Raw genomic sequence first — 113,202 nt, forward strand, 5'->3', positions numbered from 1 at the left:
GGGCGAGGACGGCGAAGTCGGCGTCGCGGCCGGCCTCGATGGCGCCCTTGCGCTCCAGGCCGACGAGTCCCGCGGTGGCGGACGACATCCAGCGGACCACGTCGTCGAGGGTGTGGCCGCGCCTGCGGGCCTCCGTCCAGACGGCGGACAGGCTCAGCTGGAGGCCGGAGATCCCGCCCCAGGCGGTGGCGAAGTCCTCGGTCTTGAGGTCGGCGGTGGACGGCGAGTGGTCGGTGACGACGCAGTCGATCGTGCCGTCGGCGAGCGCCGCCCAGAGCAGGTCCTGGTTGGCGGCCTCACGGATCGGCGGGCAGCACTTGAACTCGCTGGCGCCGTCCGGGACTTCCTCGGCGGTGAGGGTGAGGTAGTGCGGGCAGGTCTCGACGGTGAGCCGGACGCCCTCGCGCTTGGCGGCGGCGATCGCGGGCAGCGCGTCGCAGGAGGACAGGTGCAGGATGTGCACCCGCGCCCCGACCCGCCTGGCGGCGGCGATCAGCGACTCGATGGCGGTGTTCTCGGAGACCCGGGGGCGGCTGGCCAGGTAGTCGGCGTACCGGGGGCCGGGCCGCTGCGGCGCCGCGGCCAGCTCGTGCGGGTCCTCGGCGTGCACGATCAGCAGCCCGTCGAAGCCCGCGATCTCGGCGAGCGACCGGTCGAGTTGGTCCTGGTCGAGCTCGGGGAACTCCTCCACTCCGGAGGGGGAGAGGAACGCCTTGAAGCCGAAGACGCCGGCGTCGTGGAGCGGGCGCAGGTCCTTGACGTTGTCGGGCAGGGCGCCGCCCCAGAAGCCGACGTCCACGTGCGCCTTGGAGCGGGCGACCTCCTGCTTGACGCGCAGGTTCGCCACCGTGGTGGTGGGCGGCAGCGAGTTGAGCGGCATGTCCACCAGGGTGGTGATGCCGCCCGCGGCGGCGGCCCGGGTGGCGGTCCAGAAGCCCTCCCACTCGGTGCGGCCCGGGTCGTTCACGTGCACATGGCAGTCGACGAGGCCCGGCAGCAGCACGTCGTCGCCGAGGTCCTCCAGGCGCGCCCCGGCCGGCACCTCGGCGTCGTACGGCAGCACGGCGGCGATGACCTCGCCGGCCACGGCGACCGAGGCCGGGCGGGTGCCGTCGGGCGTGATGACGCGCGACGAGCGCAGTACCAGGTTGACGTCGGACACCCGAGCCCTCACTTCCGCGATGGATGCACGTCCGCGGCGGTGTGGGGCTCCGCGGAGTGCGACGAGCAAATTCAACGAACTGTTGAAGGAGCCTTCACGCCGGAGTCTTCCCGCCGATCAGGGAGCCGTCAAGGGTGTCCGGGGTCCGGTGGCGGCCGAGGGCGTGGGTCTTGGAGGTTTCCACAGAATGGAATTAGACTTTCACTTCCCAGAATGTAGCTATCGCCACGGGGTGCCCCACCGGACCGGACAAACCCACGCTGACCGGCAGGGACTCCCTACGTACGCACTGTACGGCGAGAAACACACAGGTAGGCTGCTGCCTCGCCTGCCAGCCGAAAGGACCGCGCCGTGCCGACGTCCAGCGCCAGCACCACCGACGCCTCCAAGCCATCCGCCGCGAGCGGTGGCGTCCAGTCCCTCGAGCGCGCCTTCGACCTTCTGGAGCGGATGGCCGACGCGGGGGGTGAAGTGGGCCTCAGCGAGCTCTCCGCCAGCAGCGGTCTGCCGCTGCCGACCATCCACCGTCTGATGCGCACGCTGGTGGCCTGCGGTTACGTACGCCAGCAGGCCAACCGGCGGTACGCGCTCGGCCCCCGTCTGATCCGCCTCGGCGAGTCCGCGGCGCGGCTGCTCGGCACCTGGGCGCGGCCGTATCTGGCCCGGCTGGTCGAGGAGACCGGCGAGACGGCGAACATGGCGCTGCTCGACGGGGACGAGATCGTGTACGTGGCGCAGGTGCCCTCCAAGCACTCGATGCGGATGTTCACGGAGGTGGGGCGGCGGGTGCTGCCCCACTCCACGGGCGTGGGCAAGGCACTCCTCGCGCACACCCCGCCGGAGGAGGTGCGGGCGCTGCTCGCGCGTACGGGGATGCCCGCGGCGACGGAGAAGACCATCACCACGCCGGAGGGTTTCCTCGACGCGCTGGAGCAGGTGCGGCAGGCGGGGTACGCGGTCGACGACAACGAGCAGGAGATAGGAGTCCGCTGCCTCGCGGTGTCGGTGCCGAACTCCCCCACGGCGGCGGCGATCTCCATCTCGGGCCCGGCGGGCCGGGTCACGGAGACGGCGACGGAACGGATCGTCCCGATCCTCCAGGGGATCGCGGAGGAACTGTCGGCGGCGCTGGCGAACACAGCGGGCCAGGCCTGAGTTCGGGCGGCGGTTCTCCGGCCGCGGGTGGTGTGCGGCCGACCGCGCGGTTCCCCGCGCCCCTGAGGGGTGCGGCCACGTACGCCCGGCAGACCGGGGGACGCCTTCCTTCGCTGCGGGCCGTGGGTGGCCGGCCGCGCAGTTCCCCGCGCCCCTGAACGCCTGCGGCCGGATCTTCGGCTGCGGATGGTGAGTGGCCGGTCGCGCAGTTCCCCGCGCCCCTGAACGCCTGGGGCCGGATCTTCGGGTGCGGGTGGTGGGTGGCTGGGCGCGCAGTTCCTCGCGCCCCTGAGGGGGTCCGCCGTGTCCGGGAATCTGGCTCCGCCCCGTGTCTTCAGGGGCGCGGGGAACTGCGCGACCAGCCCACCGCCGGGCCGCAGACGAAGTCCGAGCCCTGAAGGGGCGCGGGGAACTGCGCGAGCGACCCACCACCACCCGCAGCCGACGTCCCGGCCCGACAAGGGGCGCGGGGAACTGCGCGACCAGCCCACCACCGGGCCGCAGACGAAGTCCGAGCCCTGAAGGGGCGCGGGGAACTGCGCGAGCGACCCACCACCGGCCCGCAGACGAACACCCGGCCAAACAACCGCCCCCCGGGACCGCCCCTCAGCCACGCAACCTCCCATCCCCCATCCCCACCACCCGATCCACCCGCCCCAAAAGCCCCGCATCATGCGTGACCAGCACCGTCGCCGTGCCCCGCTCGCGGGTGAGGCGGACCAGGAGGTCCAGTACCGACGCGCCCCGCGCGTGGTCGAGCGCGCTGGTCGGCTCGTCCACCAGCAGCACCGCCGGCTCGTTCATCAGCGCCCGCGCGATGTTCACCCGCTGGCGCTCACCCCCGGACAGCTGGTGCGGACGCCGGTCCGCCCGATCCGCGAGACCCACCGCGTCCAGGAGCGACCGCGCCCGCTCCCGCGCCGCCCCGGGACGGCGGCCCGCCAGATGCGCCATCACCTGCACCTGCTCGGCCGCCGTCAGCGACGGCAGCAGGTTCGGCTGCTGGAAGACGATCCCGACGTGCGAGCGCCGCAGCGCCGCCCGCTCGGCGGCGTTCAGCGACCCCGTATCGGCCCCGGCGACCACCACCCGCCCGCGGTCGGGCGTGATCAGCGTCGCCGCCACGGCGAGCAGGCTGGACTTGCCCGAGCCGGACGGCCCGACGCACGCCGTCACCGTCCCGGCCGGTACGGCCAGGGACACCTCGTCCAGGGCGGTGAGCCGCCCCTCCCCGTCCGGGTACGTCAGTGTCACGGCGTCCAGGACCAGCGGCGCCTTCATCGTCATCGGGTACTCCCCAGGGCGGTCAGCGGGTCGACGGCGGTGACGCGCCGGATGGACAGGGCGGCGCCGAGCACGCCGAGGGCGATCGGGACGAGCGCGGGCACCAGCATGGTGCCGGCGGTCAGGGCGAACGGCACGGCGTCCCCGACGAGAGCGCCGACCGCCACCGCGAGCCCCGCCCCGGCCACCGCCCCCGCGCAGAGCAGCAGCACCGCCTGCCCCAGCGCGTCCCGCAGCAGATAGGGCGTGGACGCGCCCAGCGCCTTGAGGACCGCGATGTCCCCGCCGCGCTGGATCGTCCACACCGTGAAGAACGCGCCGACGACCAGCGCCGAGATGACGAAGAGGAAGCCGCGCATCAGCTGGAGCGAGCCGTTCTCGGCCCGGTAGGACGGCAGCGCCGCCAGCGCGCCGTCCCGGGTACGGGTGGTGGTGCCCAGCGCCCGGTCGGCCGCCGCGAGGTCCGCGCCGTCACCGAGGGTCAGCGCCACCACCGTGGCGGGCGCCCCGGGCGCCAGCGCCGTCCAGACGACCGGCGTGTGGCTGTAGGCGTCCTCGCCGCGCACCGCCGCGACGGTCAGCGCCCGGCCCCCGAGCGCCACCGTGTCGCCCTCCTCCGCCCGCAGCGCCTCCGCCGCGCCCCGGCTGAGGACCACGGCCCCGTCCCGTACGGGAGCGAGCCCCGAGCCGGGCCGGACCGCGAACACCGACACCGCCTCCGTCCGCTCCCCCGCCCGCGCGTTCACCGTGGAGATCGCGACCGGCTCGGCACCCCGCACCCCGGGCACCCGCCGCCACCCCTCCCAGACGGCCGGGCCGAGCGATGAGCTCGTGAACGACACCGCCCGGCCGTCCGGCGGCGCGGCGAAGGCGAGCCGGTCGGCGGGCAGCCCGACGACCGCCGAGGTGCTGTCCCGGGCGAGCCCGGCGGTCAGGCCGGACAGCAGGCCGACGAGCAGGGTGATGAGCACCACCACCGTCCCCATCAGCGCGAACCGGCCCTTGGCGAACCGGAGGTCTCTCCATGCGACGAACATGGCTCCACCCTCCCGGCCCGCCCCCGCCGGGACATCGCGCCGCGGCACGCATCGGCCGGATCGAAGGACGGAGCCGTACATCGAACTTTCGGTTGACCGGGCCGGGGCCGGTCCCGCCTACGCTGGAAGTCCTATGGACTCCCGCCCCCACGCCCCGGCCGCCCGGCTGTTGCGCCTGTGTCTGCACGCGCTGCTCGCCGGACTCCTCGCGCTGGTCGCGGTCCGCTCGACGGGCGACGCGGCGGTGTACGCGGCGGTCGGCGCGATGGCCGCGGTCTACGCGGCGGGGGTGCTCTCCCCCGCCGTGCGGCCCCGGACCCGCGCGGGCGCCTGGTGGCTCGGGGCGCTCTGCGCGGCCTGGCTGGTGTTGCTGGCGCTGTCGCCGGACGCGCTGTGGGCGGCCTTCCCCCTGTACTTCCTCCAGCTGCACCTGCTGCCGCGGCGCTGGGGCCCGCCCATCGTGCTCGCGACGGCCGGCGCGGCCATCGCGAGCTTCCTGCTCCACGGCGAGCGGGTCACGCCCGGCGCCTTCATCGGCCCGCTCCTCGGCGCGGCCGTGGCGGTCGCCACCGTCCTCGGCTACGAGGCGCTGTACCGCGAGAGCGAGCGGCGGCGCGAGCTGATCGAGGAGCTGGTGTCGACCCGCGCCGGGCTCGCCGAGGCGGAACGCGCGGCGGGCACGCTGGCCGAGCGCGAACGGCTGGCCCGGGAGATCCACGACACGCTGGCGCAGGGCCTGTCCTCCATCCAGCTCCTGCTACGGGCCGCCGAGCGCGCGCTGGGACCGGACGACCCGGCCCGCGCCCATGTCGAGCAGGCGCGTACGGCCGCCCAGGACAACCTCGCGGAGGCCCGCCGGTTCGTCCGGGCGCTCACCCCGCCCGGTCTGGAGCGGGCCTCGCTGCCGGGCGCGCTGGAGCGCCTGTGCGCCTCGACGCCCGGACCCGCCGTGCGGTTCGGGGTGAGCGGCACCCCGGTCGGGCTGCCCACGCCGTACGAGGTGGCGCTGCTGCGGATCGCGCAGTCGGCGCTCGCCAACACCGTCCAGCACGCGGCGGCGGAGCGCGCGGAGATCACGCTGAGCTTCATGGACACCTCGGTGGCACTGGATGTCGTCGACGACGGCAGGGGTTTCGAACCCGGCCGTGAGCGCCCCTTCGGCACGGGCGGGTTCGGGCTCCCGGCGATGCGGTCGCGGGCGCGTTCGCTCGGCGGCACCCTGAGCGTCGAGTCGGCGCCCGGCCAGGGCACGGCCGTCGCCATCACCCTGCCGCTGCCGCCACGGGAACGGGGTGCGGTGTGAGCGCCGGACCGATCAGGCTGCTGCTCGCCGACGACCACCCGATCGTCCGGGCGGGGCTGCGGGCCGTCCTCGGCACCGAGCCGGACTTCACGGTGGCCGGGGAGGCCGCGACCGCCGAGCGGGCGGTGGAGCTGGCGGCCACGGGCGGTTTCGACGTCGTGCTGATGGACCTCCAGTTCGGCGCCGGGGCACACGGCTCCGAGGCCACCGCGGCGATCACCGCGCGGCCGGGCGCGCCCCGGGTGCTGGTCCTCACCACGTACGACACGGACGCCGACATCCTGGCGGCCGTGGAGGCGGGCGCCTGCGGGTACCTGCTCAAGGACGCGCCGCCGGAGGAGCTGGCGGCGGCCGTGCGCACGGCGGCGGCCGGGCAGTCGGCGCTCGCCCCGGCGGTGGCGCACCGGCTGATGGACCGTATGCGCACCCCCGCCGAGGCGCTCACCCGCCGGGAGCTGGAGGTGCTGCAACTGGTCGGTGACGGCCTCTCCAACCTCCAGATCAGCAAGCGGCTCTTCCTGAGCCAGGCGACCGTCAAGTCCCACCTCGTCCACATCTACGCGAAGCTGGGAGTGGAGTCGCGCACGGCGGCGGTCGCGGCCGCCGGCGCGCGCCGGCTGATACGGCGTCCCGGCTGAGCGGCCGGCCGGGGCTTATTTCCTCTACGCCTGCGCGTCACCGGCCGACCGGAAGGGCATGCATGCGGCATGTGTCCGGCCTGACCCGCGTGGAGGCCCCGTATGCCACAGACAGCCCGCCAGTACTGGTGGAATCTGCAAGGACGCACCAGGCTCAACTTCAACTGGGGCATCATCAACCACGACTCGACGGTGATCGTCACGGCGTCCGAGTACAGCGTGGACAACAACGATCCCCGGCACAGTCCCCGGTTCATCGGCGCCGCCACGGTCACGGTGGAGAACATCAGCCCGCACTCCCCGCCCTACGACCCCAACCACGGCGTCACGTTCACGGTCAACGTGGAGTGGGGCGCGCCGCTGCACATCGTCACCGACATCACGGTCCTGGACGGCCCGCCGGTCGCCATCGAGTACCAGAACGGCTGAGGGGGGCCGATGCCGCGTACCGCACGTCAGTACTGGGCCGGCCTCCAGGGCCGTACCACGCTGAACTTCAACTGGGGCGCCATCGACCACGACTCGACGGTGATCGTCACGGTCTCCGAGTTCAGTGTCGACCCGGGCGACCTCAAGCACAGCCCCCGGTTCACGGGGGCGGCGCCGGTGCGGGTGAGCAACATCAGCCCGCACTCCCCGCCGTACGACCCCAACCACGGGGTCACGTTCGTGGTGACGGTCGACTGGGGCGCGCCGCTGCACATCGTCACCGACATCACGGTCCTCGACGACAAGCCCGTCCACCGGCTCTGGGACGGCGGCCGGCTCGCCTTCACCATGCAGGCGCAGCAGCAGACCAACTGGTGCTGGGCGGCGGTCTCCACCAGCATCGCGCGGTTCTACGACGCGGGCAGCACCTGGACCCAGTGCGCGGTGGCCAACTCGCAGACCGGCCGCACCGACTGCTGCGGCGGCGGGGCGAGCGGCGCCGGCTGCAACTCCCAGCAGCCGCTGGACAATCCGCTGCGGATCGTCGGCCACTTCGACCGGATGGTGAACAGCCGCGTGGACTTCGCGGGCGTCGAGTCGGAGGTCAAGGCGGGCCGCCCGCTGTGCGTCCGGATCGGCTGGTCGACCGGCGGCGGCCACTTCCTCACCGCCATGGGCGTGGACGCGCCGCCGAGCGGCTCGAACGCGATCGTGGCCGTCGACGACCCGATCTACGGCCGCTCCGACCAGGTCTACAACACGCTCGCGACCAGCTACCAGGGCAGTGGATCCTGGACCCACAGCTACTACACCCGGGCTTAGGGACGGACCATGGCGCTTCAAGTACCGCAGCCACCCCAGGAGTCGCGCTCGGCCGCGGAGGCCGGGGTCGAGCTCCTCGCGGGTCTCGGCCGGGTCCGCACCGCGACCCTGCTGCCCGCCGCGGCCGACGAGCTCCGGCTCGCCCATCCGCTTCAGATGTACGTGATCGGCCTCGCCGATCTGCCGGGCGGTCTCGACCGGGCCCGGCCGGTCGCCTGGCGCTATCTCGTCCAGCACGACTCGGGGCCGGTCGCGCTCGCCGAGACGGTACGGGACGAGGCGGGCGGGCACGTCTTCAGCCAGCTCAACTACGGACCGTTCGTGGCGGGGACGGCCGCCGCGCTGGAAGCGGCCGGGCACGAGCCGGGCGACGCGGAGGTGCGGCTGCTGCACCTTCCGGCCGTGCACCTGATCGCCGTCTGGCGGCACTCGCCCGGCTCGGACACCCTGATCCCGGCGGCCCCGGCGCCGACGGGGGTCGAGGCGGACCGGGCGTATCCGGCGGCCGAGCTCTTCGCGCTGCTCGCCCGGAACGCCCCGGAGGGGGTGCTGCCACCCGAGGCGGACGACGACCGGGGCGGCGGCTGAGCCCGGGGCAAGAACCGGGGAAACGGCGGGCCGGAAGCCGGGGGGCCGGGGGCCGGAAGCGGGGGGCGGAGGCCGGAGCCGGGGAGCCCAGGGCCGGAAGCCGGGGGGCCGGAGGTCGGCGGGCCGGGGGCCGGAGGTCGGTGGGCCAAGAACTGGGGGCGCTGGGAGACCGCGCGAGCAGCCGCGGACGGCCCCGCGTCCACCGCCGGGCCGCCGTCTCAGCGCGGTGGCTCCCCGAACAGGTCCACCGCTTCCCGGACCCCCTTCACGGCCACGGACAGCGCGCTCACCGACCCTATCGACCCCGCGATCAGCAACAGCGAGCGGCGCAGCCGTAACACCTCCGGCGCGCCCGAGAGCGCCATCGCGTCCAGCGCCGCCAGTTCGTCCTCGGCCACGGCCCGGTCGGGGAACTCCGCCGGATACCCCGCCAGCTCCCGGCGCAGCCGCGCCACGGCGACCCGCAGCCCCGCCACCTTCGCATCCGTACTGCCGGTCACGGGCCTCTGCTCCACGCGTCGCAACAAAGTTCCTTCCCCACGCACGCTTTCGTGCTGGCGCTCACAGCCCGTCAGCGAAGGTCAACTGACGGGAGTTGCGGGTCAGTTAACGCCATCGCGCCCGGCGCGCGCCACCGTGTGGACGGAATTCGGGGGGCGCATTCGGTATACGTGGGTCCATGACACCTCCGACGAACGACGAAGCGCAGGTCGTGGGCCTGCTTCTGGCGGCAGGCGGCGGGCGGCGCCTCGGCGGCCGCCCCAAGGCCCTGTTGACGTACCGGGGGCGCCCGCTGGTGGAGTACGCCGTGCGGATGCTGCGCGAGGGCGGCTGCACCGGCGTGCACGTCGTGCTGGGCGCCGCAGCGGACGAGGTGCGCGCCCGCGCCCGGCTGGAGGGCTGCGTACTGGTGGAGAACCCGGAGTGGGCCGAGGGCATGGGATCCTCCCTGCGGGTCGGGCTCGCCTCGCTCGGCGGCACGCACGCGGGGGCCGCCCTGGTGAGCCTGGTGGACCAGCCGGGCATCGGCGCCGAGGCGATCGGGCGGGTACGGGCCGCGTACCGCTCACCGGCCTCGCTCGCGGCGGCGGCGTACGACGGCAGGCGCGGCCATCCGGTCCTCCTCGGCGCCGACCGGTGGCAGCCGGTGGCGGCGAGCGCGCACGGCGACCGGGGGGCGCGCGCCTATCTCGCGGAGCACGAGCGGGAGATCACCCTCGTCGAGTGCGGGGACGTGGCCGAGCCGTACGACATCGATACCGAGGCGGATCTCGGGCGGCTCGGCTGATCCTCCGGTACACCTGGAGTGAACACGGTGGCACCGAGCGCCACGATCTGTCGACCCGGAGAATCTCGACATCAACAAACCATTGAACTTCCACTATGAGGAAACTAGTATCCACTGTTCAGAAGCGCCCGACTGATTGAGACGGCGCCCCCAGTCGCATCCCGGGGCCTGGCACTCCGTGCCATTTCTGCTTCCCGGCGGCCGGCCAGGGCACCGCCCGCGAAGGAGTGACAGCACATGTCCGCACCAGCGCCGTCCCCGCTGGCCATCGTCGACGCCGAGCCCCTGCCCCGGCAGGACGAGGTGCTCACCGACGCGGCCCTCGCGTTCGTGGCCGAGCTGCACCGGCTGTTCACGCCCCGCCGCGACGAGCTCCTGACCCGCCGCAAGGAGCGCCGCGCCGAGATCGCCCGCACCTCCACGCTCGACTTCCGCCCCGAGACCGCGGCCGTGCGCGAGGGCGACTGGAAGGTCGCCCCGGCCCCGGCGGCGCTCGATGACCGCCGGGTCGAGATCACCGGTCCGACCGACCGCAAGATGACCATCAACGCGCTGAACTCGGGCGCGAAGGTGTGGCTGGCGGACTTCGAGGACGCCTCCGCCCCCACCTGGGAGAACGTCGTCCTGGGCCAGCTCAACCTGATCGACGCGTACGAGCGGAGGATCGACTTCACCGACCCGAAGTCCGGCAAGTCGTACGCGCTGAAGGACGCGGGCGAGCTCGCCACCGTCGTGATGCGCCCGCGCGGCTGGCATCTGGAGGAGCGCCACCTGCGTTTCGACGGCCGCCCGGTCCCCGGCGCCCTGGTCGACTTCGGCCTCTACTTCTTCCACAACGCCAAGCGCCTGATCGAGCTCGGCAAGGGCCCCTACTTCTACCTCCCCAAGACGGAGTCGTACCTGGAGGCCCGCCTCTGGAACGACATCTTCGTCTTCGCGCAGGACTACGTCGGCATCCCGCAGGGCACCGTCCGCGCGACCGTCCTGATCGAGACGATCACGGCCGCGTACGAGATGGAGGAGATCCTCTACGAGCTGCGCGACCACGCCGCCGGGCTCAACGCGGGCCGCTGGGACTACCTCTTCTCCATCGTCAAGAACTTCCGTGACGGCGGCGCGAAGTTCGTCCTGCCGGACCGCAACGCGGTCACCATGACGGCGCCGTTCATGCGCGCCTACACCGAACTCCTGGTCCGCACCTGCCACAAGCGCGGCGCGCACGCCATCGGCGGCATGGCGGCCTTCATCCCGTCCCGCAAGGACGCCGAGGTCAACAAGGTCGCCTTCGAGAAGGTCAAGGCCGACAAGGACCGTGAGGCGGGCGACGGCTTCGACGGCTCCTGGGTCGCGCACCCCGACCTCGTGCCGATCGCGATGGCCTCCTTCGACGCCGTCCTCGGCGACCGGCCGAACCAGAAGGACCGGCTGCGCGAGGACGTCTCCGTGGCGCCCGGCGACCTGATCGCCATCGACTCCCTCGACGCCAGGCCCACCTACGACGGACTGCGCAACGCCGTCCAGGTCGGCATCCGCTACATCGAGGCCTGGCTGCGCGGTCTGGGCGCGGTCGCCATCTTCAACCTCATGGAGGACGCGGCCACCGCCGAGATCTCCCGCTCGCAGATCTGGCAGTGGATCAACGCGGGGGTGGTCTTCGAGAACGGCGAACTCGCCACCGCCGACCTCGCCCGCAGGGTCGCGGCCGAGGAACTGGCCGCGATCCGCGCCGAGATCGGCGAGGAGGCCTTCGCCGCCGGCCGCTGGCAGCAGGCCCACGACCTGCTCCTGAAGGTCTCCCTCGACGCGGACTACGCCGACTTCCTGACGCTGCCCGCCTACGAGCAGCTCGTCGGCTGACCCGACGCCGTCGCACGCGGGGCCGGGGCGGATCCTTCGCCTCCGGCCCCGCGCCGCGTCCGCCCTGCCAGAATGAGCGGATGGTACGCGGAGGCAGGGTCGCCGTGGTCGGCGGCAGTATCGCGGGGTGCGCGGCGGCCGTGGCCGCCCACCGGGGCGGCGCGGCGGAGGTCACCGTCTTCGAACGGGCCTCGGGCCGGCTCGCGGACCGGGGCGTGGGACTGGCCGTGCACAACGACCGGTACGCCGAGCTGGAGGCGGCCGGCTACCTCGACGCCACCATGCCGTGGCTCCAGTTGACCCGGCGGTGCTGGTACGTACGGGACGGGTCGGCACCCCTGGGGCGGCGGATCGGGGAGCTGCCGTTCCCCTTCCGTACGTACAACTGGGGCCCGCTCTGGCACGAGCTGCGCGACCGGGTGCCCCCCTCCGCCGACTTCCGGGCCGGGGCGGCCGTCGAGGCGGTGGAGGTCACCCCGGACGGCGTGGAGCTGGCGACCGGCGGCGGCAGCGAGCGGTTCGACCTGGTGATCGGGGCCGACGGCTACCGCTCGGTGGTCCGCACGGCCGCCTGCCCCGAGGTGCGTCCGCGCTACGCGGGCTATCTGGCCTGGCGCGGCGCCTTCGCGGCCGAGCGGCTGATGGCGCCGGAGCTGTGGCCCGACGAGGACTGCGTGTACGCGGTGTTCCCCGGTGGGCACGTGATCATCTACCGCATCCCCGACGGCCGGGGCGGGCTGCGGATCAACTGGGTGCTGTACACCGCCCCTCCCCCCGACCTCGGCCTGCGCTTCGACAACCCCACCAGCCTGCCGCCCGGCACCCTGGCCGCGACCCTGCACACCCGGCTCGCCCACATCGCCGACACCTGCCTCGCGCCCTACTGGGGCCAGTTGGTCCGCACGACCACCGCCGAGGAGCTCTTCGTCCAGCCGATGTACGACTTCACCGCGCCGCACTACGCCACCGGCCGCCTTCTCCTGGCCGGCGACGCGGCGACGGTGGCGCGCCCGCACACCGGCGGCGGCGCGGTCAAGGCGCTCCAGGACGCCACCGCCCTGGAGGCGTGCCTGACCGCAGGACCGGACTGGCCGGCGGCGCTGAGCGCGTACGGCACGAGCCGGGCCGCGACCGGCAAAGCCATGGTGGAACTGGGCCGGCAGCTCGGGGCCGGGCTGGTCGAGCGGACGCCGGACTGGAGCGCGATGGACCAGGACGGCCTGGAGAGGTGGTGGCGGCAGGCGGACGGCTCGGGCGCGTTCGGCGGCCGCCGCCTCACCTCGTAGGCGTACCGCCGATGACGACCGTGCGCTGGGCCGAGAAGTCGCCCCACTTCCCGTCGGGGAGGCGGGCGCGGAGTCTGAGGCGGTAGCGGGTGCCGGGCTTCTCGGCGGAGACGGTGAGGCTGTACGCCGCCCTGCCCGGGGGCGGTGCCGCGCCGAACACGATGGTCGTGGTCAGCCGTCCGTCGAGGAAGAGCTGGTAGGCGGTGACCGGACCGCCGGTGTCGGGCGGGCGCCAGGAGAGCGCGACGGTCGGCACCCCCGCCGCCACCTCGTAGCGGGCGCCGAACCCGGTGGGCGCGGTACTGGCGGGCGCGCCCGGCGCGGACGCCGTGGTGAGGTCCACGGCGCCGCTGTCCGGCGAGGAGCGGTCGGCGGCGTCGCGGGCCCGGACGGTGAAGGTGTAGACGGTCCCGGGCCGCAGCCCGGTGACCCGGGCGCTCGTCTCGCGCCCGGGGACGCTGTGGATCCGTACGTCCTCCTGGTAGACGTCGTAGGCGGTGACGCCCACGTCGTCGGTGGAGCGCCGCCAGCTCAGCAGCGCCGCGCGGCTCCCCTCGGCCCGGCCCCGCAGCGCGCCCGGGGCGGTGGGCGGCGCGTGGTCGGCGGGGCTCGGCGCGGGGGTGGTGACGGTGACGGGGGCGCTCGGCGCGGAGAGGTTGCCGGCGGCGTCACGGGCGCGCACGGTGAAGCTGTGGGCGGTCGAGGGGGCGAGCCCGTCGACGTCGGTCATGTGCTTGGTGCCCGGGACGGTCCTGACCCGGGTGCCGCCCTTGAGGACCTCGTACCCGGTGACGCCCCGGTCGTCGGTGGACGCCTCCCACATGACGTGCACGGAGGTGGCGCTGCCGGCCTGCGCGGTCACCGCGCCCGGTACGGTCGGCGCCGTGCCGTCCCGCTCCTGGGCGGTCGCGGAGCAGGCGGCGAGGGCGAGGGCGGCGAGCGCCGACAGGGCGTGGCGGACGGGGTGGTGCACGGCCGGGACCTCCCTCCGTACAGTTGGTCCAGACCTATATCGCACAGTCGGCGGCGCACGGCAAGGGGGCGGACGATCCGGGTCCGGCCGGGAATTCCTCCCGCCCTTCGATGAGTTCCGCCCGCCGGACCGGTCTGTACCGGCATGGACACTCACCCGCAGTCCCCCCGCCCCGACCTCGGGCCCGCCGCCGACGCCGTGGCCCGTCTGCTCGGCGGTGTACGCGAGGAGCAGCTCGCGGCGCCTACACCGTGCCCCGAGTACTCAGTACGCGAGCTCATCGGGCACCTCGACGGACTGACCACCGCCTTCGAGGCGGCCGCCCGCAAGGACTTCGGCTCCGCGACCGCCACCGACCCGGGGTCGGTCACCCCCGTGCCGCCCGCCGACTGGCGCGCCGGGATGCCCGGGCGTCTCGCGGCGCTGGCCGAGGCGTGGCGCGCGCCGGAGGCCTGGGACGGTGACACCCAGGCGGGCGGCTTCACGTTCCCCGCCGCGATCGCGGGCGTGGTCGCGCTCAACGAACTGGTCGTCCACGGCTGGGACCTGGCGCGGGCGACCGGGCAGCCCTACGATCCGGGCGCGGCGAGTCTGGCGGTGGTCCACGGCTTCTTCGAGGCGAGCCGCGACGACGCGATGCGCGCACCCGCGTTCGGGCCGGTCGTGGAGGTGCCCCGGGACGCCCCGGCGCTCGACCGGGTGGTGGGGCTCAGCGGGCGGGATCCGGGCTGGACCGCCTGAGCCCGGCCGGGGAACAACCTGCCCCGCGACACGAAAGCCGAGGGAGACCGCGGTCGAGGCCGCGGGCACACCGGTGCCCGCGGCCTGACGCTGCGTCAGGCTGGTTGCTTGGTCGGGACCTTGAGCTGGTTGAAGCCGTAGTACACGGCCAGTACGCCGTGCGCGGCGAGCGTCAGCGGCGCCGAGACGAAGGCGAGCAGGACCGTCGCCGGATAGGCGAGCGAGCCGACGGCGAAGCGGGCGCGGGTGGCGCGGGCGGCGGTGAAGTCGACGCGTTCGTCGAAGAGGTGGCCGGTGCGGGTCACATGCCACCACAGCGCCTGGAAGTTGAGGGCCATGACCACCATGAGCCCGCTGTAGACGGCGGCGGCCACGTGCGAGGCGTCGCCCTCCCGTAGGTATTCGGCCATCAGCCCGGCCGGCCAGGGGATCGCCGCGACCGTCATGAGCAGCAGCAGATTGAGGAACATCAGTGTGCGGTCGACGCGTACCACATAGCTGAACAGCGTGTGGTGGTTGACCCACATGATGCCGATGACCAGGAAGCTCACCACATAGGCGGCGTACGAGGGCCACTGGTGCCCCAGGTCGCTCCAGAGGTGGTCGCCCGCGTGCGGGGGCACCTTGATTTCCAGGATCAGAAGGGTGATCGCGATGGCGAAGACGCCGTCGCTGAAGGCCTCCACCCGGCTCGATTCATTCACCGGGTGAACTGAACCCGAACCGCGCCGAATCTTCAACTTCCTTTTGCCGCAAGGGTGTACGGCTCTCCACGGCAGTGGTAGGAAAGTTTCCTAACAAAACAGGGAACGACCGACTCCCCCAGGAGGTCAGGTGCTCACCCCCCACTCCAGCGCCCTCGCACGACGTCTGCGGATCACCGCGTCCGCCGTGCTCGGCGCCGCCGTGATCGCGCTCCCCGCGGCCACCGCCACCGCCGCGACCAGCCACAATGCCCCCATGGCAGCAGCGGCTACCGGGCTCGACGACCCGGCCAAGAAGGAAATCGCGATGGAGCTCGTCTCCAGCGCGGAGAACTCCTCACTGAACTGGAAGGCCCAGTACAAGTACATCGAGGACATCGACGACGGCCGGGGCTACACGGCCGGCATCATCGGGTTCTGCTCCGGCACCGGTGACATGCTCGACCTGGTCGAGCTGTACTCGGCCCGCGAGCCCGGGAACGTGCTCCAGAAGTACCTGCCCGCGCTGCGCAAGGTGAACGGGAGCGACTCGCACGCCGGGCTCGACCCCAACTTCACCAGGGACTGGAAGACGGCCGCCTCCGAGACCGCCTTCAAGAACGCCCAGAACGACGAGCGGGACCGCGTCTACTTCAACCCCGCCGTCAAGCAGGGCAAGGCCGACGGTGTGGGCACGCTCGGGCAGTTCATCTACTACGACGCCATCGTCATGCACGGCGACGGCGGCGACCCGACCAGCTTCAGCAGCATCCGCAAGAAGGCGCTGGCCAAGGCGAAACCGCCGTCCCAGGGCGGCGACGAGACGAAGTACCTCAACGCCTTCCTCGACGCCCGCGTCTGGGCGATGAAGCAGGAGGAGGCGCACAGCGACACCAGCCGTGTCGACACCGAGCAGCGGGTGTTCCTCAAGAAGGGCAACCTCAACCTGAACACGCCGCTGGACTGGAAAGTCTACGGCGATCCGTACCACATCGGCTGAGCCGGCCGTATGACAGAGCGGCGCGTACGACACGGGGTAGGTGTCGTACGCGCCGCTCGCGTGCGGGCCGGGCGGGGCGGGGCGGGCTCAGTGCGCGGCCACCACGGGCTCCGCGATCACCGGGGCCCCGTCCGGCGAACTCGCCTTCCTCCCCAGGTGGTTGAAGGCAAGGTTGAGCACGATCGCCACCACGCAGCCGGTGGAGATACCGGAGTCGAGCACCACGCGGACGTTCTCCGGGAAGGCGTGGTAGAAGGTCGGCGCGGCGATGGGGATCAGCCCGATGCCGAGCGCCGCGGCGACGATCAGGGCGTTCTCGCTCTGCTCCAGGGCGGCGGTGGCGAGGGTCTGGATGCCGCTGGCCGCGACCGAGCCGAACAGGACGATGCCCGCGCCGCCGAGCACCGGCAGCGGTACGAGCGCGATCACGGACGCGGCCACCGGGCAGAGCCCGAGCAGGATGAGGATGCCGCCGCCGGTGGCGACCACGAAGCGGCTGCGCACCCTGGTCATCGCGACCAGGCCGATGTTCTGGGCGAAGGCGCTCGCCATGAAGCCGTTGAAGAGCGGGCTGAGCGCGCTGCCGAGGGTGTCGGCGCGCAGTCCGCCCTCGATGGTCCGCTCGTCGGCGGGCCGTCCGACGATCTTGCCGAGCGCCAGCATGTCGGCGGTCGACTCGGTCATGCAGACCAGCATCACGATGCACATCGAGACGATGGCGGCGGCCTCGAAGTGCGGGGCGCCGAAGTGGAACGGCGTGGGGAAGCCGACCGCGTCCGCGCCGCGGATCGCGTCCAGGCTGGTCATGTGGAACGGCACGGCGACCAGGGTGCCGACGACCAGTCCGAGCAGGATCGCGATCTGCTGGAGGAAGCCGCGCAGCAGCCTGCGCAGGGCGAGGACGATCACCAGGGTGAGCGCGGCCATGCCGATGTTCTTCATCGAACCGTAGTCGTGGGCCGCGGCGTTGCCGCCCTGGGCCCAGCGAAAGGCCACCGGGAGCAGCGAGACGCCTATCAGGGTGATCACGGTGCCGGTGACGACGGGCGGGAAGAAGCGGAGCAGCCTGCTGAAGTACGGGGCGAGCAGGAAGCCCAGCACGCTGGCGACGATCACCGCCCCGAAGATGACGGCCATGCCCTCGTGGCCGCGGTCCTTGCCGATGGCGATCATCGGGGTGACTCCGGCGAACGAGACGCCGTTGACGAACGGCAGCCGGGCGCCGACCTTCCAGAACCCGAGGGTCTGGAGCAGGGTGGCGAGCCCGGCGGTGAAGAGGCTCGCGCCGATCAGGAACGCGGTCTCCGCGGGGGTGAGCCCGACGGCGGGTCCGACGACCATGGGCGGGGCCACCACGCCCGCGTACATCGCGGCCACGTGCTGGAGGCCGCTGGTGAACATCTTCAGGGGAGGCAGGGTCTCGTCGACCGGGTGTTTCTCGTGGGCGGGGTCGGGAGCACTGACGTCGTTGCGAAACCTGGGCTGCGGGGCCACGGGCGGTTCCTCCGGTCGGTTACGCGTCGGCGGCGACGCGGGTGTCAGGGAGGTGGTGCGGGGTGACGCGTGCGGGGTGCGGCGGTGTCGCGTACGGCGTACGGCAGGGTCGCGTACGGGTACGGGAGGTGCGGGCGGTACGGGTGGTGCGCCGTGCGGGGATGGGCACGGGTCACCGTCCCGGGAAGCGCGCACGTATAGGTGGTGCGCGCTTCCCGGGCGCGGCTGCCGCGGACCCCGCTCGGGTCCACGGCGACCGGCCGAGGGCCGTCCCCCTCGGCCGGACTCCTGGGCGGGAATCCCGGTCCGGGATCAGCCCTGCGCGGCGATCCGCGCGAGGCGCTGCGCCTCGTCCCGCGTGGCGCGGGCGATGGCGTCCTCGTCGACGTTGAGGAGCCGGTTGTCCTCGACGATCTGCTTGCCGTTCACAAACGACGCCGTCACCGGGGCGGCGGCGCCGAAGACCAGGGCGGTGACCGGGTCGGAGATGGAGGCGTGGGCGAGGGTGTCGAGCTTCCAGAGCACGAAGTCGGCGAGCTTGCCGGCTTCGAGGGAGCCGATCTCGGCGGCGCGGCCGAGCACCTGGGCGCCTCCGTACGTACCGAGCCGCAGCGCCTGACGGGCGTTCAGGGCCGCCTCGCGGTGGGCGCCGAGACGGTTGATCAGGAGCGCGTTGCGCAGTTCCGTGTGGAGTTCGCCGGACTCGTTGGAGGCGGTGCCGTCGACACCGAGACCGACCGGGACACCCGCCTTCAGCATGTCGGGGACCCGGGCGATACCGGCGGCCAGGCGCGCGTTGGAGGAGGGGCAGTGGGCGACGCCGGTGCCGGTGCGGGCGAAGGCGGCGATGTCGGAGTCGTTCATGTGGACGCAGTGCGCCATCCACACGTCCTCGCCGAGCCAGCCGGTCGACTCGAAGTAGTCGGTGGGGCCCATGCCGAACAGCTCCTTGCAGAACTGCTCCTCCTCCACGGTCTCCGAGCCGTGGGTGTGCAGCCGTACGCCCTTGCGGCGGGCCAGCTCCGCGCCCTGCTTCATCAGCTCGGTGGAGACCGAGAACGGCGAGCACGGGGCCACCGCCACCTGCGTCATCGCGCCGAACGAGGCGTCGTGGAAGCGGTCCACGGTCTCCTCGGTCCCGGCGAGCGCGCCCTCCAGGGTCTCGACGGCGAAGTCCGGCGGCAGCCCGCCGTCCTTCTTGCTGCGGTCCATGGAGCCGCGGGCGAGAGTGAAGCGGACCCCCATCTCGGAGGCGGCGCCGATGATCGCGCCCGACAGGTCCCCGGCGCCCTTCGGGTAGACGTAGTGGTGGTCCATCGCGGTGGTCACGCCGCCGCGGGCCATCATGGCGAGCGAGCCCTGCGCCGCGACGCGGCCCATCTGCTCGTCGATGCGGGCCCAGGTGGGGTAGAGCGCCACGAGCCAGTTGAAGAGGTTGTGGTCGGTGGCCAGGCCGCGCGTGATCCACTGGTAGAAGTGGTGGTGCGTGTTGACCAGGCCGGGGGTCACCAGGTGGCCGGTGCCGTCGATGCGGCGGACCACGCTTTCCAGGCCCTGCGGGGCACTGCCCGCGCCGATCGACTCGATCGTGTTGCCGGCGACGACGAGGTGTCCCGAGGCGTACTCGGTGTCGTCGGCGTCTACGGTCGCGATCGCACAGTTCTCGATGACGATGCGCTGGGCTGCCGATGGTGCCATCGTGCTTCCTCTTTTTCTGCTGCTGAGACGAGTGGGCACGGCAGGACCCTAGAGGATTTGAGTGCCGGGGCCGGGTGGCCCACGGGTGCCGAGTGAGGAACGCGCCCCCGGGCGGCGGAGTCCGGGGGCGCTCCGCGTCAGAGGTTGGTCATGTCGACGGGGATGCGCGGCTCGACACCGTCCCGCAGGATCGTCGCCTCGATCAGACCGTAGGGCCGGTCGGCCGCGAAGTAGACCTCGTTGTCGTTCTTGAGCCCGAACGGCTCCAGGTCGACCAGGAAGTGGTGGTTGTTCGGCAGCGAGAAGCGGATCTCGTCGATCTCGCTGCGGCTGTTGATGACCCGCGCACCCATCTGGTACAGGGTCTGCTGGAGGGAGAGCGAGTACGTCTCGGCGAAGGCCTGCAGGATGTGCTTCTTGGCCTGCTCGTACGACTTCTCCCAGTTGGGCATCCGGTCGTCGTCGCTGGACCAGTGGTAACGCCAGGCGGCGGAGACGTCGGTGCACAGGATGCGGTCGTACGCCTCCTTCAGCGTCGTGTACTTGTCCTTGACGTAACCCCAGAACTCCGAGTTGGTGGAGTTCATGACCGTCAGGTCCTTCAGACCGGAGATGACCTCCCAGTTCTCACCGTCGAAGGTGATCTGGGTGGTGCGCAGTTCCTGGCCCTTGCGGGCGAAGGAGTGCCGTACCTCGTCCGAGCCGATGAACTTGGAGTTGGCGTCGGAGGTGGCGATCCGCTCCCAGGCGTACTCCTCGATGCGGATGCGCGCCCGGTGGATCGGCTCCTGCGACGTCACGAAGTGGCGGGCGAGGTGGATGCCGAACTGCTCGGCGGACTCTATGCCGTGCTCCTTGGCGAAGGCGAACACCGTGTTCTTGGTGGTGTCCGTCGGCAGGACGTTCGCGTTCGAGCCGGAGTAGTGGACGTCCTCCATGTCGCCGGAGAGGGCGACCGAGACGTTCAGGTCCTTGATGTGGTGCGTGTCGCCGTCCCGCGTGATCTTGACGACGCGGTTCTCCGCCTTGCCGTACTGGTTCTGTCCGAGGATCACAGGGCGGGTGGTACGGGAAAGGTCGGTCATTGTCTGCTAGCTCCCTCGGTAAACGGAGTAGCCGAACGGGTTGAGCAGCAGCGGTACGTGGAAGTGCTCGCCCGGCACGACGGCGAACGTGATCGCCACCTCCGGGAAGAACGCACCGCTGTCCCTTACGCGGGGGGCGTCCTGCTGCGCCTCGGCGGCTTGCTTCTTGGCGAAGTACGTCTCGGTCTCGAAGTCGAGCCGTACATGGGTCGTGCCCTCCGGCAGCGCCGGAAGGTCCTTGCAGCGCCCGTCCGCGTCGGTCGCGGAGCCTCCGAGCGCCACCCACTCGGCGTCGCGGCCCGAGCGGGCGGCGAGCGAGACGGCGACGCCCTCGGCGGGGCGTCCGACGCTGGTGTCCAGGATGTGCGTGGACACCGATGCGGTGGTCGCGGTGCTCATCAGTGGCTGTCCTCTTCTTCTGTTTCCACGAGACGGGTCAGCCGGATCCGGTTGATCTTCCCGAGTTCGGCGCGCACGATCTCGCGCTCCGCCTCGGCGGTGTTGCCGATCCTGGCCTTCATCGCGTCGCGCATCTGCTCACCGGTGGCCCCGGTGGCGCAGATCAGGAAGACATGCCCGAACCGGTCCTGGTAGGCCAGGTTGAGTGCGAGCATCTCGGCCCTGAGCTCCTCGGTGGCGCCGGCCATCCCCCGCTGCTCGCGGGCGGAGGTCGGGTCGCCGGGCTTCGGCCGCCCGATCGGCGCGTGCCCCGCCATCGCCTCTTCCAGGTCCTTCACGTCCAGCTCGGCCATGGCGGCGTCGCTTGCGGTGAAGAGCGCGTCGGCGGTGGCGTACGGGCGCTGGGCGAGCAGCTTGCTCGCCCATGCCGAGCTGGCGCACACCTCGTGGAGCACGGCGAGCGCCGTGCTGTCGTCGGAGGTGTTGAACCGGGCGAGGCCCGGCGTCGAGGTCGAAGTCACGAACGGCCTCCGTGGCCTTGGTGCTGGACGGGCTGCGGATAGCTAACGCCCTCGGAAACATCACGTCAACACTTTGTTGAAAACTTGGAGCAACAAAAAGCCGCCGCCCGGGACTTTCGGACGGCGGCTCGGCGAGCACGACTCGCGGGCGGGCGTTCTCACTCGCTTCGGGCCGCGTTTTCCCTGTTCAGGTAGTTGTACACGGTGAAGCGGCTGACCCCGAGGGCGGACGCGACGGTCTCCACCCCATGGCGTACGGAGAAGGCTCCGCGCGCCTCCAGGGTCCGTACGACCGACTGCTTGGCCTTGCGGTCGAGCTCGGCCAGCGGTCTGCCGTGGCGGCGCTCCAGGGCGGCCAGGATGTGGTCGAGGGAGTCCGACAGCTGGGGCAGCCGCACCGCGATGACGTCCTCGCCCTCCCAGCTGAGCAGCACGTCGTCGGGCTGGGCCTGGTCGGGGCCCAGTATCTCCGCCCCCATGGCGTCCACCAGCGGCTTGACCGCGGTGACCAGCGGGTGGTCGGCGGGCTCGGTCACTTCTCGCCCTCCCCCACCACGTTCACCTGGAGCGAGACGCGGGTGGCGCCGGCCGCCAGGGACTGGCGCAGCAGCGCGTCGACGGCCGTGAGCACCTCGTCGGCGCCGCCCTCGGCGGTGTTGCCGAAGGGCCCCACGTCCACGGCGTCGAGCGCCGCCGTCTGCAGGACCTCACGGGCGGCCACCGCGTGCGGCGGCGCCTCGTCGAGGTCGAAGGGCTCGGTCGTGAACTCCACTCTCAATCGCACGCGCACAACCTACTGCCCGGATCGCGGGATCCGGGAGGCCAATCGGACGGGCCCTCTTGACAAGCCCGCCACCCGCGCTGCAACCTTCCATCAAGCAGAAACTAACTTCCGCAATACGGAAGGAGCCGAACCCCATGGCCCCCCTGTTTGAGCATGGACGCGGCTCGGACCAGCGCTTCGATGTGAACCTCTCGATCCTCTTCACGGAACTCCCGCTCCTGGAGCGCCCCGCGGCCGCCGCCGCGGCCGGCTTCACCGCGGTCGAGCTGTGGTGGCCCTGGATCGAAACCCCCACCCCGGCGCAGGCCGAGCTCGACGCCCTGAAGAAGGCGCTCGACGACGCCGGCACCCGACTCGTGGGACTGAACTTCTACGCGGGCGCCCTGCCGGGGCCCGACCGCGGAGCCCTCTCCGTACCCGGCGAGGAGTCGGACCGCTTCCGCGCCAACATCGAGGTCGCGGCCGACTTCGCCGCCTCGGTGGGCTGCAGGGCGCTCAACGCGCTGTACGGCAACCGGGTGGAGGGCGCCGACCCGCAGGTCCAGGACGCGCTCGCGCTGGAGAACCTGGTACTGGCCGCCCGCGCGGCCGACCGGATCGACGCGATCCTCCTGATCGAGGCCCTCAACAAGCCGGAGTCACCGCTCTACCCGCTGGTGAGCGCCCCGGCCGCGATCGAGGTCGTCGACAAGGTGAACGCGGCGACCGGTCTCGGCAACGCCAAGTTCCTCCTCGACGTCTACCACCTGTCGATGAACGGCGAGGACGTCTCCCAGGTCATCGAGGCCTACGCGGACAAGACCGGCCATGTGCAGATCGCCGACAACCCGGGCCGCGGTGCGCCGGGCACCGGCTCGCTGCCGCTCGGCGCCCTGCTCGACCAGCTGGCCAAGGCCGGTTACGACGGCTGGGTCGGCCTGGAGTACAAGGCCGCCGACGCCGCCGCGTCCTTCGCGTGGCTGCCGGCCGAGGCCCGCGCGGCGCGCTGAGGCCTCCCCCCGGCTCGGCCGACCCCCGAACTTCCTGACGCACCACCGCAGTTGAGAGAGGCCCGACATGAGCACGCTTCCCACGATCGCATGGATCGGCCTCGGCATCATGGGCTCCCCCATGTCCGAGAACCTGATCAAGGCCGGTTACCCGGTCACCGGCTTCACCCTGGAGCAGGACAAGCTGGACCGGCTGGCCGCCGCCGGTGGCACCGCCGCCTCCTCGATCGCCGACGCGGTCAGGGACGCGGACGTCATCATCACGATGGTCCCGGCGTCCCCGCAGGTCGAGGCCATCGCCTACGGCGAGGACGGCATCCTGGCCAACGCCCGCAAGGGCGCCCTGCTGATCGACATGTCCTCGATCACCCCGCAGACCTCGGTCGACCTCGCCAAGAACGCTGAGGAGAAGGGGATCCGCGTCCTGGACGCCCCGGTCTCCGGCGGCGAGGCCGGCGCCATCGAGGCCGTGCTCTCCATCATGGTGGGCGGCGACAAGGCCGACTTCGACGCGGCCAAGGACATCTTCGACGCGCTGGGCAAGACCATCGTGCTCTGCGGCCCGCACGGCTCCGGCCAGACGGTGAAGGCCGCCAACCAGCTCATCGTGGCGGTCAACATCCAGGCGTGCGCCGAGGCCGTGGTCTTCCTGGAGAAGTCGGGCGTGGACCTCGCCGCGGCCCTGGACGTCCTCAACGGCGGTCTGGCCGGCTCGACCGTGCTGACCCGTAAGAAGGACAACTTCCTCAAGCGGGACTTCGCGCCGGGCTTCCGCATCGACCTGCACCACAAGGACATGGGCATCGTCACCGACGCCGCCCGCAACGTCGGCGCGGCGCTCCCGGTCGGCGCGGTGGTGGCCCAGCTGGTCGCCTCGCTGCGCGCCCAGGGCGACGGCGGCCTCGACCACTCGGCGCTGCTGCGCGCGGTCGAGCGCCTGTCCGGCGCCCGCGTCTGAGCCTTCCGGCTCCCCCAGACTTCCGGGCGGCGGTGGCGCCGACACCTGTCCTGTCGCGCCCAGGCGTCGCCGCCGCCCGGAACACCCCACTTCATTTTCAACAAACTGTTGACGTTCGCTTCGGGGCGTACCTACGCTCCTGACACCGCAGACCGCTCAGCAGTGCAGCTCCCGTACGGAAGGTCACGATGTCGAAGCGCGTGCTTACGACCGAGTCCGGCGCCCCCGTCGCCGACAACCAGAACTCCGCCACCGCCGGCGTCGGTGGCCCCATCCTCCTCCAGGACCAGCACCTGCTGGAGAAGCTGGCGCGCTTTAACCGTGAGCGGATCCCGGAGCGCGTGGTCCACGCCCGCGGCTCCGGCGCGTACGGCTACTTCGAGGTGACCGACGACGTCACCGGCTTCACCAAGGCCGACTTCCTCTCCCAGGTCGGCAGGCGCACCGAGACGTTCATCCGCTTCTCCACGGTGGCGGACTCGCTCGGCGGCGCGGACGCGGTCCGCGACCCGCGCGGCTTCGCGCTGAAGTTCTACACCGAGGACGGCAACTACGACCTCGTCGGCAACAACACGCCGGTCTTCTTCATCAAGGACCCGATCAAGTTCCCCGACTTCATCCACTCCCAGAAGCGCGACCCGTTCACGGGCAGGCAGGAACCGGACAACGTCTGGGACTTCTGGGCGCACTCCCCCGAGGCCACGCACCAGATCACCTGGCTGATGGGCGACCGCGGCATCCCGGCGTCGTACCGCCACATGAACGGCTACGGCTCGCACACCTACCAGTGGACGAACGCGGCGGGCGAGGCGTTCTTCGTCAAGTACCACTTCAAGACCAACCAGGGCATCCGCTGCCTGTCGTCCGAGCAGGCGGCGGAGCTGGCGGGCAAGGACGCCAACTCGCACCAGACCGACCTCCTCCAGGCGATCGAGCGCGGCGTGAACCCGTCCTGGACGCTGTACGTGCAGGTCATGCCGGCGTCCGAGGCGCCCGACTACCGCTTCAACCCCTTCGACCTGACGAAGGTGTGGCCGCACGCCGACTACCCGCTCCAGCGGGTGGGGCGCCTGGTCCTGGACCGCAACCCCGACAACGTCTTCGCCGAGGTCGAGCAGGCCGCCTTCTCCCCGAACAACTTCGTTCCGGGCATCGGCCCCTCGCCCGACAAGATGCTCCAGGGCCGCCTGTTCGCGTACGCGGACGCGCACCGCTACCGCCTGGGCGTCAACCACACCCAGCTGCCGGTGAACGCGCCGAGGGCGACGGTGGCGGACAACTACGGCCGCGACGGTCTGATGGCGACGCGCTACGGCTCGCGCCACGACAAGAACTACGAGCCGAACTCCTACGCGGGCCCGTCCCAGACGGACGAGGCGCTCTCCGCCCCGCTGGCGATCGCGGGCTGGACCGGCACCCACGCGGCCCCGACCCACGTCAAGGACGACGACTTCTTCCAGGCGGGCGAGCTGTACCGCCTGATGTCGGACGACGAGAAGTCCCGCCTGGTCGCGAACATCGCCGGGGGCCTGTCCCAGGTGACCCGCGACGACGTGATCGAGAAGAACCTGGCCCACTTCCACGCGGCGGACGCCGAGTACGGCAAGCGCGTGGAGGAGGCGGTCCGCGCCCTGCGCGAGGACTGATCCTCCGCTCACAACCCCCAGACCGCGTACGGCCCCTGACGGGAGGTCGGGTGCCGTACGCAGTCCGAACCATCGGCCCGGATGAGGGGTGGCCGGTGGTCTCGGACGACTCGGTGATCGCGGCGGCGCGTCGATGCCAGTGCGGTGGTCAAGGTCTGCCCCGGCTCCTTCTTGACCTGAAGGAAGAAGCCGGGACCAAACCAATCGCCCGCCGCCGCGATCCCGCCACCTCCCCTACCAGGCTCGCCCGGCGGCGCGAACGGCCACTCCCATCGGCCGCCCTCGCACTGCTCCGCAGGCTTCGCCCGGCTGCGCCGGACTCCGTCCGCCGGGCCACCTCCCCTACCAGGCTCCGCCCGGCGGCGCGAACGACCACTCCTATCGGCCGCCCTCGCACTGCTCCGCAGGCTTCGCCCGGCCGCGCCGGACTCCGTCCGCCGGCCACCTCCCCCACCAAACTCCGCCCGGCGGCGCGAACGTCCTGTCGCGCCCAGCCTCGTTCCGTCGGGCGGTCACCACTTCGGAGCCCGGGCGCTCGGTTCGGTTTACGGTCCCGAATCGAGCGCTCGTTGATCAAGGCTTCACCTGGACGTATGGGTGGAGCCTTGATCCTTTTCGCGACCGCGGGAACGTCACGGGAACAGGGGCGGGGCTTCCACCCACTCGACGCCCGAGGCGCTCGCCGCCACCCCCGGCACGTCCACATTCGCAATCTGCTGCAATCCGCCCCCGCCCGCGCGCGATCCGCCGCATCCTGGTCCTCCGTTCAGCAGATGGAGGGCTCCGTGACGCTCCGCTTCATCGGCACCACCAGCGACGAGGGTGGCTGCCCCACCCTGTACGAGATTCCCGAGACCGACGAGATCCTCGTCCAGGGCGTCCGTGAGACCGACCCCCAGCATCTGGTGCGGCTGCGTGACGTGGAGCCCGATGAGACGTTCGTACGCGTGCCACGCGCTCTGATTACTCGCTACGCGCCTCGTGCTGCCGCGCCCGAGCTTCAGCCCTTCTCCTCCATCGCTCACCTCTTCCGCGAGTTCCGGCACACCGCCTGGCGGCTGGAGACGCGCCGCGGCTACGCCACTGACCGCACCAGCGAGAAGTGGCGGCGCTGGCAGGCGGGCGAGGACATCGTCGCCGCCGAGCCCGAGAACCCGTGGCGGCAGAACGTGGCCGAGCAGACAGCGGCCGGGAAGCTCTTCGGCCGGGTACGGCTCGTCGACGACCCGGTCACGGAGGGGCAGCGCTTCCTTCTCGCGAGTGCGCCCAGCAACGTGGCGGCCGGTGAGGACATCCGCTACCTCACCCGCGCCCGCGCCCAGGAGTTGCGTCTGCCCGACTTCGACTTCTGGCTGTTCGACTCCCGCTTCCTGGCCAGGTTCGCGTTCGACGAGGCCGACACCACCCTCGGGGTGTACGTCAGCGAGGACCCGGCTGAAGTCCTCGCTGCCTGTCAGGCCCGCGATGCTGCCTGGCACCATGCGGCCCGTACCGCCGAGGGCGTCGGGGCGGTACGTTCCGTGGTGTGAGCAGTGACTTCCAGTCCGCCCGCATTGCCCTCGGCGGGCGCTTGCGCGAGCTTCGCGTCGAGGCAGGGTTCGACGGCAAGGGCATCGCGGCGGCCCTCGGGTGGCAGCGCTCCAAGGTGAGCCGTCTGGAGACCGGGAAGCAGACCCCCTCGAAGGGCGATCTCACGCAGTGGGCCCAGGCAGTCGGCCGCTCCGACCTCGCGGCGGAGCTGACGGGACGGCTGACCGGTCTGGAGACGCACTACCGTTCCTGGCGTCGCCAGTTGGCCGGCGGCCGCGCCGCCCGCCAGGAGCAGGCCATCGTGGAGACCGCCGCCACCCGGATGATCCGGGGCGTGGAAGTGGCGCGCATCCCGGGCCTGTTCCAGACACCGGAGTACGCCCGCTCCACCTTCCGGTCCAACGCCGACTTCCGGCAGCTCCCCCGGGACATCGAAGAGGCCGTACGCGCACGGGTCCGACGCCAGGAGGCGCTGTATGAACCCGGGCGACGCTTCCGTTTTCTGGTGTGGGAGGCCGCCCTGTACGTCGTCACCTGCCCGTACGAGGTGATGGCTGAACAACTGGACCGGCTGACGAGCCTGATCGGCCTGGACACGATCGAGCTCGGCATCATCCCGTTCGGAGCCCGGCTGAAGAGGTCACCGGCGCATGGGTTCTGGATCTATGATCAGCGGCTCGTCATCGTCGAGACGATCAACGCCGAGCTGTGGCTGGACGACGAGGACAGCCTCGCCCTCTACACCCGGGCGTGGGAGTGGCTGTCCGAAGGCGCGGTGTACGGCCCGCAGGCCCGCCGTCTGATCAGTCGCGCCCGGTCCTCCATGGAGCGCAGTTCGCAATCGCAGCCAACCGCGGATCTGTAGCCGCAATCCGGCGCAATCGCGGGGACCTCGCGCAATCGGTCGCCCTACCGTGCTGGCCATGACCCCAGAACCCCCTGCTGAACAGCAGTCCTTGGACGGCCCCGCACAGGGTCCGCGGTGCGAGGCATGCCACGAGACCGGCGCGGACATCGTGACCCTCGTGGTCATCGGCGAGGGCGGTGAGGCCTCGACGCACGCGCACCGCGGCTGCACCGTGGCTGCCGCGGTGGGGGCGGTGTCGGGATGACGGCACACCCCCGCATCGCGCAGTGGCTCGCATCCGCACTCGACACCCCGTCGAAGGCGTGGCTGGGGTGGGAGCGAGGTGGCACGGCGATGCTGCCCACCGGCCGCGCGTTCGACGCGGTGCGCATCTCCGCCGAGATCATCCACGCTGTCGCGCAGAGCGGACATCCGGACGTCGTCCGCCCGTGTCTCGACCGCCTCGTGGACGGCCCGGTCATCCACGACGCCTACGGCGTGGGGGTTTCCTAGTACGTCCTCGTCCCCGTCGGCGCTCGTATCGAGCACACCGGCACCGATGCCCCGGTCCTCGCTCACGGGACCTACGTCGGCGTCCCCGATGTGCACCGCACCGCCCGGCCCGGACCCTACTGGCTCCTGCCGCCCCGAGGCGTCGGGGACCTCTGCACGCCGAGGGGCGTGGACCGGCTGATCCGCCTCGGCCGTCAACGGATCGACGACCCCGCGTCCGGCCCGGCCGGCCCCGATCTGGAGGCCATCGAGCAGAGGTGTCGCACGCTCCTCACCGGGCCCGCAGACCTGGCGCACGATCTGAGCGCGGCGACGGAGGCCACACAGCGCGCCCGCGGCTACCTCATGGTGGCGCTCCCGGTCCTCGATGACGCCGCCGGCCGGATGCCGGCCGAGGCTCCCGCACGCAGCCGCGTCCTGCTGGGCATCACCGAGGCGCACCGTCAGCTGGGTCAAGCGCGGGAGGAGGCCGTTCCGGTCCGCCAGTACGCGCACGCGCGACGCCTCGCCGAGTGCTGCCTCGCTCAGTTGGCGCTCCTGCGCGAACTGGACGTGCCGACGGATGTGGCGGCTTCCGCCCCTGACTGCCGCTACGGACCGACGGCCTCAGCGACCGGCACGCGCACGGCCTGAATGACAAAAGCCCCGTCCACAGATCAGCTGATCGTGGGCGGGGCCTCGGTCTGGGTGTGGGTGGTGCTGGGGTCAAAGGCGGTGCATGCGGGTGTAGGGGCTCAGGATGCGGGCGCGTCGGGAGCCGAAGTCGACGAGCATGGCGACTCCGTCCTCGACGCCCACGATCGTGCCCAGGCCGAACTGGTCGTGGGAGACCCGGTCGCCCAGGGCGAAGGTCTTGGCCTGCGGCTCGACCGGAGCTTTGAAGGGACTGGTGGGCAGGTGGCGCCTCGGCGCGGACGGCTGCGTCATGGTCCTACCAGTATGCGCCGTCCCGGCCCGTACCACCTGCCTCCACTCGTCTCGGATTCGACACGATTGGGCCGGGAGCCGTGGAACGCCGCGGGACGGACCCGAAAGAGTGAACGCCGAAAGGCCCCGGCGCCACCCCCCACGGGAAGCACCGGAGCCCTTGGTTCAGCAGGCCTTATGAGACCTGGAGGGGGCGGACCGCCGTCGGGGCGTGGCCCGGCTCGGTGGCCAGTTCCTCGAACTCGTTGATCGCGTCGATCCTGACGCCCATCGAGATGTTCGTCACCCGTTCCAGGATCGCCTCGACGACGACCGGGACGCGGTACTCCGCGGCCAGCTTCTTGGCCTCCTCGAAGGCCGGCAGCAACTGGTCCGGCTCCGTCACGCGGATCGCCTTGCAGCCCAGGCCCTCGACGACCTTGACGTGGTCGACGCCGTAGACGCCCAGCTCCGGGGAGTTGATGTTCTCGAACTCCAGGTTGACCTGGAAGTTGATGTCCAGGCCGCGCTGGGCCTGGCGGATCAGGCCCAGGTAGGAGTTGTTCACGAGGACGTGGACGTACGGGATGTTGTGCTGCGCGCCGACCGCCAGCTCCTCCAGCATGAACTGGAAGTCGTAGTCGCCGGAGAGGGCGACGACGGGGGTCTCGGGGGACGCTGTCGCGACGCCGAGCGCGGCCGGGATCGTCCAGCCGAGCGGACCGGCCTGGCCGCAGTTGATCCAGTGGCGCGGCCGGTAGACGTGCAGCATCTGCGCGCCGGCGATCTGGGAGAGGCCGATGGTGGTGACGTACCGGGTCTCGGGGCCGAAGGCGCGGTTCATCTCCTCGTACACGCGCTGCGGCTTCAGCGGGACGTTGTCGAAGTGCGTGCGGCGCTGAAGCCGCGCCTTGCGCTCCTGCGTGGAGGCCGCCCAGGCGCTGCGGTCGGGGAGCCTGCCCGCGGCCCTCAGCTCCTTGGCCACCTCGACGAAGAGGGTCAGCGCGGCCTTGGCGTCGGAGGCGATGCCGTAGTCCGGCGCGAAGATCCGCCCGATCTGGGTCGGCTCGATGTCGACGTGGACGAACTTCCGGCCCTGGGTGTAGACGTCCAGCTCGCCGGTGTGCCGGTTGGCCCAGCGGTTGCCGATGCCGAGGACGAAGTCGGACTCCAGGAAGTTCGCGTTGCCGTAGCGGTGCGAGGTCTGCAGGCCCACCATGCCGGCGTTCAGCTCGTGGTCGTCGGCGAGGATGCCCCAGCCCATCAGGGTCGGGACGACGGGCGTACCGGTGAGCTCGGCGAACTCGACGAGCAGGTCGGCGGCGTCGGCGTTGATGACGCCGCCGCCCGCGACGATCAGCGGGCGCTCGGACTCCAGCAGGAGCCCGATGGCCTTCTCGATCTGGGCGCGGGTCGCGGACGGCTTGTAGACCGGCAGCGGCTCGTACGTCTCGGGGTCGAAGTCGATCTCGGTGAGCTGGACGTCGATCGGCAGGTCGATGAGGACCGGGCCGGGGCGGCCCGAGCGCATCAGGTGGAAGGCCTGCTGGAACACGCCCGGGACCTGGGCGGCCTCCAGGACGGTGGTGGCGGCCTTGGTGACCGGCTTCGCGATGCTCGCGATGTCGACCGCCTGGAAGTCCTCCTTGTGGAGTTTGGCGACCGGCGCCTGGCCCGTGATGCAGAGGATCGGGATCGAGTCGGCGATCGCGGAGTAGAGACCGGTGATCATGTCGGTGCCGGCGGGCCCGGACGTACCGATGCAGACGCCGATGTTCCCCGCGTCGGCCCGGGTGTACCCCTCGGCCATGTGGGACGCGCCCTCGACGTGGCGGGCCAGCGTGTGCGTGATGCCGCCGCCGGCCTTGAGGGCCGCGTAGAAGGGGTTGATCGCCGCGCCCGGCACGCCGAACGCGTTGGTGACGCCCTCGCGCTTGAGGATCTCAACTGCCGCTCGGGCAGCGGTCATACGAGGCATGGAGTGCTCCTGCTTCGGCCTGGCGGATCGGGCTCTGTCGCGCCACCTGAGAGCCGTGATTCCGTAATGCGGAAGTTTAGTTCTGCTATATGGAAGTAACATAGGGGGCGTGCGCAGGCGCGTCAAGGGATCCCCGCGTTCGCCTCCGGGGCGGGCGCGGGTGGGGGACGATGGACCGGACGGGCGGCGAGCACGGGGTGGACGACATGGATATCGAGGGGACCGGCGGAGCCGGCCGACAGGGACCGGGCGGCGGGGAGCGGCACGGCGGACGCGGCGGAATGCCCCACGGCGGGCGCGCGGAAGGCTCCGGCGGGCCCGGACACCTCGGCGGCGGTGGGGGCGGGTACGGCAGCGGTGGTGGTGGGTACGGCGGCGGCGCGGACGGCTCCGGCTATCCCGGCGGCCCCGCCGACTCCGGCCACCCCCGCGGCGGCCTCGGCCGCGAGACCCTGGGGGTGCGCTGCCCCGTCTGCCGCCGCGAGCACCGGTACGCCGCGACCACCTACCCCTGCCCCTGCGGCGCCCCGCTCGTCCCGCCGCTCCAGCGCGGAGGCGCGGTCGAGCCGATCACCCACCGCACCTGGAGCGACGACTGGGTGGTCGTGCGCTGCGAGGCGTGCGGGCGCCAGGACCAGTGGCCGCAGCCGGAGCTCGGGTGCTCGTGCGGCGCGGTGCTGCGGATCCCGGTCCAGCCGGTCAGCGCCCCGCCCGCCCCACTGCCCCTGCACATCCCGGTCCCGCCGACCGCCGCTCCCCCGCGCCCGGCGTTCCGGCCGGTGACGATCCGTACCGCGAGGGACGCGGTGACGGCCGCCGCGCTCTATCTGAAGTGGCTCGGCTTCCGCGACGTCCTGCAGTCCGAGGCACGCCCCGCCTCCGGGATCGATCTGCGCGGCCCCGGCCTGGTCGCCCAGGTCGACCCGACCACGCGCCCGGCGTCGCTGCGGGCGGTCGAGTGCCTGTGGCTGAACGCGCTGAGCACCTCCTGCACCGGCGTCTACTTCTCGCTAGCCGGATACACCAAGGACGCCCGCGCCCGCGGCGACGAGCTGTCCCTGCCGTTGTTCGTGATGGATCTGACGGGCACGCCCCAGCCGGTCAACGACGCGGCGGACGAGCTGGTGGCGACGGGCCCCTGAGCCGGTGGCAGCGGGAGCCGCCGGGCCCCCGCCGCCCCTCGTGCCCCCGCGACCGACGGCGGGACGGGGGCCCGGCGCACCGCGCTACTGCCCGTACCCCTCCCTCAGCTCCACCTTCCGCACCTTGCCGCTCACCGTCATCGGGAACTCCGCCAGGATCCGCAGCCGCCGCGGCACCTTGTAGTGCGCCAGGCGGTCGCGGCAGAACTCCGCGATCTCCTCAAGCGAGGGCGGGTCCGCCGGGTCGTGGGGGATCACGCACGCGAGGATCTCCTCGCCGTACCTCTCGTCGGGCACGCCCACGACCTGGACGTCCGCGATCTTCGGGTGGGCGTGGAGGAACTCCTCGATCTCGCGCGGATAGACGTTCTCGCCACCCCGGATGATCATGTCCTTGATGCGGCCGACGATCCGGACGTACCCGTCCTCGCGCATCACCGCGAGGTCCCCGGTGTGCATCCACCGCCCCGCGTCGATCGCCTCGGCGGTCCGCCCGGGCTCGTCCCAGTAGCCGAGCATCACGCTGTAGCCGCGGGTGCACAGCTCGCCCGCCTCGCCGCGCGGCACCGTGACGCCGGTGACCGGGTCCACCACCTTCACCTCGATGTGCGGCAGCACCCGCCCCACCGTGCCGGTCCTGCGCTCCAGGTCGTCCTCGACGCGAGTCTGCGTGGACACCGGGGACGTCTCCGTCATGCCGTAGCAGATGGACACCTCCGCCATGTTCATCTCGGTGACGACCCGCTTCATCACCTCGACCGGGCACGGCGATCCCGCCATGATCCCGGTACGCAGCGAGGACAGGTCGTACGAGCCGAAGTCCGGCAGGTTGAGCTCCGCGATGAACATCGTCGGCACCCCGTACAAGGAGGTGCACCGCTCCCGTTCCACCGCCCGCAGCGTCGCCGCCGGGTCGAAGGACGGCGCCGGGATCACCACGCAGGCGCCGTGCGAGACGGCCGCGAGGTTGCCCATGACCATGCCGAAGCAGTGGTAGAAGGGCACCGGCACACAGATCCGGTCCTGCTCGCCGTAGGAAAGCAGCTCCCCGACGAAGTAGCCGTTGTTGAGGATGTTGTGGTGGGAGAGCGTCGCCCCCTTGGGGAAGCCGGTGGTCCCCGAGGTGTACTGGATGTTGATGGGGTCGTCGCACGACAACTCGGCGGCGCGCGCCGCCAGTTGACCTTGCGTCACCGAGGCCCCCGCCGCCGTCAGCGCGTCCCAGGACGCGTCCCCGATGTAGTGCACCGCCCGCAGCCCGGGGCACTCCGGACGCGCCTGCTCCACCAGCGCCCGGTAGTCGCTGGAGCGGTGCGCCCGCGAGGCGACCAGCAGCGAGATCCCGGCCTGCTTCAGGACGTATGCGAGTTCGTGCGCCCGGTACGCCGGGTTGACGTTCACCATGACGGCGCCGATCCGCGCCGTGGCGTACTGCGTGAGCACCCACTCGGGGCAGTTCACCGCCCAGATGCCCACCCGGTCGCCCCGGGCGACCCCGCTGCCGAGCAGTCCGCGCGCCAGCTCGTCGACGGCCGCGGCGAGCTCCGTGTACGTCCAGCGCCGCCCGGACTCCACGTCGACCAGCGCCTCGCGGTCCGGCCAGGCGGCGACGGCCCGGTCCAGACCGGCCCCGATCGTGTCGCCGAGCAGCGGGGTTCCGCTGGTGCCGTGGGCGTACGAGAGCGCGGTCATCGCAGGTCCCCCTCGTCGTACTCGGCCGTCGAGCCCGCCGCCGTCGCCTCGCGCAGCTCGATGCGGCGGATCTTGCCGGAGACCGTCTTGGGCAGCTCGCCGAACTCGATGCGGCGGATGCGCTTGTACGGGGCGAGGACCGCGCGCGAGTGCGCGAACAGCACCTTCGCGGTGTCCGGGCCGGGCTCCCAGCCCGCCGCCAGCACGACGTACGCCTTGGGCACGGCGAGCCGCAGCGGATCCGGCGCGGGCACGACGGCCGCCTCCGCCACCGCCTCGTGCTCCAGGAGCGCGCTCTCCAGCTCGAAGGGGCTGATCTTGTAGTCGGAGGCCTTGAAGACGTCGTCGGCGCGGCCCACGTAGGTGATGTAGCCGTCCTCGTCGCGGGAACCGATGTCGCCGGTGCGGTAGTAGCCGCCGGCCATCGCCTCGGCCGTACGCTCCGGGTCGCCGTGGTAGCCGGTCATCAGCCCGACCGGGCGGGCCGAGAGGTCGAGGGCGATCTCGCCCTCGACCGCGCCGGGCTCGCCGGTCACCGGGTCCAGGAGTTCCACCCGGTAGCCGGGGCTCGGGCGGCCCATCGACCCGGTCTTGAGGGGCTGGCCCGGGGTGTTGGCCACCTGCACGGCCGTCTCGGTCTGCCCGAAGCCGTCGCGGATGACCCGGCCCCAGACGCGCCGGACCGTCTCGATGACCTCCGGGTTGAGCGGCTCCCCGGCCGCGACGACCTCGCGGGGCGGGTTCCGCAGCGCGCTCAGGTCCGCCTGGATCAGCATCCGCCACACCGTGGGCGGCGCACAGAAGCTGGTGACGCCCGCCCGGTCCATCGCCGCCATGAGCCGGGCCGCGTCGAAGCGCGTGTAGTTGTGGATGAAGACGGTGGCCTCGGCGTTCCACGGGGCGAAGAGGTTCGACCAGGCGTGCTTGGCCCAACCGGGCGAGGAGATGTTCAGATGCACGTCGCCGGGCTTCAGCCCGATCCAGTACATCGTCGCCAAGTGGCCGACGGGATACGAGACATGGGTGTGCTCGACGAGCTTGGGGCGGGCCGTGGTGCCGGAGGTGAAGTAGAGCATCAGCGGGTCGTCGGCCAGGGTGTCCCCGTCCGGCTCGAACCGCGCCCGCGTCCCGAACGCGTCGTCGAAGTCCAGCCATCCGGGAACCGGGTCGGCGCCGCGCGGCTTCACGGCGATCCGGGTGTACTCCCCCGGCACGTCGGCGAACTTGACGGTGTCCTCGGCCCGTACGACCACCTGCCGGGCGCGCCCCCGTTCGATCCGGTCCCGCAGGTCGGCGGGGCCCAGCAGCGGGGTGGCGGGGATGACGACGGCCCGCAGCTTCATCGCGGCCAGCGCCGTCATCCACAGTTCCTGCTGGTTCCCGAGCATCACGAGGACCCGGTCCCCGGCGCGGACGCCCCGGTCGCGCAACCAGTTGGCCACCTGGTCGGAGCGCAGGGACATCTCGGCGTACGAGAGGGTGGTCTCGCTGCCGTCCTCCTCGACGATGTGCAGCGCGGTGGCGGCGTTGCCCTCGGCGATGACGTCGAACCAGTCGAGCGCCCAGTTGAACCGCTCGGGGCGCGGCCAGGTGAAGCCCCGGCAGGCCGTCGCGTAGTCCTCCCGGTGCTCCAGCAGGAAGTCCCGTGCGGCCCGGAACTCCTCCGTGGCGCCACGTGCGTCCATGTGCCCTCCTCGTTGCCTGGCCACGCTCTACCACCGTGCGGTGCGTGACCAGGCCTCTTTACCCCCGCCGAGGGGTGCGGGGGAAGCCCGCGCGCCATTCCGCCCTCCCCCGGGGACCGGTGGGGACCCCGGTGGATCGGCGCCCCCTCCCCCACACCCACCCGCCCGACCCCAACCCGAACGAGGGAGACGCGCTGCGGATGAGGCGTGCCAGGAAGCCGTCAAATTCAGCCGGAACGGGGTCAACATGGCGTCAGGAGACGGCCTCCGGCGGCCCGGGCGGGCATAACGTCGAAGCGCGTCGCGCACAGCGGCGCGACGGCGCACCGCGCCGCACGGCCCCGGACCGCGCGGCTCGCCCCGCACGGACCCGGCCCGCGCGGACCGGCTCCGCACTTCCCCACCGGAGGACACCACCATGGACACCCTCACCCTCGACGAAGCCGACCCCGACGAACGCCGCCCGGCGGCGCCGCTGTACGTGCCGGTCCGGCTCGGCTCCGCCGGAGGACGCCAGCTGCGGTTCTGGCGCACCCCGCTGGGCGTACGGACCGCCGTCGGCTTCACCAGTCCCGAGCGGCTGTACGCGGTGCTCGGGCCCGGCCAGCGCTGGATCCGGCTGGCGGAGCCCGCGCTGCGCTCACTGGCGGCGCCGCTCGGCGTGACCACGGTGACGGTCGACCCGCACATGACGGCCCCGTCGCCGGCCGCCATACGCACCGAACCGATCGGCCAGCCCTGCCCGCGCCGGGGCGGCTGGGACCCCCACCTGCACATGGGCGATGCGGGGCGCGCGACGAGCGCGACGAGCGCAGTGGCTCCCGTCGGGACGGCTGTCACGGCCGCCCCGGCTCTCGTCAACTGACGCCTGCCTCGCGGACGCAGGGGGGAGGCAACCGGGGACCACCCGTCACCTCCTCCCCTCCTTCCCTGCCTCCCCTTCCTCCTCGAAGCGGACGTCGTACGAGGTGAGGCCGGCGGGGGTCATCGCGGCGAGGAGCCGTTCGCCCTCCTCGGCCACCTCGGCGCGCCGGGCCCGCCCCAGCCTCCCGAACGGCTGGACGGTGAGCACGGCACGCCCCTCCTTCGGCTTCTCCTCCAGGCGCCACACCCCGGCGAGGAAGCCGTCCACGAGCAGGGTGGGAAAGGCCTGGCTGCCCTTCCAGGTACGCCCCCAGTACGCGGCCGGGATCACCCGCGTACGGTCGGCGTGCGACAGCAGCAGGTTGTCGAACTCGGGCAGGAAGCGCGGCGGGGCCGGGGTGTCCTCGTCGGGGCGGGGCGCGTCCGGGAGGTCGAAGAGCTCGACGCCGTTCTCGTCGCGGAAGGTGAGGAGCCGGGGCCGCAGCCGGTCGAAGACCTCGCCCAGGCGGGTCAGGCCCGCCCAGGTCTGCATGTCCTGGACGGAGGCGGGCCCGAAGGCGGCGAGATAGCGCAGCACGGTGTCGTCGGGCGCCGGGACCGGCCCCGGCGCCCGCCCCAGCCAGTGCTCGGCGGTGGTGAGCGCGACCTGCCCGCTGCGGCCCCACAGCCCGCGCGGGGTGACCTGCACGAGCGGCAGCACACAGCGCGCGGCGAGGGAGAGCGCGGTGGGCGTGGCGTCGGGCCACTCCCGACCGAGGACGTCCCGCAGCTCCTTCATGGTGTACGGCCGCTCCTCGACCAGCGCCCGCGCGATCCCGGCGAGCCGCTCCAGGTCCACACCCTCCAGCTGCCCCCGGAACTGCTTGAGCTCGCGGTCGCGGGCCGCCTGGACGAGCGGGCGCAGGGTGAGCACGTCGTCGGCGGTGTGGAGGTGGATGGTGGAGCGCAGGGTCACGATCCGTACGAGCTCGCGGGACTCGATGAGCGCGGAGAGCTGCTCGGGCCGGAACCCGTCGAGACGGGACCAGAGGCCGAAGTAGGGCGGCTTCACGTTCTGCGCCTGGAGCCCGACGAGATGTGCGACGGCGTCCTTCGGCGTGAGCGCGGAGGTGCGGCGCAGGAGGTGCTGGCGGTCGAGGGTGGCGCGGTTGAGGGCACGGAGGGTGGTGGGTGCGGCCATAGGGGCACGCTAGCGCGTATGGAGGACAGATCCTGTCCGCAATGGGCGCGGTAGGGGCGATGGGCGCGATGTGGCGCGCCCCGATGGCATCCGCGTGGGTGTCCGAAACGCCAAGCCTGCGCCATTTAGTCCGTATATTCTGCACCGGGACGGGCAGGGCGAGACAGGACGAGACGGTTCGGGCGGCGGACGGTGCGGGAGGTGGGGCCATGACCGACCGGGGAAAGGACCCGGAAAGGTCCGACGCGCCGCAGAGGGGAAGGCGCCTGGACAGGCCCGCGCCTTCCGCAGCCTCCGAGCCTCCCGGCCGGGGACGGGGCCCGGAGGGCTCCGCACCCCGCAGGAAGCACGCCTGGCGGCGCCGGCCGCCCCCGCCACCGAGCGCCCCGGCCGCACCGCCCCCGGCACCCCCGGCACCCCCGGCTCCGGCGGCCGCCGGTCCCGTACGGAACGACCACCGCAGCGTGGTGGATTCGGCGCTGTACCGGGACGGCCGCCGGGTCTCGTCCCCCGACACCCTCGCGGAGACCTTCCGCCGGCTGCGCGAGACCCCCGACGGCATGGCGTGGATCGGCCTGCACCGCCCGTCGGAGTCCGAACTGCACTCCCTGGCCGAGGAGTTCGACCTGCACCCGCTGGCGGTCGAGGACGCGCTGGAGGCCCACCAGCGCCCCAAGCTGGAACGGTACGGCGAGACCCTCTTCGTGGTGCTGCGCGCGGCCCGCTATCTGGACGCGCCGGAGGAGGTCGACTTCGGCGAGCTGCACGTCTTCATCGGCCGCGACTTCCTCATCACCGTCCGCCACGGCGCCGCCCCCGACCTCTCGGCGGTACGGCGCCGTATGGAGGAGACCCCCGAGCTGCTGGCCCTGGGCCCGGAGGCGGTGCTGTACGCGATCCTGGACGCGGTGGTGGACGGGTACGCCCCGGTCGTCTCCGGTGTCCAGAACGACATCGACGAGATCGAGACGGAGGTCTTCCGGGGCGACCCGGAGGTGTCCCGCCGCATCTACGAACTCTCCCGCGAGATGGTGGAGTTCCAGCGCGCCACGCGCCCCCTGGTCGGCATGCTCCACGGCCTGATGGCGGGCTTCGCCAAGTACCGCACGGACGAGGAACTCCAGCGCTACCTCCGCGACGTGGCCGACCACGTCACCCACACCAGCGAACGCGTCGACGGCTTCCGCCAGGCCCTCACCGAGATCCTCACGGTCAACGCGACCCTGGTGACCCAGCAGCAGAACGCGGAGATGCGGGCACTGGCGGAGGCGGGCTTCGAGCAGAACGAGGAGATCAAGAAGATCTCGTCGTGGGCGGCGATCCTGTTCGCCCCGACCCTGGTCGGGACCATCTACGGCATGAACTTCGAGACCATGCCGGAACTGAAGTGGGCAGCCGGCTACCCCTTCGCGATCCTGCTGATGGCGGCCGTATGCGTGAGCCTGTACTTCATCTTCAAGCGGCGGGACTGGCTGTAGCCGCGAGCGGGAGTGCCTTGATCGTCGGGAGAAGGGCATCGCGATCACGGGGTGCCGCTCTTTCCTCCTGGGGCTGGCCCGGCACAGGGTGAGTCCGAAGTCGCCCAGGTCGCGAAGAGGAGGTCGTGGGTGTGCAACGGCGACCACGGGGCAGGCGTGTGAGCCCGTACGTCGTCTTCGATCGGCGAGACCGGCGGTAACCGCCCGCCGCCCCGGTGGGATGATCGACCCCGCGACCAGCCCGCGGCTCATCCGCCCCGTGGGGAGGGTGGCGCCCCACCGTCAGCACCAGCAAAGTCGGCCGAACCGTTGATACCTATAATCTCGCAGATGTCCTCGCGAATAGACCGCAGCTCCACGTCCGACCCCAGGCACCCCTGGCGCCGGCCGCGCGTGGTCCTGTGGGCCGTGGCGGGTGTGATCACCCTCGGGTTCCTCCTCGCCGTGGAGGTCGTGTCGCGTCACTACGGTGAGGCGGGGCCGGTCACCGTTCAGGCGCGGGAAGTGCTCTTCCCGCCCAAGCCGGGGCCGCTCTACGGCGGGCTCGCGTTGATGATGGTGGTGCTCACCTGGCGGCAGCGGTTCATCGCGCTCGGAGCCGCCATCGGGATCGACGTCCTCTTCGTCCTGGGGCGGTGGGCCGCGGGGGCCGAGGTGCCCGAGGGGCACTTGTTCGGCAACGGCGCGTTGTGGGTCATGCTGGGCTGCGCGGTCTTCGCGCTCACGCGGCGGACCGGGCCGGAACGCGTCCTGCTGCTCAAGGGTGTCGGCCTGGGGCTGCTGCTGGTGGCCGGACGCAAGACCGGTGACGCCTGGCTGTTCATCACGTCGAAGAGCCGCCCGAAGGTGCTCGACCCGTACGTGGCCATGGCCGACCACGCGCTGGGCAGCCCGTCGTGGCTGGTGGGCCGGGCCGTCGAGGCCACCGGCTCGGTCGGCTCGCATCTCCTCCACTTCGTCTACGGCGAGCTCGCGGTGGCCGCGATCGTCGTCGCGGTGTACCAGCTGCGCAACGTGGCCGCCGAGCGCCGCTTCCCCCGCCACCACCTGGTGCGCACCTTCCTGGTGATCGGCCTCCTCGGGCCGGCCGTCTACATGGTCTTCCCGGTGGTCGGGCCGGTCTTCGCCTACGGACCGGGCGCCTCCGGCACCGGCGGTGTGGAGTGGGCGGTGGCCAACCTGTGGCCGCACACCCCCGCGCCGATCACCGCCCCGCACCCCGTGCTGTACGACGGCCTCACCCCGCGCAACTGCATGCCCAGCCTGCACACCGCGTGGGCCACCGCGATCTTCATCCACTCCCGCAACGCCCCCAGGCCGATGCGGTACGCGGGGACGTTCTGGCTGGTGGCCACGCTCACGGCCACCCTCGGGTTCGGCTACCACTACGGCGTGGACCTCGTCGCCGGTCTGGTCTTCGCGCTCACCGTCGAGGCCGGGCTGAGGACCTTCGACCGCGGCTGGGACCGGTCCGGCGTCCAGCTGGTCGCCTACGGCACGGCGGTCTTCGCCGCGCTCCTCGTGTCGTACCGCTGGCTGCCGATGCGGATGGCCGCGCATCCGTGGGTGTTCGGGCCCCTCCTCCTTCTGGCGCTGGCCTCGGTGGTCTACGGGTATCTGCGGACCACCAGGGAGTGGGAGCCGAAGGCCGCGCCGGCGCTCGTGGCGGGACCGCAGCCCGAGCTCGTCTGAGGCTGGGGCACGCACTCACGGAGGACCCGGAGCACACGGAGCACACGGACGGAGCCACACCGGAGTCCCGGTGGAAGCGCCCCAGCGAATTCGCGTCTTTATGTGTCATGGACCGGACAATCGCGCATCCTCGTAGTACGCACTGGACGAAAACGAAGGGTGACGACGCCATGAACCGATCCACCTCCACCGGCCGGGGCCGCCGAGCGGGCCTCGCGCTCGGTGCGGCCCTGGCGTCCACCGTGCTCTGCACGGCCATGAGCGCGGCAGCGCCCACGGACGTGCGGGCGGGCGCGCCCACGGGTCCCGCGCGTGCCTGCCCCGTCGTCTGGTTCGACCTGGGCGAGACCCTCGTCCACACCGCCGACGACGGCAGCATCGGCTACCAGCCCGGCGCGGCCGCCTATCTGCGCTCCCTGCGCCTGCGCCACATCCGTACCGGTCTGATCACCAACGTCCCGCCCTCGTGGGGCGCGACCGACGCCGAGCGTGCCGCCAGACTGAAGAAGGAGGTCGACACCGCCTGGCGGGACTCCGCGCCCTTCGCCTGGGGCGACTTCGGCGACCGGATCCTCACCCCGCGCACCGACGCGGAGCGCAAGCCCGCGCCCGCCCTGTGGCAGCGCGCGAAGGCCGGCTCGGGGCGGTGCCGCGTCGTCTACCAGGCGGAGACGGCCCAGGAGGTGCAGGTCGCCGGCTCGCTGGGATATCTGCCCTACCAGGTGGGGCAGCCCCGACGGCCGGCGTTCCTGCCGGTCGGGTTGGTCGAACTCCTTCGGCGCCGGCCGCTCTGAGCCGTCTCCGAACGCGGCGCGGCTAGGCGCCCGGGGGCCTGCGTCCCCCTCCTCCCGTCACCCGTACCGCCTCGTCGGCAGGGCGGCCGTCCGACTTCGCCGTGTCCTTCGGGTCCGCCGCCGGGGTTCCCGCCCCGGCGCGGTCCCGGCTCACCCTCCGGCTGCGCAGCAGCAGCTGGACCACGCCGAGGAGCACCACGGTCGCCAGCGCGCTGTGCCACAGCAGGGCGTCCAGGTGGCCGGCGGAGACGTAGGCGCCGACCGCCACCGCCGCCAGGGCGCACACCGCGCGGTCCACGAGGCTCTCGATCGAGAGCAGCGTGGCGCGGGGGGCGCCGGCGGGTACGGCGTCGTTCATCAGCTTGCGCTGCACCGGGTACGCGAAGCCGGTCGCGGCGGCGAACAGGCAGAGCAGGGCGACGACCGCCCAGGGGCCGCCGAGCGTCATGGCCGCCAGCGTGCCCGCCAGCGCCAGGCTGAGCACCGACACCCAGGCCACCGGGGGCAGACGGCGGCTCAGCCACTGGGGGCGCGCCGAGCCGATCGCTTCCGCGACCGTCATCGCCGCCAGCACCGAGCCGTGCGAGGCCTCCCCCACCCCGTGGTCCAGCAGGATCGGCTGGAAGAGGTTGACCTGGCAGATCCGGGAGAGCGTGAAGACCGCCACGCCCTGCACCATCACCAGGGCCAGCCACGGCGAGGACGCCACGCAGCGCAGTGCGGCGCCCGCGTCCCGCAGGAACGCGCCGCCCCGGCGCCCGCCGTCCCCGCGGCCGGTCGCCTTGTCCGTACGGGTGCCCGTTCCGGCGAGCCGGGGCAGGGCGACGGCGCAGACCAGTGAGCCCGCGGCGCTGGCGGCGCTGAGGACGTACGGGGCCGCGTGGGCGAGGCTCATCAGGGGGCCGACCAGCGGCCAGCAGACGACCTTCGCCGCCAGGCCCAGGGCCCGGGCGGTGCCCTCCGCCTTCAGATAGTGCGCGTCGCACTTCTCCGCCCGCAGCCCGTCGTACAGATAGGCGCTCGCCGCTCCCGAGGTCAGGGAACGGCCCAGCGCGATGGCGAGGAAGTGGACCAGGAAGCCGGTGTACGAGGCGGCGGCCACCGGGGCCAGGTTCGCCGCCGTCATCACCACCGCCCCGGCCCGCAGGCAGTTGCGGGTGCCGATCCGGTCGGCGATCAGGCCGGTGGGGATCTCGAACAGGCAGAACGCCACGTAGTAGATGCTCTGGATACCGAAGATCTGGCCGTCCGAGAGCCCGGCCTCCTTCTGGTACGCGTAGAACACCGGCATCCACCACAGCAGGTTGAACAGCAGCTGGAAGCCGTAGTTGAGGCGGATGATGCGGCGGGCGGCGGGCGTCAGCGCCCCCTTGCCGGGGGGCGCGTCCGCGAGGCCCGCGCTCACAGCGCGTAGGGGCGGATCTGGACCAGCCGGAAGTCGCCCCGCTCCGTCATCAGCCACTCGATGTCCAGCGGCCGGTCCAGGTCGTCCGCGCTGAAGTGCGACTGGAGCAGCCGCCCGGTCAGCGAGAGGTCCGCGAGCCGGGCGCGGGTGGCGGCGGGCAGTCCGTCGCCCCAGGAGCCCAGGGCGACCGTGCGGCCGCCGCCCTCCACCACGTTGTAGAGGTACTGCTGCGGCAGCACCGAGCCCTCGACCACGCGCTCCGGGGAGCCGGGCGAGCAGTTGAGGTAGACGTTGCGGAAGTCCTCGCGGCGGGTCGGGTCGCAGGTCACCAGGACGCCGCCGATGGAGGCCGGCACGTACTCCTGGATGATCACGCCCATGTAGGTGTCGTCGAGGGAGATCCCGACCTGGTGGCGCAGACGCACGCTGCGGGGCGACACCAGGGAGGCCCACACCTGGCGTACCGCGTCCAGGAGTTCGCCGGTGCCGTGGACGGTGGTGACGGAGTCGTAGACGCCCGCCGCGGAGAAGCCGGGGAGGTCTTCGGCGTTGGAGGAGGAGCGCACGACCAGGCGGCCGTGGGCGTCCGGCGGGATCGCGAAGGCCTGGGTGATCTGCCGGGTGACGGACTCGGGCACGGGGGTGTGCCGGATCAGCTGCTGCAGTTGCAGGCAGATCGGGTCCAGGACGTCGGTGGCGTCGAGTTCGAGGGCCATCTTGAGCTTGCCGATGCCCTGCTGGATGGCGGGCGAGGAGGCGAGGAAGTGCTGCTGGAGGGAGAAGGGGAGCGCCACGCCCTCGGGGGCGCCGACCGTGCGGGCCACGAAGTCGGCCGCCGCGGAGCGCAGTTCGGCCGTGGAGGCGGAGCTGAGGCCGAGACGGGTGGCGAGGTGGCCGTAGAGGTCGTCGCGGGGCGGGCGGGGGCGTCCGTAGAAGGCGGTCAGGTCGGCGGTGCGGCTGTCCAGGACGTGGTGCAGCTCGCCGAGGTTGGCCGCCTTGGTGCCGTACCGGTCGCGGTCCGCGGCGCGCAGCCGGTGCAGGGACAGCACGGGCGCGTCTTCGAGCAGCGGCGGCGCCAGGCGTATGCGCTGCTGGTGCCAGGCGGGGGCGCGCAGGACCGGCTCGTCCTCCAGCCGCTCCAGCGCTATCTCGTCCTCCCCCACCCGGTAGCGCACCCAGGCGCCGTCGAGGCCGTCCCGCTCGACGAGCTGGTCGAGGTCGAGCACGATGGCGTTGGGTATGCCCCAGCCGGAGGCCAGCACGTTGGTGTGCGAGAGCGGGGTGATCGGGGCGGTGTTGAGGAACCCGGCCACCCGGGGCACGTCGTCGGGCAGGCACGGCATGGCCACGATGTCCGCCCAGCCGAGCTCGGCCTCGGCCGCCGCGTACTCCTCGTTGGTACGGAAGTAGCGCAGCCGTCCGGTGACCTCGCCGGGGTTGAGCGGGGTGCGGGTCCTGGAGCCGAAGAGCTCGTGGCTCAGGATGCGCGGGACACGCCGTTCGCTGATCGCCGCCAGCTCCTCCTCCTGGCCGTGGTTGGCGGGTTTGAGCAGGAGGGGGAGCCGTCCGTCGACCCGTTCGCGCACGTACTCGTAGAAGAACTCCAGGAGGCGGCCGTCCATGGTGTCGGCCTCGGTCGTCTCCAGGACGAGGAAGGTGCGCCCCCGGTCCTCGGCGTCCTCGTCGGTGTGCAGGGAGAGCACGCCGAGCAGGAAGCGGCGGTCGGGGTCCATGTAGACGGAGGCGTTGAAGCCGTCCAGGTCCGCGTCCAGCTCCTCCAGGGTCATGCCGAGGACGCGGGTGGCGATGTAGTTGACGTGGAAGGGGTGCGCCGCCGTGTCGAGGAGGTGCCAGGTGTTCTCGGCGCGGTCGACGACGACCTTGAGGTAGGGGTGGCCGGCCAGGACGCCGGAGAGGGTGCGGAAGAGCGGCAGGGAGAGGTTCTCGCCGACGACCGTACGGTCCAGGGCCGGTTCGGCGGCTCCGGTGAGCAGGGCGGTCATACGGAGACCTCCTCGGGTCGTACGGCGGGCAGGACCCGCGGCAGCGCGTCGACCAGCGCTTCGAAGTCGCGCAGGACCGTGCGCGCGTCGGTGGCGGAGAGCAGGCACAGGGCCGCCATGGTGTTGGCGCCCGCGGCCGGGTCGTAGACGGGGACGACGCTGCCGTCCGGGAGGGAGCTCTCCGCGACCACCGACAGCTCGCTGCCCCGGCTGAGGGTCACCCTCTCGGCGACGGCCGGGAAGTCCCAGACCCTGCGGTCGTGCCAGGCCTCGCCGCTGCCGTCGACCGCGAGGACGACGAGGGAGCCGGCCGCGCCCCGCGCGTCGGCGGGGGCGAGGGCCTGCTCGGGCCATGCGACCGGGCGGCCCAGGAGGTGGTCGACCAGCATGCCGACGAGGTCGAGTCCGAAGACGTCCTCGATCTGCGGCACCGTCATCGCGCCGCCGAACCGGGCGGCCGTCTCGATCAGCCACATGCGCCCGTCCGCACCGAGCTTGATCTCGGTGTGCGTTCCGCAGTCGCGCAGGCCCAGGGCGTCGACGGCCTGCCGCGCGAACGCCACGACACGGTCCTGGGCGTCCGCCGAGAGCAGGGCGGGGGTGATGCTCGCGCGCTCGGTGAACGGCTCGACCGTGGGCATCCGGCCGCTGAGGCAGACCGGGTGGAAGACACCGTCGGCGACGACGCCCTCGACGCTGACGTAGTCGCCCCAGCCGGGGTCGTCGAACCAGTCGGAGGCGGTGCCGGTCACGATCTGCTCGACGACGTAGTGCCCCTGGGCCTCGGCCACATGCAGCTCCGCGTACCCCAACTGGGCGGATTCGGCCATCACTTCGCGCGAGCGGCGCCAGGCGGCGGAGACCTCGTACGGGGACCGGATGATCTGGTGCGCGGTGGAGCCGGCGCTCCAGGCCGCCTTGAGGAGCAGCGGGAAGGGCAGCGCGCGGGCCGCCTCGTACAGGTCGGCCTCCGTGGCGACGGAGTGGAACTCGGGCTGCGACAGGCCGTGTTCGCGCCAGGTGCGGCGCATCAGGCGCTTGTCGCGGGCGAGCTCGGAGGCGGCGCCGGGTCCCGCGAGACCGAGCGCCTCGCAGGCTTCGGCGACGGCGACGACCGCGTACTCGGAGAAGGTGAGCACCGCGTCCGCGCCCACGGTCCGGGCCCGTGAGACGATCAACGAGACCAGGTCGGAGCGGTGCGCGTCGGCCGTCACGACCGAGGCACACAGTCTCCGGGCGGAGTCCGCCACGACGGGAGGAAGAGCGCTGAGCGCCAGCAGGTGCACTTCCGCCCTCGCGGCCGTCCGGGACAGGACGTGACCGAGCGGCGGACCACCCTTGGCATGCACTAACAGCACCTTGCTCACTGAAGTTCGTCTCCATTCGTCCGTGTCCGTAACGGCTGTACGCGGGGGGCGTACGGGTCGTCGTACGGATCGGTGATGCGTGCCGGGTGCGGGAAAGCCGCCCGGTCATGTTCGGGGCGTGTTCACCCGCTTACTCAAGAGGACCACGCGACCGGCGTTCCAAACGCCATCAGGGCCATCCGGTATTCAGGCAAATGCCTGAATACCGGCCCCTGTTCGGGGTGGTGGACCGGGGCGGCGAGGGGTGCGGGGGCGGCCGTCACTTCGGCCGAGAACCGAGCATGCGCGGGATCGGGACGGGATACGCATCGCGTTGTGACTCTGCGTCAGCCAGTGGCGTACGAGTCGCGCAGGGAGGGAGGGACCGCTGTGGAAGACGCCAGTCTGAAGGCGCTGCTCGAACATTTCCCGGTGTTCTGGGGGGAGGTCGACGAGCCGTGGCAGGTGCGGGAGCGGGGCGGCGGGGTCTTCGCCGACCCGGGCACGGCGCGGGCCGACGCCCGTCCCGGGCTGCCGCGCCGGTACGCCGCCTTCGCGGGCCTCGCGGACCTCGCCCCGGCCGCCGCGTTCATCCGCGACGGCGAGGGCCGCTACCTGTGGGCCAACCACGCCTACGCGCACCTCTACGGGACCGTTCCGGACAAACTCGTCGGCAAGTACATCGAGGACTTCGACGCCCCCGCCGAGGCCGTCCACTTCCGCGCCCTGGACCAGGAGGTCCTCAGCCGGGGGACGCCGGTGCGCCACACCCTGGACTACCGGCGCCCGGACGGCAGCGCGGGACGGGCGGTGGGCCACCGGTTCCCCGTCCGGGAGAACGCGCGGACCTGCGTCGCCGGGATCTACGTGGACATCACCGACCGGCTGCGCGCGATGCTCCAGTGGCAGGCGGCCGAGGACAGCCTCCAGGCGCTGCGCGACCACAGTGGTCTGCCCTGCGCGCTGCTGTCGGCGAACGGGCGGGTGGTCGAGGCGAGCACGGCGGCGGCCGAGCTGTTCCATCTCAGCCTGCCCGAGCTGGTCGGGCGCCGCGCGCACACCCTGCTCGCCCCCGACCCGGGGCTGGAGCGGCTGCACCGCCGGTGGGACGGGCTCATAGCGCGCCGCACCAGACGGGTGGAGACCTCGGCGGTGCTGCTCGACACCCGGGGGCGGCAGCGCCGCGCGCAGATCCATCTGACGACGGTCGGCCACTCCGCCGCCCGGGCCCGGCACGTGTGGGCCGTCGTCACCCACCAGAGCCTCGCCCACGAGGCCCATCCGTCACTGACCCCCGCGCAGGTCCGCATCCTGTCGCTGCTGGCGGCGGGGAGCAGCAACGGCGAGATCGCCACCTCCCTGAAGCTGTCCCGGCAGACGGTCGACTACCACCTCAGCCGTCTGCGGGACCTCCTGGGCGCGGCGACCCGCCCGGCCCTCGTCGCCCGCGCCTATGTGCTCGGCATCCTGGCCCCGCGCGCCTGGCCGCCGCGCTCGGCCACGGCGGCCCATCCGCTGAGCCCGGCCTGACGGCGAGGGGCCCCGGGCGCGCGGGGCAGGGGGCCGCGCCCGCCGCTCGGCCCCCGCTCGTTCAGGACGTGGGGACGTTGCGCCACACCGTCAGGTCCACGCCGACGAACTGGCTCGCCGACTCCTTCGGCGCGAAGCCGAGCACGGTGACCAGGCCGTAGTGCCCGGAGCCGGTCTTCACGCAGATCCGTGCGCCCTTGCCGACCTTGTCCTTCGTGATCGACGTGGTGTACCGGGTGTTGGAGCGGCAGCCGTCCAGGGTTCCGGGCTCGCCGGGCTCCAGCAGGGCCATGGTGTTCTTGGACTGGTTGGTGGCGAGGGCGTCCCCGTTGACGATGTCCTCCGCGTAGCCGAAGTCGCCCTCGTAGAACACGTCCATCTTCTGCGGCTGGGGCGGCTCGTCGGCGAACTTCACCGAGTACCCGCGGGTGATGCTGATGTTCTTGTACACGGCCCCCTGCGGCGTCGCCGGGGGCTTGCTCTTCGCGCTGCCGGCGCCGGTCCCCGGGGTGGAACTGCCGGGCTGGGCGCTGTTCTTGTCGCTGCCCCCGTGGGCGGGCTTGTCGGCGTTCGAGTCGCCGTCGGAGAGCTGGCTGACCAGGTATCCGCCGACGCCGATGAGCGCGGCGGCGACCGCGACCGCGACGACCGGCACGGCCCGGTTCCGCTTGCGGGGCGGTTGCGCCTGCCCGGCCCCCCGCGAACGGTCCGTGACGGTCCCGGGGGCGGGCGGATGGACGTACTGCGGCTGTACGGAGTGGGGTTGAGCGGGGTAGGGCTGTACGGGCCGCGGATAGGCGGGCTGGGTCGGCGGGTGCGCGGGCGGGGTGTGCGGGGCGGTCTGCGTCGGGGGGTACGCCGGGGGCGTGGCCGGGGCCGCCTGCGTCGGCGGGTGGGCCGGCTGCGGAGGCGGGGTCGGGGCGGCCGCCTGGGTGAGGTCGGCCGCGTAGGAGGAGGGCAGCCAGCCCTCCGGGCGGCGCAGCGCCGGGTCCTGGGAGGCCCGGCCGCACATCTCGATGACCTGGGCGGGGGACGGGCGGCGGGCCGGGTCCTTGCTGAGGCAGGCGGTGACGATCTCGCGCAGCTCGTCCGGGAGGCGGGACAGGTCCGGGTCCTCGTGCACGATCCGGTAGAGGACGGCGTGCGAGGAACCGTCGCCGAAGGCCGCGGAGCCCGTCGCGGCGAAGACCGCGATCTGGCCGAGCGCGAAGACGTCGGTCGCCGCCGTGCAGCTCGTCCCGGCCGCCTGCTCGGGCGACATGAAGGACGGGGTGCCGACGCTGACGCCGGTGCCGGTGAGCGCGGTGGCGTCCGCGGCGCGGGCGATGCCGAAGTCGATGACGCGCGGCCCGTCGACCGCGAGCAGCACGTTGGACGGCTTGAGGTCGCGGTGGACGATGCCCGCCTGGTGGATGACCTGGAGCGCCTCGGCGATCCCGGCCACCAGGAGCAGCACGGTGCCCACCGGCATCGCGCCGTGGGCGGCGACGGCCGCGTGCAGGGAGGGTCCCTGGACGTAGGCCGTGGCCAGCCACGGGTGCGGGCCGTCGGTGTCGCTGTCGACCACGGGCGCGGTGTAGAGGCCCTGCACCCGCTGCGCGGCCCGCACCTCCTGCTGGAAGCGGCGGCGGAAGTCGGGGTCCTCGGCGAACTCGGGCCGGATCACCTTGATCGCGACCGGACGGCCGCCGGGCGTGTAGGAGAGGTACACCTTGCCCATGCCGCCGGCGCCGAGCCGGGCGCTGAGCAGATATCCGGCCACCGAGCGCGGGTCGTCCTCGGCCAGCGGCTGGAACACTCCCGCATCCGCCGCGGGCCCGTCCGTTCCGCCGCGACTCGACTGATGCTGCTGATCCGACACTGTTTGCCCCCGCATATCCCTTTACCCGGCGCTTACGGCGCCGAGCCTATCGAAGCCCGCGCCCTACGCGCCCTCCGGCGGCGCGGATGGTGGTCCCCGTGATGATCGCCGCCAGCCGGACGCCCATGGGCCGGCTCCAAGGGCCCGGCCCGGCCGCACGGCTACGCTGGGCCCTCGGCCGGTCCTCAGCCGCCTCACCCGCGGCCGGGCCGCGCCGAGTCGGGGCTTCGCCCGTCGAACGGAGGGACCGGGACACGCGGATGACGGGGCGGGAACAGCTGTCGGCGCGGAGCACCGGCCAGGCACGGGCCGACGGCCGTGGCGCCTTCGCCAACTCCGGCGTGATCAACGGCGATGTGACGGTCGGGGAAGCGGCGCCGCCACACGTCCCGCGCTCGGGATATCTGTTGCAGGTGGAGGCCGTCGCCGCGGCCGAACTCCGCGACAGGGAGCGGGAACTGGAGGCGATGGCCCGCTTCTGCACGGAGTCGGGCGCCACGGCGGACGCGGTCTCCTCCGCCGCCCCGAGCCCTCCCCCGCTCCCCGGCGCTCCCGCCCCGTACTGGCGGTGGCAGGCTCCCGCCTGGGCCGGGAAGTCGGCGCTCATGGCCCACTTCGTGCTCCACCCGCCCCCGGGCGTCGACCTCGTCGCCTTCTTCGTCACCGCCCGGCTCGCCCGGCAGAACGACCGGCAGGCGTTCTGCGAGGTGGTCCAGCGGCAGCTCTACGTACTGCTGAGCGAGGAGGAGCCGCTGACGACCGACTGCACCCGCGATGAGCAACTGCTCCTCGCCCTCGACCGGGCGGCGGAGGCCTGTGCGCGCCGCCGGCGGCGGCTGGTGCTCGTCGTGGACGGGCTCGACGAGGACCGCGGGGTGACCTCCGGGGCGGACACCCACAGCATCGCCGCACTGCTCCCCCGTCGTCCCGCGCACGGCATGCGCGTCCTGGTGGCCGGCCGGCCCCATCCGCCCGTGCCCGACGACGTATCCGGCGACCACCCCCTGCGCGACAGCCGCATCGACCACCCGCTGGAACCGTCACCGCACGCGCAGGCGGTACGGGTCGACGCCGAGCGCGATCTCCTGCGGCTCCTGGAAGGGGGCGGGACCGGCCGGGAGCTGGTGGGGCTCGTCGCCGCCGCCGGGGGCGGACTGAGCGCGGCCGATCTCGCGCGGCTGACCGCGAGCAGCGGCCGGCTGGTCGAGCGGGAACTGACCGCTGTCAGCGGCCGCAGCTTCCGCGTCCGGGCCGCCCACTGGTCCGCCGCCGCCGGCGCGGCGGCCTATCTTCTGGCGCACGAGGAGATCCAGCGCGGTGCCCTCGCGCTGCTCGGCACGGACGAACTGGCCGGGCTGCGGGGGCGGCTGCACTCCTGGGCGGACGAGTACCGGGATCTCGGATGGCCCGCCGGCACGCCCGAGTACCTGCTGCGCGGGTACGTCCAGCTCCTGCACGAGCAGCGGGACACCGCCCGGCTGACCGCGCTGGCCCGTGACCCGGCCCGGCACGAACGGCTGTGGCAGGTCACCGGCTCCGATCTGGAGGCCCTCACCGAGATCGCGCTCGCCTTCGACCTGGTGTCTCCCGGCACCAGCGGCGACCCCGGCGGACCGGACGTCCACACCGCGGTCCTCCTGGCGTTCCGCCGCGACGCGCTCCACGACCGGATGGACCACCTGCCCTCCTCCCTGATCGCGCTGTGGGCCCGGCTCGGGCACGTCGACCGGGCCGTCAACCTCGCCAGGGCGCAGGGCCGGGTCAGCAGGGACGTGGCCCTTGCCGAGGTCGCCGGGGTACTGGCCACGGGCGGACACGAGGGGGCCGCGTTCGAGCGGGCGGTCGAGTTGGCGGACAGCAACCCCAGTGACTATCTGCGGGACCGGACCCTGCGGCGGATCGTGGGCGCGCTGGTCGCGGCGGAGGACTACGCGCGGGCCACGGAACTGGCCCTGACGGTCGGGGAGGCGGACGAGCGGGCCAAGGCGCTGGCCGCCGTCGCCACCGGTCTGGCGCGGGCGGGCCACGAGGACCGCGCGCTCGCTCTCGTACGCCGGGCCGAGGAGCTCACCCGCTCCCTCGGCCCGTCGCGAGCCCTCGGTGAAGTGCGCGGCGCCCTCGGCGCCGCACTCGCCTGCGCCGGATTGGCGCGGGAGGCCGACGAGTCGCTGCGGCGCGCCGTCCTGGCGGCGCAGGAGAGAGCCGAGCCGTACGAACGCGCCCAGACCCTCGCCGCCATCGCCTCGGTGCTGGCGAGCGCGGGCCACCTCACCCGTGCCGCCGGGATCGCCCGGCAGGCCGCCGCCCTCACCGACGCGCTCACCGATCCGGACCAGCGTGCTTGGGCCACACCCGCCGTCGCACGGGCGCTGGCCGCGGCCGCCCTGCCGGAGCGGTCCGTCGGCCTCGCCCTCCGCCTCGACGACGAGGACGACCGGGAGGAGCTGCTCGCGGACCTCGCCGGGGTGCTGGCCCGGGAAGGGCACGCGGAGCTGGGTCTCCGGCTGGCCGGTGACCTCGCCGACCCCTACGAGCGGGCCCGCGCGCTCGCCTCCGTCAGCGAGGCGGCCGCCGGGGCGGACTCCTCGCACCCCGCGTCGGACTCTTCGCACCAGGCCGTCGACGCGGCCCGCGATGCCGCCGCGCTCGTCACCGAACCCGCCCTGCGGATCCAGGCCCTCACCTTCGTCGCGCACGCCCTGGCCGTCGCGGGACGCCACGCCGAAGCCACCGAAGCCGCGCGTCTGGTCACCGGTCTCGCCCGTGGCGGACTCGAACCGCCGGTCCCGGTAGGGGTCCTGGCCTCCCTCGCCGAGGCGCTGGCCGCGGCAGGCGAACCCGATCAGGCGGCGGGCCTGGCCCGGCGGGCCCTCACCCGGGTCCCCGGCGGCCCTCCCCTCGCGCAGGCGCGTGATCTGGCCGCCGTCGGAAAGGCCTTCCTCGCCATGGGGCTGGAGCGGCACGCCACCGGCGTCTTCCGGTGGGCCACCAACGTCGCCTCGCGCTCCGTCCATCCTTCGGAGCGCGGCGACGCGCTGTGCGATGTCGCCGAGGCCTGGGCGCGGGCGGGCCGCCCGGGCCGGGCGCTGGTGCCGGCGCGCCGGGCCCGCGCGCTCGCCGATGCCGCCACCAGCGCGTACCAGCGGTGGTGGACGCTCGCCTCGGTGGCCCGGGTGCTGGCCCTGGCGGGCCGGTACGAGGAATCCGTCGGCCTGGTCCGTACCCTCGCCGACGGTCACGCCGCCGACTCCGCCCTGTCGACGATCGTCCGGGCGGTCGCCCGGTCGGGCCGGCTCACTCAGGCCGAGGAACTCGCGGACGGCGTCGGCGACCTCGTCGAGTACGAGCGCACGCTGGGGTATCTCGCCGGAGCGCTGGCCGCCGCCGGGCATCACGACCGGGCCCTCGCCCTGGTCGACGGCCTCACGAACCCCGTCATGCGCGACCTCGCGCTGCCCGCCGTGGTCGGCGCGCTGGCCGGCGCCGGAGAGGTGACCCGCGCCGCGGAGCTGGCCGAGACCATCCGTTCCGAAGAGCACCGCGGTCTGGCCCTCGCCGCCGTGGCGCGGGCCCTCGGTCCCACGCCGACCGCCCGTGGGCACCTCGTCGAGGCGTTGCGGCTGACGCGCTGGGACGCCGTCCTGGACGCGCTGCGCCTGGTCTCCCCGGGGGACATCGAGGTGGTCGCCGCCCTGGCCGTGCGGAGAGGAACCTGACGTCGGTGTCAGGCCGGGTCGTGGAGCGGCCGGTCCGCGGGCGTGCCCCGGGGGGCCGGGGGCCGCGACGGGCGGACCCGTTCCAGGAGCGGGCCCGTCATCAGGGTCGTGGCGACCGCCATCAGCACCATCGCCGTGAACAGGCGCGTGTCGATGACGCCCAGGCCCAGGCCCACGTTGAGGATGACCAGTTCGGTCAGCCCCCGGCAGTTCAGGAGCACCCCGAGGGCCGTCGCCTCGCGGGGGGTCGCGCCGGTCAGGCGGGCCGCGCCGAACGCTCCGGTGAACTTGCCGGCGCAGGCCGCCACCACGACGGCCCCCGTCATCACCAGGCCCCGGGCGCCGAGGCCGGAGACGTCCACGGACATGCCCGTGACGGTGAAGAAGACCGGCAGGAGCAGCAGGCTGGTCTGCTCGATCCGCTCGGGCACCTGCGGGGCGCTCTCGTCGATGTGGCGGTGCGGGACGACCGCCCCGAAGGCGAACGCGCCGAAGACGGCGTGCAGGCCGATCTCCTCGGTGGCGACGGCCGTCAGCAGGACGCCGACGACGAGGACGGCGTGGGTGAGCGCGGGGCCCGCCCACGGCCTGGCCGGGTCGAGGAGCCAGGCCAGGCCCGGGCGTACGAGCAGGACGAGCGCGGCGAGCAGCAGCGCCGACTCCAGCACCATCCGGGCCAGCGGCCACGGCCCGCTCGCGCGGACCACCACGACCACCGCGGCCAGGATGCACCAGGCGAGGAAGTCCTGGACCGCCGCGCAGGCGAGCGAGAGCGCGCCCAACGGGTCCTTGTACAGGCCCCGTTCGGCCAGGATGCGGGCGAGGACGGGGAAGGCGGTGATGGACAGCGCAGCGCCGAGGAAGAGCGCCGGGCCCAGCGGCCCGTGCGTCCGGAGCTCGGACTGGTCGAGCCAGGAGTGCATCCCGTACCCGAGGCCCACGCCGAGCCCGAAGGGCAGCGCCACCGAGGTCAGCGAGACCGCCGCCACCTGCCGTTTCGCGCTGGGGGTGCGCAGGTGCCCGAGGTCGAACTGGTAGCCGACGCCGAACATGAAGAGGACCAGGCCCAGTTGGGAGAGGAGATGGAGGGAGGGCAGCGTCGAGGGCGGGACCAGCCTGGTCTCCAGGTGGCCCGGCAGGAGGGAGAGGAGGCTGGGGCCGAGCAGGATGCCACCGACGATCTCGCCCATCACCGCGGGCTGGCGCACCCGCCGGGCCAGCCGGGACAGCGCGAACGCCACGGCGAGGACGACGGCGAGGGCGAGGAGGAACCGTGCGGTGGGGGGCGCCCCGGCTTGGGCGAGTACGCGATGCGTCGGCACGTCGGGGCACTCCTGTCGGGCCGCAGGGTGTTCCGCTGTCCCGCCGTTCTACCGGCGATTCACCGATCAGCACAACCGCCGTTCAACCGCGCTTTTTTTGACATTGAACAACCCTCGTCACCACAAAGGAACCCCTATAGAATTGCGCCGCACCCGAACCCCGCCCGATGATCACCTCTGTGCGCGCGGGACTTGGAGGGAGTTGACGGATGGATCGCGACGAGGAACTCCGGATTCTCGACCGTGCCCTGGAGCATCTGCGCGACAAACGGCTCCCGCTGACCGACTCGGACACCCGGGTGAGCGTAGACCGCTATCACTCCCCGCAATGGTACCGGGCGGAAATCGACCGCATTTTCACCCGGTTGCCCTCGATGCTGGTGCACACCTCCGAGATTCCCGGACCGGGCACCTTCACGACCCTGGAGCATTTCGGCAGGCCGCTGATCGTCAGCCGCGACCAGGACGGTGTGGCACATGTCCTCCTCAACGCGTGCCGGCACCGCGGGGCGCGTCTGGAGAAGGAGCCGTCCGGCCTGCGCAAGCAGTTCACCTGCGGTTATCACGCCTGGCGCTATGACCTGGACGGCACCCTCGCCGCGATCCCGAGCCCGCACTGCTTCCCCGGGGTCGAGCGGGGGAAGCGCAATCTGGTGGCGCTCCCGTCGGTGGAGGCGTACGGATTCGTCTGGCTGATGCCCGAGGAGAATCCGGGCCGCGCCGACCTCGACGCGTTCCTGGGCGACTTCCGGCCCGACATCGCGGATCTCGACCTGGCCTCGTACGAGATCTACGGCGCCGAGAGCCAGGAATGGGAAATCAATTGGAAACTGGTCGTGGAAGGCACGCTCGAGGGCTACCACTTCCCGTTCCTGCATGCGAAGAGCGCCAACCCGCTCTTCGAGAACAGCACGTTCTTCTTCGATGCGTTCGGGCCCCATCTCCGCTCGATCCTGCCCAAGCGGTCGATAAACTTCATCACGAGGACGGAACGCTCCGAACGGCGTCTGCTGTCGGTGGCGAACGTGATCCACACGATTTTTCCGAACGAGACGGTGCTGCACCAGTCGGACCACTTCCTGTGGATCACCAGCCACCCGCTCGGCCCGACCCGTACGCTCGTGAAACTGCGCCTCATCGTGCCGAGGGGATCGGTGGGCGAGGGCAGTGCCGAGCAGTGGGAGGAGAACCGGCAGCTGACGTATCAGGTGCAGTACGAGGACCTGGAGATCTACCGGGAGATCCAGATCGGCCTGACCAGCGGCGCCAACGAGGAACACTGCTTCGGTACGCAGGAGTTCGCGCTCCGGAAGTACAACGAGGCGATCGAGGCGCATCTCTTCCCGGACCGGTGAGCGCACGCCGGCCGCGGCGCCTCACTTCGCGGGCAGCCGCCTCTTCGCCGCGTACAGCGCGCCCCCGGCCAGCAGACCCCAGAAGGCGCCGCTGATCCCGAAGAACTGCACGCCCGACACGGTCACCACCAGCGTGACCACCGCCGCCTCCCGGTCGCCCGGGTCGGTGACCGCTCCCACCAGTGAGTTGCCGAGCGCGCCCAGCAGCGCGAGGCCCGCCACCGCCTCGATCAGGGTGGGCGGGGCCGCGCCGACGAACGCGACCGCCGCTCCCGCGCCCAGGCCGAGCAGGATGTAGGCGCCGCCGCCGATGGCCGCCGCCCGGTAGCGCTTGCGCGGGTCGGGGCCGGCGTTCTCGTCGGCGCACAGCGCGGCGGTGATCGCGGCGAGGTTGACGGCGTGGCCGCCGAAGGGCGCCGCGGCCAGGCCGAAGGCGCCGGTCCAGCCGAACAGCGGGCCCGGCTCGGGCTCGTAGCCGTTGACGTTCAGGACCGCGATGCCCGGGATGTTCTGCGAGGCCATCGTCACCACGTACAGCGGAAGCGCGATCCCGATCACGGCCGCCGCCGTGAAGTGGGGGGTGACCAGGACCGGTTCGGGCCACAGGGGGCCGAGGTCGGCGGCGGATATGTGGGTGGTCGCGGTGATCAGGACCACCGCGACGACGACCGCCGCCGGGACCGCGTACAGCTTCCGGAAGGCGCCGACCACGGCCCAGACGCCGACGATCGCCAGGCCCAGCGCCGGTTTCTCCTGGACGGCCTTGGCGGGGGCCAGGCACAGCGGCAGCAGGATGCCCGCGAGCATGGCGTTGGCCAGGGGTTTCGGGATGGCCGAGACGGCACGGCCGAGCGGTTTCCACAGTCCGGTGACCACGATCAGCGCGGCGGCGACGAGGAACGCGCCCACGGCGGCGGCGAATCCGCCGTCGACCGAGGCCGCGCCGGCGAGCAGCGCCGCGCCGGGCGTCGACCAGGCCACGCTGACCGGCATCCGCAGCCGCAGACTGAGGAAGATCGCGCAGGCGCCCATCGCGACGGAGAGCGCCATCAGCCCGGACGCCGCCTCGGCGCGGCTCGCGCCGACCCGGGTGAGGCCTTCGAGGACGATCGCGAACGAGCTGGAGAAGCCCACGAACGCGGCGATCAGCCCGACCGTCCCGGCCCTGACCAGCTCGGACGCCAGGCCTGGGGGCCGCACCGGACCGGTTCCGGGGCTCGGTGGACCGCCGGCGCTCGTCGCCTCCGTCTCGGACGTGGTCACGGCAACTCCTCGTATCCGCTCTGTACGACGATGTCGCGCATGACCTCGCTCGCTCCGGCGGCGACGGTGGCGGCTTGGGCGTCATGCACGGTCTGGACGATCGGCGCGCCCTCCCGGAAGCCCTCGGAGCCGTGCAGATGGCGGCACTCCTCGGCCACGGTCCGGGCCACTTCGGTGGCCTTGAGCTTAGCCATCGAGCAGGCCGTGATCGACAGCGGGTCGCGGGCGTAACTCCAGGCCGCGTGGTGGGTGAGCCGACGGGCCGCCTCCACTTCGGTGAGCAGATCGGCCATCGTGTGGCGGACGGCCTGCTGGGCGCTGAGCGTCGAGCCGAACATGGCGCGGCCCTTGAGGTGCCGCCACGTCAAATCCAGGCAGTGGGCCGCGTCCCCGACCGCCGAGATCCCCGCGGCGAGCCGCTCCAGCTGCATGTTCTTCATGATCTGGACGAAGCCGGAGTTGCGGCGGCCGATCATGTTCTCCTTGGGCACCCGCACCCCGCGCATGCTCACGTCCGCCATCGCGCAGGCACGCCAGGCGATCGAGTCGTTGGGCAGGACGTGGACGCCCTCGGCGGCGCGGTCCACGACCAGCAGGGACAGATGGCTCTGGCCCGCGCCGGACCGGGGCTCGCCGGTCCGTACCGCCGTGACGAAGAAGTCCGCGAAGCCGCCGTTGACGACGAAGCGCTTCTCGGCGTCGACCACCAGATGGTCGCCGTCCTCGACGGCCGTCGCCTCCAGCCGTCCGAGGTCCGAGCCCGCCTGCGGTTCGGTGATCGCCAGTCCCGCGATCAGGTCGCCCGCCACGGCCGGGCGCAGATAGCGCTGCTGGAGCTCGGGCGAGCCGTTGGTGGCGAGATAGCTCGTGCCCATGTAGGCGTGGAGCGCCACCGCGAACCGCACTCCCCCGAAGCCGGCGCGGCCCAGCTCCTCCAGGAAGACCACCGAGTGGAAGAGGTCGAGTCCGGCGCCGCCCACGGACGGGGGGTGGTTGAGGCCGAGGAGGCTTTCGGCGGCGAAGGCGTGCCAGGCCGAGCGGGGCATCGCGCGGCGCCGCTCCCACTCCGCCGCGTACGGCACGACCTCCTTGCGGAGGAACGTACGCACCGAGGCGCGGAACTCCTCGTGTACGGGTGTGAGGTGGGCCGAGGGAACGCTCAGCAGGTCGGTCATCGCGCGCCCCCCGTCCCCAGCCGTCCGCAGACCGTCGCGAGCACGGCCTCCTCCTCGTCGCGCAGGAAGAAGTGCCCGGCGGGAAAGGCGCGGATCGTGAACTCCCCGGTGGTGTGGTGCTTCCAGGCCACCATGGACTCGTACGGGTCGATGTCGTCGTCCTCGCCGCACAGCGCCAGGATCGGCGCGGAGATCCGCCCCGGCGTGGGCTGCCAGGTCTCGGCGAGCCGCAGATCGGCGCGGAGGACCGGTTCCAGGAGCGTCATCAGGGCGCGGCTGGCGAGGACTTCGGGCGGGACGCCGTTCATCTCGCGCAGCCGCCGGTGCAGGGTGGGCCCGTCCATGGTGTGCATGGGCGGTGTGCGTGCCGGCACGCCCGGCGCCCGGCACGCCGAGACGACCAGGAGCTCGGGCGGGCGGTGGCCCTCGGCGGTGAGCCGGTGGGTGAGTTCGTAGGCGAGACGGGCGCCCAGGCTGTGGCCGAAGAAGGCGTACGGCCCGCGTGCGGTCTCGGGGGCCAGGGCCTCGGCGAGCGCCCCGAGCGCCTGCGGCCAGGAGTCGAACGGCTTCTCCCGGAAGCGCTGTTCGCGTCCCGGCAGCCGGATACCGGTCACCGCCACGCTCGGCGGCACCCGTGTCCGCCAGTCGCGGAAGACCTGGGTGCCGCCGCCCGCGTACGGGAAGCAGAACAGCCGCAGGGCGGCCGGGCCGTCACCGGAGAACCGGGCGAACGGCTCGCCCACTGGGGTCCGGGGCGGCGCGGCGGCACGGGGCGTCGGGCGCACGGCGGGCCTACGCCATCGCCTCGTCGACGGCCTTGGCCAGGCTGCTCAGCCGGGCGTCCTCGTAGAGCGTCTCGGGCAGCAGTACGTCGACGGCGAAGCGCTCCTCCACCCGGGACAGGAACTTGATGGCGGTGAGGGAGTTGCCGCCGAGCTCGAAGAAGTCGTCGCCGACGGCCACGTCGGTGATGCCGAACAGACCGCGCCAGATGTCGGCGATCGCCTCCTCGGTCGCGGTCATGGGCTCGGTGCCGAGCGCCGCCTGGGAGTCCTGGGAAGTCATGGCCTTCTCCTCCGTCCGGTCAGTCCCGCGTGGCCACCGGCTGGGCGGCCGGGGCGGCGGGTGGTGGGGTGTGGGTGTCGTGGGCGGCGAGCAGCGCGCGGCCGTCGACCTTGCCGGTCGCGGTCAGCGGCAGCGCCTCGCACAGGTGGATGCGGGCCGGTACCAGATACGCGGGGAGCAGGGTCCGCAGATGGTGGCGCAGCGAGGCGGAGGTGACGGACGGGTCCGCCACCACGAAGGCGACCAGGGACCGTTCGCCGCGTTCGGTGCTCACCGTGACGTGGCTGCGCCGCACCGCCGGGTGCCGGTCGAGGTGGTGGGCGACCTCGCCCAGCTCGATGCGGAAGCCGTTGATCTTCACCTGGTCGTCCTCGCGGCCCTGGAAGACGAGCGAGCCGTCGGGGAGCAGGGTGCCGTGGTCGCCGGTGCGGTAGAGCCGCTCGCCGACGCCGCCGATCTCACGGTCCACGAACCGCTCGGCGGTGAGCTCGGGCATGCCGAGGTAGCCGGGCGACAGCCCGTCGCCCGCCAGGCAGATCTCACCGGTCCGGCCCGGTTCGCACAGGGTGGTGCCGTCGGTCACGTAGAGGCGGGTGTTCTGGATGGGGGTGCCGATCGGCAGGAGTCCCGAGTCGGGGATGAGCCGGTCGATGCGGTGGTAGGTGGCGAAGGTGGTGGCCTCGGTGGGTCCGTACACATGGACGAGACGGCCCGGCCCGTACCGGCGCAGCGCCGCCGCCACGTGCGGGATCGAGTGGAGTTCGCCGCCCATGAGGACGGTCTCGGTGCCGTCGAGGGCGCCGGGTGCCTCGTCGATCACGGCGTTGAACAGGGCGGTGGTGAGGAAGACGACCGTGACGCGGTGGTCGTCGATGACCCGCCCGAGCCGGGAGAGCCGCACCAGGCCCTCCGGGTAGAGCACGCAGGTACCGCCGTTGAGCAGCGCGCCCCAGATCTCGAAGGTGGCGGCGTCGAAGGTGACCGGCGCGAGCTGGAGCAGCCGGCTGTCCGCCTCCAGCCGGGCGAAGCGGGCGCCGAGGACGAGCCGGGCGATGCTGCGGTGCCGGATGGCGACGCCCTTGGGGCTGCCGGTGGAGCCGGAGGTGAAGTTGACGTACGCGAGCGCGTCGCCGCCGACCTCGACGCCCGGGGCGGTCTCGCACTCCTCCACCCCCTCGTCCACCGGCAGGACGCGGCACGCGCCGAGCCGCCGGGCGAGCTGTTCGGGGCGGTCGGTCAGCACCCAGCGGCAGTCGGCCCGCGCCAGCAGTCCGCGCAGCCGCTCGTCGGGCCAGCCGGCGTCGAAGGGCAGGTAGACGCCCCCGCACTTGAGTACCGCGAGCAGCGCCACGATCAGCTCGGGCGAGCGGGTCAGGCAGACTCCGGCGGTCGAGCCCGGGGTGAAGCCCTGGGCGAGCATGCGGCGGGCGAGGCCGTTGGAGAGCCGGTCGAGCCGGGCGTAGGTGTACGCGCGCCCGTCCTGCACCACCGCGAGCGCGTCGGGGTGGCGCGCGGCGCTCGCGGCGAAGAGCGCGGGCACCGAGCTGTCCCGCGGATAGTCGGTGGCGGTCCGGTTGATCCGGCGGTGGAGGGCGAACGCCTCCTCGGTGCCGGTGAGTCGGGTCCCGTTGAGTCTTTCCAGCGCAGACACCCCTTTGGGATGTGGCGACGTCGGAGCAGGAGTGGCCGGGCCCGGTCAGCGGGCGGGCCGGAAGGGCGTGCCGTTGACGGTCCGGTCGACGAACCGGTTGTGCTTGTACCGGTCCTCGCCGGACACCAGCACACAGCCGAACTTGTCGAGGCTTGCCTCGCCGCCGAACTCCTCCAGGGCGTCCGAGAACGGGTAGACCCGCACCTGGGTCGGCAGATAGCGGGCCGCGTACCCCAGCCGCATGTGGTCGGTCAGGCCCGCGTGCGGGTGCGAGGCGTGCATCAGGGTCGACCAGAAGACGATGAACTGGCCCTGCTTGAGCACCATCGACTTGGCCCGGGACTCGTCCGGGCTCCAGTTGGGGTCCTTCTGGAGCTGGCGGTAGTCGTAGCCGAAGAAGCCGCGCCGGACGCCGCCCTTCTCCACCTTGCCGATGGAGTCGGCGTCGTACGTCATGACCTTGGACTCGTCGTAGTTCATGGTCCGGTGCGAGCCGGGGATGAACTGGAGGCAGCCCATCTCCACGCTGGCGTCGGTGAACGCCGACCAGACGGTGATGGTGCCGCCGAACTCGGAGTCCTCGGGCCAGACGATCTGGGGGTGCTTGGATCCGGCCACGTTGGAGAAGTTGTCGGCCTGGTGCCAGTCGGTGCCCTCGTCCCCGGGGTACTTCGGGAAGAACTCGGTGCGCCAGCAGAGCACGTCCGGGCCGAGGAGGCTGGCGACCCGGTGGACGATCTCGGGGCGGGTGATGTGGTCGGCGAGGAAGTCGACGTCGAGGTGGCGGTCGTAGTTGGCGAGGTTGGTGACGCCGGAGACCGCCTTCTCCTGCCCGTAGATCGCCCGCTTGGTGTTGAGCAGCTTGGGGCGCAGGGCGCGGAGGTTCTTCTCCATCTCGTCGGGTTCGTAGAGGTCGAACGGGCCGATGTATCCGTCCCGGTGGAACTGCTCGATCTCCCGGGCGCTCAGGGAGAAGTCGGTGCTCGTGGTGCCGGCCAGGTCGTCCATGCATCACCTCTGTGTAAGCGACACTCCGCTGCGGCAGCGGACGGGTAAATGCGTGCTGTTCCGGTCAACTCTCGCCAGTCGAGGACGAGTTGTGCTCTGTTTAACACAGGACTTCCTCCGGACGCTTCTATTCCCCGCCAGTTGCACAGGTGGACACCCTCCGACGGGCATCGCGCGGGTGGCGCGGGGTGCCGTGCGCGTGGACCTCGGTGCGGGCGGCGCGCGAGGGGGTGCGGGAGCGGGCGGCGCGGCCCGCCGGGACCGCGCACAATCGGCCGCGTACGAGGGCTTCGGACATAACCTGTCAGGTACGAACAGAAAGGGCTGGTGGCGGACCGGGGGAACGGGCCCGTGCTCGCCCTCCGCACACAGCGGGCCCCACTGGGGCGCGTGAGGGCCTTCCGGGGCGCGCGACTTGCGCCTTTCGGGCCTTGACGCGGCATCACGGGGAGGGGAAGACTCTCGCTGATAATCCGCATCACTGACGATGCCCTCCGGGGCCCTTCCGGGAGGACCCAGTGCGTCTGTCCCCGCCCTTGACCACGCCGCTGCGGATCGCGGCCGCGACGCTCTGGCTCCCGGACCGGCGCGAGACCACCGAGGCCGCCCTCGCGGCAGGCCGGGTCGACGAGGAGACCGCGACCCGCCTCGGCTACCGCGAGGTCACCGTCAGCCCCGACCACGCGGCCCCGGAGATGGCGGTCCTCGCCGCCACCGACGCGCTGGCCGCGGCCGGATGGGACGGGGCGGACCTCGGCCTGGTCGCGCATGCCTGGACCTACCACCAGGGCCATGACTTCTGGGCCCCCGCCAACTACGTCGCCCACCACATCGGCGCCTCGGCCGTGCCCGCCGTGGGCGTCCAGCAGATGTGCAACGGCGGAGCCGCCGCACTCGAAGTGGCCGCCGCCCGCATGATCGCCGACCCGTCCGTGGCCCGCGCCGCCGTCACCACCGGCGACCGCTTCCTGCCGCCCGCCTTCGACCGCTGGCTCGGCGACTACGAGCTGGTCTACGGCGACGCCGGGACCGCCCTGCTCCTGGACCGCGCCGAGGGCCCGTACGAGCTGCTCTCGGTGGCCACCGTGGCGCGTTCGGAGTACGAGACGATGCACCGCGGCGACGACGAGTTCAGCTCGATGCCCCGCACCCTGCCCCAGGTCGACGTGCGGCGCACCAAACGTGCCTTCGTCGCCTCGGGGGCCGAGCCCGGGTTCACGGCGGCGCTCACCGAGGCCGTCCTCGACGTGGTCGGCACCGCGCTCGGTGAAGCGGGGCTCGCCCCGGGCGACCCCCGGGTGCGCTTCCTCGCCCTCCCCCGGCTCGGCGCGGGCCCGCTGGAGGAGTTCTTCCACCCGACCGTCGCCCGCATCGGCCTGCGCCACGCGGAGATCCTCAACCTGGGCGGGGGGACCGGGCATCTGGGCGCCGGGGACTCCGCCGCCAACCTGGCGGCCCTGCACACCGGCAAACGGCTCGCTGCGGGCGAGGTGGCGCTGCTGCTCAGCCTGGGCGGCGGTTTCAGCTGGTCCTGCGTCGCGGTGCGGGCGGTGGCCCGATGAGAGGGCAGCCGTCGGACGGGAAGCCCGGCGACCGCGCGGTGGTGGCCATCCTGTGCGCGGGGTTCTTCCTGCTCGACTTCGACCTCGTCGTCATCAACCCGGTCCTGGTCCCCGTCTCCAAGGACTTCGACGTCAGCCTGGGCACCACCACGCTCGCCCTCACCGGCTATCTGGCGATGGTCGGCATCATGCAGCCGGTGCACGGCGCGATCTCGGACCGGGTGGGGCGGGTGCGAGTGCTGCGGACCGCGCTGTTCGGGCTCGGCCTCGCCGATCTGGCGGCGGCCCTGGCGCCCGACGCGGCACTGCTGATCGCGGGCCGGGCGGTCGCCGGCGGCTTCGCCGCCGCCCTCATCCCGGTGACCGTGGCCTACGTGGGCGACCACATCCCGATGGAGCGCCGCCAGCGCACCATGGCGGCGATCATGTCCTCCAGCGCGGTCGGCGCCGCCTTGGCGACCGTCGTCGCGGGCGCGCTCACCGAACTGTTCGACTGGCGCTCGCCCCTGCTCATCCCGGCGGTGGCCGCGCCCCTGCTCGCCGTGGTGTACACGCTGCTGCCGGAGGCGCCCCGGGCGAAGGGCGCCGAGGGCCCCAGCGTGCGGGAGCGGTTCGCCCAGGTGCTCGGGGACGGCTGGTTCCGGTTCCTCATCCCGTTCAGCTTCGTCGAGGGCGCGGCGATGATGGGGCTCTTCAACTTCTTCAACGCGGCCCTGCAGAAGCACGGCAGCAGCGCCCTGATGTCGGGCCTGGTGACCAGCGCGTACGGGGTGGCGGCCATCGGCGGCAGTGTCGTCGTCAGGGCCTTCGACACCCGCGCGACCGGCGCGGGCATGTTCGGCTGGGGCACCGGTCTGCTCTTCGTGGGCTATCTCACGGCCGCGCTCACCCAGTCGGTGCCGGGCATCCTGATCGCCGGCGCCCTCGCCGGACTCGCCCTCGCCGTCGGCCAGTCCGCGCTCCAGGCATGGGTCCTGGAGGCGGCCGCACCCGAGGCACGCGGCAGCGCCGCCGCGCTCGTTGCCTGCTCGGTCTTCACCGGCGCCGCCGTCAGCACGGCCGCCGTCGGCCCGCTCGCGGGGCGCGGCGACTTCGGGACGCTCTTCGCGGTCGCGGCCGCCGCGACCGCGGTGTCGTCGGTCGTCGGCACCCTCGCCCGGGCCCGCTTCGAGCGCTCGGACCGCGCCCAGCGGATGCCCGCGGGGCCGCCCGTGGACCAGGAAGCCCCGAAGTCACTCAACTGAAGGAGAAGCACCCATGGCGCTGTTCGCGGTGATAGCCAGGCGGGCCCCGGTCGGCATCGGCATCGAGGAGTTCCAGCAGAAGCTCGCCGAGGGCTTCCGCTACACGCAGGAGCTCCAGGAGAAGGGGCTGATCAGGGACCGCTGGATCCTGGTGGGCGCCTCGGCGGGGCTCAACGTCTACGACGTGGAGTCGCACGAGCAGCTGATGCAGCTGCTCTACCGCAGCCCCGCCGGGCTGCACCTGGACTACGAGGTGTATCCGCTGATCAGCCCGCCGAGCTACGACCCGACGGCCGAGGGTCCGGCCCACTGAAGAACGCCCGCTCGATCCGGCTCAGCGAGCGGAAGTCGTCGAGGTCGAGGTTCTCGATGTCGACCGGCCGCCCGCTGAGCCGCTCGATCAGCACGATGAACTCCAGAAAACCCAGCGAGTCGACGAGCCGGCTCTCGATCAGGTCGTCCTCCGGGCCGATGCCGCCCGCCTCCGGGTGGCGCCGGGAGATCCAGGCGACGACCTCCGCCAGTCCGGCGGCCGGCGCCCTCACCGCTCGTCCCCGCCGGTCCCGAGGGCGGCTGCGGCCTTCTCCACAGCCTCCGTCGCCGCCTCCCAGCTCCCGTACCGCGTGTACAGCACGGAAAGCCAGCGCTCCAGGCCGAAGGCCACGCAACTGGTGTGGACGGGGCTCCCCGTGCCCTCCAGGGTGATCCGGCAGCGCTCGCCGAAGAAGTTGCGGTGGACGTTGAGCGAGGCGATCGCCAGGTCGTCGACGAGGAACTCGTGCTTGACGGGCGAGAGGCGCTGGAGCAGCGCCCGCTGCCCGCCTCGGTCGTAGAAGGGGTCGGTCGCGGCCTCCTTGCGCACGGCGAGGCCGAGGGCGGCGGTGAGGGCGGTGACGCGCTCCTCGAACCGGCGCAGATGCTCCTGGGTGAAGTCGGCCGAGCCGAGCGCCACGATCTCACGCATGTGGAAGCCGAGGAGGCGCCGCAGCCCGTCGTAGTGCTCCTCGCGGCGGAAGCAGCGTCCGAGTACGGTCACGGCCGTCCCGTCGGGAAGGGCGCGGCCCTCGTGGTGGAGGTAGACGGCGAAGCAGGCGGCCGAGGGGAGGCCGAAGAGCGCCGGTTCCAGGTCGTCGGCGGTGAACCGCTCGTGCGGTACGCCCGGTTGGTGGCGCGTCAGGTCCAGGGTGCTGACCACGAGGGCCTGGTGCGGGAAGTTCTCGTACACGTCGAGGCGGGAGAGGTCGGCGACCGGGAGCAGCGGCGGCATGATCATCGGCGTGGCGCCGCTGTCGTTCCCCCAGCCCTCCAGGAGGGCGTCGAGCCGTTTCAGCAGGAGGGTCGGACCGGCCGGGAGGGTCTGCGGACCCGGGCCGGCCGCCGGGGCCGCCGTCATGAGACGACTTCGGCGGTGGCGCCGGAGAGCGCCAGCCGCAGGACGTCCTGGGCACAGCCCCAGGAGAGGCCGACCGCGATGCCGCCGTGACCGTAGTTGTGGATCACCCGTGCCGAGCCGAGGGGCTCCACCGCGAGGCGGGTCTGCGGCCGTGACGCCCGCAGGCCGACCTCGACCCCGGTGACCTTCGCCCCGGCGATGCGCGGCTCCACGGCGGCGCAGCGCGCCAGGATCTCCTCGGTCTGCGCCGGGTCCGGGTCCATGCTCCACACCTCGCGCTCGGCGGTCCCCCCGCACACCAGGCGGCGCCCGTGCGGGAAGTAGCTGGTGGAGGTGGGGCCCGGGTTCTGCTCGAAGAAGAACTCCTCGATGCCCGGGTTCTCCACGATCACGTGCTGGCCGCGGACCGGGAACACCTTGGGGTCGTCGGCCAGGGCGCGCGCCCCCACGCCCGTGCAGTTCACGACGAGCGGTGCCTGGGCGGCGGCCTCTTCCAGCGAGTCCACCGTGCCCACGTCGACGCTGCCCCCGGCGGCCGTGACCCGGGCGGCCAGATGGTCCAGGTAGACGGGCATGTCCACGATCGGCAGATCAACCCGGAACGCCACCGGGAACCCGCCGCTCTCCTCCTCTCCGCACGGCGTGTAGCCGGGCAGGTGGGCGGCCCACTCATGACCGCCGGCGGCCTGCCGGTTCACCAGGCGGCCCCGGGTCAGGCGGACGCCGCTGTCCGGCTGCTTGGCCAGCGCGCCGAACTCGGCCAGGCTGACCTGGTGCCAGGGGCGGGTGATGGCGGTCGGCGCGAACTTGGCCTCCGCCTCGCTCTCGTCGGCGATCGCCGGACCGCCGATGATCGCTCCCGCCACGGCCGACGTGGTCAGCCGGGGCGCGCGCTCGGCGACGACCCGGACCGTGAAGCCGCGCTCGGCCAGACATACCGCCGTGGTCAGTCCGGCCACACCCGCGCCGATGACCAGGGCCTCGTTTCGCATCGTCACTCGACTGCACCTCTCACTGGGGAAGCTGCGCGAAGGACCCGTACGGGAATCCCGCACGGAAAAGACGTTCCGCGCCCGCCGGGTGTGACCGGACGGGGGCTATTCGTGGGAAATGGCGACGCAGGACCAGGTGAAGCCGTTGCCGGCGCTCAGGAAGAGCGCCACCTCGCCCGGCGCGAGCCGGTCGTCGGCCTGGAGGGTGGCGAGGTTGGCCACGACGTCCCCGGCACCGAGGTGCCCGGTGTCGCGGCCCAGGTCGAGGAGTTCGGTGTGGGGCAGGGCCAGTTCGTGCACGGAGGGCCCGTAGAACTGGCTGAGGGCGCCGGTGCTGAGGCGGGGCAGGACGAGGTAGCGCAGCCGGGGGTCGGCCGGGGTGAGCCCGGCGTCCGCGATGGCGTCGAGCACCACGCGCTGCACGGAGCGGCGCAGGACGGCGACGAACCTCGGCCAGCCGCCGCCCGCCCGGAAGACGAGTTTGGTGCGCCGGGCGCTGACCGTGGCGTACGTGGCGCGCGGCGCGGGGGTGAAGGCGTCGTCGCCCCGGTAGAGCACCTCGTACTCGGGGACGCTCACCGAGGCGATGGCCAGGAGCCGGTAGGGGCCCGCGTCGCGGTCGAGGAGCAGGGCGGTGGCCGCGTCCCCGTACGCCACGTCGATGTCGCCCGACCAGCGGTCGAAGCCGGGCTGGACGAACCGGTCGGCGGTGGTCACCAGGCACCGGTTGACCGAGGGGTCGAGCGCGAGCCGGCCGGCGGCTACCTCCAGGGCGGCCACCGCGCCGTTGGAGGTCTGCTGCACCCCCAGGGGGGTGGCGCGGCGGGCCCCGATGCCGTGGGCCACGTAGTGCGGCGCGGACCAGAAGTCATGGCCCTGGTGGTAGATCCAGGAGTGGACGACCAGGCCGAGGTCGTCGCCCGACCAGCCCGCGTCGGCGAGCGCCTTCTGGGCCGCGAGCACGGCCATCTCGGGAGCCGCCCGGTCCGGGCTCTCGCTCAGCGCGCGGTAGCCGAGCCGGTCGGCGGTCTCCTGGTCGAGCCGCCCGGCCGCGACCGCCCGAGCGGTCTCCAGACGGCGGGACGGGAGCCAGAGCACGGCGGCGGCTATGCCCGGCGGGTCGGGTAACGGCGGACTCAGTCTCACGGGCTGCCTCCTCGGACCGGCCCGACGGCTCGGGCCGTACCTCCCGGCTGCCCACTATATTGTCAGCGTTATTGATTGTCAGGCATCTGTCTCTCGACTTCGCGCACGACCGGCGCGTTTCAGGCATCCCGCGCCGGTTCCGTGCGGAGTGTCGTTCGGCATGTGCTGTCGTTCTCCTTGGTTGTCGTGGTTCCGGAGTGTGAGGAGATCCGTGGTGTCCCAGCCGACCACCCCTCTCGGCGCCGACGCGGTGGTGCCGCTGTCGCCGATCGGCCATGTCGTGACGGAGTACGCCGTCCCCCAGCAGACGCCGCCGCAGGCGACGTTGGCGTACGGGGACCAGGGCCGCGTCGTGCTCTACGAGCCGTACGCGGGAGGGCTCGACGGCATCGCCGAGGGCTGGTACGTGTGGCTGCTGACCTGGCTGCACGACCAGACCGACGAGGAGGCCGCACCGCTGCGCGTGGTGCCGCGCGGCTGGGAGGGGAGCGGGCGCACGACCGGCGTCTACGCCACCCGGACGCCCAACCGGCACAACCGCATCGGGCTGAGCCTGGTCCGCGTCCGCGAGGTGAAGGGCAACGTCCTGCACTTCGACGGGGTGGACCTCGTCAACGGCACCCCGGTGCTCGACATCAAGCCGTATTCGCCGACGTCGGACACTCCTCCCGAGGACGCGTAGCCGCGGCGCGCTCCGCGCGCGCGGCGAGCGGCCCGGTGACCGTTCCCGCCACGAGGAACAGGGTGCCCAGGAGCAGCCAGCCCGCCACTCCCGCGTGGGTCACCAGGCCCGCGACCAGCAGCGGTCCGCCCGCCCTGGCCAGGTCCGAGCCGAGGCTCCAGGCGCCCAGGAACTCCCCCTGGCGGTGCGGATCGGCGAGGCCGTAGGAGACGCCCCAGCCGCTCGCCGAGGAGAGCAGCTCGCCCGCCGTCAGCAGGGCCACGCCCACCGCGAGCACCAGCACGGCGGCCACCGGCGGGAGGCCCGCCGTGGTGGCCGTCACCGCGCACGCGGCGAGCAGCGCCCACCCGGCGCGCCGGCCCGCGACCGCCGCCCCGGCGACGGTGTCGCTGCCGCGTGCGGCCCGCACCTGGAACAGGATCGCCAGCGCGGTGTTGAGCGGCATCAGCACCGCGACCGACCAGGTGGGCGCGTGCGTATGGGTGGAAATCCACAGCGGGACGCCGAGGCTGAGGACGTCGGCGTTGATGTAGAGCAGCCCCGAGAGAGCGGCGAGGGCGAGGAAGCGGCGGTCGCGCAGGGCGGCGCGGCGGTGTGCGGGACGCCTGGCGTCCGGCAGCGCGGCCGGGCGCGGGCCGTCGTCCGGCATCCGGGCCACGATGGCGGCGACGACCGCGTACGAGGCGCAGTTGCCGAGGACCAGGACGGTGTATCCGGTACGGGAGTCGGCGGCCAGGGCGGCGCCCGCGCCCAGACTGCCCAGCGAGAAGCCGATGTTGAGCATCACCCGGGTGTACGCGCTGGCCGCGACCAGCGCCGAGGAGTCCGCGATCCGGGCCAGGTAGGCGCCGCGGACCGGCCGTGACGCGCTCTCGGCGAGCGCGATGGCGCAGACGACGGCGAGGAAGCCGGCGAAGCCGTCGACGAACAGGTACCCGGCGAAGGCGACGGCCCGTACGACGACGGTGGCCAGATACACCCGGCGGTGCCCGAACCGGTCCCCGAGCTTTCCGGCCGGGACGGTGACGGCCGGTCCGAGCAGGGCGGCGACCGTCAGGCCGAGGCCGACCTGGGTGGCGCCGAGCCCGACGATCCGGGTGAAGAAGAGGGCGGCGCCGGTGTGGAAGAGGCCGTTGCCGATCCAGTCGACGAGGGTGGTGAGCGCGTAGGCGCGCAGCGGACCGCGGGGCGGCAGCAGAGCTGCCGCCCCGGAAGAGGTGGAGGACATGCCCCCAGCCAACGGCCTTCCGCCGCGCACCGACAGAGATTTAGGCTGGGGCTCAATGCTCCGCTACCGCCTGGGGGTCGACGACCTCGCCGACATGCGCTTCGCCTGCTCACCGCTGCTGGAGACCGCGACCAGCCTGTGGGCGCTGCGGCGCGCCGACAAGTACGCGCTGCACCTGCCGTGGGTGCGGCGGACGCGGGCGGCGCTGGCCGACGCCCCGGGCCTGGACACCGCGCTGCTCGGGGAGCTGACCGTACGCGGCAGCGGCTGGATCCCGGACTTCCTCACCCCGCGCCCCGACTCGCCGCTGCCGGACGTGCGGGACGAGCTGCGGCGGGTACGGCGGACGGCGCCCGACAAGGCGCTGGCGGACGTCCGGACGGCCTACGCGGGGCGCGCCCTGCCGCCGCGCCTGGCCGAACTGGCCGCCGATCCGCGCGGGTTGCGGGACGCGATGGCGCGGGTGCTGGAGGCGTACTGGGAGCTGGCGATGGCGCCGCACTGGCCGCGGATGCGGGCGGTCCTGGAGGCGGACATGGTGTGGCGGGCGCGGCTGCTGGCCCGCGAGGGCGCGGCGGCGGTGCTCACCTCGCTCGACCGGACGGCAAAGTGGCGGGGCGGCGAGCTGACGCTGTTCGTCCACCGGGACCTGGAGCTGGGGGCGGCGGTGGAGGGGCGGGGACTGTGGCTGGTGCCGACGCTGTTCGCCCAGCACGCGATCAGTCCGGTGGGGCCGGACGAGCCGCCGACGATCGCGTATCCGGCGCGGGGGGTGGGGACGCTGTGGGAGTCCCGCCCGCCGCGTCCGCCCGGGGCCCTCGCCTCGCTGGTGGGCGCGCCCAAGGCGGCGCTGCTGCTGGCCCTGGACGGCCCCGCGTCCACGACCGAACTGGCCCGCCGGCTGTCCGTCACGCCGAGCGCGGTCTCCCACCATCTGGCGGTGCTGTACCGGACGGGGCTGGTGAGCAGGGCTCGGGCGGGGAGGGTGGTGCTGTATGCGCGGACGGGGGTGGGGGACGCGGTGGCGCACCCGGAGAACTGACCTCCGCCGCACCCCGGCTCCCTCGCTTCGCGTTCACCCGCGGGCCGGTGGGGGCTGCTCGCGCAGTTCCCCGCGCCCCTGAAACGGCCTTCGGCCCCCTCGCTTCGCGGCCGTCCGCAGGCCGGTGGGGGTTGCTCGCGCAGTTCCCGCGCCCCTGAAACGGCCTTCGGCCCCCCTCGCTTCGCGGCCGCCTGCCGGCCGGTGGGGGCTGGTCGCGCAGTTCCCCGCGCCCCCGAAAGGGCCTTCGGCCCCCTCGCTGCGCGTTCGCCCGCCGGGCGGTTGGGGTTGCTCGCGCAGTTCCCCGCGCCCCTGGAAAGGGCCTTCGGCCCCCCGGTGTGTCGGCCAGCGTCGGGGCGTTGGTTACGCTCCGATTGCCCGGCGGAGGGCTACCGCCTCGTGGTGGATCGGTGTGTGCGCGCCCGTCAGCGGCACCCCGCTCCCCCCGCGCCGGCTCGCCACGATCTCCGCCGCGATCGACAGCGCCGTCTCCTCCGGTGTGCGCGCCCCGAGGTCGAGGCCGATCGGGGAGTGCAGGCGGGCCAGTTCCAGCTCCGTCACGCCCACCTCGCGCAGCCGCGCGTTGCGGTCCTCGTGCGTGCGGCGCGATCCCATCGCGCCCACGTACGCCACCGGCAGCCGCAGCGCCAGTTCGAGCAGCGGGACGTCGAACTTCGCGTCGTGGGTGAGGACGCACAGCACCGTACGGGAGTCGACCCCGGTCGACTCCAGGTAGCGGTGCGGCCACTCCACCACGATCTCGTCCGCCTCCGGGAAGCGGACGGACGTGGCGAACACGGGCCGCGCGTCGCACACCGTGACCCGGTACCCCAAAAACTTCCCCACCCGTACCAGCGCCGACGCGAAGTCGATCGCGCCGAAGACGATCATGCGCGGGGGCGGGACGCTCGACTCGACCAGGACCGTGAGCGACTGCCCGCACAGCCGGCCGTCCGCGCCCAGCACCAGCGTGCCGGTGCGGCCCGCGTCCAGCATGGCGCGTGCCTCGTCCGCCACCGTCCGGTCGAGCTCGGGGTGGCCGCCGAGGGCGCCCTCGTACGTACCGTCGGGCCGTACCAGGAGCGGGCGGCCCACCAGGTCGGACGGGCCGTCCGTGACGCGGGCCAGCGCCGCCGCCCCCTCGCTCGCCGCCGTGGCGAGCGCGGCGGCGAACACCGCCCGGGACGGGGAGCGGGCCGGCACCGGGGTCACCAGGATGTCGATGATCCCGCCGCAGGTCAGGCCGACGGCGAACGCGTCCTCGTCGCTGTAGCCGAAGCGTTCGAGGACGGGTTCGCCGTCCTCCAGCGCCTGCCGGCACAGCTCGTAGACCGCGCCCTCCACGCATCCGCCGGAGACCGAACCGATCGCCGTGCCCTCGCCGTCGACGGCGAGCGCCGCGCCGGGCTGGCGGGGCGCGCTGCCGCCGACCGCCACCACGGTGGCGACGGCGAAGTCACGGCCCTGCTCGACCCACCGGTTCAGCTCCTCGGCGATGTCCAGCATGTTCGGTCTCCTTAGAGGATGGTGGAGGGCGTCCGGTCGTACGCCCCGCTCGTGGCCTACTTGACGCCCAGCCAGTTCTCGATGGGACTGAGCGCGAAGTAGACGAGGAAGATTCCGGACAGGGCCCACATGAACCCGCCGATCTCCCGCCACTTGCCCTGCGCCGCCTTGATGACGGTGTAGGAGATGACACCCGCGCCGACACCGGCGGTGATGTTGTACGTGAACGGCATCAGGGCCACGGTGAGGAAGACCGGGATCGACACCGAGCGGTCGTTCCAGTCCACGTGCCGCGCCGCGCTCATCATCATCGAGCCGATCACGACCAGCGCGGCGGCGGCCACCTGGGCCGGGACCAACTGGGTGAGCGGGGTGAAGAAGAGGCAGGCCGCGAAGAAGAGGCCGGTGACGACCGAGGAGAGGCCGGTACGGGCGCCCTCGCCGGCGCCGGTCGCGGACTCGATGAAGACGGTCTGGCCGGAGGCTCCGGAGACGCCGCCGATCGCGCCGCCCGCGCCGTCGATGAACAGCGCCTTGGACAGACCCGGCATCCGGCCCTTGTCGTCGGCGAGCTTGGCCTCCTGGCCGACGCCGATGATGGTGGCCATCGCGTCGAAGAAGCCGGCAAGGACCAGGGTGAAGACGATCATGCCGACGCCGATGGCGCCCATCTGGTCCCAGCCGCCGAACTCCACGTCGCCGAAGAGTCCGAAGTCGGGCTTGGCGACCGCGCTGCCGTCCAGGCCCGGGGCGAGCCCGGCCCAGTCCTTGTCGTCCAGGCCGGCGATCTTGGTGACCGCGAGCGAGAGGACCGTGCCGGTGACGATGCCGATCAGGATCGCGCCGGGGATGTTGCGCGCCTGGAGGGCGAAGATCAGGAGCAGGGTCACCGCGAAGAAGAAGACCGGCCAGCCGACCAGCTCGCCCGTGGCGCCGAGGGTGACGGGGCCGCCCTGGCCCTTGCCCACGAATCCGGCCTTCACCAGGCCGAGCAGGGCGACGAACATGCCGATGCCCATGGTGATCGCGTGCTTGAGCGGCAGCGGGATGGCGTTCATGATCATCTCGCGGAGGCCGGTGACGACCAGCAGCATGATGACCACGCCGTACATGACGCACATGCCCATGGCCTGCGGCCAGGTCATGTTGGGGACCACCTGGGTGGTCAGGGCCGCGGAGACGTTCAGTCCGGCGGCCAGCGCGAGCGGGACCTTGCCGATGAAGCCCATCAGCAGGGTGCTGGCCGCGGCCGCGAGGGCGGTGGCCGTCACCAGGCCCGCATGGCCCAGCGTGTGCTTGTCGACGTCGGGCGTCGAAAGGATCAGCGGGTTGAGCAGGAGGATGTAGCACATCGCCATGAAGGTGGTGATGCCGCCGCGCACCTCCTGCGCGACCGTGGATCCTCTGTCCGTTATGTGAAAGTACCGGTCGAGCCAAGACCTGCCGGCGGGGACGCGCGAGCCGGAGCCCGCCTCCTCGGCGGTGGTCTTCGGCTCCACAGACTGCTGGGTCATGGTGCCTACTCCCAAGGTTCACAGGGGCACCCGCATCGGACGGAGACCTCCGTCGGACAAGCTGCGGGATTTGGGATGGTGCGTGGGCTGCACGACCCGGGGGACGGCCCGAGACGAACGTTTCCGCGGCTGCGGGGGTACCGGTTCCTTCCGGTACCGCAGTGCGGGGATGGTGCTGGTCATCCGGGTACTGCCTGGTGATGCCGGTGGTACGGGTGCTGCTGGTGATGGAGCCGGTGATGCGGGTGGTGCGGGTGAAGGACCGCGAGCGGTGCGGTACTTCCGTGCTCCGGGCGGTGCGGGCGGCGGGGAAGTGTGACGTTCCCGAGTGGCACGCACCGCCCGGAGGGTTCAGGGGGTCAGGACGACTCGGTGCCCGTGAGGTGCTCGGGGCGGACCGGGGTCCTGTTCAGCTCCAGACCCGTCGCGTTCCTGATCGCCGCGAGGACGGCCGGGGTGGACGACAGGGTCGGGGCCTCGCCGATGCCGCGCAGCCCGTACGGGGCGTGCTCGTCGGCGAGTTCGAGCACGTCGACCGGGATGGTCGGCGTGTCGAGGATGGTGGGGATGAGGTAGTCCGTGAAGGAGGGGTTGCGCACCTTCGCGGTCTTCGGGTCGACGATGATCTCCTCCATGACCGCCACGCCCAGGCCCTGGGTGGTGCCGCCCTGGATCTGGCCGACGACGGACAGCGGGTTGAGCGCCTTGCCGACGTCCTGGGCGACCGCCAGCTCGACGACCTTGACGAGGCCGAGCTCGGTGTCCACCTCGACGACCGCGCGGTGCGCGGCGAACGAGTACTGGACGTGGCCGTTGCCCTGGCCGGTGCGCAGGTCGAACGCCTCGGTGGGACGGTGGCGCCACTCCAGCTCCAGCTCCACCGCCTCGTCCTCCAGGACGTCCACGAGGTCCGCGAGGACCTCGCCGCCGTCGGTGACGACCTTGCCGCCCTCCAGGAGGAGTTCGGCCGTCGCCCAGGCCGGGTGGTACGAGCCGAACTTGCGGCGGCCGATCTCCAGGACGGCCTCGCGGACGTGCTCGCAGGTGTTCTTGACCGCGCCACCGGTGACGTACGTCTGGCGCGAGGCCGAGGTGGAACCGGCGGAGCCGACCTGGGTGTCGGCCGGGTGGATGGTCACCTGGGTGACGCCGAGCTCGGTACGGGCGATCTGCGCGTGGACGGTGACACCGCCCTGGCCGACCTCCGCCATCGCGGTGTGCACGGTGGCGACCGGCTCACCGCCGACGACCTCCATGCGCACCTTGGCGGTGGAGTAGTCGTCGAAGCCCTCGGAGAAGCCGACGTTCTTGATGCCGACCGCGTAGCCCACGCCCCGGACGACGCCTTCGCCGTGCGTGGTGTTGGACAGGCCACCGGGCAGCGCGCGGACGTCGGCCTGCTCGCCGGCGGTCACCCACTGCTGCTCGGGCGGCAGCGGGCGGGCCTTGACGCGGCGCAGCAGCTCGGCGACCGGGGCCGGGGAGTCGACCGGCTGCCCGGTCGGCATGATCGTGCCCTGCTCCATGGCGTTCAGCTGCCGGAACTCGACCGGGTCCATGCCCAGCTTCGCCGCCAGCTTGTCCATCTGGGCCTCGTAGGCGAAGCACGCCTGGACCGCGCCGAAGCCGCGCATGGCGCCGCAGGGCGGGTTGTTGGTGTAGAGCGCGATGGCCTCGATGTCGACGTCGTCGATCACGTACGGGCCGGCGCTCAGCGAGGAGGCGTTGCCGACGACCGCCGGGGAGGCCGACGCGTACGCGCCGCCGTCCAGGACGATGCGGCACCTCATGTGCGTGAGCTTGCCGTCCTTGGTGGCGCCGTGCTCGTAGGAGAGCTTCGCCGGGTGGCGGTGGACGTGGCCGAAGAAGGACTCGAACCGGTTGTAGACGATCTTGACGGGCTTGCCGGTGCGCAGCGCCAGCAGACAGGCGTGGATCTGCATCGAGATGTCCTCGCGGCCGCCGAAGGCACCGCCGACGCCGGAGAGCGTCATCCGGACCTTCTCCTCGGGCAGGCCGAGGACGGGGGCGATCTGCTTGAGGTCCGAGTGCAGCCACTGGGTGGCCACGTACAGCTCGACGCCGCCGTCCTCGGACGGTACGGCCAGACCGGACTCGGGGCCGAGGAAGGCCTGGTCCTGCATGCCGAAGGTGTACTCGCCCCTGACGATGACGTCGGCGCGCCTGGCGGCCTCGTCGGCGTTCCCGCGCACGATCGGCTGGCGGTGCACGATGTTGGGGTGCGGCACATGCCCGATGTGGTGGTCGTCGCGGCCCTCGTGGACCAGGATCGCGCCGGGCGCGGTCGCGGACGCCTCGTCCGTGATGACCGGCAGCTCCACGTACTCGATCTTGATCTTGGCGGCGGCGCGGCGCGCGGTCTCCGGGTGGTCGGCGGCGACCAGCGCCACCGGCTCGCCGTGGTGGCGGACCTTGCCGTGGGCCAGGACCGGGGTGTCCTGGATCTCCAGGCCGTAGTTCTTCACGTCGGTCGGCAGGTCGTCGTAGGTCAGCACGGCGTGGACGCCGGGCATCGCGAGGGCCTCGGAGATGTCGATCGACTTGATCTCGGCGTGGGCGACCGTGGAGCGCAGGGTCTGGCCCCAGAGCATGTCCTCGTGCCACATGTCCGAGGAGTACGCGAACTCACCGGTGACCTTGAGGGTGCCGTCCGGGCGCAGCGTCGACTCGCCGATGCCGCCCTTGGTCTTGGAACCCTGGGTGATGTTGGTGGGAGTACCAGTGGTGGCCATGATCGTCAGACCGCCTCTTCCTGACGGGCGGCCGCGAGGCGGACCGCGTCGAGGATCTTCTCGTAACCGGTGCAGCGGCAGAGGTTGCCGGAGAGTGCCTCGCGGATGTCCTGGTCGGACGGGGATGCGTTGCGCTCCAGCAGCTCGTCGGCGGCCACCAGCAGACCCGGGGTGCAGAAGCCGCACTGGACGGCGCCGGCGTCGATGAACGCCTGCTGGACCGGGGAGAGCTCGCCGGTCTCGCTGCTGCGGCCGTCGGCGGGCCTGGCCTGCCAGCGCTGGGCGGCGTCGATGGAGGTGCCGCAGGAGCCGGAGGCGCAGGCGCCGCCCGGGTGGGCCTCCTCGCGGTGCTTGGCGTAGTCCGCCAGGCCCTCGACGGTGACGACCTCGCGGCCCTCGACCTGGCCGGCCGCGACCAGACAGGCGCACACCGGCACGCCGTCCAGGCGGACCGTGCAGGAGCCGCACTCGCCCTGCTCGCAGGCGTTCTTCGATCCCGGAAGGCCCATGCGCTCGCGCAGGACGTAGAGGAGGCTCTCGCCCTCCCAGACGTCGTCGGCTTCCTGCTTGCGGCCGTTGACCGTGAAATTGACGCGCATGGTTATGCAGCTCCTTCAAGCGAGCGGCCGGTGCCGCGGTACTGCTCCCAGGTCCAGCCGAGCGTGCGGCGGGCCATGATGCCCACGGCGTGCCGGCGGTACTTGGCCGTGCCTCGTACGTCGTCGATCGGGTTGCAGGAGGCGGAGGCGAGCTCCGCGAACTGCTTGGCGATCGAGGGAGTGATGATCTTGCCGCTCTCCCAGAACCCGCCCTCGTCGAGCGCGGCGTTCAGGAACTCCTCCGCCGCCTTCGCCCGGACCGGGGTCGGGGCGGCGGAGCCGATGCCGGTGCGGACCGTCCGCGTCTCGGGGTGCAGGGCCAGGCCGAAGGCGCAGACCGCGATGACCATCGCGTTGCGGGTGCCGACCTTGGAGTACTGCTGGGGGCCGTCCGCCTTCTTGATGTGGACGGTCTTGATGAGCTCGTCCGGCGCCATCGCGTTGCGCTTCACACCGGTGTAGAACTCGTCGATCGGGATCAGCCGCGAGCCGCGCACCGACTCGACCTCGACCTCGGCGCCCGCGGCGAGCAGCGCCGGGTGGGCGTCACCGGCCGGGGAGGCGGTGCCGAGGTTGCCGCCGACACCGCCGCGGTTGCGGATCTGCGGGGAGGCGACGGTGTGCGAGGCGAGCGCCAGGCCCGGCAGCTCGGCCCGCAGGTTCTCCATGATCTGGGTGTACGACACGGACGCGCCGAGCCGTACGGTCTCCTCGCCGGTCTCCCACGCGCGCAGCAGCTCGATGCGGTTCAGGTCCAGAAGGTACTCGGGCCGGCGGTGGTCGAAGTTGATCTCGACCATCACATCGGTGCCACCCGCAATGGGCACAGCCGTGGGGTGCTCGGCCTTGGCGGCGAGCGCCTCCTCCCAGCTGGCGGGGCGAAGGAAGTCCATGAGTGGCTCTCTTCTTCTCAATCGGGGTCGTTCGCGCGGGTCCCGGGGACGGCCGGCCCTTGGCTGATGAAGTCGTTCATGTGCTGTTAACGCGGTGTGGCCCCAGTACACAAGCCTCACTCCGCCGGGTGCAGTCACCGAAACCATGAAGGAGTTGGCTGGTCTCCATCTACGTCTTGTAGATTCGTATGAAAGGCGGTGCTCAGTAACCCCACCGCTTTCCACCGGCAACAACAAGACAGATCGGCGGCGACACGCGATGCGGCTGCGCGCACTTCTGGAGACCGACGCGCTGGGGCTGCGGCTGCTCGGCGGCGACGACGAGCTGGACCGCACCGTACGCGGTGTGATGACCACTGACCTGCGCGATCCCAGCCGGTATCTCTCCGGTGGCGAGCTGGTCCTCACCGGCCTCGCCTGGCGCCGCGACGCCGACGATTCCGAGCCATTCGTGAGGATCCTCGCCGGGGCCGGGGTGGTGGGCCTGGCGGCCGGCGAGGCCGAGCTGGGCGCGATCCCGGATGACCTGATCCGTGCGTGTGCACAGCACCGGCTGCCGCTGTTCGCGGTGAACGAGTCGGTCGCCTTCGCCACCATCACCGAGCACGTGGTGCGCCAGGTGTCCGGCGAGCGGGCCGGGGACCTGGCGGCCGTGGTCGACCGGCACCGGCGGCTGATGACGTCGGGGCCCGCGGGCGGCGGCCCGGAGGTCGTCCTTGACCTGCTCGGCTCCGACCTGGACCTGCGGGCCTGGGTGCTCTCCCCCACCGGCCGGCAGATCGCGGGCGCGGGCGAGCCGCTCGCCCCGGCCGTCGCCGCCACTCTCGCGGGTGAACACCTCGGCGCGACGCGCACCGGCCGCCGGGGCCCGCACCGGGCCGTGGTCCACGGCACCACGTACTCGCTCTTCCCCATCCGCCACAGCGGGCGCGGGGCGGCGCCCGCCGCCCGTGACGTGCGCGAGACGGTCCTGTCGGACTGGCTGCTCGCCGTCGAGGCCGACGCCGCCGACTGGCCCGCCGCCCGGCTCGACCTGCTCCAGGGCGTCACCCAGCTGATCGCCGTGGAGCGCGACCGCCGCGACGCGGCCCGCACGGTACGGCGCCGGCTCGCCCAGGAGGTCCTGGAGCTGGTGCAGACCGGGGCCGCGCCCGCCGAGATCGCGGCCCGGCTGCGGGTCGCCGCCCCCGTGCTGCTGCCGGGCCTGGGCTCGGCGCCGCACTGGCAGGTCATCGTGGCCCGGGTCGACTGGAGCCAGGCGGCGGCCACCGCCGCGGAGGTCGCGGGCGGCCCGGTCGCCCAGGCCCTCCTCGAGGAGATCCTGGTCGACCCGGCCGTGGCGGGCTCCGACTCCTCCGACCGGATCGCGGTCGCCCACGCGGGCGACGAGGCCATCGCGCTGGTGCCGCTGCCCGCGGTCGGCCCCGAGGGCACGGAGGCCGGGCTGCACGCGGACGCGCTGCTCGCGGCCGTGCAGGCACCGCTCTCGGCGGGCCTCGCCGACGACGGGCGCCTGACACTGGGTGTCAGCGCCGCGGTGCACTCGGCCGAGGGGCTGCGCGGGGCCCTGGAGGAGGCCCGGCACGCCCGCCGGGTCGCCGCCGCCCGCCCCGGCCGGGTCTGCGCGGCCGGCCACCACGAGCTGGCCTCCCACGTGCTGCTGCTGCCGTTCGTCCCGGACGACGTGCGCCGCGCCTTCACCGCCCGTCTGCTGGACCCGCTGCGCGACTACGACCGGCGCCACCGGGCCGAGCTGATCCCGACCCTGGAGGCGTTCCTCGACTGCGACGGGTCCTGGACCCGCTGCGCCACGCGCCTGCATCTGCACGTCAACACCTTGCGCTACCGGGTCGGCCGGATCGAGCAACTGACGGGGCGTGATCTTTCGCGTCTGGAGGACAAGCTGGACTTCTTCCTGGCCCTGCGGATGAGCTGAGAGCCTGTCTTTGGACCCCCGTCGTCCGCCCGGAGGGCGGGCGCGGCGGCGGTCGGTGCGTGCGAGCGGCGTGCGGTGTCCCAGGTCATGTGGCGGAGCCACCTGTCCTGGGACACCGTGCGGCGAGCGTGCGTGCTGGGCGTCGCCGCGCAGACGGGGGTTCAAAGACAGGCTCGCAGGGGGCGCGCGGGCGGCGCGGCGGACCGGGAACACCACCGCGACGTACCGCAATTCGCCGTTTGTGAAGGAATTCACGCGTGGCCCTTGGCCCGGCGTGCCAATCCGTGCTGAGATTCGCCACACGAACCAACAGCTCGGACTCAACGGCTCGATGGCGCGCTCGGGGAGGGCAACGTGGCGTACTCCGCCATGTCTGATTCCGGAACGACTGCGGAGAACGGGGATCCGCTCGATCCGCTCCATCCACTGCAGACCGCCGTGTGGCGGCTGCGCTCGCGCGGCTGCTGGACCGACGCGGCCGCCCTGCTCGAACCGCACGGCGCCGAGCCCGCCGCGGCGCTCCAGCGGGCCGCGCTGCTCACCGAGCGGTGCCTGTACACCGGGGACGGCTGGGCCGAGGCCGAGGAGGCGCTGCGCGGGGCGGAGGCGGTGGCCGGGGACGACGAGGAGCGCGGCGCGGCGGCGTGCGAGCGGGGCCAGCTGGCGTACGCCTCGACGCTGCTCGGGGTGCGCGACCGCGCCGACGAGGCCCGCTCGGCGCTGGGCCGGGCGGCCGCGCTGATCGCCCCGGCGGCGAAGGGGAGGGCGCTGCTCGACTTCCGGCGGGGGCTGCTCGCCGAGAACGTGGCGGACGCGCCGCAGGCGGCCCGTGCCGCGTACCGCCGCGCGCACGCGGGCGCCACCGCGCACGGCGACACCCTGCTGCTCTCCTTCACTTGGCGCCATCTGGCCGGACTCGCCCTGCGGGACGGGGAGTTGGCGGAGGCGCGGCACGGCTTCGCGGAGTCGCTGCGGATCCGGGAGGAGCTGGGCTACCTGGTCGGTACGGCCCCGGCGCTCGCGGCCCTGGCCAAGGCCGAGCCCGAGCCGGAGGCGACCCGTCTGCGCACGGAGGCGGCACGGCTGTTCCGCCTCCTGGGCGGCGTCCCGACGTGGCTGGCCACCCACCTGACCCCAGCCCCGGCCACAACCTGACCGACGCGGCCCGACTCCCTGCCCGGCCTTTGCCTCCCGCCCGGTGGGTGGCTGGCCGCGCAGTTCCCCGCGCCCCTGGGTAGTCGGCCGCAGCCCGAAAACCCTGCTCGGCCCCAGACTTCCAAACGGCGACGAACCCACCACGATCCCCGGACGAAGTCCGGGCCCTGAAGGGGCGCGGGGAACTGCGCGACCAGCCACCCACAACCCGCAGACAAACGAGGGTTTCCAGGGGCGCGGGGAACTGCGCGAGCAACCCACCACAGCCCGCAGACAAACACGGGCGTCCAGGGGCGCGGGGAACGGCGCGAGCAACCCACCGCCATCCGCAGACGAAGCCCGGGCAAAACCTAAAGCGCCGACCCCGTGAAGTGTTCCCGCACCAGCGCCTGCACCACCGTCAGGTCCTGGGCGGTCAGCGCGTCCAGCAGTGCCAGGTGCTCGGCCGCGTCCGCGACCAGGTCCGCCCGGCGGGCGACCGGCGCCGCCGTCAGCGGCCACTGCGAGCGCCGGTGCAGATCCTCCGCCACCTGGAGCAGCTGCCGGTTCCCGGCGAGCGCCAGGACCGCCCGGTGGAAGGCCCGGTCGGACTCCGCGTACCCCGCCCGGTCCCCGACCGCCGCCGCCTGCGTGGTCGCCTCCGCCAGCGGCCGCAGCTCGGCCCAGCGGGCGGCGGGCACGGTCCGGGCGAGCCGGAGCATCACCGGCACCTCGATCAGCGCGCGGACCTCGGCCAGCTCGGCCAGCTCGCGCGGAGTGCGCTCGGTGACCCGGAAGCCCCGGTTCGGGACGACCTCGACGGCCCCCTCGGAGGCCAGGCGCTGCATCGCCTCGCGGACCGGGGTGGCGGAGACCCCGAAGCGCTCGCCGAGCACCACCGCCGAGTACACCTCGCCCGGCACCAGCTCGCCGTCGACCAGCGCGGCCCGCAGCGCCTCCAGGATCTGGCCGCGCACCGAGTGCCGGCGGACCCGGGGCGCGGGCGGCTCGCTGTGGGTGTGCTCACCGCGCGCGGACGCCTCCCGTACGGCGGAGACCGCCCGTACGGCCGAGGCCTCCCGGGTCTGTGCGGGCACACGGGCGGCCCCGGACGGCGCCGCCGCCGCCTCGCGCGCTCTGCCCCGCTCCACCCCAGACCCTCCTACCGCTCGGTATTCCCCCAGCACCATAGGCGGACAAAGCGACAGTTCAAACATCGCGCGCATCCGCTAAGGTAAGCCTTACCTGCAAACGATCGTGATTCGGTGGTCCCTGCATGACTGTGTCGACGCTGCTCCCGAGCCCCCTGGCCGCGTCCTACGCACGCCTCGCCGACGTCTACCCCGGCGTCCGGGTCCAGGAGCTGGCGGACGGCGAGCGGGCGCCCCGCTCCTCGGGCTGGGTCGGCGCGGACCAGCTCGCCTCCGGCGGGGACGCCCTGGACGCCTTCCTCGGCTGGGACGACGAGCAGGTCCTGCGCGACTACGGGCAGCGGGCCCGCCCCGACGTCATCGCCTCCTTCGGCTTCCACCGCTACGCCTGGCCCGCCTGTCTGCTGATCACGGTCCCGTGGTTCCTGCACCGCCGGGTGCCGCGGGTGCCCGTCGAGGCCGTGTCCTTCCAGCGCACGCTGGGACGGCTGAGCGTGCGGGTGCGGGAGTTCGCCTGCCTGCCCGGGGACCCGGCGGCGGCGCTGCCCGGCGCGCGGGTCGTCCCGGACGAGGAGGCGCTGCGCGCCGAGGTCCGCGCGGCCGTCGCCGAGCACCTGGGCCCGGTGCTGGACGGCTTCGGACCCCGGATGCGGCGCGGCCGGCGGGCGCTGTGGGGCATGGCGACCGACGAGGTCGTCGAGGGCCTGTGGTACGTGGCGGCGCTGCTCGGCGAGGAGCGCCGGGGCATGGCCGAGCTGGAGCGGCTGCTGCCCGGCTCCACCCGGCCGTACGTGGGCGCCGCGGGCTTCCGCGAGCTGAGCGGGCCGTCCGGCGAGCCGCTGCCGACCCGCGACCGGGCAAGCTGCTGCCTCTTCTACACCCTGCGCCCCGAGGACACCTGCGTCACCTGCCCGCGTACGTGCGACGCGGACCGGGTGGCCCGGCTGAGCGCCGCGTCCTGAGCCCACGCCACCCGTACGGGTGAGTCGGATTCGAACCCAACTCCCCACCAGGCGACGCCAGTTCGAGCAGATCGCACCTATCCGTATGCCACCGGACGCCAATGGCGGCCTCTTCCCCCGAAAACGCCTGCGGCCGCGCGCGGCAGGAGCACTATGGCGCCCGGAACGCCTTACGTGATTCAAGGGACACCGCATGCGACTGACCGACATATCTCTGGACTGGCTGCTTCCGGGCGGCGTGATGATCGTGGGGGTCGTCGTGGCGTTGGTCGTCCTCACGCGTGGCAGGCGCGCGGGTGAGAGCGCGTCCGGCGACGACAGCTGGGAACGCAGTGAGGAGCGCCGGCGCCGCAAGGAAGCCGTCTACGGCACCGCCTCCTATGTGCTGCTGTTCTGCTGCGCGGCCGTCGCCGCCGCGCTCTCCTTCCACGGTCTGGTCGGCTTCGGCCGGCAGAACCTCAGCCTGACGGACGGCTGGGAGTACCTCGTCCCGTTCGGCCTCGACGGTGCCGCCATGTTCTGCTCGGTGCTGGCGGTGCGCGAGGCCAGCCACGGCGACGCGGCACTCGGCTCACGGCTGCTGGTGTGGACGTTCGCGGGCGCGGCGGCCTGGTTCAACTGGGTGCACGCGCCGCGCGGCATGGCCCACGCGGGCGCCCCGCAGTTCTTCGCGGGGATGTCGCTCTCGGCGGCGGTGCTCTTCGACCGCGCGCTGAAGCAGACCCGCCGGGCGGCGCTGCGCGAGCAGGGCCTGGTGCCCCGCCCGCTGCCGCAGATCCGGATCGTCCGGTGGCTGCGGGCCCCGAGGGAGACCTTCGGCGCCTGGTCGCTGATGCTCCTCGAAGGGGTGCGGACGCTGGACGAGGCGGTCGAGGAGGTACGCGAGGACCGGCGCGCCAAGGAGCAGAACCGGCTCCGGCGGCGCGAGCAGGAGAAGCTGGAGCGGGCCCATCTGAAGGCGCTGAGCCGGCAGGGCCGGAACATGGGCCGGGTGCGGCCGGGCGGCCGCCAGGTCGATGTCCCGTCCATGGCCGCGGGCGCGGGCTCCGGGCAGCCGAAGGCTGTCGCGGAGCCCGCCATACCAGAGCCGGGACAGCTGCCCCTTCGCAACCGGCCCTCCCTTCAGGCCGTCATGGACGCTGAGTCCACGGCGGCGTCCCGCACCGTCGACCTCACAGCCGAGGACGACACCCAGACGCTTCCGCGCCTGGACCATCTGGAGCGCAAGCTCAAGGATCTGGAGCAGCAGTTCGGCTGAGCGCGGCCCGTGGGCCCAGCCGGACGCCGGTGGCGGGAGCGGTCTCAGGCCGTCCCGTTGCCGAGCTCGAACCAGACCACCTTGCCCGCCTCGTGCGCGCGCACGCCCCAGGCGTCCGCGAGCGCCTGCACGAGGAGCAGGCCCCGGCCGTGCGTACCGTCGTCGGCGGACGGTACGTACGGTGCGGGGAGTTCCGGGGTGAAGTCGTGCACCTCGACGCGCAGCCCCGCCGGAGCCACCGTGGCCGTCACCACGGCTCCCTGGTCGGTGTGTATGAGCGCGTTGGTCACCAGCTCGCAGGTGAGCAGTTCGGCCACCTCGACCGGCCCGCTGTGCTTCCAGTGCCCCAGCAACTCCCGCAGCGCGCGCCGCACTTCGGCCACCGCCGTGAGGTCCGACCGCCCCACCCTGTGCCGAAGCTGCCCCTGGAGCAGCGCACGCGCCCCCGTGGCGCGGAACGTCCCGCTCGTCTCGGGCCCGCCCCCTCCCTGACGCTCTGTCATAGCCCCCACCCGCACGTCGTCACGTCCCTTTCCGTCTCGAACACCCTCACGGGATGCATGCCCCGGTGACCCCCCGTCACGCATGGTGATTCCGCAACAACCGACGGGATACACCCCGGGAGCGGTTCCGCGGCCGGGGTCCGGATGCGGCCGGGTCACGGCTGAGGAGGGTGCTCCAAGGCAGCGCCCCTTACCCACAGGCGACTCACAGGGCGAAGGGGGCCGCCCGCCCTCGATTCCCGTGTGGGGAGCGGTCGACACCCGCGGTCCCGCACGCCGTACGGCCGTCCGGCGGGCAGACGCGCCGACCAGGGCGCATCGCCCCATCGCCGGGCCGCCGGGTGGACACCTGCCTTACGGGCCTACGGCCGGGGCACGTTGCGCAGATTGGAACGGGCCATCTGGAGCATCCGGCCGACTCCGCCGTCCAGCACGATCTTGCCGGCGGAGAGCGCGAACCCGGTCACCATCTCGGCGCTGATCTTCGGCGGGATGGAGAGCGCGTTGGGGTCGGTGATTACGTCGACCAGGGCGGGCCCCTTGTGCCGGAAGGCGTCCTTGAGGGCCCCCGCGAGCTGCTTGGGCTTCTCGACCCGTACGCCGTAGGCACCGGCCGCGCGGGCGATGGCCGCGAAGTCGGGGTTGTGGTTGGCCGTTCCGTACGACGGCAGCCCCGCCACCAGCATCTCCAGCTCCACCATGCCGAGCGAGGAGTTGTCGAAGAGCACGATCTTCACCGGCAGGTCGTACTGGACCAGGGTCAGGAAGTCGCCCATCAGCATCGAGAACCCGCCGTCGCCGGACATCGAGATCACCTGGCGGCGGCGGTCGGTGAACTGGGCGCCGATCGCCTGCGGCAGCGCGTTCGCCATCGAACCGTGGCTGAACGAGCCGATCACGCGGCGCCTGCCGTTGGGCGAGAGGTAGCGGGCGGCCCAGACGTTGCACATCCCGGTGTCGACGGTGAACACCGCGTCGTCGTCGGCGAGTTCGTCGAGGACCGAGGCCACGTACTCGGGGTGGATCGGCACATGCTTGTCCACCTTGCGGGTGTACGCCTTGACGACGCCCTCCAGCGCGTCGGCGTGCTTCTTCAGCATCTTGTCGAGGAAGCGCCGGTCGGTCTTCTCCCGCACGCGCGGGGTCAGGCAGCGCAGCGTCTCCTTGGCGTCGCCCCACACCCCGAGGGCGAGCTGGGAGCGCCGCCCCAGCCGCTCGGGCCGGACGTCGATCTGCACGATCTTGACGTCGTCGGGCAGGAACGCGTTGTACGGGAAGTCCGTGCCGATCAGGATCAGCAGATCGCACTCGTGGGTGGCCTCGTAGGCGGCGCCGTATCCGAGGAGTCCGCTCATGCCGACGTCGTACGGGTTGTCGTACTGGATCCACTCCTTGCCGCGCAGGGCGTGGCCGACGGGGGCCTTGACGCGTTCGGCGAACGCCATGACCTCGGCGTGGGCGCCCGCGGTGCCGCTGCCGCAGAAGAGCGTCACCCGTTTGGCCCCGTCCACCAGCCGTACGAGCTTGTCGATCTCCGCGTCGCCGGGGCGCACCGACGGCAGCGCGGTGACCAGCGCGTGCTCGACGGCCTTCTCCGGGGCGGGCTCCGAGGCCACGTCGCCCGGCAGCGCGACGACGCTGACGCCGCCCCGGCCGATGGCGTGCTGGATGGCCGTCTGGAGCAGCCGGGGCATCTGCTTCGGGCTGGAGATGAGTTCGCAGTAGTGCGAGCACTCCTGGAACAGGTGGTCGGGGTGGGTCTCCTGGAAGAAGCCGAGGCCGATCTCGGAGGAGGGGATCTGGGAGGCGAGGGCGAGGACCGGGGCCATCGAGCGGTGGGCGTCGTAGAGGCCGTTGATCAGATGGAGGTTGCCCGGGCCGCAGGAGCCGGCGCAGGCCGCGAGGGTGCCGGTGAGCTGGGCCTCGGCGCCGGCCGCGAAGGCGGCGACCTCCTCGTGGCGGACCTGGATCCAGTCGATGCCGGGGGTGCGGCGGATGGCGTCGACGACGGGGTTGAGGCTGTCGCCGACGACGCCGTACATCCGCCGCACCCCCGCGCGGGCGAGGATGTCCACGAACTGCTCTGCCACGTTCTGTTTGGCCATGGCTCCCATTCATCCACGGGCCGCCGTCTCACGCCTCCCAGACGGCGACCGCCGTACGGTCGTCGGCGTACCCCTTCACTCTGAGCTGGACGTCGGCGAGGAACGCGGCGAGCCCCGGCGGCTCCTGGCCGGTCCACCGCTCGGCCAGCTCCTTCGCGAGCGCGGGCTCGCCCCGCAGCGGCTCGGCCAGTCCCCCGCCGCACAGCAGCAGGGTGTCACCCGGGCGGGCGACGGAGGCGCGGAAGCGGAAGGGTTCGGCGGGCGGGGGCGGCGGGTCGATGTACGGGCGGGCGGGCTCCACGGTGTGCAGGTCCATGGTGAGCCGGTCGCCCTCGGCGGTCTCCGAGGGCGGCGAGCCGAAGCCGACGACGGGTGCGCCGCTGATCTCGCCCGGCTCGGGCGCGGCGGGCTCGATGTCCTGCCAGACTCCCCCGCGCAGCCGGAACAGGCCGCCGGGACCGACCCCGAAGAAGACCCGGGTGCGGCAGCCGGGGTCGGCGGAGAGCAGCAGACAGCGCAGGCCCGCCGTGTACTCCTCGGGCTCCGCGCCCAGTTCGGCGGCGCGGGCGCGCAGCCGGCCGTAGCTGCGGTCGGTGAGCCGGTGCAGTCCCGACTTGAGGTCGCCCCGGCGCCCGGCCCTGATGTCGGCGGCGAGCCGGGCGTGGCTGCGCCCGATGGCGCCGCCGATCCAGCGGCAGGCGTCGGCGGCGGCGAGGTGCGCGCCCTCGAAGGTGCGCGTCCCGCTGGCGACGGCGACCAGGACCAGCGCGTCCTCGCCGTTGCCGAACCGGGCGGTGAGCAGGGCGTCGCGCCGGGGTTCGCCCCGGTAGCGGGCGGAGTCGCCGCGTACGGAGGCGGCGCGCAGGACATACGCGCCGTACCGGGCGCCGTCCAGGACCGTGTCCGCGACCAGCTCACCGAGGCCGTCGGGCCGTGCGGCCGGCAGCGCGGTGGGTTCGGCGTCGTAGGTGGGCGGCCGGTCCCCCACATGACCGACACGCACCCGGGGCGCGGGAGGCGCGGTCGGCTGGGGCGGAGCCTCGGGCGGGGCGGCGACGGGGGCGGGGGCGGGCGGATCGGGCGGCGCCAGGGGCGGCCCGGCCGCGGCCTCGGCGGCGGGCGGATCGGGTGGGGGCGGCGGTGGCCCGGCCGGGGTCTCGGAAGCGGGCGGATCGGGTGGGGGCGGCGGTGGCGGCCCGGCCGGGGCCTCGGCGGCGGGCGGATCGGGTGGAGGCGGTGGCGGCGGCTCGCCCGGGCTCTCGCCGGCCGTCGGTCCGGGTGGCGGCGGGGGGACGGCGGGCTCGTACCCGGGTGGGGGCGGGGCCAGGGGAGGAAGGGAGTCGGCGGGCTCCCACCACCCGGCCGTGCGGCGGGAGCCGGGCGGCGCCGTGCCGCCGGGCGGCTGCCACGGGGCCCTGGGCGGTGGCCCGTTGGGGGCGGGGGCCGGCTCCGCCGGGTCGGGCGCGGGGCCGGCGGGGTCGTGCGCGTCCCGCGCGGCGGGCCGCTCCGGCACGCGCGACGCGCACGGCTCGGAACCGTCCTGCGGCGACCGGGGGTCCGGTACGGGCGGACTCACCGCCCGGGCAACGGACTTGAAGCGGTCGTCCAGGGTGTCGCCCGCGGTCGCGGGCGCGCTGTCAGGGGCGGGCTCGTCGTACAGGCGAGTCCACCAGTCGTCGTCCGAGGTGCGCCTCTCCCCCTGCTGACTCATGCCCCTATTGTCCACCGCGCGGGCCGCACGAAAACCGTGGAACGGGTAAAAGTGGTCAGCACACAATTCCGCACCCCGTACGGGGGCACGAGTCGACGCGCCTCCGCCGGGCGGCCCTTCCCCCCACGAGAGGGCCGCCCGGCGAAGCTCTGCGCGGGGCAGCCCACCGACCGCCCGCCCCTTCACAGGACGGTCGCGGTCGCCGCTCCGGGAGTCGTACGCCATAACGGGCGCATCGCTCTCCGCGGAGGAATACGGAACAAAGCACTCCGCACGCAAAGCGCGCAAATGCCCTGTTGCCGACGGCTGTTGGTCCTGCGGTTGCGCCAGCTTGGCAGAGCGACGGAAGGTGCGGGGACGATGTTGTGAGGCGGGTTCACGCCGTGGCCGTTTCCCGCCACACGTGGACGCGGCCGTGAGAGGGGCGGACGAGGGTGCTCGGAGCGATAGGCCTGGACGAGACGCAGGAGTCGGCGTACCGGACGCTGGTGGCGCTGGGCGCGGCCGAGGTCGCGGACCTGGCGCACCGGCTGGCGCTGCCGGAGCCGGACACGGAACGGGCGCTGCGGCGCCTGGAGCGCCAGGGCCTGGCCGCCCAGTCCTCGGCACGGACCGGGCGGTGGGTGGCGGCCCCGCCCGGTGTCGCGCTCGGCGCCCTGCTCACCCAGCAGCGCCACGAGCTGGAGCGGGCGGAGCTGGCGGCGGCGGTGCTGGCCGAGGAGTACCGGGCCGAGGCGGCCCAGCCCGCCGTCCACGACCTGGTGGAGGTGGTGACCGGCGCCTCCGCGGTCGCCCACCGCTTCCACCAGCTCCAGCTCGGCGCGACCGACGAGGTGTGCGCGCTGGTCACCGGCCATCCGGTCGCGGTGACCGGCGTGGACAACGAGTCCGAGGAGCGGGCGACGGCCCGGGGCGTCGCCTACCGGGTGGTCATCGAGCGCGAGATGCTCGCGCTGCCGACCGGGATCACCGAGGTCACCGCGGCACTCGGGCGCGAGGAGCAGGTGCGTACGGTCGAGCGGGTGCCCACCAAGCTGATGGTGGCCGACCGCAGCCTGGCGATGGTGCCGCTGACCGGCCGGGACGCCGAGCCCGCCGCCCTGGTGGTGCACGCCAGCGGCCTGCTGGAGTCGCTGATGGGTCTCTTCGAGGCGGTGTGGCGGGACGCCCTGCCCCTGCGGCTCGCGGGTTCGGCGGTCCGGGAGGAGGCGTCCGGGCCCGACGCCACCGATCTGGAGATCCTGTCGCTGCTGCTGGCCGGGATGACCGACGCCAGCGTGGCCAAGCAGCTCGGCCTGGGGCTGCGGACCGTCCAGCGCCGGGTGAAGGGCCTGATGGAGCTGACCGGCGTCACCACCCGGCTCCAGCTGGGCTGGCACGCCTACGAGCGCGGCTGGGTGGCCCGGTAGCGGCGGGTCGCGTCCGGCGCGAGGAAGGACGTACACCCCTCCCCCGGCCTGCACGGACGTCCGTGGTGTTGCACGCTGAACAGGTGGGCGTATGGCTGCTCCTGGTGATGGGCCTGGTGATGCTCCTCGGCCTGTTCGGCGTGCTGGTGCCCGGGGCGCCCGGGCCGGCGATCGTCTGGGCCGCCGTGGCGTGGTGGGCGCTCACCGACACCGGCGGCACGCCTGGGCGGTGCTCGCCGGGGCGACGGGCCTGCTGCTGCTCGCCCAGGCGCTCAAGCTGAGGATGCCGCCCAGGCGCCTCAAGGCGGCGGGCGCGCCCCGCCGCTCCCTGCTCACCGCGGGTCTCGCGGCGATCGCCGGGTTCTTCCTGCTGCCGGTCGTCGGCGGGGTCGCGGGCTTCCTCGCCGGTCTGTACGGGGCGGAACGGGTGCGGCTCGGCAGCCACGGGGCGGGGTGGTCGTCGGCCCGCACGGTGCTGCGGTCCGGCGGGTACTCGGTCCTGGTGGAACTCCTGGCGTGCCTGCTGGTGGTGGGGGCCTGGGCGGGCGTGGTGATCTGGGCCTGAACGGGTCGTGGACGCGGGGTCCCGCGACCCGGACACCCTGGTTCCGGGAGCCGATGACCTCCGGCGGCCCCGCGTGTGACGCTGGGGCATGACCGAATTCAGCGCGGCCGAGCGCGCGTATCTGAAGACCCAGCGGCTGGGCCGGCTGGCGACCGTCGACCCCAAGGGTCAGCCGCAGGCGAACCCGGTCGGGTTCTTCCCGCAGGACGACGGCACGATCCTGATCGGCGGGTACGCGCTCGGCACCACCAAGAAGTGGCGCAACCTGCTGGTGAACCCCCGGCTGGCGCTGGTCGTCGACGACGTGGTGAGCGTACGGCCGTGGCGGGTGCGGGGCGTGGAGGTCCGGGGCGAGGCCGAACTGCTCACCGGGCCGCACGCGTTGGGCCCGCACTTCAGCGAGGAGCTGATCCGCATCCACCCCGGCACGATCCACAGTTGGGGCCTGGACGGGGAGTAGCGGCCACGCTCCGGCCGCCCGTCTCAGGGGCTGACCGCGAGCACCAGATAGCCGGCGAAGAGCGCCAGGTGGACCCCGGCCTGCATGGGGGTCGCGCGGCCCGGGACGACGGTGAGGATGCCCACGCCGACGGTGAGCGCGAGCAGCACCATGTGGCTGGCGCCGAGGCCGAGCACCAGCGGTCCCGAGAGCCAGACCGACGCGAGCGCGACCGCCGGGATGGTCAGCCCGATGCTCGCCATGGCGGAGCCGAGCGCCAGGTTGAGGCTGGTCTGCACCCGGTCGCGGGCGGCGGCCCGGGAGGCGGCGATGGTCTCGGGCAGCAGCACGAGCAGGGCGATGACCACACCGACGACGGAGGCGGGCAGCCCGGCGGCGGCCACCCCGCGCTCGATGGTCGGCGAGACGCCCTTGGCCAGGCCCACGACCGCGATCAGGGCCACCGCGAGCAGCCCGACGCTGATCAGGGCGGTACGGGCGGACGGCGGATCGGCGTGCTCCTCCTCCAGCACCTCGCCCCGCTGGGTGACCGGCAGGAAGTAGTCGCGGTGGCGGACGGTCTGGGTGGCGACGAACAGCCCGTACAGCGCCACCGAGGCGAGGGCGGCGAAGACGAGCTGGGCCGGGGAGAACTGCGGGCCCGGCTTGCTGGTGGTGAAGGTCGGCAGCACCAGGCTGAGCCCCGCGAGCGTGGTCACCGTGGCGAAGGCGGCGCCGGTGCCCTCGGGGTGGAACACGGCGAGTCTGCTGCGCAGGGCGCCGATGAGGAGGCAGACCCCGAGGATGCCGTTGCAGGTGATCATCACGGCGGCGAAGACGGTGTCGCGGGCGAGCGTGGCGCTCTTGTCGCCGCCGTCCGACATCAGGGTGACGATCAGCGCGACCTCGATGACGGTCACCGCGACCGCGAGCACCAGCGAGCCGAACGGCTCCCCCACCCGGTGCGCCACGACCTCGGCGTGGTGCACCGCCGCCAGCACCGCGCCCGCCAGGAAGCAGGCCACCAGCGCGACCAGGGCCGAGGGGAGCGAGCGCCCCCAGGTGAGCGCGAGCAGCACCAGGGCGAGCGCGGGCACGAACGCCGACCACCGCTCCAGGGGCAGACGGGCGAGACGGATCATGTTCCGACGTTCCCAGACGGGCCCGCCCCGCGCCCGTCGGCCGACGCCGTCCGCGCCCGTCGCGACCTGCGCGCCTACGCGACGCAGTCGGACACCCCGGCCGCGCGCAGGTGCTGACGGGCGTACGAGCGCCAGGGCCGCCACGGTTCGTCGGCGCCGTGCGCGCTCCCCGTCCCGTCGTCGAACCCCACGTCCGGCTCGCCCAGCGCCCGTGTGCGGATCAGCGCGATCGTGCGGGCGTCGAGGCCGGGCAGGGTGCGCAGGATCCGTACGGCCTCCGCGCGGTCGGCTCCCGCGTCCAGGCGCAGCCTGCCGTCCGCGAGCGCGGCGGCGAGGCCCGCGAGGGCCGGGTCGGGGTGCGCGGCGAGGGCCGCGGGTTCGGGGAAGAGGTGCGTGAGCGAGCCGCACGGCACGTCGAGCCGCTTCCCGTACGCCTCGATGAGCTCCGGAGCCACGCCCCGGCCCACCAGGGCCCGTACCGCGTACTCGTCCGGGTCGGCGGCCCCCGGCGAACGGATCCCGGGCCGGGCCGCGACCAGCGGGGCGAGGCGGGGGTCGGCGGCGAGGCGCTCGTCCACCGCGTACGGGTCGGCGTCCAGGTCGAAGAGGCGGCGCAGGCGCTGGACGGCGGTGGTGAGGTCGCGCGGGTCGGTGAGGTGGATGCGGGCCTGAAGCCAGCCGCCCCGGCGCGGGCGCGCCTCGTCGACGGCCACGATGCCGGTGCCGTACGGCAGCCGCAAGGTGCGGCGGTAGGTGCGCGCCCCCGGCTCGCCGGTCATCTCCTCCGCCCCGGCCACGGCCTCCTCGGCGAGCAGGTCGAAGACCGGGCCGGTGGCGTACGGGCCGCGATGGGCCAGGCGCAGCGGGATGCCGGCGGCGAAGGCGGCCGGGCCGGACCCGGCGCGGGCTGCGGACTCCTCGCGCAGGGCGCTGGGGGTACGGGCGTAGATCTGCCGGATGGTGTCGTTGAACTGGCGCACGCTGGCGAACCCGGCCGCGAAGGCGATGTCGGTGACCGGCAGCCCGGTGGTCTGGAGCAGCACCCGGGCGGTGTGGGCGCGCTGGGCCCGGGCGAGGGCGACCGGGCCCGCGCCGAGTTCGGCGGTGAGCTGGCGCTGGACCTGCCGGGTGCTGTAGCCGAGGCGGGCCGCGAGGCCGGGCACGCCCTCGCGGTCCACCACGCCGTCCCCGATCAGGCGGACGGCGCGGCCCACGACGTCGGCGCGGACGTTCCACTCGGCGGAGCCGGGCACCGCGTCGGGCCGGCAGCGGCGGCAGGCGCGGAAGCCGTGGCCCTGGGCGGCGGCCGCGGTCGGGAAGAAGCGGACGTTCGCGCGCTTGGGGGTGACGGCCGGGCAGCTGGGGCGGCAGTAGATGCCGGTGGTGGTCACGGCGAAGAAGAACACGCCGTCGAAGCGGGCGTCCCGGCTGCTGACGGCCTCGTACCGGGTCTCGTCGGCCGCGTGTGCCTCGTCGGGCGTCCTCGTGTCGCTCTCCACGTACGTCGTCACCTGTCCAGTGTGCGCGCGGAGGGGGCCGGGGACTGGCGGGAATCGGACACGGCGCTGCGAGCCCGGGGGTCGTCCGCGGGCCGTTGGGGCCGAGCGCGCGGTTCCCCCGCGCCCCGGACTGCTCCGGGGGGCGGGGAACCGCGCGGGCGACCCGGCGCGGTCGGCGGACGACGCCCTGTCCGCGTCCCGCCTTAGGGGCGTCAGCGCACGCGGCCCCGCTTGGCGGCGTAGTTCGCCCGGCCCTCGGCGGACCGCAGCCGCCAGTCGCGGCGGAGCTCGTTGCGCAGGCGCACGTCCGTCTTGGCGACGATCCGCTGGTTCTCGCGGATCAGCTTGCGGTAGCTCTCCAGGCGCCGCTCGGGCAGCGAGCCGTCATCGATCGCCGCGAGCACCGCGCACCCCGGCTCCGCCTCGTGGGCGCAGTCGTGGAAGCGGCACTCCCCCGCCAGCGCCTCGATCTCCGCGAAGACCTGGGCGACGCCGGTCTCGGCGTCCCACAGGCCCACCCCGCGCAGCCCCGGGGTGTCGATGAGGACACCGCCGCCGGGCAGGGCGAGCAGATTGCGGGTGGTGGTGGTGTGCCGGCCCTTGTTGTCGACGTCCCGGGTGGCCCGCACCTCCATCACGTCCGCGCCGAGCAGCGCGTTGGCGAGGGTGGACTTGCCCGCGCCGGACTGGCCGAGCAGCACGCTGGTGCCGTCCGAGACGACCGCCCGCAGCACCTCGACGCCGTCGCCGGCCGTGGAGCTGACGGGCAGGACCTGGACGCCGGGCGCGGCGGTCTCCACGTCCCGGACCAGATAGGAGAGCCCGACCGGGTCGGGCACCAGGTCGGCCTTGGTGAGGACGACGAGCGGCTGCGCGCCCGACTCCCACGCCAGGGCCAGGAACCGCTCGATCCGCCCGAGGTCCAGCTCGGCGGCGAGCGAGACCGCGATGATCGCGTGGTCCACGTTGGCCGCGAGGATCTGTCCCTCGGACCGGTTGGAGGAGGTGTTGCGGATGAAGGCGGTGCGGCGCGGCAGATACGCGCGGACGAACCGGGGATCGCCGCCGGGGTCGACGGCGGCCCAGTCACCGGTGCAGATGACCCGCATCGGGTCGTGCGGGGTGACGAAGGCGGTGTCGGCGCGCAGCGGACCGTCGGCGGTGACGAGGTCGCACTGACCCCGGTCGACGCGGACGACCCGGCCGGGCAGCAGGCCCCGGTCGGCGTAGGAGGCGAAAGCGGCGGCCCAGGCGTCGTCCCAGCCGTAGGGGGCCAGGGCGTGCGAGGACAGGGAGGTGTGCGACTGCTGCGAAGCAGAAGAGGAGGACAAGGGGGGACCCTTCACAAGGGTGGCCCCGGCGGTGCGTTGGGTTCAGCCGGCGGCCACGGGAGTGGAATTGACGCACTTCTGGATGAGGGCAGCGCCCATCGCCAAGACAGCCATCGGTCACACCTCCCGGTTCAGTCGCAGGGTCATACGGATCGGCCAACGGCCGCCGCACGGAACGCAGTCACCATAACGCCGGGCCCCGGGCCCGGCCAACTCATTTATCCACGCCCGCCGGCCGCTCGCGGGGCGGTCTGCGGGGAGGTCGGCGGGGCGGGGGCCAGGAAGACGTACCAGACCGTCCCGGTCCGGGGCGTGACCACCTTGCGTCCGGGCCAGGAGCGGGCGTAGGCGGGCGGGTTGGGCGCCGACTGGACGAGGGCGAGCGGGGTGCGCCGGGCGGCCGCCACGATGCCCGGCACCGTCGCCGTCCGGTCGCGGCGGTCGCTGGCGTGGGAGGAGCAGCCGCCGTAGAAGGCCTGCGGCTGGGACTGGTCGCCGACGATGGTGCAGGGCGGGCGGATGCCGTACTCCCCGAGCCGGGCCACCAGCCACTCGTCGTCCGAGCGCAGCGCCTGCTGGCGTGCGGTGCGCCGGTCCAGGATCCCGTACTGGCCCCAGAGCTGGAGCCCCACGCAGACCGCGACGGCCGCCACCGCGACGGTCCGCCACCGCCCGCGCGCCGCCGCCACCGCCCCGGCCGCGCACTCGGCGACGACCAGGGCGAGCAGCGCGTACGCGGGGATCAGGAAGCGGGGGGCCGCGTAGCCGATGCCGAAGAGGTACGGCACGCCGAGCGCCGCCGCGCACCACACCGCCAGCAGCGCCGGGCGCCCCCGCCCGGCCCTGGTCGCGCAGAGCACGCCGAGGGCGGTGAGCAGGGGGAGCGCCAGCCACCACACCGCGCTCTGATGGGGGTTGGGCCAGCCGGAGGTGCAGGGGCGGCAGAGCAGCGGGCCGTTGAGGGTCATCAGGTTCATGCCGAGCGCGTTGTGCAGGCTGAGGCCGCCCTGCGCCTCGCCCGCCCCGTGCACCCGCTCCAGGAGGCCGCCGAAGCGCAGATACGCCTCGACGACCCAGGGCAGCACACCGGCGGCCAGACCGCCCAGGACCGCGAGGGCGGGCCGCATCCGCCGCCCGGCGGGCACCGCGAGGACCGCCGCGAGCAGGGCGAGCGCCAGATAGCCGCCGTCGTAGGGGCGCACCAGAGCCGTGAACGCCACGCTCAGCGCCACCGCGCACAGCGGTCCGCGCCGCCGCTCCCGGTCCGCCACGGCGTGCAGGAACCAGCCCGCCCCGGCGAGCGCGCCGTAGGCCACGTACAGGTTGGGCATGACCTCGCCCGCGTAGAACTGCACCACCCACAGACCGCCGAAGAGCACGGCGGCGAGCAGGACGACGCGGCGGCCCACCAGGGTCAGCCAGGGGCGGAAGGCGAGGGTCAGACCGGTGGCCGCGAGCAGCAGCATCCAGGCGCGCAGTACCGGCACCGAGCCGGTCAGCTGGGCGGCGGGCGCGGCGAGCCAGCTCACTCCGCGGGCCCGGGGCTCGCTGAAGAAGGCGTCGGGGACCCGGGGGTCGACCTGGCTGACGTACACCGTCTCGTCCCAGCCCAGCGGCAGCCGCCAGGCGCCGGTGGCCAGCTGGACCGCGCCGCAGGCGAGCGCGAGAAGCACCCCCACCAGGGCCAGCCGGACGGTGTCCGGGCGCGGGGGACGTACGGCCGGACGGCCGGACGGGGACCGGGTAGCTTGATCGGCGGCAGCCATGCGCCCAACCTACGCGGCCCGGGACGGCCCCCGCAGGCGGAGCACACCTGGGCGCGGGTGTCCGTTTCCTTCAAGACCGGCGCCCCTGCCGCGTCCTACGTTGACGCCATGAACGCACGATTCGACTCCATCGGCCTGGTCGTCTCCGACATGGCCGCCTCGCTCGCCTTCTACCGCCGTCTGGGCCTGGACATCCCGGCCGCGGCCGACACCGAACCGCATGTGGAGCACACGCTCCCGGGCGGCACCCGCATCCTGTGGGACACCGAGGAGGTGGTGCGCTCCTTCGACCCGGGGTGGACCCGTCCGCAGGGCGGCGGCCGGGCGGACCTCGCCTTCGTCTGCGACGGGCCGGAGGCGGTGGACCGGCTGTACGAGGAGCTGGTGGCGGCCGGGTACTCCGGCCACCTCAAGCCCTTCGACGCCTTCTGGGGCCAGCGCTACGCGACGCTCCACGACCCGGACGGGGTCGGCGTCTCGCTCTTCGCCGCCTCGGCGTAGCCGGTGAGGGTGGTGCCGGCCAGGTCGCGCGTCTCGCGGGCGAGGTGGGCCTGGTCGGCGCAGCCGGCGGCGAGCGCGGCCTCGGCGTACGGCACGCCCTCCAGGACCAGGGCGAGGGCGCGTTGCAGGCGCAGCACGCGCGCGAGGGTCTTGGGGCCGTAGCCGAAGGCGGCCAGCGAGCGGCGGTGCAGGCCGCGGGTGCCCAGTCCGACCGCCTCGGCCGTCGCGGCGACCGTGGCGCCCGCCGCGAGCCGTTCGGCCACCGCCCGCATCAGCGGGTCCGGCTCCCCGGCGCGGGCCAGCGCGGCGTTCTCCAGGGCGACGGCCGGGTCCGGTGCCTCGGCGATCCGCTCGGTGAGGCGGCGCACGTCACCGCCCGGCCAGAGCGCGTCGAGGTCCACGCGCCGGTCGCGCATTTCGTGCGCCGGGACGCCGAGAGCCGCGGGCCCCGCGCCGGGCGCGAACCGCACGCCCGCGAACCGGGCCCCGGCCGGCGCGTCCGGTACGTACGCGTGCGTGTCGGGACCGGCGACGAGCAGTCTTCCCTCGCACCACAGCAGGTCCATGCAGCCGTCCGGCAGGACGGGCCGGACGGCTCCCGCCTCCATGGTGCGCGCCCAGACGACCGCTCCGGCAAGCCGCGAGGCGCGCTCTCGGTACATGTCTTCGAGGCTAACGCGGCCGGGGGCGGCCGGAGCCCGGCGCTAGTGCCTGTCCTTGCCGTGCCCGTCGCGCGTCCCGTGCAGCCGGGCCTTCACGTGGTCCGGCGGCAGGAAGCGCGACCAGCGCTCCGGGTACTCCGCGGGCATCCCGGTGTCGGCCGGGTCGAAGTCCGCGGGGTCGTAGTCCTCCGGGTCGCCCTGGTAGGCGGCCCGGGCCTGGGCCGCGCGGGCCACGATCTCGGCGGCCTGGGCCGCCTTGACCCGCTCGTTGGCGGCACGGGCGGCGGCCGTGGCGACCGAGGGCCAGACGCGGTCGATCGCGGCGTTCACGGCCGCGCCCACCAGGACCGCGAAGGCCGACACGCCGATCCACAGCAGGACGGCGACGGGCGCGGCCAGCGACCCGTAGATCGTGGGGCCCTCGACCGTGCTGGTGAGGTAGATCCGCAGCAGGAACGAGCCGATCACCCACATCGCCAGGGCGACCAGCGCGCCCGGCACGTCCTCGATCCACGGCGAGCGGACCGGTACCGACACGTGGAAGAGGGTGGTCAGAAATGCCACCGAAAGGAGGATCATCACCGGCCAGTACAGGACGCTGATGACGTCCGTTCCCCACGGGACCAGCTCGACCACCCGGTCCGGGCCGACCACCGCCAGCGGCAGCACCACCGCCCCGATGAGCAGGGCCACGACGTAGAGCAGCAGGGAGAGCAGCCGGGTGCGCACGATGCCCCGGCGGCCGTCGAGCCCGTACATCACGGTGATGGTGTCGATGAAGACGTTGACGGCCCGGGAGCCCGACCAGAGGGCGAAGGCAAAGCCGAGGGAGACGATTTCCGGCCGTTTCCCCTTGGTGACGTCGGCCAGCAGCGGCTCGGCGAAGTCGTGGACGCCCCGGTCGGAGAGGACCGACTGGGCGGCGGTGAGGATGTTCTTGCTGATGGTGTCGACGGTGTGCGTGTTGGTCCAGCCGTCGACGTAGCCGAGCAGCGCGATCAGGCTGAGCAGCAGCGGGGGCAGCGAGAGCAGGGTGAAGAACGCCGCCTCGGCCGCCAGGCCCAGGATGCGGTACTCGATGCACGAGTTGACGGTGTCCTTCAGAAGCAGCCAGGCCATCTTCCGCTTCGACACGTTGCGGTAGAGGACACGGGCCCGGTGGAGTCGGCTCGGGGCCCGGTGGAGTCGGCCCGCTGGCCGCTCGGGTGTTTCATTTGCTGGCTGCACCTCCTTACCGTATCGGCATGGCAGCCACCACCCACACAGTGACCAACCAGGCTCCGCCCCTGGTGGGATACGACGTCTTCTTGTCCGACCGCGCTCTTGCCGAGGGGGTGGAACGGCATCTGGCGCCCGATCTCGCCGCGGAGGCGCGCGAGGAGCTCAGCGGCCTCGGGCGCACCGCCGGGTCCTCCCAGGCGCAGGGGTGGGGCGTCCTGGCGAACGAGAACCCGCCCAAGCTGCGCACCCACGACCGCTACGGCAACCGGATCGACGAGGTCGACTTCCACCCGAGCTGGCACCGGCTGCTCGGACACGCCGTCGGGGCGGGCCTGACGGACGCCTGGGGGCGGCCCGGGGGCCATGTGCGGCGCGCCGCCGGGTTCCTGGTCTGGACGCAGGCCGAGGCGGGCCACGGGTGCCCGCTGTCGATGACGCACGCGGCGGTGCCCGCGCTGCGGGCCGACCCGGCGCTGGCCGCCGAGTGGGAGCCCCGGCTCACCTCCCATGTGTACGAGGAGGGGCTGCGCCCGCCCGCCGACAAGGCCGGGGTGCTCTTCGGGATGGGCATGACGGAGAAGCAGGGCGGCAGCGACGTCCGGGCCAACACCACCCGGGCGAGGCCGCTGGGGGACGGCGGCGAGTATCTGCTGACCGGGCACAAGTGGTTCTGCTCGGCGCCGATGTCCGACGCCTTTCTGGTGCTCGCCCAGGCGCCCGGCGGGCTGACCTGCTTCCTGGTGCCCCGGGTGCTGGACGACGACACCCGCAACACGTTCCGCGTCCAGCGGCTCAAGGACAAGCTGGGCAACCGGTCCAACGCGTCCGCCGAGGTCGAGTTCGACGAGACGTGGGCGCGCCGGGTCGGCGAGGAGGGGCGCGGGGTGCGCACGATCATCGAGATGGTGGCGGCGACCCGGCTGGACTGCGTGGTCGGCTCGGCGGCGCTGATGCGCCAGGGCGTGGCGCAGGCGATCCACCACGCGGCCCACCGCGGCGCGTTCGGCGGGGTGCTGATCGAGAAGCCGCTGATGAGGAACGTCCTGGCGGACCTGGCGCTGGAATCGGAGGCGGCGACCACGCTGGCGCTGCGCCTCGCGGCGGCGCAGGACGCCGTCCAGAGCACGGGGTCGCCGGAGGAGCAGGCGCTGCTGCGGCTCGCGGTGCCGGCCGCCAAGTACTGGGTGACCAAGCGCTGCACTCCGGTCGTCGCCGAGGCCCTGGAGTGCCTGGGCGGCAACGGATACGTGGAGGAGTCCGGGCTGCCCCGGCTGCTGCGCGAGTCGCCGCTCAACTCGATCTGGGAGGGCTCGGGCAACGTCCAGGCGCTGGACGTGCTCCGGGCGCTCCAGCGCGAGCCGCACGCCCTGGACGCCTTCCTCCAGGAGGTCGGCCGCGCGCGCGGCGCGGACCACCGGCTGGACGGGGCGATCAAGGACCTGCTGACGGAGCTGGCGGACCTGGACGGTGTCGAGGCGCGGGCGCGCCGGGTCGTGGAGCGGATGGCGCTGGTGCTCCAGGGGTCGCTGCTGGTGCGCTGGGCGCCGCCGGAGGTGGCGGACGCGTTCTGCGCGTCCCGCCTCGGCGGCGACTGGGGCTCGGCCTTCGGGACGCTGCCGCACACGCTCGACCTGGGCGCGGTCGTCCAGCGGGCGCGCGCGGAGGTCTGAGCGCCGGCGCGGGCGGAGCGGGCGCCCGAGGCCTCAGCGGCCCGGGCGCCCTGACCGGGACGTGCGTCGGGGGTGGTGCTGCGCCGACACGGCACCACCCCCGCACTCTCATGCGCCCTGACGGGCCATGACGACCGGACGTCCGGTGTTCCACCACCTTCGTACACACGCGCGGCCGTTCGCGAGAGTTGCAAAGGGTTGCAACCATGTGCGGCATATCGCCGCGCGCGAACGCCCGGGCGGGCACGATGAATGCGTGGCGCCCGAGTTCAACTCCCCCTCGGAACGCGGGTGCCGACAGGAGGACCCAGTGCAGGACACCACCACCCTCGATGCGGCCCGGCTGGCGGCGATGAACGTGCGGGAGGCCACCCGGCTGCTCAAGGGCATGCGGGCCGCCACGCTCGCCGGACTCCCCTCCACACCCGCCCCGCGCGCGGAGATCCACGCGTCCTGGCGCCGGGTGCTGCGCCGCGGCCTGGACCCGGACGGCGCCGGGCACGTCCGGCCGCTGCCGCTGGCCGAGGTGGAGCGGCGCCGGCAGTCCTCGCCGCTCAGGGAGGTGCTGCCGGTGCTGCGGGAGGCGCTGGTGTCGGTCGCGGACGCGGCCCAGCACATCATGGTCGTCTCCGACGCCGACGGCAGGCTGCTGTGGCGCGAGGGCCACGCCTCCGTGCTCAGGAACGCCGACGCGCTCGGCTTCCAGGTCGGGGCCGACTGGAGCGAGGGGGCGGTGGGGACCAACGGGGTCGGCACCCCGCTGGTGACCGGCCGCCCGACGCTGGTGCACTCGGCCGAGCACTTCCTCTCCACCCATCACACCTGGACGTGCGCGGGGGCGCCGGTCGTCGATCCGCGCGACGGGCGGCTGCTGGGCGTGGTGGACGTGAGCGGCCCGCTGTCGACGATGCACCCGGCGACCCTGGCCTTCGTCACCTCGGTGGCCCGGCTGGCCGAGGCCGAGCTGCGCACCCGCCACCTGGCGGCCGTGGAGCGGCTGCGGACGGTGGCCGCGCCCGTGCTGTGCCGGATCGGGGGCCGGGCGCTCGCGGTGGACACCAACGGCTGGACGGCCGCGGTGACGGGGATGCCGCCGGTGGACCGGCTGCCGCTGCCGAAGTCGTTCCGGGCGGGCCGGGTCTGGCTGCCCTCGCTGGGGATGTGCGCGGTCGAGCCGCTGCCGGGCGGCTGGCTGGTGCGGGTGGTCGGTGACGGCGCGGGTCCGGCGGACGCGCCGCGCCGGGTGGTGCTGGACCTGAGCCGGCGCCGCGCGTCGGTGACGGTCTCGGGGGACGCCGGCAGCTGGGCGCAGGAGCTGAGTCCGCGCCACGCCGAGCTCCTGTACGTCCTGGCCCTGCACCGCTCGGGGCGTACGGCCGCGCAGCTGGCCGACGACATCTTCGAGGACCCGACGCGTACGGTGACGGTGCGGGCGGAGATGTCCCGGCTGCGGCGCCATCTGGCCGAGGTGCTGGCGCACCGGCCGTACCGCTTCGCGGAGGACGTGGAGGTGGAGGTGGTCCGGCCCGACCACCCCGCCGACCTGCTCCCGCACTCCACGGCCCCGGCGGTGCGCGGAGCCCGCCACCACCCGCACTGACCCGCGCTTGATGGCGAAGCCATGGCCGTGATTCGGTGGCGGCATGAGCATCCCCGTCACCACCTGGTCCCTGGAGCAGACGTCCCCGGCCGACCTGCGCCCCGCCGCCGAGCCCGCCGAGGGCATACGGATCGTCCGCTCCGAGGTGCCCTCGCCGGAGTTCAGCCGCTTCCTCTACACGGCGGTCGGCGGCGACATCCGCTGGACGGACCGCCTGTCGTGGTCGTACGAGGCGTGGCGCGAGTTCCTGTCCCGGCCGGGTGTGGAGACGTGGGTGGCGTACGAGCACGGCACGCCGGGCGGGTACGTGGAGCTCCAGGCGCAGGACGAGGGCGCGGTGGAGATCGTCTACTTCGGGCTCGTCCCGGCGTTCCGGGGCCGCCGGATCGGCGGGCCCCTCCTCTCGTACGGCGTCGCCCGGGCCTGGGACCTGGCCGACCGCTGGCCGGGCCGCGACATCACCAAGCGGGTGTGGCTGCACACGTGCTCGCTGGACGGGGAGCACGCGATGGACAACTACCTGCGGCGCGGCTTCCGGCTGTTCGACACCAAGGTGGAGGAGCAGGAGGAGGTCGCGGCGCCGGGGCCCTGGCCGGGGGCGCACTAGGGCCTCTCCTGCCGGGCTCAGCCGGGTGCGGGCGGGCCGAGGTGGTCCTGGATGAGGCGGTGCAGGACGTGGTCGGGGCCGTGGGCGCGTTCGGCGAGCAGGGATCCGCGCAGTGCGAGCGCGGTGCAGGCAGCCACGGTGGCGACGGTGACCCATACCGCCGGAACGGCACCCCACAGACCCGACCAGGCGACGGCGGCGTAGAGGCAGACGAAGGGCGCCATCACGAGCCCCAGCAGCTGGCGTGCGAGCAGGAGCCCCCACCCCCCGACGATGATCAGGACGGCCGCCCACGCCAGCCACACCGGCCCCCACGGGTGCCAGTCCACGGCCGCCTCGGCGGCACGCTCGGCGGCGTGGCCGGAGACCGCGAGGACGAGGGCGAGCAGGAGGCGCAGGTGCCAGCTGCGGCTGTAGACGTAATCCGGGTGCTGGACGGGCTTGCCGGCCCGTTCCCAGGCGGAGGGAGGGACCGTCCATCGCCGGTGGAGGAAGTCGATGACGGCCGGGCGCAGCGGGAGGGGAAGCAGGCGGAGCATCCGCGACCGCGCGGCGGGAAGACCGGCGGCGAGCAGTGCCGCGTCCGCGCGCAGGGTCTGGAGATCCGTCGCATCCGGCCGGACCGCGGAGGCTTCCCTCAGCGCCGTGACGCGGCGGAGTCCTTCCTGTCCGTCCCATGACGGGTCCGGCCACGGCTCGCCCCACCGCACCACGCTCAGCGCCACCAGAATCCTCGGATCCACCTCGACCCCGGGCGGCGGCTCCGCCCCCAGCCGGACGATCGCGCGCGCGATCAGGCTGACGCACCGGACGACCGGGTCCTGGGGACCGGTCGCGAACGGCTGCCACACCCACATGTAGTCGGGTACGCGCACCCGCTGCGGGGTCTCCCGGAGCGCCTCCTCGATCGCGCGGTCCCGCAGCAGGTCGCCGAGGTAGTACGCGGCGTCCACCGTTGTCGTGTCCACCAGGGAGGCGGAGAGGGCCACCGCCGCGCGCGGGGTCCGGATCGTCCACAGGGCGCGCAGCGCCTCCGGGCTTCCCCCCAACGCCGCGGTCCGCAGCGCGGGAACCGCCAGATCCCCCATCCCCGCCAGGGCGGATCCGGCCTCGGGGACCCGGGGCAGCAGCCCGGCGAGTTCTTCGGCCGCGCTCGGCAGATTGGTGGCGGCCAGCGCCGCGACCGCCGCCGTGCGGCCCGGACCGGCGGAGGCGGCGATCTCGACCAGGAGCGCGAAGACCGCCCGGCCCCGGGGCCGCCGGTCCCCCGCCACCACGCCGAACGCCGCGATCACCGCCTGGCGGTCCTGGCCCGTCTCGCGGCCGAGCCGGTGTCTGAACCGGGACACGATCTGCCGGGCCAGCGTCTCGTCCACCACCTGCGCGTCCGCCAGGCACTGGAACGCCAGGACGGCGTCCTGTGCGAGCACCGCCCGGACCACCTCGGTGCAGTCGCGCGGCTCCGCCCCGCACCACAGCCGTACCGTCTCCCGCCACGCCGCCGGGTCGCGGCGGTAGCGGTGGAGCAGGCCCGCGGGGTCGGCCGCCAGACGGGTCGCGGCCAGGTACTCCTGGAGGGTGAGGTGGGCGAACTGGTAGCGCTCCCCGCTGTCCACGGCCAGCAGCAGCCCGCTGCGCTCGACGATCTCCTCCAGGACCTCCTGGGCCCGCTCCTCGGGGCGCCCCTGCTCCGCGAGCGCGGCCCGTACGTGGGTCAGCACCTCGCGCTCCGGCAGCGCCAGACGGTCGTGGACGTCGGAGGGGACGTCCTGCGCGGCCAGCGCGAGGCGTTGCAGGACGGCCTTCTTCACCGGGTGCGAGAAGCGCGCGTCGCGCCGGCGGTCGCCGAGGAGGCTGTCCGTGACCTGCTTGTAGAAGTCGGCGCGGGTGTGCGGAAGCATCTGGTCCGTGCCCGCGTACACATGGCTGTACAGGTACGCGATCATCGTCAGGAGCAGCGGGTTGCGGGCCAGCGGCATCAGCTGCGGGGTGTCGCGCAGGGCGCCGAGCAGTTGCTCCACGGTGTCGGCCGGCAGGTGCTCGGGCCAGGGCCAGCCGTGCAGGAAGCGGCGGACCAGGCGATCGTCGAACTCCTGGACGCGCAGGGTGCGGTCGGCGTCCTCGGTGAACTCGCCGCGGTAGACGGCGATCCGGCAGGTGACCGCCGTCCGGCACTTGGCATGGGCGCGGGTGAACTGCCTGATCGCGTCCGCGACCTCCTTGCGCCGGGCCGTCGGCACCTCGTCCAGTCCGTCGAAGTACACGGCGAGGCGGCCCTCGGCGAGCGCGCGGTCGGTCCACTTCCCGGCGCCCGGGAAGTCATGGTCCGCGAAGTGTTTCACGATGTGGTCACGCAGGTCCCCCTCTGCCAGGTTCACCTCGTGCAGCTTCAGCAGCACCGGTACGTCGACGAGCTCGCCGGGTTCGGCCCTCGGCGGGCGGCGGCGGCCGTACCAGGCGCGGCGCGGCGGATCCTGCGGACGGTAGCGCTCGTGGCACCAGGCGAGGACGGTGTGGCGCAGCAGCATCGTCTTGCCCGCGCCGGGGACGCCGAGGACCACGGCGTGGCGGGCCTCGTGCAGCGAGACGGCGGCCTCGGTCTGCCCGGCGCCCGCCCCGAAGCCGGAGGCGGTGCGCAGCGGCACGTACACCGAGGCCATGTCCATGGTCTGGGAGTCGTCGACCCGGAAGGAGACGGAGAAGCGCTCGTGGCGCTCGTGGACGCGGACGATGTAGCGGCGCAGCGCGGTGCGGGCGAGCAGGGCGCTGCCGGCGAGCCGGTCGTAGAGGAGGGCCGCCGCCTTGTCGACGAGGGCCTTGAACCAGTCCTTCAGCTTCAGGAGCAGGACGCCGAGGACGAAGGCCCCGGCCGCCGGGATCCATGACGCCAGATGTCCCCCCATGAGCGTGCCCCCCTCGCCCGTGCCGCTGTCCGGCTCAGGCAGGATAGGAGCACGGGCGCTGCCGTGTCCGGCGGACGGCCGGGGTCGCCCCCGACGTGACGCCGACCACACCGTCTCACCACTCGGGACATTGTTGTCCACATTTTGGAAGGTGGTGGACTGGCCCGAGATGCCCGTGACACGCTTCCGCCATGTTCGGAACTGGAATTGCCTTGGTGAGTCGACGACACGTCGACCTGGGCCGTATGTCCAGCGCCATCTGTCCGGCCCGCTGAGAGAACCCCAGCACCGCCGCCCCCTGCTTCTCCCACGCCCTTGCGCACCGCCGCGCCTCCGCGCGAGTGTGCAGGTCAGAGCCGCCCTCCTGCAGTCCCGAAGGACGTATCCCCATGGCCGCCAGCCCAGACAAGCCCGCCTCCACCGCACCCCGACGCAAGCCGGGGCGCCACCGTGGTGAAGGCCAGTGGGCCGTCGGCCACTTCACGCCGCTCAACGGGAACGAGCAGTTCAAGAAGGACGACGACGGTCTCAATGTGCGGACACGTATTGAGACGATTTACTCCAAGCGCGGCTTCGACTCGATCGACCCCAACGACCTGCGCGGACGTATGCGCTGGTGGGGGCTGTACACCCAGCGCAAGCCCGGGATCGACGGCGGCAAGACCGCGATCCTGGAGCCGGAGGAGCTGGACGACAAGTACTTCATGCTGCGGGTCCGGATCGACGGCGGACGGCTGACGACCGGCCAGCTGCGGGTGATCGGCGAGATCTCGCAGGAGTTCGCGCGCGGCAGCGCCGACATCACCGACCGGCAGAACATCCAGCTGCACTGGATCCGCATCGAGGACGTACCGGAGATCTGGAACCGGCTGGAGGCCGTCGGGCTCTCCACGACGGAGGCGTGCGGCGACTGCCCCCGTGTCGTCATCGGCTCGCCGGTCGCCGGGATCGCCGAGGACGAGATCGTCGACGGCACCTGGGCGGTCGACGAGATCCACGAGCGCTACATCGGCAGCAAGGAGTTCTCCAACCTGCCCCGCAAGTTCAAGACGGCGATCTCCGGCTCGCCGCTGCTCGACGTGGTGCACGAGATCAACGACGTGGCCTTCGTCGGCGTCGAACACCCCGAGCACGGCCCGGGCTTCGACCTGTGGGTCGGCGGCGGTCTGTCCACCAACCCCAAGCTCGGCGTCCGGCTCGGCGCCTGGGTGCCGCTGGAGGAGGTCCCGGACGTCTGGGCGGGCGTGGTCGGCATCTTCCGCGACTACGGCTACCGGCGCCTGCGCAACCGCGCCCGGCTGAAGTTCCTGGTGGCGGACTGGGGCCCGGAGAAGTTCCGCCGGGTCCTGGAGGAGGAGTACCTCCGGCGCGAGCTGGTCGACGGTCCCGCGCCCGCCGAGCCCTCCCAGCGCTGGCGCGACCACGTCGGGGTGCACCGGCAGCGGGACGGCCGCTTCTACGTCGGTTTCGCCCCCCGGGTCGGCCGCGTCGACGGCGCCACCCTGACGAAGATCGCCGAAGTCGCGGAGGCCCACGGCTCGGGCCGGGTCCGTACCACGGTCGAGCAGAAGATGATCGTCCTCGACGTCGAGGAGGAGCGGGTCGGGCCGCTCGTCGAGGCGCTGGAGGCGCTCGACCTGACCGCCAGGCCGTCGCCGTTCCGGCGCGGCACCATGGCCTGCACCGGTATCGAGTACTGCAAGCTGGCGATCGTCGAGACCAAGGCGCGCGGCTCCGCGCTCATCGACGAACTGGAGCGCCGCATCCCGGACTTCGACGAGCCGATCACCATCAACCTCAACGGCTGCCCCAACGCCTGCGCCCGTATCCAGGTCGCGGACATCGGTCTCAAGGGCCAGCTGGTCCTGAACGACGAGGGCGAGCAGGTCGAGGGCTACCAGGTGCACCTGGGCGGCGCGCTCGGCCTGGAGGCCGCCTTCGGCCGCAAGGTCCGCGGTCTGAAGGTCACCTCGGCCGAGCTGCCGGACTACATCGAGCGGCTGCTCAAGCGCTTCGAGGCGGAGCGCGAGGACGGCGAGCGGTTCGCCGTCTGGGCCGCGCGCGCGAGCGAGGAGGCCCTGTCGTGAGCGAGCGGGCGGCGCCCTTCTACTGCCCGTACTGCGGGGACGAGGACCTGCGGCCTTCGGAGGAGGGCCACGGGGCGTGGGAATGCGCGGCGTGCAACCGCGCGTTCCGGCTCTCGTTCCTCGGACTGCTGGCCCGTGGGCCGCGGTCCACCCACCCACGGGGAGAGACCTCATGACGACCCTTCAGGCACCTTCGGCCGACGAGCTCAGGGCACTGGCGGAGACCGCCGGGCGCGAGCTGGAGGAGGCCGAGCCGCTGGACATCCTGCGCTGGGCGGCCGACACCTTCGGCAAGCGGTTCTGCGTCACCTCCTCGATGGAGGACGCGGTGGTCGCCCACCTCGCCTCGCGCGCGATGCCCGGCGTGGACGTGGTGTTCCTCGACACCGGCTACCACTTCCCGGAGACCATCGGCACCCGGGACGCGGTGGCGGAGGTGATGGACGTCAACGTCATCACCCTGACACCACGTCAGACCGTGGCCGAGCAGGACGCCGAGTACGGACCGCGGCTGCACGACCGCGATCCGGACCTGTGCTGCGCGCTGCGCAAGGTCAAGCCGCTCCAGGAGGGGCTGAGCGGCTACTCCGCGTGGGCGACCGGCCTGCGCCGCGACGAGTCCCCGACCCGGGCGAACACCCCGGTCGTCGGCTGGGACGAGAAGCGGCGGAAGGTGAAGGTCTCCCCCATCGCCCGCTGGACCCAGGACGACGTGGACGCGTATGTGGCGGAGCACGGAGTGATCACCAACCTGCTCCTCATGGACGGCTATCCGTCCATCGGCTGCGCGCCCTGCACCCGCCGGGTGGCGGACGGCGAGGACGCGCGGGCCGGCCGCTGGGCCGGGCGCAACAAGACCGAGTGCGGGCTGCACGGCTGATGACGAACCACCAGGAGAACCACGTGAGCGGGGCCACCACCGGAGCCACCGTCTGGCTCACCGGGCTGCCCAGCGCGGGCAAGACGACCATCGCGTACGAGCTGGCGGGCCGGCTGCGCGAGGAGGGACACCGGGTCGAGGTGCTCGACGGCGACGAGATCCGCGAGTTCCTCTCGGCCGGACTCGGCTTCAGCCGCGAGGACCGGCACACCAACGTGCAGCGGATCGGCTTCGTCGCCGAACTGCTCGCCTCCCACGGCGTCAAGGCTCTGGTGCCGGTGATCGCGCCGTACGCCGACAGCCGTGACGCGGTGCGCAAGCGCCACCAGTCCGAGGGCACCGCCTACTTGGAGGTGCACGTCGCCACTCCCGTGGAGGTCTGCTCCGAGCGCGATGTGAAGGGCCTGTACGCCAAGCAGGCGGCCGGCGAGATCAGCGGGCTGACCGGGGTCGACGACCCCTACGAGGCGCCCGCGTCGCCCGACCTGCGGATCGAGTCGCACCGCCAGACCGTCGGCGAGTCCGCGTCCGCGCTCCACGCACTGCTCACCGAGAGGGGTCTCGCATGACGACGACCGCCGCCGCCCAGGCCGAGGGCAGGGACACCCCGTACGCCCTCACCCACCTCGACGCCCTGGAATCCGAGGCGGTGCACATCTTCCGCGAGGTGGCGGGCGAGTTCGAGCGGCCGGTGATCCTCTTCTCCGGCGGCAAGGACTCGATCGTCATGCTGCACCTGGCGCTGAAGGCGTTCGCCCCCGCGGCGGTCCCCTTCACGCTGCTGCACGTCGACACCGGGCACAACTTCCCCGAGGTCCTCGCCTACCGCGACCGGGTGGTCGCCGAGCACGGGCTGCGGCTGCACGTCGCCTCCGTGCAGGAGTACATCGACGCGGGGAAGCTGCGCGAGCGGCCCGACGGGACGCGCAACCCGCTCCAGACCGTGCCGCTGACCGAGGCCATCCAGCAGCACCGCTTCGACGCCGTGTTCGGCGGCGGGCGGCGCGACGAGGAGAAGGCCCGGGCCAAGGAGCGGGTGTTCTCGCTGCGCGACGAGTTCTCGCAGTGGGACCCGCGCCGCCAGCGCCCCGAGCTGTGGCAGCTCTACAACGGCCGCCACGCGCCGGGCGAGCACGTCCGGGTCTTCCCGCTCTCCAACTGGACCGAGCTGGACGTGTGGCAGTACATCGCCCGTGAGGGCATCGAGCTGCCGCAGATCTACTTCGCGCACGAGCGCGAGGTGTTCCAGCGGGCCGGCATGTGGCTGACCGCGGGCGACTGGGGCGGCCCGAAGAAGGACGAGACCGTACAGAAGCGGCTGGTGCGCTACCGCACGGTCGGCGACATGTCCTGCACCGGCGCCGTCGACTCCGACGCGACGACGCTGGACGCCGTGATCGCCGAGATCGCCGCCTCCCGGCTCACCGAGCGGGGCGCGACGCGCGCCGACGACAAGATGTCCGAGGCCGCGATGGAAGACCGCAAGCGCGAGGGGTACTTCTAAATGACCACCACGACCGAGCAGTTGGCGGGCCTGTCCGCGACCACCCTGCTGCGCTTCGCGACCGCCGGGTCCGTCGACGACGGCAAGTCCACCCTGGTGGGCCGGCTCCTGCACGACTCGAAATCGGTCCTCACCGACCAGTTGGAGGCCGTCGAGGCCGCCTCCGCCAAGCGCGGCCAGGACGCCCCCGACCTCGCGCTGCTCACCGACGGCCTGCGGGCCGAGCGGGAGCAGGGCATCACCATCGACGTCGCCTACCGCTACTTCGCCACGCCCCGGCGCCGGTTCATCCTGGCCGACACCCCCGGGCACGTGCAGTACACCCGCAACATGGTGACCGGCGCCTCCACCGCCGACCTCGCCCTGGTCCTGGTCGACGCCCGCAACGGCGTGGTCGAGCAGACCCGCCGGCACGCCGCGGTCGCCGCCCTGCTGCGGGTCCCGCACGTGGTGCTCGCGGTCAACAAGATGGACCTGGTCGGGTACGAGGAGAAGGTCTTCGCGGCGATCGCCGAGGAGTTCACCGCGTACGCCGGGGAGCTGGGCGTGCCGGAGATCACCGCGATCCCGATCTCGGCGCTGGCCGGCGACAACGTGGTGGAGCCGTCCGCCCACATGGACTGGTACGGCGGGCCGACCGTCCTGGAGCACCTGGAGACCGTCCCGGTCAGCCACGACCTCACCGGCTGCCACGCCCGGCTGCCCGTGCAGTACGTCATCCGCCCGCAGACCGCCGAGCACCCCGACTACCGGGGCTACGCGGGCCAGATCGCGGCGGGCACCTTCCGGGTCGGCGAGAGCGTGACCGTGCTGCCCTCCGGCCGCACCTCGACGATCTCCGGGATCGACCTGCTCGGCGAGTCCGTGGACGTGGCCTGGACGCCGCAGTCCGTGACGCTGCTCCTCGACGACGACGTCGACATCTCGCGCGGCGACCTGATCGTGCCGAGCGGGGACGCGCCCCCCACCACCCAGGACGTGGAGGCGACGGTCTGCCACGTGGCCGACCAGCCGCTCTCCGTGGGCCACCGGGTGCTGCTCAAGCACGGCACCCGTACGGTCAAGGCGATCGTCAAGGACATCCCGTCCCGGCTGACCCTGGACGACCTGTCGCTGCACCCGCACCCGGGGCGGCTGGCCGCCAACGACATCGGCCGCGTCAAGATCCGCACGGCCGAGCCGCTGCCGCTCGACGCCTACGCCGACTCCCGCCGTACCGGGGCCTTCATCCTGATCGACCCGGCCGACGGCACCACGCTCACCGCGGGCATGGTCGGCGAGTCG

The 113,202-nt window shown here is 73.0% G+C and carries 100 protein-coding genes and 1 pseudogene (2 of these 101 only partly in view); 50 read left to right on the forward strand and 51 right to left on the reverse strand.

Going from position 1 to position 113,202, the window contains the following annotated elements:
• On the reverse strand, window positions 1-1,162 hold the 5' portion of the coding sequence (allB, locus tag AC069K_RS18110; protein ID WP_478617252.1) for an allantoinase AllB. The gene continues 176 nt to the left of window position 1, outside the view; only the first 1,162 of its 1,338 coding nucleotides appear in the window; the start codon lies at window positions 1,160-1,162; the stop codon falls past the left edge of the window.
• A gap of 351 nt (window positions 1,163-1,513) precedes the next feature.
• Here allB and AC069K_RS18115 point away from each other — a divergent pair, with 351 nt between their 5' ends.
• A complete protein-coding gene (locus AC069K_RS18115) occupies window positions 1,514-2,317 on the forward strand; it encodes an IclR family transcriptional regulator (RefSeq protein WP_358836959.1) in 804 nt (267 codons plus the stop codon).
• Between the two features lie 606 nt (window positions 2,318-2,923).
• On the opposite strand, the gene AC069K_RS18120 is transcribed toward AC069K_RS18115, so the two are convergent.
• Entirely contained in the window at window positions 2,924-3,598 is a 675-nt protein-coding gene (locus AC069K_RS18120; protein ID WP_478617496.1) for an ABC transporter ATP-binding protein, read from the reverse strand.
• Between the two features lie 2 nt (window positions 3,599-3,600).
• Window positions 3,601-4,638, reverse strand: coding sequence for an FtsX-like permease family protein (locus AC069K_RS18125; RefSeq protein ID WP_478617256.1), 1,038 nt, complete (start codon window positions 4,636-4,638; stop codon window positions 3,601-3,603).
• A gap of 133 nt (window positions 4,639-4,771) precedes the next feature.
• On the opposite strand from AC069K_RS18125, the gene AC069K_RS18130 reads away from it, so the two are divergent.
• The 5 genes from AC069K_RS18130 to AC069K_RS18150 all read left to right on the forward strand — a co-directional run bounded on the left by AC069K_RS18130 (window position 4,772) and on the right by AC069K_RS18150 (window position 8,418).
• Window positions 4,772-5,941, forward strand: a complete 1,170-nt coding sequence (locus AC069K_RS18130) for a sensor histidine kinase (RefSeq protein WP_478617259.1) — start codon at window positions 4,772-4,774, stop codon at window positions 5,939-5,941.
• Complete coding sequence (locus AC069K_RS18135; RefSeq protein WP_478617262.1) at window positions 5,938-6,579, forward strand: response regulator; 642 nt, start codon at window positions 5,938-5,940, stop codon at window positions 6,577-6,579. Before AC069K_RS18130 ends, AC069K_RS18135 begins: the two co-directional genes overlap by 4 nt.
• Before the next feature lie 102 nt (window positions 6,580-6,681).
• A complete protein-coding gene (locus tag AC069K_RS18140; RefSeq protein ID WP_365099488.1) occupies window positions 6,682-7,008 on the forward strand; it encodes a hypothetical protein in 327 nt (108 codons plus the stop codon).
• 9 nt (window positions 7,009-7,017) lie between these two features.
• The gene (locus AC069K_RS18145; RefSeq protein ID WP_478617266.1) at window positions 7,018-7,830 is read left to right on the forward strand and encodes a papain-like cysteine protease family protein; all 813 of its coding nucleotides are present in this window, start codon (window positions 7,018-7,020) and stop codon (window positions 7,828-7,830) included.
• A gap of 9 nt (window positions 7,831-7,839) precedes the next feature.
• The gene (locus tag AC069K_RS18150) at window positions 7,840-8,418 is read left to right on the forward strand and encodes a hypothetical protein (protein WP_478617269.1); all 579 of its coding nucleotides are present in this window, start codon (window positions 7,840-7,842) and stop codon (window positions 8,416-8,418) included.
• Between the two features lie 218 nt (window positions 8,419-8,636).
• On the opposite strand, the gene AC069K_RS18155 is transcribed toward AC069K_RS18150, so the two are convergent.
• Window positions 8,637-8,945, reverse strand: coding sequence for a DUF5955 family protein (locus AC069K_RS18155; RefSeq protein ID WP_358831430.1), 309 nt, complete (start codon window positions 8,943-8,945; stop codon window positions 8,637-8,639).
• Window positions 8,946-9,097: 152 nt separating this feature from the next.
• On the opposite strand from AC069K_RS18155, the gene AC069K_RS18160 reads away from it, so the two are divergent.
• The 3 genes from AC069K_RS18160 to AC069K_RS18170 all read left to right on the forward strand — a co-directional run bounded on the left by AC069K_RS18160 (window position 9,098) and on the right by AC069K_RS18170 (window position 12,849).
• Window positions 9,098-9,706: a nucleotidyltransferase family protein gene (locus tag AC069K_RS18160; RefSeq protein WP_478617273.1), complete on the forward strand. Its 609-nt coding sequence runs from the start codon at window positions 9,098-9,100 to the stop codon at window positions 9,704-9,706.
• A 237-nt stretch (window positions 9,707-9,943) separates the two neighbouring features.
• Window positions 9,944-11,563: a malate synthase A gene (gene aceB / locus AC069K_RS18165; RefSeq protein ID WP_365099480.1), complete on the forward strand. Its 1,620-nt coding sequence runs from the start codon at window positions 9,944-9,946 to the stop codon at window positions 11,561-11,563.
• An 80-nt stretch (window positions 11,564-11,643) separates the two neighbouring features.
• Entirely contained in the window at window positions 11,644-12,849 is a 1,206-nt protein-coding gene (locus tag AC069K_RS18170; protein ID WP_478617276.1) for an FAD-dependent monooxygenase, read from the forward strand.
• On the opposite strand, the gene AC069K_RS18175 is transcribed toward AC069K_RS18170, so the two are convergent.
• Window positions 12,839-13,822, reverse strand: coding sequence for a fibronectin type III domain-containing protein (locus AC069K_RS18175; RefSeq protein WP_478617279.1), 984 nt, complete (start codon window positions 13,820-13,822; stop codon window positions 12,839-12,841). The genes AC069K_RS18170 and AC069K_RS18175 overlap by 11 nt on opposite strands.
• Window positions 13,823-13,966: 144 nt before the next feature.
• On the opposite strand from AC069K_RS18175, the gene AC069K_RS18180 reads away from it, so the two are divergent.
• Entirely contained in the window at window positions 13,967-14,563 is a 597-nt protein-coding gene (locus AC069K_RS18180) for a TIGR03086 family metal-binding protein (protein WP_478617282.1), read from the forward strand.
• A gap of 95 nt (window positions 14,564-14,658) precedes the next feature.
• Here AC069K_RS18180 and AC069K_RS18185 read toward each other — a convergent pair whose 3' ends face one another.
• Window positions 14,659-15,267, reverse strand: coding sequence for a TMEM175 family protein (locus AC069K_RS18185; protein WP_478617285.1), 609 nt, complete (start codon window positions 15,265-15,267; stop codon window positions 14,659-14,661).
• Between the two features lie 130 nt (window positions 15,268-15,397).
• On the opposite strand from AC069K_RS18185, the gene AC069K_RS18190 reads away from it, so the two are divergent.
• The gene (locus AC069K_RS18190; RefSeq protein ID WP_478617288.1) at window positions 15,398-16,246 is read left to right on the forward strand and encodes a chitosanase; all 849 of its coding nucleotides are present in this window, start codon (window positions 15,398-15,400) and stop codon (window positions 16,244-16,246) included.
• 87 nt (window positions 16,247-16,333) lie between these two features.
• Here AC069K_RS18190 and AC069K_RS18195 read toward each other — a convergent pair whose 3' ends face one another.
• The 8 genes from AC069K_RS18195 to AC069K_RS18230 all read right to left on the reverse strand — a co-directional run bounded on the left by AC069K_RS18195 (window position 16,334) and on the right by AC069K_RS18230 (window position 22,227).
• On the reverse strand, window positions 16,334-17,740 hold the full coding sequence (locus AC069K_RS18195) for a nucleobase:cation symporter-2 family protein (RefSeq protein ID WP_478617291.1): 1,407 nt from the start codon (window positions 17,738-17,740) through the stop codon (window positions 16,334-16,336).
• Window positions 17,741-17,759: 19 nt separating this feature from the next.
• Window positions 17,760-17,909, reverse strand: coding sequence for a hypothetical protein (locus AC069K_RS18200; RefSeq protein WP_478617294.1), 150 nt, complete (start codon window positions 17,907-17,909; stop codon window positions 17,760-17,762).
• A 143-nt stretch (window positions 17,910-18,052) separates the two neighbouring features.
• A complete protein-coding gene (locus tag AC069K_RS18205) occupies window positions 18,053-19,438 on the reverse strand; it encodes an 8-oxoguanine deaminase (protein ID WP_478617297.1) in 1,386 nt (461 codons plus the stop codon).
• A gap of 137 nt (window positions 19,439-19,575) precedes the next feature.
• Window positions 19,576-20,523 (reverse strand): factor-independent urate hydroxylase, encoded by a 948-nt coding sequence (gene pucL, locus AC069K_RS18210; RefSeq protein ID WP_358831420.1) that lies wholly within the window; start codon window positions 20,521-20,523, stop codon window positions 19,576-19,578.
• Between the two features lie 6 nt (window positions 20,524-20,529).
• Window positions 20,530-20,922 (reverse strand): hydroxyisourate hydrolase, encoded by a 393-nt coding sequence (uraH, locus tag AC069K_RS18215; protein WP_365102840.1) that lies wholly within the window; start codon window positions 20,920-20,922, stop codon window positions 20,530-20,532.
• A complete protein-coding gene (gene uraD, locus AC069K_RS18220) occupies window positions 20,922-21,443 on the reverse strand; it encodes a 2-oxo-4-hydroxy-4-carboxy-5-ureidoimidazoline decarboxylase (protein WP_478617303.1) in 522 nt (173 codons plus the stop codon). Before uraD ends, uraH begins: the two co-directional genes overlap by 1 nt.
• 158 nt (window positions 21,444-21,601) lie before the next feature.
• Complete coding sequence (locus AC069K_RS18225; RefSeq protein WP_365102846.1) at window positions 21,602-21,979, reverse strand: helix-turn-helix domain-containing protein; 378 nt, start codon at window positions 21,977-21,979, stop codon at window positions 21,602-21,604.
• A complete protein-coding gene (locus AC069K_RS18230) occupies window positions 21,976-22,227 on the reverse strand; it encodes a YkoF family thiamine-binding protein (RefSeq protein WP_358831668.1) in 252 nt (83 codons plus the stop codon). The genes AC069K_RS18225 and AC069K_RS18230 overlap by 4 nt, the downstream gene beginning before the upstream one ends.
• A 134-nt stretch (window positions 22,228-22,361) precedes the next feature.
• On the opposite strand from AC069K_RS18230, the gene AC069K_RS18235 reads away from it, so the two are divergent.
• From AC069K_RS18235 to AC069K_RS18270, 8 genes are all read left to right on the forward strand, one after another.
• On the forward strand, window positions 22,362-23,216 hold the full coding sequence (locus AC069K_RS18235) for a TIM barrel protein (RefSeq protein ID WP_478617308.1): 855 nt from the start codon (window positions 22,362-22,364) through the stop codon (window positions 23,214-23,216).
• A 67-nt stretch (window positions 23,217-23,283) separates the two neighbouring features.
• On the forward strand, window positions 23,284-24,174 hold the full coding sequence (locus AC069K_RS18240; protein ID WP_365102852.1) for a 2-hydroxy-3-oxopropionate reductase: 891 nt from the start codon (window positions 23,284-23,286) through the stop codon (window positions 24,172-24,174).
• Between the two features lie 188 nt (window positions 24,175-24,362).
• The gene (locus AC069K_RS18245) at window positions 24,363-25,820 is read left to right on the forward strand and encodes a catalase (RefSeq protein ID WP_358831665.1); all 1,458 of its coding nucleotides are present in this window, start codon (window positions 24,363-24,365) and stop codon (window positions 25,818-25,820) included.
• Window positions 25,821-26,605: 785 nt separating this feature from the next.
• Window positions 26,606-27,349, forward strand: coding sequence for a DUF6879 family protein (locus tag AC069K_RS18250; RefSeq protein ID WP_478617312.1), 744 nt, complete (start codon window positions 26,606-26,608; stop codon window positions 27,347-27,349).
• Complete coding sequence (locus AC069K_RS18255) at window positions 27,346-28,215, forward strand: helix-turn-helix domain-containing protein (protein ID WP_478617315.1); 870 nt, start codon at window positions 27,346-27,348, stop codon at window positions 28,213-28,215. Before AC069K_RS18250 ends, AC069K_RS18255 begins: the two co-directional genes overlap by 4 nt.
• Window positions 28,216-28,273: 58 nt before the next feature.
• On the forward strand, window positions 28,274-28,462 hold the full coding sequence (locus AC069K_RS18260) for a hypothetical protein (RefSeq protein WP_478617318.1): 189 nt from the start codon (window positions 28,274-28,276) through the stop codon (window positions 28,460-28,462).
• Window positions 28,459-28,710, forward strand: a complete 252-nt coding sequence (locus AC069K_RS18265) for a hypothetical protein (protein ID WP_478617321.1) — start codon at window positions 28,459-28,461, stop codon at window positions 28,708-28,710. Before AC069K_RS18260 ends, AC069K_RS18265 begins: the two co-directional genes overlap by 4 nt.
• A gap of 168 nt (window positions 28,711-28,878) precedes the next feature.
• A complete protein-coding gene (locus AC069K_RS18270) occupies window positions 28,879-29,343 on the forward strand; it encodes a DUF6415 family natural product biosynthesis protein (protein WP_478617324.1) in 465 nt (154 codons plus the stop codon).
• A 72-nt stretch (window positions 29,344-29,415) separates the two neighbouring features.
• On the opposite strand, the gene AC069K_RS18275 is transcribed toward AC069K_RS18270, so the two are convergent.
• Both AC069K_RS18275 and gcl read right to left on the reverse strand, forming a co-directional pair.
• Window positions 29,416-29,637, reverse strand: coding sequence for a hypothetical protein (locus AC069K_RS18275; RefSeq protein ID WP_067166032.1), 222 nt, complete (start codon window positions 29,635-29,637; stop codon window positions 29,416-29,418).
• Between the two features lie 175 nt (window positions 29,638-29,812).
• Window positions 29,813-31,594, reverse strand: a complete 1,782-nt coding sequence (gene gcl, locus AC069K_RS18280) for a glyoxylate carboligase (protein WP_478617327.1) — start codon at window positions 31,592-31,594, stop codon at window positions 29,813-29,815.
• Between the two features lie 458 nt (window positions 31,595-32,052).
• On the opposite strand from gcl, the gene AC069K_RS18285 reads away from it, so the two are divergent.
• A complete protein-coding gene (locus AC069K_RS18285) occupies window positions 32,053-32,736 on the forward strand; it encodes a hypothetical protein (protein WP_478617499.1) in 684 nt (227 codons plus the stop codon).
• Between the two features lie 84 nt (window positions 32,737-32,820).
• Here the strand turns inward: AC069K_RS18285 and AC069K_RS18290 are convergent, their stop codons facing one another.
• Entirely contained in the window at window positions 32,821-34,428 is a 1,608-nt protein-coding gene (locus AC069K_RS18290; protein WP_478617330.1) for an AMP-binding protein, read from the reverse strand.
• On the reverse strand, window positions 34,425-36,113 hold the full coding sequence (locus AC069K_RS18295; protein ID WP_478617333.1) for an AMP-binding protein: 1,689 nt from the start codon (window positions 36,111-36,113) through the stop codon (window positions 34,425-34,427). The genes AC069K_RS18290 and AC069K_RS18295 overlap by 4 nt, the downstream gene beginning before the upstream one ends.
• 418 nt (window positions 36,114-36,531) lie before the next feature.
• Between AC069K_RS18295 and AC069K_RS18300 the strand changes: the two genes are divergently transcribed.
• Complete coding sequence (locus AC069K_RS18300; protein WP_478617336.1) at window positions 36,532-36,978, forward strand: SAV_915 family protein; 447 nt, start codon at window positions 36,532-36,534, stop codon at window positions 36,976-36,978.
• Window positions 36,979-37,023: 45 nt separating this feature from the next.
• Here AC069K_RS18300 and AC069K_RS18305 read toward each other — a convergent pair whose 3' ends face one another.
• Window positions 37,024-38,157, reverse strand: a complete 1,134-nt coding sequence (locus AC069K_RS18305; protein ID WP_478617339.1) for a winged helix DNA-binding domain-containing protein — start codon at window positions 38,155-38,157, stop codon at window positions 37,024-37,026.
• Window positions 38,158-38,621: 464 nt separating this feature from the next.
• Between AC069K_RS18305 and AC069K_RS18310 the strand changes: the two genes are divergently transcribed.
• The 3 genes from AC069K_RS18310 (at window position 38,622) to AC069K_RS18320 (ending at window position 42,121) form a co-directional block, all read left to right on the forward strand.
• Window positions 38,622-39,635: a magnesium and cobalt transport protein CorA gene (locus AC069K_RS18310; RefSeq protein WP_478617342.1), complete on the forward strand. Its 1,014-nt coding sequence runs from the start codon at window positions 38,622-38,624 to the stop codon at window positions 39,633-39,635.
• Window positions 39,636-39,965: 330 nt separating this feature from the next.
• Window positions 39,966-41,327 (forward strand): phosphatase PAP2 family protein, encoded by a 1,362-nt coding sequence (locus AC069K_RS18315; RefSeq protein WP_478617345.1) that lies wholly within the window; start codon window positions 39,966-39,968, stop codon window positions 41,325-41,327.
• Between the two features lie 170 nt (window positions 41,328-41,497).
• Window positions 41,498-42,121, forward strand: a complete 624-nt coding sequence (locus AC069K_RS18320) for a hypothetical protein (protein WP_478617348.1) — start codon at window positions 41,498-41,500, stop codon at window positions 42,119-42,121.
• A 22-nt stretch (window positions 42,122-42,143) separates the two neighbouring features.
• Here AC069K_RS18320 and AC069K_RS18325 read toward each other — a convergent pair whose 3' ends face one another.
• From AC069K_RS18325 to AC069K_RS18335, 3 genes are read right to left on the reverse strand one after another with little or no spacing between them, the layout of a single operon-like run.
• Window positions 42,144-43,526, reverse strand: a complete 1,383-nt coding sequence (locus tag AC069K_RS18325; RefSeq protein WP_478617351.1) for an MFS transporter — start codon at window positions 43,524-43,526, stop codon at window positions 42,144-42,146.
• Window positions 43,523-45,529, reverse strand: coding sequence for a PEP/pyruvate-binding domain-containing protein (locus AC069K_RS18330; protein WP_365102887.1), 2,007 nt, complete (start codon window positions 45,527-45,529; stop codon window positions 43,523-43,525). The genes AC069K_RS18325 and AC069K_RS18330 overlap by 4 nt, the downstream gene beginning before the upstream one ends.
• Window positions 45,526-46,878, reverse strand: coding sequence for an ATP-grasp domain-containing protein (locus AC069K_RS18335; RefSeq protein WP_478617355.1), 1,353 nt, complete (start codon window positions 46,876-46,878; stop codon window positions 45,526-45,528). Before AC069K_RS18335 ends, AC069K_RS18330 begins: the two co-directional genes overlap by 4 nt.
• A 387-nt stretch (window positions 46,879-47,265) precedes the next feature.
• Between AC069K_RS18335 and AC069K_RS18340 the strand changes: the two genes are divergently transcribed.
• Complete coding sequence (locus tag AC069K_RS18340) at window positions 47,266-48,405, forward strand: PAS domain S-box protein (RefSeq protein WP_365102893.1); 1,140 nt, start codon at window positions 47,266-47,268, stop codon at window positions 48,403-48,405.
• A 61-nt stretch (window positions 48,406-48,466) separates the two neighbouring features.
• Here the strand turns inward: AC069K_RS18340 and AC069K_RS18345 are convergent, their stop codons facing one another.
• The gene (locus AC069K_RS18345; RefSeq protein ID WP_478617360.1) at window positions 48,467-50,281 is read right to left on the reverse strand and encodes a serine/threonine-protein kinase; all 1,815 of its coding nucleotides are present in this window, start codon (window positions 50,279-50,281) and stop codon (window positions 48,467-48,469) included.
• A gap of 245 nt (window positions 50,282-50,526) precedes the next feature.
• Between AC069K_RS18345 and AC069K_RS18350 the strand changes: the two genes are divergently transcribed.
• Complete coding sequence (locus AC069K_RS18350) at window positions 50,527-53,982, forward strand: hypothetical protein (RefSeq protein WP_478617362.1); 3,456 nt, start codon at window positions 50,527-50,529, stop codon at window positions 53,980-53,982.
• An 8-nt stretch (window positions 53,983-53,990) separates the two neighbouring features.
• Here AC069K_RS18350 and AC069K_RS18355 read toward each other — a convergent pair whose 3' ends face one another.
• Window positions 53,991-55,304, reverse strand: a complete 1,314-nt coding sequence (locus AC069K_RS18355) for a cation:proton antiporter (RefSeq protein WP_365102902.1) — start codon at window positions 55,302-55,304, stop codon at window positions 53,991-53,993.
• 209 nt (window positions 55,305-55,513) lie between these two features.
• On the opposite strand from AC069K_RS18355, the gene AC069K_RS18360 reads away from it, so the two are divergent.
• Entirely contained in the window at window positions 55,514-56,659 is a 1,146-nt protein-coding gene (locus AC069K_RS18360) for an aromatic ring-hydroxylating oxygenase subunit alpha (protein WP_478617364.1), read from the forward strand.
• 21 nt (window positions 56,660-56,680) lie between these two features.
• Here the strand turns inward: AC069K_RS18360 and AC069K_RS18365 are convergent, their stop codons facing one another.
• Genes AC069K_RS18365 through AC069K_RS18390 form a run of 6 tightly spaced genes read right to left on the reverse strand, consistent with a single transcriptional unit; the run spans window position 56,681 to window position 62,821 of the window.
• A complete protein-coding gene (locus AC069K_RS18365) occupies window positions 56,681-57,922 on the reverse strand; it encodes a benzoate/H(+) symporter BenE family transporter (protein WP_478617367.1) in 1,242 nt (413 codons plus the stop codon).
• Entirely contained in the window at window positions 57,919-59,097 is a 1,179-nt protein-coding gene (locus AC069K_RS18370) for an acyl-CoA dehydrogenase family protein (protein WP_478617370.1), read from the reverse strand. Before AC069K_RS18370 ends, AC069K_RS18365 begins: the two co-directional genes overlap by 4 nt.
• Window positions 59,094-59,840, reverse strand: a complete 747-nt coding sequence (locus AC069K_RS18375) for a thioesterase II family protein (RefSeq protein ID WP_478617373.1) — start codon at window positions 59,838-59,840, stop codon at window positions 59,094-59,096. The genes AC069K_RS18370 and AC069K_RS18375 overlap by 4 nt, the downstream gene beginning before the upstream one ends.
• Before the next feature lie 49 nt (window positions 59,841-59,889).
• Window positions 59,890-60,162 (reverse strand): phosphopantetheine-binding protein, encoded by a 273-nt coding sequence (locus tag AC069K_RS18380; RefSeq protein ID WP_358831640.1) that lies wholly within the window; start codon window positions 60,160-60,162, stop codon window positions 59,890-59,892.
• 19 nt (window positions 60,163-60,181) lie between these two features.
• A complete protein-coding gene (locus tag AC069K_RS18385) occupies window positions 60,182-61,813 on the reverse strand; it encodes an amino acid adenylation domain-containing protein (protein WP_478617377.1) in 1,632 nt (543 codons plus the stop codon).
• 45 nt (window positions 61,814-61,858) lie between these two features.
• The gene (locus tag AC069K_RS18390) at window positions 61,859-62,821 is read right to left on the reverse strand and encodes a chlorinating enzyme (RefSeq protein ID WP_365102918.1); all 963 of its coding nucleotides are present in this window, start codon (window positions 62,819-62,821) and stop codon (window positions 61,859-61,861) included.
• Between the two features lie 518 nt (window positions 62,822-63,339).
• Between AC069K_RS18390 and AC069K_RS18395 the strand changes: the two genes are divergently transcribed.
• Genes AC069K_RS18395 through AC069K_RS18405 form a run of 3 tightly spaced genes read left to right on the forward strand, consistent with a single transcriptional unit; the run spans window position 63,340 to window position 65,940 of the window.
• The gene (locus AC069K_RS18395) at window positions 63,340-64,383 is read left to right on the forward strand and encodes a 3-oxoacyl-[acyl-carrier-protein] synthase III C-terminal domain-containing protein (RefSeq protein WP_478617380.1); all 1,044 of its coding nucleotides are present in this window, start codon (window positions 63,340-63,342) and stop codon (window positions 64,381-64,383) included.
• A complete protein-coding gene (locus AC069K_RS18400; RefSeq protein WP_478617383.1) occupies window positions 64,380-65,627 on the forward strand; it encodes an MFS transporter in 1,248 nt (415 codons plus the stop codon). The genes AC069K_RS18395 and AC069K_RS18400 overlap by 4 nt, the downstream gene beginning before the upstream one ends.
• A gap of 13 nt (window positions 65,628-65,640) precedes the next feature.
• A complete protein-coding gene (locus AC069K_RS18405; protein ID WP_365102927.1) occupies window positions 65,641-65,940 on the forward strand; it encodes a muconolactone Delta-isomerase family protein in 300 nt (99 codons plus the stop codon).
• On the opposite strand, the gene AC069K_RS18410 is transcribed toward AC069K_RS18405, so the two are convergent.
• The 4 genes from AC069K_RS18410 to AC069K_RS18425 form a co-directional block, all read right to left on the reverse strand.
• Window positions 65,894-66,172, reverse strand: a complete 279-nt coding sequence (locus AC069K_RS18410; protein ID WP_365102930.1) for an acyl carrier protein — start codon at window positions 66,170-66,172, stop codon at window positions 65,894-65,896. The genes AC069K_RS18405 and AC069K_RS18410 overlap by 47 nt on opposite strands.
• Window positions 66,169-67,020: a class-II aminoacyl-tRNA synthetase family protein gene (locus AC069K_RS18415; RefSeq protein WP_478617387.1), complete on the reverse strand. Its 852-nt coding sequence runs from the start codon at window positions 67,018-67,020 to the stop codon at window positions 66,169-66,171. The genes AC069K_RS18410 and AC069K_RS18415 overlap by 4 nt, the downstream gene beginning before the upstream one ends.
• Window positions 67,017-68,012: an FAD-dependent oxidoreductase gene (locus AC069K_RS18420; RefSeq protein ID WP_365103119.1), complete on the reverse strand. Its 996-nt coding sequence runs from the start codon at window positions 68,010-68,012 to the stop codon at window positions 67,017-67,019. Before AC069K_RS18420 ends, AC069K_RS18415 begins: the two co-directional genes overlap by 4 nt.
• Window positions 68,013-68,117: 105 nt before the next feature.
• Window positions 68,118-69,158 carry a 3-oxoacyl-[acyl-carrier-protein] synthase III C-terminal domain-containing protein gene (locus AC069K_RS18425; protein WP_365102935.1) on the reverse strand — a complete coding sequence of 347 codons (1,041 nt, stop codon included), beginning with the start codon at window positions 69,156-69,158 and terminating at the stop codon, window positions 68,118-68,120.
• 214 nt (window positions 69,159-69,372) lie between these two features.
• Here AC069K_RS18425 and tsaA point away from each other — a divergent pair, with 214 nt between their 5' ends.
• Entirely contained in the window at window positions 69,373-69,840 is a 468-nt protein-coding gene (gene tsaA, locus AC069K_RS18430) for a tRNA (N6-threonylcarbamoyladenosine(37)-N6)-methyltransferase TrmO (RefSeq protein ID WP_365102937.1), read from the forward strand.
• Here the strand turns inward: tsaA and AC069K_RS18435 are convergent.
• Complete coding sequence (locus tag AC069K_RS18435) at window positions 69,794-71,068, reverse strand: MFS transporter (protein WP_478617392.1); 1,275 nt, start codon at window positions 71,066-71,068, stop codon at window positions 69,794-69,796. The genes tsaA and AC069K_RS18435 overlap by 47 nt on opposite strands.
• A gap of 55 nt (window positions 71,069-71,123) precedes the next feature.
• Here AC069K_RS18435 and AC069K_RS18440 point away from each other — a divergent pair, with 55 nt between their 5' ends.
• Window positions 71,124-72,110 (forward strand): DUF5937 family protein, encoded by a 987-nt coding sequence (locus AC069K_RS18440; protein WP_478617395.1) that lies wholly within the window; start codon window positions 71,124-71,126, stop codon window positions 72,108-72,110.
• Between the two features lie 360 nt (window positions 72,111-72,470).
• Here the strand turns inward: AC069K_RS18440 and AC069K_RS18445 are convergent, their stop codons facing one another.
• The 5 genes from AC069K_RS18445 to AC069K_RS18465 all read right to left on the reverse strand — a co-directional run bounded on the left by AC069K_RS18445 (window position 72,471) and on the right by AC069K_RS18465 (window position 79,372).
• Window positions 72,471-73,613, reverse strand: coding sequence for an XdhC family protein (locus AC069K_RS18445; protein ID WP_478617398.1), 1,143 nt, complete (start codon window positions 73,611-73,613; stop codon window positions 72,471-72,473).
• A 56-nt stretch (window positions 73,614-73,669) separates the two neighbouring features.
• Window positions 73,670-75,127, reverse strand: coding sequence for an NCS2 family permease (locus AC069K_RS18450; protein WP_358836188.1), 1,458 nt, complete (start codon window positions 75,125-75,127; stop codon window positions 73,670-73,672).
• A 359-nt stretch (window positions 75,128-75,486) separates the two neighbouring features.
• Window positions 75,487-77,880: a xanthine dehydrogenase family protein molybdopterin-binding subunit gene (locus AC069K_RS18455; RefSeq protein ID WP_365102950.1), complete on the reverse strand. Its 2,394-nt coding sequence runs from the start codon at window positions 77,878-77,880 to the stop codon at window positions 75,487-75,489.
• 5 nt (window positions 77,881-77,885) lie between these two features.
• Window positions 77,886-78,479: a (2Fe-2S)-binding protein gene (locus AC069K_RS18460; protein WP_365102953.1), complete on the reverse strand. Its 594-nt coding sequence runs from the start codon at window positions 78,477-78,479 to the stop codon at window positions 77,886-77,888.
• Between the two features lie 2 nt (window positions 78,480-78,481).
• The gene (locus AC069K_RS18465) at window positions 78,482-79,372 is read right to left on the reverse strand and encodes an FAD binding domain-containing protein (protein ID WP_467878511.1); all 891 of its coding nucleotides are present in this window, start codon (window positions 79,370-79,372) and stop codon (window positions 78,482-78,484) included.
• Between the two features lie 259 nt (window positions 79,373-79,631).
• Between AC069K_RS18465 and AC069K_RS18470 the strand changes: the two genes are divergently transcribed.
• Both AC069K_RS18470 and AC069K_RS18475 read left to right on the forward strand, forming a co-directional pair.
• Window positions 79,632-81,308, forward strand: a complete 1,677-nt coding sequence (locus AC069K_RS18470; protein ID WP_478617403.1) for a PucR family transcriptional regulator — start codon at window positions 79,632-79,634, stop codon at window positions 81,306-81,308.
• 369 nt (window positions 81,309-81,677) lie between these two features.
• Window positions 81,678-82,463 carry a hypothetical protein gene (locus tag AC069K_RS18475; protein ID WP_478617406.1) on the forward strand — a complete coding sequence of 262 codons (786 nt, stop codon included), beginning with the start codon at window positions 81,678-81,680 and terminating at the stop codon, window positions 82,461-82,463.
• Between the two features lie 350 nt (window positions 82,464-82,813).
• Here AC069K_RS18475 and AC069K_RS18480 read toward each other — a convergent pair whose 3' ends face one another.
• Window positions 82,814-83,593 (reverse strand): GntR family transcriptional regulator, encoded by a 780-nt coding sequence (locus tag AC069K_RS18480; RefSeq protein WP_365102965.1) that lies wholly within the window; start codon window positions 83,591-83,593, stop codon window positions 82,814-82,816.
• Window positions 83,594-83,718: 125 nt separating this feature from the next.
• Between AC069K_RS18480 and AC069K_RS18485 the strand changes: the two genes are divergently transcribed.
• A complete protein-coding gene (locus tag AC069K_RS18485; RefSeq protein ID WP_365102976.1) occupies window positions 83,719-84,555 on the forward strand; it encodes a (2Fe-2S)-binding protein in 837 nt (278 codons plus the stop codon).
• A 193-nt stretch (window positions 84,556-84,748) separates the two neighbouring features.
• On the forward strand, window positions 84,749-85,813 hold the full coding sequence (locus AC069K_RS18490; RefSeq protein ID WP_358835583.1) for a DUF2637 domain-containing protein: 1,065 nt from the start codon (window positions 84,749-84,751) through the stop codon (window positions 85,811-85,813).
• Window positions 85,814-85,857: 44 nt separating this feature from the next.
• Here the strand turns inward: AC069K_RS18490 and AC069K_RS18495 are convergent, their stop codons facing one another.
• From AC069K_RS18495 to AC069K_RS18505, 3 genes are all read right to left on the reverse strand, one after another.
• Entirely contained in the window at window positions 85,858-86,316 is a 459-nt protein-coding gene (locus AC069K_RS18495; RefSeq protein WP_365102980.1) for an ATP-binding protein, read from the reverse strand.
• 362 nt (window positions 86,317-86,678) lie between these two features.
• Window positions 86,679-88,421: a pyruvate dehydrogenase gene (locus AC069K_RS18500; RefSeq protein WP_478617413.1), complete on the reverse strand. Its 1,743-nt coding sequence runs from the start codon at window positions 88,419-88,421 to the stop codon at window positions 86,679-86,681.
• 28 nt (window positions 88,422-88,449) lie between these two features.
• Complete coding sequence (locus AC069K_RS18505; protein WP_478617416.1) at window positions 88,450-90,132, reverse strand: protein phosphatase 2C domain-containing protein; 1,683 nt, start codon at window positions 90,130-90,132, stop codon at window positions 88,450-88,452.
• 434 nt (window positions 90,133-90,566) lie between these two features.
• On the opposite strand from AC069K_RS18505, the gene AC069K_RS18510 reads away from it, so the two are divergent.
• From AC069K_RS18510 to AC069K_RS18520, 3 genes and pseudogenes are all read left to right on the forward strand, one after another.
• A complete protein-coding gene (locus AC069K_RS18510) occupies window positions 90,567-91,541 on the forward strand; it encodes a helix-turn-helix domain-containing protein (protein WP_365102989.1) in 975 nt (324 codons plus the stop codon).
• An 83-nt stretch (window positions 91,542-91,624) separates the two neighbouring features.
• Window positions 91,625-92,106 (forward strand): annotated as a pseudogene (locus AC069K_RS18515) (DUF456 domain-containing protein).
• Window positions 92,107-92,194: 88 nt separating this feature from the next.
• Window positions 92,195-92,566 carry a PPOX class F420-dependent oxidoreductase gene (locus AC069K_RS18520; RefSeq protein ID WP_358835588.1) on the forward strand — a complete coding sequence of 124 codons (372 nt, stop codon included), beginning with the start codon at window positions 92,195-92,197 and terminating at the stop codon, window positions 92,564-92,566.
• Window positions 92,567-92,589: 23 nt separating this feature from the next.
• Here AC069K_RS18520 and AC069K_RS18525 read toward each other — a convergent pair whose 3' ends face one another.
• From AC069K_RS18525 to AC069K_RS18540, 4 genes are all read right to left on the reverse strand, one after another.
• On the reverse strand, window positions 92,590-93,687 hold the full coding sequence (locus tag AC069K_RS18525) for a calcium:cation antiporter (protein ID WP_365102994.1): 1,098 nt from the start codon (window positions 93,685-93,687) through the stop codon (window positions 92,590-92,592).
• Window positions 93,688-93,761: 74 nt separating this feature from the next.
• A complete protein-coding gene (locus AC069K_RS18530; RefSeq protein WP_478617422.1) occupies window positions 93,762-95,198 on the reverse strand; it encodes a DNA-3-methyladenine glycosylase 2 family protein in 1,437 nt (478 codons plus the stop codon).
• Window positions 95,199-95,398: 200 nt separating this feature from the next.
• Window positions 95,399-96,517 carry a ribosome small subunit-dependent GTPase A gene (gene rsgA / locus AC069K_RS18535; RefSeq protein ID WP_365103002.1) on the reverse strand — a complete coding sequence of 373 codons (1,119 nt, stop codon included), beginning with the start codon at window positions 96,515-96,517 and terminating at the stop codon, window positions 95,399-95,401.
• 218 nt (window positions 96,518-96,735) lie between these two features.
• Entirely contained in the window at window positions 96,736-98,283 is a 1,548-nt protein-coding gene (locus AC069K_RS18540; protein ID WP_478617425.1) for a hypothetical protein, read from the reverse strand.
• Between the two features lie 108 nt (window positions 98,284-98,391).
• Between AC069K_RS18540 and AC069K_RS18545 the strand changes: the two genes are divergently transcribed.
• Window positions 98,392-98,784 carry a VOC family protein gene (locus AC069K_RS18545; RefSeq protein WP_365103008.1) on the forward strand — a complete coding sequence of 131 codons (393 nt, stop codon included), beginning with the start codon at window positions 98,392-98,394 and terminating at the stop codon, window positions 98,782-98,784.
• On the opposite strand, the gene AC069K_RS18550 is transcribed toward AC069K_RS18545, so the two are convergent.
• Both AC069K_RS18550 and AC069K_RS18555 read right to left on the reverse strand, forming a co-directional pair.
• Window positions 98,724-99,446, reverse strand: coding sequence for a DUF6597 domain-containing transcriptional factor (locus tag AC069K_RS18550; protein WP_478617429.1), 723 nt, complete (start codon window positions 99,444-99,446; stop codon window positions 98,724-98,726). The two genes, AC069K_RS18545 and AC069K_RS18550, sit on opposite strands and share 61 nt — an antisense overlap.
• Before the next feature lie 42 nt (window positions 99,447-99,488).
• Window positions 99,489-100,673 carry a YihY/virulence factor BrkB family protein gene (locus tag AC069K_RS18555; protein WP_478617432.1) on the reverse strand — a complete coding sequence of 395 codons (1,185 nt, stop codon included), beginning with the start codon at window positions 100,671-100,673 and terminating at the stop codon, window positions 99,489-99,491.
• Window positions 100,674-100,690: 17 nt separating this feature from the next.
• On the opposite strand from AC069K_RS18555, the gene AC069K_RS18560 reads away from it, so the two are divergent.
• The 3 genes from AC069K_RS18560 (at window position 100,691) to AC069K_RS18570 (ending at window position 104,544) form a co-directional block, all read left to right on the forward strand.
• Window positions 100,691-102,337: an acyl-CoA dehydrogenase family protein gene (locus AC069K_RS18560; protein WP_365103015.1), complete on the forward strand. Its 1,647-nt coding sequence runs from the start codon at window positions 100,691-100,693 to the stop codon at window positions 102,335-102,337.
• A gap of 352 nt (window positions 102,338-102,689) precedes the next feature.
• Window positions 102,690-103,937 carry a GAF domain-containing protein gene (locus tag AC069K_RS18565; RefSeq protein WP_358990184.1) on the forward strand — a complete coding sequence of 416 codons (1,248 nt, stop codon included), beginning with the start codon at window positions 102,690-102,692 and terminating at the stop codon, window positions 103,935-103,937.
• Window positions 103,938-103,980: 43 nt separating this feature from the next.
• Window positions 103,981-104,544, forward strand: coding sequence for a GNAT family N-acetyltransferase (locus AC069K_RS18570; protein WP_478617435.1), 564 nt, complete (start codon window positions 103,981-103,983; stop codon window positions 104,542-104,544).
• 17 nt (window positions 104,545-104,561) lie between these two features.
• On the opposite strand, the gene AC069K_RS18575 is transcribed toward AC069K_RS18570, so the two are convergent.
• Window positions 104,562-107,447 (reverse strand): NACHT domain-containing protein, encoded by a 2,886-nt coding sequence (locus AC069K_RS18575; RefSeq protein ID WP_478617438.1) that lies wholly within the window; start codon window positions 107,445-107,447, stop codon window positions 104,562-104,564.
• A 191-nt stretch (window positions 107,448-107,638) separates the two neighbouring features.
• On the opposite strand from AC069K_RS18575, the gene AC069K_RS18580 reads away from it, so the two are divergent.
• The 7 genes from AC069K_RS18580 to AC069K_RS18610 all read left to right on the forward strand — a co-directional run.
• Complete coding sequence (locus AC069K_RS18580; RefSeq protein ID WP_351804716.1) at window positions 107,639-107,722, forward strand: putative leader peptide; 84 nt, start codon at window positions 107,639-107,641, stop codon at window positions 107,720-107,722.
• Between the two features lie 114 nt (window positions 107,723-107,836).
• Window positions 107,837-109,534 (forward strand): nitrite/sulfite reductase, encoded by a 1,698-nt coding sequence (locus tag AC069K_RS18585; protein ID WP_365103024.1) that lies wholly within the window; start codon window positions 107,837-107,839, stop codon window positions 109,532-109,534.
• A complete protein-coding gene (locus AC069K_RS18590; RefSeq protein ID WP_358833622.1) occupies window positions 109,531-109,710 on the forward strand; it encodes a hypothetical protein in 180 nt (59 codons plus the stop codon). The genes AC069K_RS18585 and AC069K_RS18590 overlap by 4 nt, the downstream gene beginning before the upstream one ends.
• On the forward strand, window positions 109,707-110,414 hold the full coding sequence (locus AC069K_RS18595; RefSeq protein WP_478617443.1) for a phosphoadenylyl-sulfate reductase: 708 nt from the start codon (window positions 109,707-109,709) through the stop codon (window positions 110,412-110,414). The genes AC069K_RS18590 and AC069K_RS18595 overlap by 4 nt, the downstream gene beginning before the upstream one ends.
• Complete coding sequence (gene cysC, locus AC069K_RS18600) at window positions 110,414-110,983, forward strand: adenylyl-sulfate kinase (RefSeq protein ID WP_478617446.1); 570 nt, start codon at window positions 110,414-110,416, stop codon at window positions 110,981-110,983. Before AC069K_RS18595 ends, cysC begins: the two co-directional genes overlap by 1 nt.
• A complete protein-coding gene (gene cysD, locus AC069K_RS18605; protein WP_365103034.1) occupies window positions 110,980-111,918 on the forward strand; it encodes a sulfate adenylyltransferase subunit CysD in 939 nt (312 codons plus the stop codon). The genes cysC and cysD overlap by 4 nt, the downstream gene beginning before the upstream one ends.
• Window positions 111,919-113,202, forward strand: partial view of a sulfate adenylyltransferase subunit 1 gene (locus AC069K_RS18610; protein ID WP_478617450.1) — the 5' portion only. It continues 57 nt past the right edge of the window; only the first 1,284 of its 1,341 coding nucleotides appear in the window; its start codon is at window positions 111,919-111,921; its stop codon lies beyond the right edge, outside the window. It abuts the gene before it with no gap.

This window comes from Streptomyces sp. NPDC043908 (genome assembly GCF_056435525.1).

Excerpts from the sequence above, each read along its gene's own strand:
- AC069K_RS18120 (WP_478617496.1), bottom strand. The coding sequence starts at position 3,598 with ATGAAGGCGCCGCTGGTCCTGGACGCCGTGACACTGACGTACCCGGAC.
- AC069K_RS18125 (WP_478617256.1), bottom strand. The coding sequence starts at position 4,638 with ATGTTCGTCGCATGGAGAGACCTCCGGTTCGCCAAGGGCCGGTTCGCG.
- AC069K_RS18130 (WP_478617259.1), top strand. The coding sequence starts at position 4,772 with ATGGACTCCCGCCCCCACGCCCCGGCCGCCCGGCTGTTGCGCCTGTGT.
- AC069K_RS18140 (WP_365099488.1), top strand. The coding sequence starts at position 6,682 with ATGCCACAGACAGCCCGCCAGTACTGGTGGAATCTGCAAGGACGCACC.
- AC069K_RS18145 (WP_478617266.1), top strand. The coding sequence starts at position 7,018 with ATGCCGCGTACCGCACGTCAGTACTGGGCCGGCCTCCAGGGCCGTACC.
- AC069K_RS18150 (WP_478617269.1), top strand. The coding sequence starts at position 7,840 with ATGGCGCTTCAAGTACCGCAGCCACCCCAGGAGTCGCGCTCGGCCGCG.
- AC069K_RS18160 (WP_478617273.1), top strand. The coding sequence starts at position 9,098 with ATGACACCTCCGACGAACGACGAAGCGCAGGTCGTGGGCCTGCTTCTG.
- aceB (WP_365099480.1), top strand. The coding sequence starts at position 9,944 with ATGTCCGCACCAGCGCCGTCCCCGCTGGCCATCGTCGACGCCGAGCCC.
- AC069K_RS18170 (WP_478617276.1), top strand. The coding sequence starts at position 11,644 with ATGGTACGCGGAGGCAGGGTCGCCGTGGTCGGCGGCAGTATCGCGGGG.
- AC069K_RS18180 (WP_478617282.1), top strand. The coding sequence starts at position 13,967 with ATGGACACTCACCCGCAGTCCCCCCGCCCCGACCTCGGGCCCGCCGCC.
- AC069K_RS18205 (WP_478617297.1), bottom strand. The coding sequence starts at position 19,438 with ATGGCACCATCGGCAGCCCAGCGCATCGTCATCGAGAACTGTGCGATC.
- pucL (WP_358831420.1), bottom strand. The coding sequence starts at position 20,523 with ATGACCGACCTTTCCCGTACCACCCGCCCTGTGATCCTCGGACAGAAC.
- uraH (WP_365102840.1), bottom strand. The coding sequence starts at position 20,922 with ATGAGCACCGCGACCACCGCATCGGTGTCCACGCACATCCTGGACACC.
- AC069K_RS18235 (WP_478617308.1), top strand. The coding sequence starts at position 22,362 with ATGGCCCCCCTGTTTGAGCATGGACGCGGCTCGGACCAGCGCTTCGAT.
- AC069K_RS18240 (WP_365102852.1), top strand. The coding sequence starts at position 23,284 with ATGAGCACGCTTCCCACGATCGCATGGATCGGCCTCGGCATCATGGGC.
- AC069K_RS18245 (WP_358831665.1), top strand. The coding sequence starts at position 24,363 with ATGTCGAAGCGCGTGCTTACGACCGAGTCCGGCGCCCCCGTCGCCGAC.
- AC069K_RS18260 (WP_478617318.1), top strand. The coding sequence starts at position 28,274 with ATGACCCCAGAACCCCCTGCTGAACAGCAGTCCTTGGACGGCCCCGCA.
- AC069K_RS18265 (WP_478617321.1), top strand. The coding sequence starts at position 28,459 with ATGACGGCACACCCCCGCATCGCGCAGTGGCTCGCATCCGCACTCGAC.
- AC069K_RS18275 (WP_067166032.1), bottom strand. The coding sequence starts at position 29,637 with ATGACGCAGCCGTCCGCGCCGAGGCGCCACCTGCCCACCAGTCCCTTC.
- gcl (WP_478617327.1), bottom strand. The coding sequence starts at position 31,594 with ATGCCTCGTATGACCGCTGCCCGAGCGGCAGTTGAGATCCTCAAGCGC.
- AC069K_RS18290 (WP_478617330.1), bottom strand. The coding sequence starts at position 34,428 with ATGACCGCGCTCTCGTACGCCCACGGCACCAGCGGAACCCCGCTGCTC.
- AC069K_RS18295 (WP_478617333.1), bottom strand. The coding sequence starts at position 36,113 with ATGGACGCACGTGGCGCCACGGAGGAGTTCCGGGCCGCACGGGACTTC.
- AC069K_RS18300 (WP_478617336.1), top strand. The coding sequence starts at position 36,532 with ATGGACACCCTCACCCTCGACGAAGCCGACCCCGACGAACGCCGCCCG.
- AC069K_RS18305 (WP_478617339.1), bottom strand. The coding sequence starts at position 38,157 with ATGGCCGCACCCACCACCCTCCGTGCCCTCAACCGCGCCACCCTCGAC.
- AC069K_RS18315 (WP_478617345.1), top strand. The coding sequence starts at position 39,966 with ATGTCCTCGCGAATAGACCGCAGCTCCACGTCCGACCCCAGGCACCCC.
- AC069K_RS18320 (WP_478617348.1), top strand. The coding sequence starts at position 41,498 with ATGAACCGATCCACCTCCACCGGCCGGGGCCGCCGAGCGGGCCTCGCG.
- AC069K_RS18330 (WP_365102887.1), bottom strand. The coding sequence starts at position 45,529 with ATGACCGCCCTGCTCACCGGAGCCGCCGAACCGGCCCTGGACCGTACG.
- AC069K_RS18345 (WP_478617360.1), bottom strand. The coding sequence starts at position 50,281 with ATGCGGGGGCAAACAGTGTCGGATCAGCAGCATCAGTCGAGTCGCGGC.
- AC069K_RS18350 (WP_478617362.1), top strand. The coding sequence starts at position 50,527 with ATGACGGGGCGGGAACAGCTGTCGGCGCGGAGCACCGGCCAGGCACGG.
- AC069K_RS18360 (WP_478617364.1), top strand. The coding sequence starts at position 55,514 with ATGGATCGCGACGAGGAACTCCGGATTCTCGACCGTGCCCTGGAGCAT.
- AC069K_RS18370 (WP_478617370.1), bottom strand. The coding sequence starts at position 59,097 with ATGACCGACCTGCTGAGCGTTCCCTCGGCCCACCTCACACCCGTACAC.
- AC069K_RS18380 (WP_358831640.1), bottom strand. The coding sequence starts at position 60,162 with ATGACTTCCCAGGACTCCCAGGCGGCGCTCGGCACCGAGCCCATGACC.
- AC069K_RS18390 (WP_365102918.1), bottom strand. The coding sequence starts at position 62,821 with ATGGACGACCTGGCCGGCACCACGAGCACCGACTTCTCCCTGAGCGCC.
- AC069K_RS18400 (WP_478617383.1), top strand. The coding sequence starts at position 64,380 with ATGAGAGGGCAGCCGTCGGACGGGAAGCCCGGCGACCGCGCGGTGGTG.
- AC069K_RS18405 (WP_365102927.1), top strand. The coding sequence starts at position 65,641 with ATGGCGCTGTTCGCGGTGATAGCCAGGCGGGCCCCGGTCGGCATCGGC.
- AC069K_RS18415 (WP_478617387.1), bottom strand. The coding sequence starts at position 67,020 with ATGACGGCGGCCCCGGCGGCCGGCCCGGGTCCGCAGACCCTCCCGGCC.
- AC069K_RS18420 (WP_365103119.1), bottom strand. The coding sequence starts at position 68,012 with ATGCGAAACGAGGCCCTGGTCATCGGCGCGGGTGTGGCCGGACTGACC.
- AC069K_RS18435 (WP_478617392.1), bottom strand. The coding sequence starts at position 71,068 with ATGTCCTCCACCTCTTCCGGGGCGGCAGCTCTGCTGCCGCCCCGCGGT.
- AC069K_RS18440 (WP_478617395.1), top strand. The coding sequence starts at position 71,124 with ATGCTCCGCTACCGCCTGGGGGTCGACGACCTCGCCGACATGCGCTTC.
- AC069K_RS18445 (WP_478617398.1), bottom strand. The coding sequence starts at position 73,613 with ATGCTGGACATCGCCGAGGAGCTGAACCGGTGGGTCGAGCAGGGCCGT.
- AC069K_RS18450 (WP_358836188.1), bottom strand. The coding sequence starts at position 75,127 with ATGACCCAGCAGTCTGTGGAGCCGAAGACCACCGCCGAGGAGGCGGGC.
- AC069K_RS18455 (WP_365102950.1), bottom strand. The coding sequence starts at position 77,880 with ATGGCCACCACTGGTACTCCCACCAACATCACCCAGGGTTCCAAGACC.
- AC069K_RS18460 (WP_365102953.1), bottom strand. The coding sequence starts at position 78,479 with ATGCGCGTCAATTTCACGGTCAACGGCCGCAAGCAGGAAGCCGACGAC.
- AC069K_RS18465 (WP_467878511.1), bottom strand. The coding sequence starts at position 79,372 with ATGGACTTCCTTCGCCCCGCCAGCTGGGAGGAGGCGCTCGCCGCCAAG.
- AC069K_RS18470 (WP_478617403.1), top strand. The coding sequence starts at position 79,632 with ATGCGGCTGCGCGCACTTCTGGAGACCGACGCGCTGGGGCTGCGGCTG.
- AC069K_RS18475 (WP_478617406.1), top strand. The coding sequence starts at position 81,678 with ATGTCTGATTCCGGAACGACTGCGGAGAACGGGGATCCGCTCGATCCG.
- AC069K_RS18485 (WP_365102976.1), top strand. The coding sequence starts at position 83,719 with ATGACTGTGTCGACGCTGCTCCCGAGCCCCCTGGCCGCGTCCTACGCA.
- AC069K_RS18490 (WP_358835583.1), top strand. The coding sequence starts at position 84,749 with ATGCGACTGACCGACATATCTCTGGACTGGCTGCTTCCGGGCGGCGTG.
- AC069K_RS18495 (WP_365102980.1), bottom strand. The coding sequence starts at position 86,316 with ATGACAGAGCGTCAGGGAGGGGGCGGGCCCGAGACGAGCGGGACGTTC.
- AC069K_RS18500 (WP_478617413.1), bottom strand. The coding sequence starts at position 88,421 with ATGGCCAAACAGAACGTGGCAGAGCAGTTCGTGGACATCCTCGCCCGC.
- AC069K_RS18505 (WP_478617416.1), bottom strand. The coding sequence starts at position 90,132 with ATGAGTCAGCAGGGGGAGAGGCGCACCTCGGACGACGACTGGTGGACT.
- AC069K_RS18520 (WP_358835588.1), top strand. The coding sequence starts at position 92,195 with ATGACCGAATTCAGCGCGGCCGAGCGCGCGTATCTGAAGACCCAGCGG.
- AC069K_RS18525 (WP_365102994.1), bottom strand. The coding sequence starts at position 93,687 with ATGATCCGTCTCGCCCGTCTGCCCCTGGAGCGGTGGTCGGCGTTCGTG.
- AC069K_RS18540 (WP_478617425.1), bottom strand. The coding sequence starts at position 98,283 with ATGGCTGCCGCCGATCAAGCTACCCGGTCCCCGTCCGGCCGTCCGGCC.
- AC069K_RS18545 (WP_365103008.1), top strand. The coding sequence starts at position 98,392 with ATGAACGCACGATTCGACTCCATCGGCCTGGTCGTCTCCGACATGGCC.
- AC069K_RS18550 (WP_478617429.1), bottom strand. The coding sequence starts at position 99,446 with ATGTACCGAGAGCGCGCCTCGCGGCTTGCCGGAGCGGTCGTCTGGGCG.
- AC069K_RS18560 (WP_365103015.1), top strand. The coding sequence starts at position 100,691 with ATGGCAGCCACCACCCACACAGTGACCAACCAGGCTCCGCCCCTGGTG.
- AC069K_RS18565 (WP_358990184.1), top strand. The coding sequence starts at position 102,690 with ATGAACGTGCGGGAGGCCACCCGGCTGCTCAAGGGCATGCGGGCCGCC.
- AC069K_RS18570 (WP_478617435.1), top strand. The coding sequence starts at position 103,981 with ATGAGCATCCCCGTCACCACCTGGTCCCTGGAGCAGACGTCCCCGGCC.
- AC069K_RS18575 (WP_478617438.1), bottom strand. The coding sequence starts at position 107,447 with ATGGGGGGACATCTGGCGTCATGGATCCCGGCGGCCGGGGCCTTCGTC.
- AC069K_RS18580 (WP_351804716.1), top strand. The coding sequence starts at position 107,639 with ATGTTCGGAACTGGAATTGCCTTGGTGAGTCGACGACACGTCGACCTG.
- AC069K_RS18585 (WP_365103024.1), top strand. The coding sequence starts at position 107,837 with ATGGCCGCCAGCCCAGACAAGCCCGCCTCCACCGCACCCCGACGCAAG.
- AC069K_RS18595 (WP_478617443.1), top strand. The coding sequence starts at position 109,707 with ATGACGACCCTTCAGGCACCTTCGGCCGACGAGCTCAGGGCACTGGCG.
- cysC (WP_478617446.1), top strand. The coding sequence starts at position 110,414 with ATGACGAACCACCAGGAGAACCACGTGAGCGGGGCCACCACCGGAGCC.
- cysD (WP_365103034.1), top strand. The coding sequence starts at position 110,980 with ATGACGACGACCGCCGCCGCCCAGGCCGAGGGCAGGGACACCCCGTAC.